At 61.2% G+C, this 112,693-nt stretch carries 110 protein-coding genes, 2 tRNA genes and 1 pseudogene (1 of these 113 cut by a window edge); 49 read left to right on the top strand and 64 right to left on the bottom strand.

The window, feature by feature from the left end; translation table 11 throughout:
• Positions 1-348 carry the 5' portion of a 50S ribosomal protein L21 gene (rplU, locus tag LQ220_RS12000; RefSeq protein WP_230188526.1) on the bottom strand. The gene continues 18 nt to the left of window position 1, outside the view, so only the first 348 of its 366 coding nucleotides appear in the window; it begins with the start codon at positions 346-348; the stop codon falls past the left edge of the window.
• Between the two features lie 162 nt (positions 349-510).
• Positions 511-1,449, bottom strand: coding sequence for an AEC family transporter (locus LQ220_RS11995; RefSeq protein WP_230188525.1), 939 nt, complete (start codon positions 1,447-1,449; stop codon positions 511-513).
• Positions 1,450-1,590: 141 nt separating this feature from the next.
• On the opposite strand from LQ220_RS11995, the gene LQ220_RS11990 reads away from it, so the two are divergent.
• On the top strand, positions 1,591-2,118 hold the full coding sequence (locus LQ220_RS11990) for a hypothetical protein (protein WP_230188524.1): 528 nt from the start codon (positions 1,591-1,593) through the stop codon (positions 2,116-2,118).
• A 7-nt stretch (positions 2,119-2,125) separates the two neighbouring features.
• On the opposite strand, the gene LQ220_RS11985 is transcribed toward LQ220_RS11990, so the two are convergent.
• From LQ220_RS11985 to LQ220_RS11965, 5 genes are all read right to left on the bottom strand, one after another.
• On the bottom strand, positions 2,126-2,698 hold the full coding sequence (locus LQ220_RS11985; protein WP_230188523.1) for a gamma carbonic anhydrase family protein: 573 nt from the start codon (positions 2,696-2,698) through the stop codon (positions 2,126-2,128).
• On the bottom strand, positions 2,695-3,690 hold the full coding sequence (gene hemB / locus LQ220_RS11980) for a porphobilinogen synthase (RefSeq protein WP_230188522.1): 996 nt from the start codon (positions 3,688-3,690) through the stop codon (positions 2,695-2,697). The genes LQ220_RS11985 and hemB overlap by 4 nt, the downstream gene beginning before the upstream one ends.
• A gap of 31 nt (positions 3,691-3,721) precedes the next feature.
• Positions 3,722-3,964: a hypothetical protein gene (locus LQ220_RS11975; RefSeq protein ID WP_230188521.1), complete on the bottom strand. Its 243-nt coding sequence runs from the start codon at positions 3,962-3,964 to the stop codon at positions 3,722-3,724.
• 114 nt (positions 3,965-4,078) lie between these two features.
• Positions 4,079-7,129 (bottom strand): bifunctional proline dehydrogenase/L-glutamate gamma-semialdehyde dehydrogenase PutA, encoded by a 3,051-nt coding sequence (gene putA / locus LQ220_RS11970; RefSeq protein WP_230188520.1) that lies wholly within the window; start codon positions 7,127-7,129, stop codon positions 4,079-4,081.
• Positions 7,130-7,269: 140 nt separating this feature from the next.
• Positions 7,270-7,692 carry a glycine zipper 2TM domain-containing protein gene (locus LQ220_RS11965; RefSeq protein ID WP_230188519.1) on the bottom strand — a complete coding sequence of 141 codons (423 nt, stop codon included), beginning with the start codon at positions 7,690-7,692 and terminating at the stop codon, positions 7,270-7,272.
• 197 nt (positions 7,693-7,889) lie between these two features.
• Here LQ220_RS11965 and LQ220_RS11960 point away from each other — a divergent pair, with 197 nt between their 5' ends.
• Positions 7,890-8,879, top strand: coding sequence for an esterase-like activity of phytase family protein (locus LQ220_RS11960; protein ID WP_230188518.1), 990 nt, complete (start codon positions 7,890-7,892; stop codon positions 8,877-8,879).
• Between the two features lie 55 nt (positions 8,880-8,934).
• Here LQ220_RS11960 and rpmB read toward each other — a convergent pair whose 3' ends face one another.
• On the bottom strand, positions 8,935-9,225 hold the full coding sequence (gene rpmB / locus LQ220_RS11955) for a 50S ribosomal protein L28 (RefSeq protein WP_230188517.1): 291 nt from the start codon (positions 9,223-9,225) through the stop codon (positions 8,935-8,937).
• Between the two features lie 161 nt (positions 9,226-9,386).
• Between rpmB and LQ220_RS11950 the strand changes: the two genes are divergently transcribed.
• Both LQ220_RS11950 and tadA read left to right on the top strand, forming a co-directional pair.
• Positions 9,387-9,614: a hypothetical protein gene (locus LQ220_RS11950; protein WP_309298533.1), complete on the top strand. Its 228-nt coding sequence runs from the start codon at positions 9,387-9,389 to the stop codon at positions 9,612-9,614.
• Between the two features lie 43 nt (positions 9,615-9,657).
• Positions 9,658-10,116: a tRNA adenosine(34) deaminase TadA gene (tadA, locus tag LQ220_RS11945; RefSeq protein ID WP_230188516.1), complete on the top strand. Its 459-nt coding sequence runs from the start codon at positions 9,658-9,660 to the stop codon at positions 10,114-10,116.
• On the opposite strand, the gene LQ220_RS11940 is transcribed toward tadA, so the two are convergent.
• Positions 10,084-11,991 carry a hypothetical protein gene (locus LQ220_RS11940; protein WP_230188515.1) on the bottom strand — a complete coding sequence of 636 codons (1,908 nt, stop codon included), beginning with the start codon at positions 11,989-11,991 and terminating at the stop codon, positions 10,084-10,086. The two genes, tadA and LQ220_RS11940, sit on opposite strands and share 33 nt — an antisense overlap.
• 74 nt (positions 11,992-12,065) lie before the next feature.
• Here LQ220_RS11940 and LQ220_RS11935 point away from each other — a divergent pair, with 74 nt between their 5' ends.
• Positions 12,066-12,482 (top strand): GtrA family protein, encoded by a 417-nt coding sequence (locus LQ220_RS11935; protein ID WP_230188620.1) that lies wholly within the window; start codon positions 12,066-12,068, stop codon positions 12,480-12,482.
• A gap of 5 nt (positions 12,483-12,487) precedes the next feature.
• On the opposite strand, the gene LQ220_RS11930 is transcribed toward LQ220_RS11935, so the two are convergent.
• From LQ220_RS11930 to LQ220_RS11910, 5 genes are read right to left on the bottom strand one after another with little or no spacing between them, the layout of a single operon-like run.
• Positions 12,488-12,781, bottom strand: a complete 294-nt coding sequence (locus LQ220_RS11930; RefSeq protein WP_230188514.1) for a CcdB family protein — start codon at positions 12,779-12,781, stop codon at positions 12,488-12,490.
• Positions 12,781-13,029: a type II toxin-antitoxin system CcdA family antitoxin gene (locus LQ220_RS11925; protein ID WP_230188513.1), complete on the bottom strand. Its 249-nt coding sequence runs from the start codon at positions 13,027-13,029 to the stop codon at positions 12,781-12,783. The genes LQ220_RS11930 and LQ220_RS11925 overlap by 1 nt, the downstream gene beginning before the upstream one ends.
• Positions 13,030-13,072: 43 nt before the next feature.
• Complete coding sequence (locus LQ220_RS11920; protein WP_230188512.1) at positions 13,073-13,873, bottom strand: LytTR family DNA-binding domain-containing protein; 801 nt, start codon at positions 13,871-13,873, stop codon at positions 13,073-13,075.
• On the bottom strand, positions 13,870-14,967 hold the full coding sequence (locus tag LQ220_RS11915) for a sensor histidine kinase (RefSeq protein ID WP_230188511.1): 1,098 nt from the start codon (positions 14,965-14,967) through the stop codon (positions 13,870-13,872). The genes LQ220_RS11920 and LQ220_RS11915 overlap by 4 nt, the downstream gene beginning before the upstream one ends.
• Positions 14,968-15,011: 44 nt before the next feature.
• Positions 15,012-15,503 carry a helix-turn-helix domain-containing protein gene (locus LQ220_RS11910; protein WP_230188619.1) on the bottom strand — a complete coding sequence of 164 codons (492 nt, stop codon included), beginning with the start codon at positions 15,501-15,503 and terminating at the stop codon, positions 15,012-15,014.
• A 152-nt stretch (positions 15,504-15,655) separates the two neighbouring features.
• Between LQ220_RS11910 and LQ220_RS11905 the strand changes: the two genes are divergently transcribed.
• Both LQ220_RS11905 and LQ220_RS11900 read left to right on the top strand, forming a co-directional pair.
• The gene (locus LQ220_RS11905) at positions 15,656-15,988 is read left to right on the top strand and encodes a hypothetical protein (protein ID WP_230188510.1); all 333 of its coding nucleotides are present in this window, start codon (positions 15,656-15,658) and stop codon (positions 15,986-15,988) included.
• 103 nt (positions 15,989-16,091) lie between these two features.
• Entirely contained in the window at positions 16,092-18,197 is a 2,106-nt protein-coding gene (locus tag LQ220_RS11900) for a bifunctional (p)ppGpp synthetase/guanosine-3',5'-bis(diphosphate) 3'-pyrophosphohydrolase (RefSeq protein WP_230188509.1), read from the top strand.
• A 183-nt stretch (positions 18,198-18,380) separates the two neighbouring features.
• On the opposite strand, the gene LQ220_RS11895 is transcribed toward LQ220_RS11900, so the two are convergent.
• Complete coding sequence (locus LQ220_RS11895; protein WP_230188508.1) at positions 18,381-19,559, bottom strand: SRPBCC family protein; 1,179 nt, start codon at positions 19,557-19,559, stop codon at positions 18,381-18,383.
• An 11-nt stretch (positions 19,560-19,570) separates the two neighbouring features.
• Positions 19,571-20,596, bottom strand: a complete 1,026-nt coding sequence (locus LQ220_RS11890) for an NADP-dependent oxidoreductase (protein ID WP_230188507.1) — start codon at positions 20,594-20,596, stop codon at positions 19,571-19,573.
• Between the two features lie 150 nt (positions 20,597-20,746).
• On the opposite strand from LQ220_RS11890, the gene LQ220_RS11885 reads away from it, so the two are divergent.
• The 3 genes from LQ220_RS11885 to LQ220_RS11875 all read left to right on the top strand — a co-directional run bounded on the left by LQ220_RS11885 (position 20,747) and on the right by LQ220_RS11875 (position 24,204).
• Positions 20,747-21,514 (top strand): SDR family oxidoreductase, encoded by a 768-nt coding sequence (locus LQ220_RS11885; protein WP_230188506.1) that lies wholly within the window; start codon positions 20,747-20,749, stop codon positions 21,512-21,514.
• The gene (locus LQ220_RS11880; protein WP_230188505.1) at positions 21,511-22,719 is read left to right on the top strand and encodes a cytochrome P450; all 1,209 of its coding nucleotides are present in this window, start codon (positions 21,511-21,513) and stop codon (positions 22,717-22,719) included. The genes LQ220_RS11885 and LQ220_RS11880 overlap by 4 nt, the downstream gene beginning before the upstream one ends.
• 69 nt (positions 22,720-22,788) lie before the next feature.
• Complete coding sequence (locus tag LQ220_RS11875; RefSeq protein ID WP_230188504.1) at positions 22,789-24,204, top strand: aromatic ring-hydroxylating dioxygenase subunit alpha; 1,416 nt, start codon at positions 22,789-22,791, stop codon at positions 24,202-24,204.
• A 159-nt stretch (positions 24,205-24,363) separates the two neighbouring features.
• Here the strand turns inward: LQ220_RS11875 and LQ220_RS11870 are convergent, their stop codons facing one another.
• Both LQ220_RS11870 and LQ220_RS11865 read right to left on the bottom strand, forming a co-directional pair.
• A complete protein-coding gene (locus tag LQ220_RS11870; RefSeq protein WP_230188503.1) occupies positions 24,364-26,643 on the bottom strand; it encodes a TonB-dependent receptor in 2,280 nt (759 codons plus the stop codon).
• 131 nt (positions 26,644-26,774) lie between these two features.
• Positions 26,775-28,175: a protein adenylyltransferase SelO family protein gene (locus tag LQ220_RS11865; RefSeq protein ID WP_230188502.1), complete on the bottom strand. Its 1,401-nt coding sequence runs from the start codon at positions 28,173-28,175 to the stop codon at positions 26,775-26,777.
• Positions 28,176-28,212: 37 nt separating this feature from the next.
• On the opposite strand from LQ220_RS11865, the gene LQ220_RS11860 reads away from it, so the two are divergent.
• The 4 genes from LQ220_RS11860 to LQ220_RS11845 all read left to right on the top strand — a co-directional run bounded on the left by LQ220_RS11860 (position 28,213) and on the right by LQ220_RS11845 (position 31,922).
• Complete coding sequence (locus LQ220_RS11860; RefSeq protein ID WP_230188501.1) at positions 28,213-29,085, top strand: alpha/beta hydrolase; 873 nt, start codon at positions 28,213-28,215, stop codon at positions 29,083-29,085.
• On the top strand, positions 29,078-30,208 hold the full coding sequence (locus LQ220_RS11855; protein ID WP_230188500.1) for a glycosyltransferase: 1,131 nt from the start codon (positions 29,078-29,080) through the stop codon (positions 30,206-30,208). The genes LQ220_RS11860 and LQ220_RS11855 overlap by 8 nt, the downstream gene beginning before the upstream one ends.
• A 110-nt stretch (positions 30,209-30,318) precedes the next feature.
• Positions 30,319-31,722 (top strand): nitronate monooxygenase, encoded by a 1,404-nt coding sequence (locus LQ220_RS11850; RefSeq protein ID WP_230188499.1) that lies wholly within the window; start codon positions 30,319-30,321, stop codon positions 31,720-31,722.
• Positions 31,722-31,922, top strand: a complete 201-nt coding sequence (locus LQ220_RS11845) for a DUF2093 domain-containing protein (protein WP_230188498.1) — start codon at positions 31,722-31,724, stop codon at positions 31,920-31,922. Before LQ220_RS11850 ends, LQ220_RS11845 begins: the two co-directional genes overlap by 1 nt.
• Positions 31,923-31,935: 13 nt before the next feature.
• On the opposite strand, the gene LQ220_RS11840 is transcribed toward LQ220_RS11845, so the two are convergent.
• Positions 31,936-32,934, bottom strand: a complete 999-nt coding sequence (locus LQ220_RS11840; protein WP_230188497.1) for a D-glycerate dehydrogenase — start codon at positions 32,932-32,934, stop codon at positions 31,936-31,938.
• 217 nt (positions 32,935-33,151) lie between these two features.
• Here LQ220_RS11840 and LQ220_RS11835 point away from each other — a divergent pair.
• Together LQ220_RS11835 and LQ220_RS11830 are read left to right on the top strand one after the other, a co-directional pair.
• A pseudogene (locus LQ220_RS11835) lies at positions 33,152-33,544 on the top strand (SH3 domain-containing protein); the annotation flags it as partial.
• A gap of 28 nt (positions 33,545-33,572) precedes the next feature.
• Positions 33,573-34,238, top strand: a complete 666-nt coding sequence (locus LQ220_RS11830) for a peptidylprolyl isomerase (protein ID WP_230188496.1) — start codon at positions 33,573-33,575, stop codon at positions 34,236-34,238.
• Positions 34,239-34,417: 179 nt separating this feature from the next.
• Here the strand turns inward: LQ220_RS11830 and LQ220_RS11825 are convergent, their stop codons facing one another.
• Positions 34,418-36,037 carry an NAD(P)/FAD-dependent oxidoreductase gene (locus tag LQ220_RS11825; protein ID WP_230188495.1) on the bottom strand — a complete coding sequence of 540 codons (1,620 nt, stop codon included), beginning with the start codon at positions 36,035-36,037 and terminating at the stop codon, positions 34,418-34,420.
• Between the two features lie 142 nt (positions 36,038-36,179).
• Between LQ220_RS11825 and LQ220_RS11820 the strand changes: the two genes are divergently transcribed.
• The gene (locus tag LQ220_RS11820) at positions 36,180-37,673 is read left to right on the top strand and encodes a diguanylate cyclase (protein ID WP_230188494.1); all 1,494 of its coding nucleotides are present in this window, start codon (positions 36,180-36,182) and stop codon (positions 37,671-37,673) included.
• Positions 37,674-37,750: 77 nt separating this feature from the next.
• On the opposite strand, the gene rplL is transcribed toward LQ220_RS11820, so the two are convergent.
• The 7 genes from rplL to LQ220_RS11785 form a co-directional block, all read right to left on the bottom strand.
• Entirely contained in the window at positions 37,751-38,122 is a 372-nt protein-coding gene (gene rplL / locus LQ220_RS11815; protein ID WP_230188493.1) for a 50S ribosomal protein L7/L12, read from the bottom strand.
• A 104-nt stretch (positions 38,123-38,226) separates the two neighbouring features.
• Entirely contained in the window at positions 38,227-38,742 is a 516-nt protein-coding gene (rplJ, locus tag LQ220_RS11810; protein ID WP_230188492.1) for a 50S ribosomal protein L10, read from the bottom strand.
• Between the two features lie 405 nt (positions 38,743-39,147).
• Positions 39,148-40,020 carry a hypothetical protein gene (locus tag LQ220_RS11805; protein ID WP_230188491.1) on the bottom strand — a complete coding sequence of 291 codons (873 nt, stop codon included), beginning with the start codon at positions 40,018-40,020 and terminating at the stop codon, positions 39,148-39,150.
• 139 nt (positions 40,021-40,159) lie between these two features.
• A complete protein-coding gene (locus LQ220_RS11800; protein ID WP_230188490.1) occupies positions 40,160-40,567 on the bottom strand; it encodes a hypothetical protein in 408 nt (135 codons plus the stop codon).
• Positions 40,568-40,902: 335 nt separating this feature from the next.
• Positions 40,903-41,208: a type II toxin-antitoxin system RelE/ParE family toxin gene (locus LQ220_RS11795; RefSeq protein ID WP_230188489.1), complete on the bottom strand. Its 306-nt coding sequence runs from the start codon at positions 41,206-41,208 to the stop codon at positions 40,903-40,905.
• Positions 41,201-41,446, bottom strand: a complete 246-nt coding sequence (locus tag LQ220_RS11790) for a type II toxin-antitoxin system ParD family antitoxin (protein WP_230188488.1) — start codon at positions 41,444-41,446, stop codon at positions 41,201-41,203. The genes LQ220_RS11795 and LQ220_RS11790 overlap by 8 nt, the downstream gene beginning before the upstream one ends.
• 473 nt (positions 41,447-41,919) lie before the next feature.
• On the bottom strand, positions 41,920-42,753 hold the full coding sequence (locus LQ220_RS11785) for an aspartyl/asparaginyl beta-hydroxylase domain-containing protein (RefSeq protein ID WP_230188487.1): 834 nt from the start codon (positions 42,751-42,753) through the stop codon (positions 41,920-41,922).
• Positions 42,754-42,948: 195 nt separating this feature from the next.
• On the opposite strand from LQ220_RS11785, the gene LQ220_RS11780 reads away from it, so the two are divergent.
• From LQ220_RS11780 to LQ220_RS11770, 3 genes are read left to right on the top strand one after another with little or no spacing between them, the layout of a single operon-like run.
• Positions 42,949-44,178, top strand: a complete 1,230-nt coding sequence (locus LQ220_RS11780; protein WP_230188486.1) for an efflux RND transporter periplasmic adaptor subunit — start codon at positions 42,949-42,951, stop codon at positions 44,176-44,178.
• Positions 44,179-44,184: 6 nt separating this feature from the next.
• Complete coding sequence (locus LQ220_RS11775; protein WP_230188485.1) at positions 44,185-47,379, top strand: efflux RND transporter permease subunit; 3,195 nt, start codon at positions 44,185-44,187, stop codon at positions 47,377-47,379.
• Complete coding sequence (locus LQ220_RS11770; RefSeq protein ID WP_230188484.1) at positions 47,376-48,794, top strand: efflux transporter outer membrane subunit; 1,419 nt, start codon at positions 47,376-47,378, stop codon at positions 48,792-48,794. The genes LQ220_RS11775 and LQ220_RS11770 overlap by 4 nt, the downstream gene beginning before the upstream one ends.
• A 4-nt stretch (positions 48,795-48,798) precedes the next feature.
• Here LQ220_RS11770 and eda read toward each other — a convergent pair whose 3' ends face one another.
• Genes eda through zwf form a run of 4 tightly spaced genes read right to left on the bottom strand, consistent with a single transcriptional unit; the run spans position 48,799 to position 53,685 of the window.
• Positions 48,799-49,416, bottom strand: a complete 618-nt coding sequence (gene eda, locus LQ220_RS11765) for a bifunctional 4-hydroxy-2-oxoglutarate aldolase/2-dehydro-3-deoxy-phosphogluconate aldolase (protein ID WP_230188483.1) — start codon at positions 49,414-49,416, stop codon at positions 48,799-48,801.
• A 2-nt stretch (positions 49,417-49,418) separates the two neighbouring features.
• Complete coding sequence (glk, locus tag LQ220_RS11760; protein ID WP_230188482.1) at positions 49,419-50,393, bottom strand: glucokinase; 975 nt, start codon at positions 50,391-50,393, stop codon at positions 49,419-49,421.
• 3 nt (positions 50,394-50,396) lie between these two features.
• Positions 50,397-52,226: a phosphogluconate dehydratase gene (gene edd, locus LQ220_RS11755; protein ID WP_230188481.1), complete on the bottom strand. Its 1,830-nt coding sequence runs from the start codon at positions 52,224-52,226 to the stop codon at positions 50,397-50,399.
• A complete protein-coding gene (gene zwf, locus LQ220_RS11750) occupies positions 52,219-53,685 on the bottom strand; it encodes a glucose-6-phosphate dehydrogenase (RefSeq protein WP_230188480.1) in 1,467 nt (488 codons plus the stop codon). Before zwf ends, edd begins: the two co-directional genes overlap by 8 nt.
• Positions 53,686-53,866: 181 nt before the next feature.
• Between zwf and LQ220_RS11745 the strand changes: the two genes are divergently transcribed.
• Positions 53,867-53,951: transfer RNA gene (locus tag LQ220_RS11745), tRNA-Leu, on the top strand.
• 429 nt (positions 53,952-54,380) lie between these two features.
• Here the strand turns inward: LQ220_RS11745 and LQ220_RS11740 are convergent.
• A complete protein-coding gene (locus tag LQ220_RS11740) occupies positions 54,381-56,759 on the bottom strand; it encodes a TonB-dependent receptor (protein ID WP_230188479.1) in 2,379 nt (792 codons plus the stop codon).
• Positions 56,760-57,278: 519 nt separating this feature from the next.
• Here LQ220_RS11740 and LQ220_RS11735 point away from each other — a divergent pair.
• Positions 57,279-59,333 (top strand): TonB-dependent receptor, encoded by a 2,055-nt coding sequence (locus LQ220_RS11735; RefSeq protein WP_230188478.1) that lies wholly within the window; start codon positions 57,279-57,281, stop codon positions 59,331-59,333.
• Positions 59,334-59,477: 144 nt separating this feature from the next.
• Here the strand turns inward: LQ220_RS11735 and LQ220_RS11730 are convergent, their stop codons facing one another.
• Positions 59,478-61,007, bottom strand: coding sequence for a CpaF family protein (locus LQ220_RS11730; protein ID WP_230188477.1), 1,530 nt, complete (start codon positions 61,005-61,007; stop codon positions 59,478-59,480).
• Positions 61,008-61,222: 215 nt separating this feature from the next.
• Between LQ220_RS11730 and LQ220_RS11725 the strand changes: the two genes are divergently transcribed.
• Together LQ220_RS11725 and LQ220_RS11720 are read left to right on the top strand one after the other, a co-directional pair.
• The gene (locus LQ220_RS11725) at positions 61,223-62,251 is read left to right on the top strand and encodes a glycosyltransferase family 2 protein (RefSeq protein ID WP_230188476.1); all 1,029 of its coding nucleotides are present in this window, start codon (positions 61,223-61,225) and stop codon (positions 62,249-62,251) included.
• Positions 62,224-62,949 carry a class I SAM-dependent methyltransferase gene (locus LQ220_RS11720; protein ID WP_230188475.1) on the top strand — a complete coding sequence of 242 codons (726 nt, stop codon included), beginning with the start codon at positions 62,224-62,226 and terminating at the stop codon, positions 62,947-62,949. The genes LQ220_RS11725 and LQ220_RS11720 overlap by 28 nt, the downstream gene beginning before the upstream one ends.
• 1 nt (position 62,950) lies before the next feature.
• On the opposite strand, the gene LQ220_RS11715 is transcribed toward LQ220_RS11720, so the two are convergent.
• The 6 genes from LQ220_RS11715 to LQ220_RS11690 all read right to left on the bottom strand — a co-directional run bounded on the left by LQ220_RS11715 (position 62,951) and on the right by LQ220_RS11690 (position 69,581).
• Entirely contained in the window at positions 62,951-64,489 is a 1,539-nt protein-coding gene (locus LQ220_RS11715) for a hypothetical protein (RefSeq protein ID WP_230188474.1), read from the bottom strand.
• A 230-nt stretch (positions 64,490-64,719) separates the two neighbouring features.
• Positions 64,720-64,974: an ATP synthase F1 subunit epsilon gene (locus LQ220_RS11710; protein WP_230188473.1), complete on the bottom strand. Its 255-nt coding sequence runs from the start codon at positions 64,972-64,974 to the stop codon at positions 64,720-64,722.
• Between the two features lie 90 nt (positions 64,975-65,064).
• A complete protein-coding gene (gene atpD / locus LQ220_RS11705) occupies positions 65,065-66,510 on the bottom strand; it encodes a F0F1 ATP synthase subunit beta (RefSeq protein ID WP_230188472.1) in 1,446 nt (481 codons plus the stop codon).
• A gap of 26 nt (positions 66,511-66,536) precedes the next feature.
• The gene (locus tag LQ220_RS11700; RefSeq protein ID WP_230188471.1) at positions 66,537-67,412 is read right to left on the bottom strand and encodes a F0F1 ATP synthase subunit gamma; all 876 of its coding nucleotides are present in this window, start codon (positions 67,410-67,412) and stop codon (positions 66,537-66,539) included.
• Between the two features lie 52 nt (positions 67,413-67,464).
• Positions 67,465-68,994, bottom strand: coding sequence for a F0F1 ATP synthase subunit alpha (gene atpA / locus LQ220_RS11695; protein WP_230188470.1), 1,530 nt, complete (start codon positions 68,992-68,994; stop codon positions 67,465-67,467).
• 32 nt (positions 68,995-69,026) lie between these two features.
• Positions 69,027-69,581, bottom strand: a complete 555-nt coding sequence (locus LQ220_RS11690) for a F0F1 ATP synthase subunit delta (protein ID WP_230188469.1) — start codon at positions 69,579-69,581, stop codon at positions 69,027-69,029.
• 377 nt (positions 69,582-69,958) lie between these two features.
• Here LQ220_RS11690 and LQ220_RS11685 point away from each other — a divergent pair, with 377 nt between their 5' ends.
• The gene (locus LQ220_RS11685; RefSeq protein ID WP_230188468.1) at positions 69,959-71,704 is read left to right on the top strand and encodes a methyl-accepting chemotaxis protein; all 1,746 of its coding nucleotides are present in this window, start codon (positions 69,959-69,961) and stop codon (positions 71,702-71,704) included.
• 3 nt (positions 71,705-71,707) lie between these two features.
• Here the strand turns inward: LQ220_RS11685 and LQ220_RS11680 are convergent, their stop codons facing one another.
• Positions 71,708-73,258: a serine protease gene (locus LQ220_RS11680; protein ID WP_230188467.1), complete on the bottom strand. Its 1,551-nt coding sequence runs from the start codon at positions 73,256-73,258 to the stop codon at positions 71,708-71,710.
• 112 nt (positions 73,259-73,370) lie between these two features.
• Between LQ220_RS11680 and ada the strand changes: the two genes are divergently transcribed.
• Entirely contained in the window at positions 73,371-74,420 is a 1,050-nt protein-coding gene (gene ada, locus LQ220_RS11675; RefSeq protein WP_230188466.1) for a bifunctional DNA-binding transcriptional regulator/O6-methylguanine-DNA methyltransferase Ada, read from the top strand.
• Here ada and LQ220_RS11670 read toward each other — a convergent pair.
• Together LQ220_RS11670 and LQ220_RS11665 are read right to left on the bottom strand one after the other, a co-directional pair.
• On the bottom strand, positions 74,417-74,578 hold the full coding sequence (locus tag LQ220_RS11670; protein WP_230188465.1) for a DUF1289 domain-containing protein: 162 nt from the start codon (positions 74,576-74,578) through the stop codon (positions 74,417-74,419). The genes ada and LQ220_RS11670 overlap by 4 nt on opposite strands.
• 5 nt (positions 74,579-74,583) lie before the next feature.
• Positions 74,584-76,752: a primosomal protein N' gene (locus LQ220_RS11665; RefSeq protein ID WP_230188464.1), complete on the bottom strand. Its 2,169-nt coding sequence runs from the start codon at positions 76,750-76,752 to the stop codon at positions 74,584-74,586.
• Between the two features lie 77 nt (positions 76,753-76,829).
• On the opposite strand from LQ220_RS11665, the gene fsa reads away from it, so the two are divergent.
• Positions 76,830-77,483, top strand: a complete 654-nt coding sequence (gene fsa, locus LQ220_RS11660; RefSeq protein ID WP_230188463.1) for a fructose-6-phosphate aldolase — start codon at positions 76,830-76,832, stop codon at positions 77,481-77,483.
• A gap of 42 nt (positions 77,484-77,525) precedes the next feature.
• Here fsa and LQ220_RS11655 read toward each other — a convergent pair whose 3' ends face one another.
• Positions 77,526-78,689: a penicillin-binding protein activator gene (locus LQ220_RS11655; RefSeq protein WP_230188618.1), complete on the bottom strand. Its 1,164-nt coding sequence runs from the start codon at positions 78,687-78,689 to the stop codon at positions 77,526-77,528.
• 56 nt (positions 78,690-78,745) lie between these two features.
• Between LQ220_RS11655 and rsmI the strand changes: the two genes are divergently transcribed.
• From rsmI to LQ220_RS11635, 4 genes are read left to right on the top strand one after another with little or no spacing between them, the layout of a single operon-like run.
• The gene (gene rsmI, locus LQ220_RS11650; protein WP_230188462.1) at positions 78,746-79,609 is read left to right on the top strand and encodes a 16S rRNA (cytidine(1402)-2'-O)-methyltransferase; all 864 of its coding nucleotides are present in this window, start codon (positions 78,746-78,748) and stop codon (positions 79,607-79,609) included.
• Positions 79,606-79,959 (top strand): YraN family protein, encoded by a 354-nt coding sequence (locus LQ220_RS11645; protein ID WP_230188461.1) that lies wholly within the window; start codon positions 79,606-79,608, stop codon positions 79,957-79,959. Before rsmI ends, LQ220_RS11645 begins: the two co-directional genes overlap by 4 nt.
• Positions 79,960-79,992: 33 nt before the next feature.
• The gene (gene gshB / locus LQ220_RS11640; protein WP_230188460.1) at positions 79,993-80,952 is read left to right on the top strand and encodes a glutathione synthase; all 960 of its coding nucleotides are present in this window, start codon (positions 79,993-79,995) and stop codon (positions 80,950-80,952) included.
• 27 nt (positions 80,953-80,979) lie between these two features.
• Positions 80,980-81,591 (top strand): DedA family protein, encoded by a 612-nt coding sequence (locus LQ220_RS11635; protein WP_230188459.1) that lies wholly within the window; start codon positions 80,980-80,982, stop codon positions 81,589-81,591.
• A gap of 3 nt (positions 81,592-81,594) precedes the next feature.
• Here LQ220_RS11635 and LQ220_RS11630 read toward each other — a convergent pair whose 3' ends face one another.
• Together LQ220_RS11630 and hemW are read right to left on the bottom strand one after the other, a co-directional pair.
• Positions 81,595-82,494 (bottom strand): tyrosine recombinase XerC, encoded by a 900-nt coding sequence (locus LQ220_RS11630; protein WP_230188458.1) that lies wholly within the window; start codon positions 82,492-82,494, stop codon positions 81,595-81,597.
• 10 nt (positions 82,495-82,504) lie between these two features.
• A complete protein-coding gene (gene hemW / locus LQ220_RS11625; RefSeq protein ID WP_230188457.1) occupies positions 82,505-83,674 on the bottom strand; it encodes a radical SAM family heme chaperone HemW in 1,170 nt (389 codons plus the stop codon).
• Positions 83,675-83,754: 80 nt separating this feature from the next.
• On the opposite strand from hemW, the gene LQ220_RS11620 reads away from it, so the two are divergent.
• Positions 83,755-84,297: a CAP domain-containing protein gene (locus LQ220_RS11620; RefSeq protein WP_230188456.1), complete on the top strand. Its 543-nt coding sequence runs from the start codon at positions 83,755-83,757 to the stop codon at positions 84,295-84,297.
• 12 nt (positions 84,298-84,309) lie between these two features.
• On the opposite strand, the gene LQ220_RS11615 is transcribed toward LQ220_RS11620, so the two are convergent.
• The 6 genes from LQ220_RS11615 to LQ220_RS11590 all read right to left on the bottom strand — a co-directional run bounded on the left by LQ220_RS11615 (position 84,310) and on the right by LQ220_RS11590 (position 87,818).
• Complete coding sequence (locus LQ220_RS11615) at positions 84,310-84,591, bottom strand: DUF2218 domain-containing protein (RefSeq protein WP_230188455.1); 282 nt, start codon at positions 84,589-84,591, stop codon at positions 84,310-84,312.
• Positions 84,591-85,196, bottom strand: a complete 606-nt coding sequence (locus LQ220_RS11610; protein WP_230188454.1) for a PadR family transcriptional regulator — start codon at positions 85,194-85,196, stop codon at positions 84,591-84,593. Before LQ220_RS11610 ends, LQ220_RS11615 begins: the two co-directional genes overlap by 1 nt.
• Before the next feature lie 258 nt (positions 85,197-85,454).
• A complete protein-coding gene (grpE, locus tag LQ220_RS11605) occupies positions 85,455-86,006 on the bottom strand; it encodes a nucleotide exchange factor GrpE (protein WP_230188453.1) in 552 nt (183 codons plus the stop codon).
• Positions 86,003-87,046: a heat-inducible transcriptional repressor HrcA gene (hrcA, locus tag LQ220_RS11600; RefSeq protein ID WP_230188452.1), complete on the bottom strand. Its 1,044-nt coding sequence runs from the start codon at positions 87,044-87,046 to the stop codon at positions 86,003-86,005. Before hrcA ends, grpE begins: the two co-directional genes overlap by 4 nt.
• A gap of 31 nt (positions 87,047-87,077) precedes the next feature.
• Complete coding sequence (locus LQ220_RS11595; protein ID WP_230188451.1) at positions 87,078-87,293, bottom strand: hypothetical protein; 216 nt, start codon at positions 87,291-87,293, stop codon at positions 87,078-87,080.
• Positions 87,294-87,818 (bottom strand): DUF6438 domain-containing protein, encoded by a 525-nt coding sequence (locus LQ220_RS11590; protein WP_230188450.1) that lies wholly within the window; start codon positions 87,816-87,818, stop codon positions 87,294-87,296.
• Between the two features lie 139 nt (positions 87,819-87,957).
• On the opposite strand from LQ220_RS11590, the gene rph reads away from it, so the two are divergent.
• Positions 87,958-88,674: a ribonuclease PH gene (gene rph / locus LQ220_RS11585; protein WP_230188449.1), complete on the top strand. Its 717-nt coding sequence runs from the start codon at positions 87,958-87,960 to the stop codon at positions 88,672-88,674.
• Between the two features lie 8 nt (positions 88,675-88,682).
• Complete coding sequence (gene rdgB / locus LQ220_RS11580) at positions 88,683-89,312, top strand: RdgB/HAM1 family non-canonical purine NTP pyrophosphatase (protein WP_230188617.1); 630 nt, start codon at positions 88,683-88,685, stop codon at positions 89,310-89,312.
• A 39-nt stretch (positions 89,313-89,351) separates the two neighbouring features.
• Here rdgB and LQ220_RS11575 read toward each other — a convergent pair whose 3' ends face one another.
• Genes LQ220_RS11575 through LQ220_RS11560 form a run of 4 tightly spaced genes read right to left on the bottom strand, consistent with a single transcriptional unit; the run spans position 89,352 to position 91,679 of the window.
• Positions 89,352-89,840: a DUF3617 domain-containing protein gene (locus LQ220_RS11575; protein WP_230188448.1), complete on the bottom strand. Its 489-nt coding sequence runs from the start codon at positions 89,838-89,840 to the stop codon at positions 89,352-89,354.
• Positions 89,841-89,852: 12 nt separating this feature from the next.
• On the bottom strand, positions 89,853-90,644 hold the full coding sequence (locus LQ220_RS11570; RefSeq protein WP_230188447.1) for an arylamine N-acetyltransferase: 792 nt from the start codon (positions 90,642-90,644) through the stop codon (positions 89,853-89,855).
• Positions 90,645-90,685: 41 nt separating this feature from the next.
• Positions 90,686-91,087: a VOC family protein gene (locus tag LQ220_RS11565; RefSeq protein WP_230188446.1), complete on the bottom strand. Its 402-nt coding sequence runs from the start codon at positions 91,085-91,087 to the stop codon at positions 90,686-90,688.
• Between the two features lie 31 nt (positions 91,088-91,118).
• Positions 91,119-91,679, bottom strand: a complete 561-nt coding sequence (locus LQ220_RS11560) for a DUF3617 domain-containing protein (RefSeq protein WP_230188445.1) — start codon at positions 91,677-91,679, stop codon at positions 91,119-91,121.
• 68 nt (positions 91,680-91,747) lie between these two features.
• On the opposite strand from LQ220_RS11560, the gene uvrB reads away from it, so the two are divergent.
• The 4 genes from uvrB to LQ220_RS11540 all read left to right on the top strand — a co-directional run bounded on the left by uvrB (position 91,748) and on the right by LQ220_RS11540 (position 95,251).
• Entirely contained in the window at positions 91,748-93,931 is a 2,184-nt protein-coding gene (gene uvrB, locus LQ220_RS11555; RefSeq protein ID WP_230188444.1) for an excinuclease ABC subunit UvrB, read from the top strand.
• A 103-nt stretch (positions 93,932-94,034) separates the two neighbouring features.
• Complete coding sequence (locus LQ220_RS11550; protein WP_230188443.1) at positions 94,035-94,400, top strand: type II toxin-antitoxin system RelE/ParE family toxin; 366 nt, start codon at positions 94,035-94,037, stop codon at positions 94,398-94,400.
• On the top strand, positions 94,375-94,662 hold the full coding sequence (locus LQ220_RS11545; RefSeq protein WP_230188442.1) for an addiction module antidote protein: 288 nt from the start codon (positions 94,375-94,377) through the stop codon (positions 94,660-94,662). The genes LQ220_RS11550 and LQ220_RS11545 overlap by 26 nt, the downstream gene beginning before the upstream one ends.
• 142 nt (positions 94,663-94,804) lie before the next feature.
• Positions 94,805-95,251: a hypothetical protein gene (locus LQ220_RS11540; protein ID WP_230188441.1), complete on the top strand. Its 447-nt coding sequence runs from the start codon at positions 94,805-94,807 to the stop codon at positions 95,249-95,251.
• A gap of 484 nt (positions 95,252-95,735) precedes the next feature.
• On the opposite strand, the gene LQ220_RS11535 is transcribed toward LQ220_RS11540, so the two are convergent.
• From LQ220_RS11535 to LQ220_RS11520, 4 genes are all read right to left on the bottom strand, one after another.
• Complete coding sequence (locus LQ220_RS11535; protein ID WP_230188440.1) at positions 95,736-96,140, bottom strand: DUF4345 domain-containing protein; 405 nt, start codon at positions 96,138-96,140, stop codon at positions 95,736-95,738.
• Positions 96,137-96,616, bottom strand: coding sequence for a DUF2721 domain-containing protein (locus LQ220_RS11530; protein ID WP_230188439.1), 480 nt, complete (start codon positions 96,614-96,616; stop codon positions 96,137-96,139). Before LQ220_RS11530 ends, LQ220_RS11535 begins: the two co-directional genes overlap by 4 nt.
• Complete coding sequence (locus tag LQ220_RS11525; RefSeq protein ID WP_230188438.1) at positions 96,613-96,873, bottom strand: DUF2061 domain-containing protein; 261 nt, start codon at positions 96,871-96,873, stop codon at positions 96,613-96,615. The genes LQ220_RS11530 and LQ220_RS11525 overlap by 4 nt, the downstream gene beginning before the upstream one ends.
• 63 nt (positions 96,874-96,936) lie before the next feature.
• Positions 96,937-98,148 carry an LL-diaminopimelate aminotransferase gene (locus LQ220_RS11520; protein WP_230188437.1) on the bottom strand — a complete coding sequence of 404 codons (1,212 nt, stop codon included), beginning with the start codon at positions 98,146-98,148 and terminating at the stop codon, positions 96,937-96,939.
• Between the two features lie 258 nt (positions 98,149-98,406).
• Between LQ220_RS11520 and phaC the strand changes: the two genes are divergently transcribed.
• The 3 genes from phaC (at position 98,407) to clpS (ending at position 101,688) form a co-directional block, all read left to right on the top strand.
• Positions 98,407-100,134 carry a class I poly(R)-hydroxyalkanoic acid synthase gene (gene phaC, locus LQ220_RS11515; RefSeq protein ID WP_230188616.1) on the top strand — a complete coding sequence of 576 codons (1,728 nt, stop codon included), beginning with the start codon at positions 98,407-98,409 and terminating at the stop codon, positions 100,132-100,134.
• Positions 100,135-100,257: 123 nt separating this feature from the next.
• The gene (gene phaP, locus LQ220_RS11510) at positions 100,258-101,157 is read left to right on the top strand and encodes a TIGR01841 family phasin (RefSeq protein WP_354957610.1); all 900 of its coding nucleotides are present in this window, start codon (positions 100,258-100,260) and stop codon (positions 101,155-101,157) included.
• A 189-nt stretch (positions 101,158-101,346) separates the two neighbouring features.
• Positions 101,347-101,688: an ATP-dependent Clp protease adapter ClpS gene (clpS, locus tag LQ220_RS11505; RefSeq protein ID WP_230188614.1), complete on the top strand. Its 342-nt coding sequence runs from the start codon at positions 101,347-101,349 to the stop codon at positions 101,686-101,688.
• Positions 101,689-101,712: 24 nt separating this feature from the next.
• Here the strand turns inward: clpS and LQ220_RS11500 are convergent, their stop codons facing one another.
• From LQ220_RS11500 to rlmB, 4 genes are all read right to left on the bottom strand, one after another.
• On the bottom strand, positions 101,713-102,645 hold the full coding sequence (locus LQ220_RS11500; protein WP_230188436.1) for a heparin lyase I family protein: 933 nt from the start codon (positions 102,643-102,645) through the stop codon (positions 101,713-101,715).
• Between the two features lie 122 nt (positions 102,646-102,767).
• A complete protein-coding gene (locus tag LQ220_RS11495; RefSeq protein ID WP_230188613.1) occupies positions 102,768-103,073 on the bottom strand; it encodes a zf-TFIIB domain-containing protein in 306 nt (101 codons plus the stop codon).
• 288 nt (positions 103,074-103,361) lie between these two features.
• Positions 103,362-104,141, bottom strand: coding sequence for a hypothetical protein (locus LQ220_RS11490; protein ID WP_230188435.1), 780 nt, complete (start codon positions 104,139-104,141; stop codon positions 103,362-103,364).
• A gap of 34 nt (positions 104,142-104,175) precedes the next feature.
• Entirely contained in the window at positions 104,176-104,916 is a 741-nt protein-coding gene (gene rlmB, locus LQ220_RS11485) for a 23S rRNA (guanosine(2251)-2'-O)-methyltransferase RlmB (protein ID WP_230188434.1), read from the bottom strand.
• A gap of 104 nt (positions 104,917-105,020) precedes the next feature.
• On the opposite strand from rlmB, the gene LQ220_RS11480 reads away from it, so the two are divergent.
• From LQ220_RS11480 to LQ220_RS11460, 5 genes are all read left to right on the top strand, one after another.
• Positions 105,021-105,107 (top strand) — tRNA-Tyr (locus LQ220_RS11480).
• A 197-nt stretch (positions 105,108-105,304) separates the two neighbouring features.
• Positions 105,305-106,486, top strand: a complete 1,182-nt coding sequence (locus tag LQ220_RS11475) for a site-specific integrase (RefSeq protein WP_230188433.1) — start codon at positions 105,305-105,307, stop codon at positions 106,484-106,486.
• A 570-nt stretch (positions 106,487-107,056) separates the two neighbouring features.
• On the top strand, positions 107,057-107,683 hold the full coding sequence (locus LQ220_RS11470; protein ID WP_230188432.1) for an SOS response-associated peptidase family protein: 627 nt from the start codon (positions 107,057-107,059) through the stop codon (positions 107,681-107,683).
• A gap of 97 nt (positions 107,684-107,780) precedes the next feature.
• The gene (gene umuD / locus LQ220_RS11465; RefSeq protein ID WP_230188431.1) at positions 107,781-108,194 is read left to right on the top strand and encodes a translesion error-prone DNA polymerase V autoproteolytic subunit; all 414 of its coding nucleotides are present in this window, start codon (positions 107,781-107,783) and stop codon (positions 108,192-108,194) included.
• Positions 108,191-109,459 (top strand): Y-family DNA polymerase, encoded by a 1,269-nt coding sequence (locus tag LQ220_RS11460; protein WP_230188430.1) that lies wholly within the window; start codon positions 108,191-108,193, stop codon positions 109,457-109,459. The genes umuD and LQ220_RS11460 overlap by 4 nt, the downstream gene beginning before the upstream one ends.
• A gap of 2 nt (positions 109,460-109,461) precedes the next feature.
• Here LQ220_RS11460 and LQ220_RS11455 read toward each other — a convergent pair whose 3' ends face one another.
• Positions 109,462-109,704, bottom strand: coding sequence for a hypothetical protein (locus LQ220_RS11455; protein ID WP_230188429.1), 243 nt, complete (start codon positions 109,702-109,704; stop codon positions 109,462-109,464).
• Positions 109,705-110,065: 361 nt separating this feature from the next.
• Here LQ220_RS11455 and LQ220_RS11450 point away from each other — a divergent pair, with 361 nt between their 5' ends.
• Genes LQ220_RS11450 through LQ220_RS11440 form a run of 3 tightly spaced genes read left to right on the top strand, consistent with a single transcriptional unit; the run spans position 110,066 to position 112,396 of the window.
• Positions 110,066-110,971: a site-specific integrase gene (locus LQ220_RS11450; RefSeq protein ID WP_230188428.1), complete on the top strand. Its 906-nt coding sequence runs from the start codon at positions 110,066-110,068 to the stop codon at positions 110,969-110,971.
• Between the two features lie 4 nt (positions 110,972-110,975).
• On the top strand, positions 110,976-112,169 hold the full coding sequence (locus LQ220_RS11445) for an IS91 family transposase (RefSeq protein ID WP_230188427.1): 1,194 nt from the start codon (positions 110,976-110,978) through the stop codon (positions 112,167-112,169).
• 20 nt (positions 112,170-112,189) lie between these two features.
• Positions 112,190-112,396, top strand: coding sequence for a hypothetical protein (locus LQ220_RS11440; RefSeq protein WP_230188426.1), 207 nt, complete (start codon positions 112,190-112,192; stop codon positions 112,394-112,396).
• Positions 112,397-112,693: the final 297 nt, after the last annotated feature.

The following is a 112,693-nucleotide window of genomic DNA, read 5'->3' as shown; positions in this document are numbered from 1 at the left end:
TGCGTCTTCGGTCTTGGCTGCGGCCTTCTTGGGCGCTGCCTTCTTCTCTTCGCCGCCGATTGCGACGATGCGCAGGATCGTGTGACGCTGACGATGGCCGTTCTTACGGCGATAGTTGTGGCGACGGCGCTTCTTGAAGACGATAACCTTCTCGCCCTTCGCCTGCGCGATGATTTCTGCCGACACCGTCAGACCGTTCGTGTCCTTCAGGTCCGAGCCTTCGCCAGCCAGCAGGACGTCGTCCAGCGTAATCTGGTCGCCAGCTTCACCGGCGATCTTTTCGATGACGATCTTGTCTCCTGCGGCAACGCGATACTGCTTGCCGCCCGTGCGCACGACTGCGAACATGGCTTTTCTCTTCTAATCCAAACTGCGTGACGCGGAAACACTGGGACATCAGCCCCGGAAGACCCCGCGCGGGAAAGCGGCCCATTATGGGATTGAGTCCCCCCTGTCAACCGGATTGCCGTCCCGGCCACGCCTTTTTACGTTGCGAACGGCGTTGTTCGCCTAGCCGCGCAGCAGGAGAAGCACGCCTGCAATCGTTGCGACCGATGCTATTGTGCTGACCATGATCGTGCCGGACGTGACCTTTCCATCACGGGCGTAGAATTCGGCGATCATGAACGGCCCGGTGCCAGTGGGCAGGGCCGCCACGGCAATGGCGGTGGCGGCGATGTCGGCGGGCAACATGAAGACTTTCCACGCCAGCCACGCGGTGATCGCCGGGTGCACCACCAGCTTGACGAGCGAGAGGGCGAGCACATGGGGATTGCCGATCGCATGGACGATGGGCCGCTGCGCCAGGAACAACCCCACGGCCACCAACGCGGCGGGACTGGCCGCCGTGCCGAGCATGGTGAGGAAGCCGTGGATCGGTGCGGGCAGGGCCAGTCCGCTCCACCACCAGATCAGCCCGGCCAGCGGCGACACGATCACCGGATTGCGCGCCATGCCTGTGACTATGTGTAACGCTGCGCCCGCCATGCCGTGACCGTGGCTGCGGCCCGCTTCGATCAGGATAACACCTGCAACGAACAAGGCTGTCAGCGTAAAACCTGCAGCAACGATGATGTGAGGCCGTACCGTCGGGCCCAAAGTCAGCGTGAGCAAAGGGAGGCCGATATAGACGGCATTGCAATAGCTGGCATTGAGGCCGTCAACGCCCATGTCGGCAATCGACAATCCCCGCATCCGTCCGATGACCAGACCGATGGCGAACACCGCGAAACTGCCGATCAGCGAAACGGCGGCGAAGCCGGGGTTCCAATAGGTGTGCCAGTCGGTCGTCGCCACCACATCGAACAGCAGGCAAGGCAAGGCGATCCACACCACGAAGCGGTTCAGGATCGTTGCGCCGTCCGGCCCCAGCACGCCGGCGCGCCCTGCGCCGAACCCAGACAGGACGATCAGGAACACCGGCAGGATGGTGACAATATTGGTCAGCATGATCGATGCCGGTAGGGGTTTTTGGCGGCTGTGCCAATCTGAGCTCTAAACATTGTCATTCCCGCCTGCGCGGGGATGACGAAGTGAGGGCCAGGACTTGAGCCATTGCAACGAACCCATACGCTGCTTAGATGCAGCGTCATGATGTTCCGCCCGCTCCTTTCCTCGCTTGCGCTGTTGCTGACCGGTTGTGCCGCAGGCGTTGCCGATACGAGCGCCTATCCTTCGCTGGCGCGCCGTCCGGTGGAATCGGCGGACTACGACACGCCTGCCGCCACCCCGGCGCCGACAGCACCCGCAGCCAGCCCCTCCGACGATGCCGAACTGGCGCGCTATGTCGGACAGGCAGCGGCGGGCGCAACGGCGTTCGACAAGGCCTATGCCGAGGCGCAACGATTGACGCGCGCAGCCTCAGGGGCGGCCGTGTCGAGCGATCCGTGGGTCGCTGCGCAAGCGGCGATCAGCGCGCTGGAATCCGCGCGCAACGATAGCGTATCTGCGCTGGCGGCGCTCGATACGCTGTATACCGCGCGGGTCAGCGCCATTGCGGATGGCAAGATGTCAGGGTCCGTGGATGCAATCGACGCCGCGCGGGCATCGGCCCTCGCCATGGTCGATTCGCAGAACGACCGTCTCGACGCGCTGAGGGCGATGCTCGCGCCGGCCTGAGCCCAGGCTAATCGTCCAGGGCAGCGCGCACGGCACCTTTGTGGGCGTGGGCATTGTGGACATAATGCTCCACCCCCGTTCGCATCCCGATAACCGCTTCATCGGTCAGGTCGCGCATATATTTGGCGGGGCGTCCGCTCCAGAGCTGACGGTGGGGGACACGCTTGCCCGGGGTCAGCATCGCACCTGCGGCAAGCATCGCGTCGCCTTCTACCACGCAACCGTCCATGACGATGGAACCCAGCCCTACGAACGCCCGATCCAGCAAGGTGCAGCCATGCAGCATCACCATGTGGCCGATCAGCACGTCTTCGCCGATGGTCGTCGGAAAGCCGCCCGCGCCATCCTTGTCTGAATCGCAATGAATGACGGTGCCGTCCTGCACATTGGTCCGCGCGCCGATGGTCACGCGATTGACGTCGCCGCGAATGACGCAATTGTACCAGATGCTGGCTTCCGGCCCGATCTCTACGTCGCCGATGATCCGGCAACCGGGCGCGACGAAGGCACTTTCATGGATGCGCGGCGCAATGCCGTTGATTACGATGATGCTCGCGCCGGGATGCCGTTCGTGTTTCATGCCGTCATCAACTTTGCCGCTAGCGGAGCATGGTAGGTCAGCACGCCGGTGCAGCCTGCGCGCTTGAAGCTCATCAACGTTTCGAGGACCAGCGCGTTGCGGTCGCCTGCGCCCGCTGCGGCGGCAGCTTCGATCATCGCATATTCGCCGGACACCTGATAGGCGAACACGGGTACGCCGAACGCATCCTTCACGCGCGCGACGATGTCGAGATAGGGGAGGCCCGGCTTCACCATCACGCTGTCGGCGCCTTCGGCCAGATCCATACCGACTTCGCGCAACGCTTCCTCGCCATTGGCGGGGTCCATCTGATAGCTTTTTTTGTTGCCTTTCAGCAGCCCACTGGAGCCCACGGCATCGCGGAAGGGGCCGTAAAAGGCGCTCGCATATTTGGCGGCATAGGCCATGATCTGGACATTTGCATGGCCCGCACTTTCCAGCGCATCGCGGATCGCGCCGACGCGGCCGTCCATCATGTCGCTGGGCGCGATGATGTCCGCGCCTGCCGCTGCCTGATTGAGCGACTGGCCGATCAGCACGTCTACGGTCGCATCGTTCAGGACATAGCCTGAATCGTCCAGCAGTCCGTCCTGTCCGTGCGCGGTATAGGGGTCGAGCGCCACGTCGGTCAGCACGCCGACTTCCGGCACCGCATCCTTGATCGCCCGGATCGCGCGGCACATCAGATTGTCGGGATTGAGCGCTTCGGTCCCATCGTCGCTGCGGCGGTCCGGCTGCGTATTGGGGAAGAGCGCGAGGCAGGGGATACCCAGATCGCGTGCCAGCTTCGCCTGTGTGACGATACCATCGACCGACCAGCGCGAAACGCCGGGCAGGCTGCCGATGGGTTCCTCTACGGCGCTGCCTTCGGTCACGAACAAGGGCCAGATCAGGTCGGCGGGGCTAAGGCGATGCTCTGCATGCATGGCGCGAGACCATGCAGCGGCACGGGTGCGACGCATGCGAAGTGCGGGGTAGGGGGCATAGGACATGCAGCCGGTCTAGGCTGCAGTCCAGGCCGGATCAACAAATATGCTTAGGGTTTCTCAGCAGGGCTGCGGCTGTTTCCAGTTCCGTCGCGCCCAATTCGATGGCCGTACGGTTGCCGCCGACCGTCACCGGACCTTCAAATTCGGCGAAGGCGGTAAAGCGGTCGTCGGGCGCTATGCCCTCGAACACAGCCAAGCAACCGCGGAAGGTCGTGCGAAAACCCTGATCGCCGTTACCGACGAAAAATCGTACCGGAGTATCCCATGAAAGTTCCATGACGCGCCCCTATGGTTCTAAAGCGCATCGTGTCACAAAATCGGCAGGAATCAAGCGTTACTGAAAGCGTCAGGCTGATAATCGGAAATTTCGTAACACGGGACGCCCGCGCCCCTAGGCTTCGTCTTCCAGACTGAGCAGGCTGGCATTGCCGCCGGCCGATGTCGTGTCGGTCGATGTCACGCGCTCGACGCAGAAGCGGTGCAGGTAATGCGGTCCGCCTGCTTTCGGTCCCGTGCCGGAAAGTCCTTCGCCGCCAAAGGGTTGCGATCCGACCACGGCACCGATCATCGATCGGTTGACGTAGAGGTTGCCGACCGCCGCAAGCGCTTCCACGGTGCCCGCGGTCCGCGCGATGCGGCTGTGCAAGCCCATGGTCAGGCCAAAGCCCTTGGCATTGATCTGTGCGACCACCTGTTCCAGCTCGCCTGCGCGCCATGTAGCGACATGCACGATAGGGCCGAAGACTTCCCGGTCGAGCTGATCGATGTCATCGAGCCGGATGACGGTGGGCGGCACGAACAGCTTCTGTATCGGCACGGAGACCGAATGGGCGATTCGGGCCCTGTGCGTTTCGCGGTGCGCCATGAGGCGATCATATGCGGCCTTGTCGATCACCGGGCCGACATCGGTGCGACTGTCGGTGGGATCGCCGATCACCAACGCATCCATCGCGCCCTTCAGCATGTGGAGCGTGCGGTCGAGCACTTCCTCCTGCACCAGCAGCAGGCGGAGCGCCGAGCAGCGCTGACCCGCAGACTGGAACCCGGAAATCACGATATCGCGCACCACCTGTTCGGGCAGCGCCGTCGAATCGACGATCATCGCGTTGATGCCGCCGGTTTCGGCGATCAGCGGTACGATGGGGCGATCCTCCGGCCCGTCGAGCAAGGCGCGTGCGATGGCCTTGGCTGCGGCGACGGAGCCCGTGAACGCCACGCCCGCGATGCGCGGATCGGCAGTCAGTGCCTTGCCCATTTCCGCGCCGCCGGGGGCCAGGATCAGGGCATCGACCGGCACACCTGCCTCATGTGCCAGTGCGACGGCGGCAGCAGCGATCTGCGGCGTCTGGGGCGCAGGCTTGGCGACCACGCTATTGCCTGCGACGAGTGCGGCAGCGACTTGCCCGATGAAGATCGCCAGCGGGAAATTCCACGGCGCGATGCACAGCCAGACGCCGCGCCCCTCCATGCGAAGCATATTGCGCTCGCCGGTCGGTCCGGGCAGCGTAATCGGCGCGAGGCCGGTGCGTGCTTGCGCTGCGTAATAGCGGCAGAAATCAATCGCCTCGCGCACTTCGCCCAGTGCATCGGGAATCGTCTTGAACGCTTCCTGTGCGGCGATGGCCATCAATTGCGGGCGGCGTTCTTCCATCAGATCGGCGAGGCGGTCGAGGCAATCGGCGCGAGCGTCGAGGGGCGTTGCAGCCCATGTCGGGAAGGCGGTGTGGGCGCGGTCGACGGCGGTCCGGGCGAAGGACGCCAGGCTGCTCTCTCCGTTCGACCCGCTCGACACGAACGGAATATTATGTTCGTCCCAAGGCTGCCGGACCTCGGCCATCACCTCCGCCAATATGTCCCGGTCATCCAGGTCCACGCCGGCACTGTTCGCGCGTTGCGGGCGGAACAGGTCGCGGGGCAGGGGGATGGCCGGATGCGGCGCACCGCCAGAGCGCGCGACCTTCTCGACCGGATCGGCCAGCAACTCGTCCTCGGACGTCGCGGCATCGGCGAGTTGATGCACGAAGCTGGAATTCGCGCCATTTTCCAGCAAGCGCCGCACCAGATAGGCGAGCAGGTCCTGATGGCCGCCCACGGGCGCGTATATGCGGCAATGATGGCCGTCCTCGCGCACCAGTCGCTCGTACAGGCCTTCGCCCATGCCGTGCAGCCGCTGAAATTCGAAATCGCGCCGCTTGCCTGCCCATTGCAATATGGTGGCGACGGTCAGCGCATTATGGCTGGCGAAGGCCGGATAGAGGTGGCTGGCGTCGAGCATGTCGCACGCGCAGGCAAGGTAGGACACATCGGTCGCTGCCTTCCGCGTGAACAAAGGATAGCCCGACAGGCCGCGTTCCTGCGTATATTTGATCTCGCTGTCCCAATAGGCGCCCTTGACCAGTCGCACGGCCATGCGCGTGCCGCGATCCCGCGCGGTGGCGTTCGCCCAGCCGACGACGGCCCGCGCGCGTTTGCTATATGCCTGAATCGCCATGCCCAGCCCGTCCCAACCGCGCAGATCGGGATGCCGCGCCACCGCTTCGATGATGTCGAGCGACATGACCAGCCGTTGCGATTCCTCCGCATCCACCGTCAGCGCAACATTGCTCGCCGCCGCCTGTTTCGACAGCGCGAGGAGCATTTCGGTGAGGTCCGATACGCAGCGATAGGATTGGCTGGCTTCGTAGCGGGGGTGGAGCGCCGACAGTTTGATCGAAACGCTGTGGCCCTTCTCCCCCTGCGCCGCGACTTCGCGAATGGCGTTGCCATAGCTTTCGAAATAGCGCGCCGCGTCTTCATAGGTCCGCGCGCCTTCGCCCAGCATGTCGAAGCTGGCGGTGAAGCCCCGGTTCTGCTTCTTGTCCATCCGCTTGATGGCTTCCTCGATGGTGCGGCCCATGACGAAGACTTCCCCCATCAGGCGCATCGCCGCGCCAACGGCTGTGCGGACGAACGGCTCGCCCGCGCGCCCGATCAGCTTGCGCAGCACGCCTGCGGTGCCATCGTCGCGCACCATCGCGCGGCCCAGAACCAGACCCCAGGTCGCGCTGTTCACCAGATTGCTGTGCGATTTGCCGCTGTGCGCCCGCCAGTCGCTTTCGCCGATCTTGTCAGCGATCAACTGATCCGCTGTGTCGGGATCGGGCACGCGGAGGAAGGCTTCGGCCAGCGAGAGCAGGGCCACGCCTTCCGCCGTGTTCATGCGATATTCCTGCAGGAACTGATTGACCCAGCCGTCGCTCTGCGCGGCGCGCAAGTCGGTCAGCAGCCCCTTGGCGCGTGTCACCGATGCCGCGCGATCCGCTGCGCTTTGTCGCGCCCGTTCGATCAGCGGTCGAAGCACGTCCGGCTCGGTCCGGCGATGATCGTGCGGCAGGCGCTGGCGAAAGGTCGCCGGGTCCGAATCATGCGCGGGAAAGGGCAGGGGGAGACGGTCGGCAGGCATGGCGGGAAGCTCCAGAACGCGGCTGCTAACGCTGACTGATTGTTACCGCGTTCCGAAACATTATTACAAGTCATGCGAAAAGGCCAGCCCCTCGCGGGACTGGCCTCCTCCGTTGGCTCTAACGGTGCTTCGCTGTCAGATCAGCAGCGGCGACCGCCATTCTTGTCGATGGCACGTCCGGCCAGAGCGCCTACGCCTGCACCCAGGATCGCACCGGTGGTGCGGTCACCGCGACCGGCGACTTCGTTACCGAGCAAGCCACCGGCAATCGCGCCGATGATGGTGCCGCCGGTGCCATTGTCGCGGCAGCGGTAGTTGTTGCGGTAGTTGTTCCGGTCGTTGCCACGGTAATAGTCGTTACCGCCGCGATAGCCGTTGTTCCGGTAATAGCGCTCGTTATTGTAATAACGACGGTCGCCACCGCGGTAATAATCGTCCCGATCATAGCCGCGTTCGTAACCGCGATAATGGTCTCGGGCCATTGCCGGAGCCGAGGTGGCAGCGAAAGATGCAACGCCCATTGCAAGCGCAGCACCCATGTTGATGAAAGCAGACTTCTTCATGGCGTTACTCCTTATCAAAACTTCTTCGGGAGGGTGACTGTTTCGAATCACTGTCCCTCTCGATGACACCCTTATGGGCGATTCGCTTTGAGGCTTGGCTGAACATGGGTGACAGCCGTCGTTCAGTTATTTGCCGTTCATAAATCGCGACAAATCAAGTGTGTTCCGCCGCCAAATCGCCTATCGGCTGGACCCCGATGTCGCGCGTTCTCCTTATCCTTCTGCTGGCGGTAGCGTTGCTGTCGCCGCCCGCACCGAACAAGGGCGCGCCGCGCGTGGCAGGGTCGCTGCTGGTAACGGCGCATCCGCTCGCGCTCGACAGCGACGATCCCCGGCGCGACCGGATCGGACCGTTCCGTTTTCTGGGCGGCTGGCAACTGACCAGCACCCATCCCGATTTCGGCGGCATATCGTCGTTGCTGGTGCAGCCCGACGGGCAATTTCTTGCGCTGAGCGATTCGGGGACGCTGTTCGGCTTTTCGCTGAACGGTCGCGGCGGGCGACAGTTCGTCGCGCCTTTGCCGACGACCGCAGCGGAAAAGGATCTGCCAAGCTGGACGTGGGATTCCGAAGCGCATGTGGTCGATCCCGCAACGGGCCAGCATTGGGTGTCGTTCGAATTGATCCAGCGCATCTGCCGCTATGCGCCGGGATTTGCGCGGATCGAATCGTGCATGTCATGGCCTGCGGTAAAACGCTGGCCCGATACCGGGGCGGGTGAAGCGATGGTCCGTCTGAACGATGGGCGCTTCCTGCTGTTTTCCGAATATGGCTATGGCAAGGATGGCGGCAACGATGTGCTGCTGTTTCAGCAAGATCCCGCTGAACCCAAAAGCGTGCCCCCGTTGCGGCTAAGCTATCGCCCGCCGGTGGGGTATCGTCCCACCGACGCGGTCGTGCTGGACGATACGCATCTGCTGGTGCTCAATCGCCGGGTCACGCTGCATGAGGGGTTCACGGCGGTCATCGCGCTCGTGACGCTGCCGCCGTTGCGCGCCGGTGCGGAGCTTGTGGCGCAAGACCTCGCCCGCTTCGCGCCGCCGGTGCTGTCCGATAATTTCGAGGCGCTGGCGCTATCCACCGAGAACGGTCGGCGCATCCTGTGGATGGCGTCGGACGACAATCACGAATTTTTCCAGCGTAGCCTGTTGCTGAAATTGGAAATTCCCAAAAGTCTCACGCAATAAAAAAGGCGACCCGCAGGCCGTCTCTCTTATTCGTTCAGAAACCGAGTCGTGCGGCTTACGCGGCGACCTTCTGCTTCTTCACGATTTCACGCTTTACGCGCTGTGCCTTGAGCGAGAGCTTCTCGTCATTGGTCTTGAGCAACCAGTTGTCGAGACCGCCGACATGCTCGACCGAACGCAGGCCGTTGGTCGAAACGCGCAGCTTAACGCCCTTTTCGAGCGCTTCGGACAGCAGCGTGACGTTCTGCAGGTTCGGCAGAAACACCCGCTTGGTCTTGTTGTTCGCGTGGGACACGTTGTGGCCCACTTGGCGGGTCTTGCCGGTCAGCTCGCAGATGCGCGACATATCAATCAGCCCTGTATACAGAAGGTTTCGGTGGCCCGGGGTTTGCCCGGAAAGCGGCGCGGATAGCCCGATCGCCCTGATCCGTCAACCCTTGGCATAGAGTATATAGCAACCTTCGCCGCTGATCTGCGTTAAGCGCCCTATAGTTCACGGAGGGTAAAATGATAAAATTCATATTGGGACTGCTGGTCGTAGGGCTGATCGTCGTCGGCGGCGCCATGGCACTGGGCTTGCTGAAAGTCGAACAGACTCGCGATGCGACGCTCCCGGCGGTTGCCGTCAAGCAGGGCACATTGCCCGCCTATAAGGCCGATGTCGTGAAGGTCGAAGTCGGCACGCGCAACGAAACCGTCGAAGTGCCGACGGTCAACGTGCAGAAGCCGCAATAAGCGACACACTGGCGCGGCGCATCGTGGGGCGTTAAACGCCCTCATGCCCGCGCCATTTCCCACCCCCGCACCGATGCTACGCGCGCTCGATCTGGCGCGTGCAGCCGGGGCGGCGGGGGAAGTCCCTATCGGCGCAGTCGTCGTACGGGACGGGGCAGTCATCGGCGAAGGCGAAAATCGCAACCGCCGCGACAACGATCCCACTGCACATGCAGAAATCGTGGCCATCCGCGCGGCGGCACAGGCCATTGGCGACTTTCGCCTCACCGATTGCGAACTATGGGTGACGCTGGAACCCTGCGCGATGTGCGCGGGTGCCATCTCTCACGCCCGAATCGCGCGGCTTTATTATGGCGCGTCCGATCCCAAGGGCGGAGCGGTCGATCATGGCGCGCATGTCTTCGCGCATCCTCAATGCCTGCACCGGCCCGATGTCTATGGCGGGATCGCCGAAGCGCCCGCTGCAACCTTACTGCGCGACTTCTTTGCCGTTCGGCGCTGAATAGTCGATGCGGTAGAGTTTGTAGGGCAGGGGCGCAGGCGAGGTCAGCGTCACAGGCTGCAGCCAACCCGGCACCGTCCCGCGCATCAGTTGCGCGTAGAAGCCCTTGGGGCTGCGCGACTGATACACGGTGCCTTCTGGGAAGTTCGGGCAGATCAGCAGATAGGTCGCGAAATGCCGCGCCGCGATGGCGCGGAAGCCATCGGGCGGACCGTCCAGCGCATGATGAATGTCCAGAATGGCCGCCCCGTTGCGATGATAGGGACCGGCAATCGCGCTATGATGCGTCGTGGCGATGAGGCGCGGCCCCAGATCGACCATCGTGAAGATTGTGGCGGGCGGAAGCTGATTCAGCACCTGAAGCTGCGGCAGCGAACGGCAGCGGCCATTGGCCTTGCGGATCAGTTCGCCCCGGCTATTCGGGTTCGGCTTTGCTTTGGGCTTCGCTGGTGCGGCATCGGTCATGTCCGCGATCAGGCGATTGGCCTCCGGGTATATCTGGTACACAAACAGCACTGCGCCAACGACCAGCACGGCCAAAGCGCCAACGACGCGCCAGAGTGGTTTGCCGAACAGCATTGTGCGCGCTGCCATCCATGCCGTCCACGCCGCCGCCGGTATCGCGAGGAACTGCGCCGCAGGACCGGCCCGCAATTGCCAGAACAACAAGCCGACAGCAAAGATCGTCATCAGCGTGACGGTCGCCCATGCCCACAAGGCTTCGGTATCGCGCCGCACCGTCCAGCACGCGAACAGCGCGCCGATGATCGCCACCACGGGCAGGGACAGCAGCGGCACCACCACATTGCGCGCCTGCACCGTGATCGGCTTGGCCTCGCGGATATTGGCAAGCCACAGCTTTTGCAGTTCAGGCGAGAGTTGATAGGCGCTCGTCACGCATTGCGGCCAGTTCAGCAGCGCGAAGGCGGCGACCAATGCGCCGATAACCGCACCAGCGATCAATCGCTGCTGCCAGTTGCGCAGGGGCAGATAGGTCAGCAACAGCATCCCGCCCGCCGCCGCGCCCAATATGCCGACCCATACGGGCGACAAAGCGTCGCATACCGGCGCACGATTGGCGTAGCTGGCCGTCAGCACGAACAATAAGCCGACACCTCCGCCCAGGCTGATGGCATAGGGTCGCATCCGCCGCGCCGCGCCATCCTTGAACACCCAGCGCAGCGCCACGATGGCCCCGGCAGCGGCGAGATAGACGATCATCTCCATCCCGATGGCGATGGAGAAGGCACTGCTCAGCCCCGCGACGATCCCGCCGCGCAGCCAGTTGCGGTCAACCATCCCGGCCAGCATCGCGACAGTCAGCGCCAGTTGCCAGCCATGATGGTCGATCCGCATCGGCATATACATGCTCAGACCCATCTGCGCCGCCAGCGGGGCCAGCACAGCCACGATCCACGCATTGCCGCCCGCCAGCCGCCGCACGATGAACGCAAGGCTGAGCATCATCGGCAGCAGGGGCAGGAGTGGAGCTATGGCGCAGGCGAGCCGGTCCGCCGTCGGAATGTCCGTGAACAGCCGGAAGAACAGCATCAGCCCGGCAATCGGCAAGTCCACCAGCCGCGACCAGTGAATGTTCGCGCCGCCGGGCGGATCGAGCCGATACTGGCGCAGATCGTACCAACCCTGACCCGCCAGCCAGTCCTTCACCTGCAGATAGCGGATATTGTCGTCCGTATCGGTCAGCACCAGCCAGTGCACCTGCTGCCAGCGTGACACGATGTAGAACGCGGCGATGCCCACCCAGATCAGGAAGGTCAGCCATTTCCATTCCGCATCGGCATAAGCCGACCAGCGATCGACCAGCGGCGTGATGCGCGCGCGCCAACGGGGGGTGTTCTGTGTCGCGCTGCTCATCTTGCCGCTTTCCATGTCATGAGCGCCGGATTAGACCGCCGCACGCAAAGCGCAAAGGGGTGTCGATGAAAATGATGGCGGCGATCAGGGCATGGCCCCCCGAACGGCGCGCGCTGTTATGGCAAGTTGTGCGATATGGCCTGACCGGCGTAACGGTGACGGCCATTCAGGCTGCGATTTACTGGACGCTGGCGGCGTTGGTGGGCCTGCATCCGCAAGTGTCACTGGTGGCGGGGTTCTGCGTCGCGGTGGTGGCAGGCTATGTGCTGCACGGCGCCTTCACCTTCCGCAACGCCGAACGCGAAGACCGCAGCGCGGGCCGAGCGGTAAAGTTCGTCGCGGTGTCTATGGTGAGCTTGGGCATAAATGCGGTGTGGGTATGGCTGTGCGTCACGACGATGGGCTGGCCCGAATGGGCGCCGATCCCGGCATTCATCTTCGTAACGCCTGCCATAGTGTTCGTGTTGAACCGGCAATGGGTGTTTCGGTAGGCGTCCTAAACCCCGGTGAGGAGCACATCCATCGCCCCGATTATATTGATGTGGTGGTCTGCCAGCGACGTTACCGGCTCACTCAAATTCGACGCGCTGACCGTCGCCACAAACTGCGTGGCCATGATGTAAGATCTGCCTTGTATTTCAAACGCCGGGTTAAGCCGCGCCGCGGGATTTAGTTCTGTGCTGTGTTCAAGCAACGGGACCACGACACGCGTATTGAGGTAAGCGAGCAAATCTGACTGGCAGTCGAGGACAAGCGTTCCTTCAAACCGATAGACATCAAACTGCGCCATTAAAATTGGCGGTGATGTGCCAATGGTATCCCACGCTCTTCCACGTACAGGTTGGAAGACGCCAATGCCTCTGCATTGTCGGCTTGCCACTTTTCAGCGCGTGTCGCCGCTATGGCCTGCGCTAGACCCACTTCACATGCGCGAGATATGTTGATCCCCAGCGCACGCGCTTCGGAAACAAGGCGGACGTCCAACGACAGATTTGCCGCCTTTCGTGGGCCAATGGGGAGAGAGTCTATAGCGTTCATGCGCATAATTTATGCGCATGAACGCCAAGGTCAATCCCCATTATCAGTGCACGAACCGCGCCACTACGTCGCGATAGCTGCGGCTGACCTTCACTTGCGCGCCGCTTTCCAGCACCAGGAAGCATTCGCCGTTGGTGTGGGGTTTTACCTGACGGACTTGCGACAGATTGACGATGGTGGAGCGATGGACGCGCTGAAAATTGCGGGGGTCTAGGCGCTTTTCCAGATCCTTCATCGTCTCGCGCAGGATCAGCGAATTGTCGGCAGTGTAGATGCACATGTAATCGCCCGCGGCGTCGATGCGTTCTATGCTGTCGACATCGACGCGGAAAATCTGCCCGCGATCCTTGATGTTGATGAGCTTTTCATAGCGGTTCGAGGCATGGCCGTCTTCTTCCGGGGCAAAGTCGCTCATTGCCTGCGGCGCGACTTCGGCCAGCACTTCGCGCAAACGCTCAACTTCCTGCACCTGCCGCTTTTCACTGAGGCGCAGGCGCACGCGCTCCAGAGCATCGGCCAGACGGTCCGGCTCGACCGGCTTCATCAGATAGTCGACGGCCTGCGCCTCGAACGCGCGGATCGCGTGATCGGAATAAGCAGTGACAAAGATGAACAGCGGCGGTTCGATCTCCATCATGCCCTGCACGACGGAAAAGCCGTCAAATCCGGGCATCTGAATGTCGAGGAAAACGAGGTCGGGCTTGTGCGTCTTGATGGCCCGGATGGCTTCACGCCCGTTTTGGCATGTCTCGATGATCTCGACATCCTCATGGGCTTCGAGGCGGAGCTGCATGCCCTGAATGGCAAGGCTCTCATCATCGACGAGGATCGTTCTAATTGTCATGCAGCCACTTTCGTTGATTCTTCCGTTATCAGCGGCATTTCGATGGTCACCGAAAATCCGCCTCCGGGTGTGGAACGTGCGTCGAAGCTATGGCGTTCCCCATAGGCTTGAAACAGCCTGTCGCGGATGTTGGCCAATCCCACTCCCGTCGAGAGACTTGGACGAGCTGCGATCTCGTTCAATCCCGGACCCGTATCGGACACGACGATCCGGACGTTTTCACCGGCAGGCTGCGCCATAACGGATATTTCGGCGCCTTCTTCCTTTGGCGTGACGGCATATTTGATGGCGTTTTCGACCAGCGGCTGCAGCAGCAGCGACGGCAACCGGGCATGCGCGACAGCGGGATCGATGTGGAAGGCAGGCCGCAAGCGGTCCTCGAAACGCATCTTCTCGATCTCCAGATAGAGTTTGAGCGTTTCCACTTCCTGTTCCAGCGTTACTTGCGCCGTCGGTTCGTTGATGAGCGTGTAGCGCAGGAACGAGGAAAGGCGGGAGAGCATCGCATTGGCCCGGTCCGTCTGCTTGAGCAGGACAAGCGTCGAAATGCTGTTGAGCGTATTGAACAGGAAATGCGGATTGAGCTGATAGCGCAGCATTGCAAGCTGCGCGTTGCTCGCCTGCAGCTCCAGCCGCTGAAGCTGATCCGCTTGCTCCTCGACCGTCAGGAAGAAGTTGATGGCGTAATACAGCGCCGACCATGCGCCCAGCAGCGTGACGGTCAGATAGAAGGCGCCAAGGAAAAGCTGCAACCCCGCTGTATCGCTGGATTGGTTCTGCGTTGCAAAGACCCATGCATCGATGAAGGCGCAGAGCGCCGCCGAGGCCACGACCGCCACGATCGAAGCGCCCCAGGTGATGATCGGTCGCTGCTTGAGCAACGCGCGGAAGATCACGGCCATCAGCAGGGTCACGGAGTAGCCGGTAACCGTCGATATGAGCACCGGAACGAGAAACGAAAGGTCTTGCCCGTTCGCAACGCCCGACGCGCCGCGCAGCACGAACGTGCCCAGCCAGCCGAGCGATTGAAGCTGCCAGAATGCCCGGTTCTTATCCGCGAAAAACGGTTGTGGTTGCAGGGGATTGACCGACATGACGCAGGCTTAGCCGGTTTTGAAGCCACCGAGAAGGGGGTGCGTCAGGCCGTGGCGTGCGTGCGTTCTTCGCAGACGGGGGTTTGTTCGTCGTCGAACACCCACATCAGATCATCGACTTCCAGCATCCGGCCATCGTGGGACTGGATGCCGATCTGCTGGATCGGTTTGCCGTCGCGGCGGTCGCACAGGACGGGGACGGAAGGCACGCCGCATTCCCACTTTTCGCCCCATTGCCGCAGGGCAATCATCACCGGCGCCAAAGCGCGGCCTTTCTGCGTCAGGCTATATTCCACCTTGCGCCGGTCGCAGCTCATGGGTTCCCGCGCCATGATCCCTTTTTCCACCAGCCGCGCGAGGCGATTGGCAAGGATGTTGCGCGCGATGCCGAGTGTAGACTGAAAATCCTCAAAATGACGGATGCCCGTAAGCGCACCGCGCAGGATCATGAACGACCAGCGTTCCCCCATCGCTTCGAGAGCGTTGGGAAGCCCGCATTGCTGCAACGCTTCTATCTCACGTTTCTCATGATCCATCATAGCCGCACACCTTAGCGCAATCCTTCCAACGTTGCAAAATGCAATCCATGACGCCCACCTGGTGAATATCGCGTGAATATACAGTTGCGATCTGAAACGAATCTATATAGGTAGCCATTCGCAACTTACATCGTTGTCGGGAGGCCAATATGCATATCAAGACTGTATCGTTCATACGTGCGCTATTGCTGGGCGCTGCAGTGGCGGGCGCCGGTTTCGGGGCGCTGCCGGCACAGGCGCAGCCATCGGCGCGCTTTTACAAGGTCACGCTCGCCACCCCGGCCAAGCATGCGCAGTTCGTGGCGCGGGAGTTGCTTTGGACATGTGCGGGCGACCAGTGTGCCGCATCGAAAGGGGCAAGCCGTCCCGCGATCGTTTGTGCCGCCGTTGCAAAGGCAGTCGGGCCGCTTCTGGCCTTCACCGCCGATGCGCAGGCATTTGACGCGGCCCAGCTTGCGGCGTGCAACGAACGGGCGTCCTGAGGCGCGGCAAATCCACTTTATTGACGGATTGTGGCGCGCACGCATCGGTGCGTGACATATTTTTGTTGCGGTTGCGGGCCTATAGCCCCCATCTCTGCTTTCTATGTTGCGTCAGTATGAACTTGTCGAACGGGTAAAAAGCTACGATCCGGATGCGGACGAAGCGATGATCAACCGCGCCTATGTGTTTTCGGTCCAGAAACATGGCAGCCAGAAACGGGCGAGCGGAGACCCCTATTTCAGTCACCCGATCGAAGTCGCGGGCATCCTGACGGACCTTTATCTCGACGATCAGACGATCGTGACTGCGCTGCTGCACGACACGATCGAGGACACGCTGGTCACCTATGAGGAGATCGAGAAAGCGTTCGGCAAGGATGTCGCGCGGCTGGTCGATGGCGTGACGAAGCTCTCCAAGATCGAAGCGCAGTCGGAAAACGAACGCGCGGCGGAGAATTTGCGCAAATTCCTGCTGGCGATGTCGGACGATATTCGCGTGCTGCTGGTGAAGCTGGCCGACCGTCTGCACAATATGCGGACGCTGCATTTCATCGCCAAGCCCGAAAAGCGGCGGCGCATCGCCAAGGAGACGATGGATATCTACGCGCCGCTCGCCGAGCGGATCGGCATGTATGATTTCATGCGTGAGATGCAGTTGCTCGCTTTCCGCGAACTCGAACCCGAAGCCTATGACAGCATCACCAAGCGGCTGGAGCATCTGAAGGAAGGCGGCGAGGACAAGGTCGAGCGGATCGCATCCAGCCTGCAACTGCTGTTGGGCAGCAACGATGTGCGGGTGACCGTGTCAGGCCGGGAAAAGCATCCTTATTCCATCTGGCGGAAGATGCAGGAACGGCACATCAGTTTCGAGCAGCTAACCGATGTCATGGCCTTTCGCGTCATCACCGAAAAGACCGAGGATTGCTATCGGGCGCTGGGCATCATTCACCAGCATTTTAAAATGGTGCCCGGCAAGTTCAAGGATTACATCTCCACGCCCAAGCGCAATGGATACCGGTCGATCCACACCACCGTCATCCACAGCGAGAATGCGCGCATAGAGGTGCAGATCCGCAGTCAGGACATGCACCGCGACAGCGAATTCGGGCTGGCGGCGCACTGGGCATACAAGCAATCGAGCGGCGGTCAGACCACCCGGCCGGACGGGCAGGCAGGGTGGCTGCGCGATCTGGTCGAAATTCTCGAACAGAGCCAGGATGCGGACGAGCTTCTCGAACATACCCGCATGGCGATGTATCAGGATCGCATCTTCGCGTTCTCGCCCAAGGGTGAACTGCACCAGTTGCCCAAGGGATCGACGCCGGTCGATTTTGCTTATGCCGTCCACACGCGACTGGGCAACCAGACCGTGGGTGCGAAGATCAATGGCCGCGTCATGCCGCTGCGCACGTCCCTCGAAAATGGCGATCAGGTCGAAATCCTGAAATCGGACGGGCAGGAGCCGCAGCCCGGCTGGCTGACCTTCGTCGTCACCGGCAAGGCGCGCGCCGCCATCCGCCGCTATATCCGCAACAAGCAGCGCGGCGAGCAGATCGCGCTGGGTGAAAAGCTGTACGAGGAAATCGCCAGCCGCTTGCCGGTCGAGATCGGCGACAAGGGCTTCAACGCGGGCTTGAAGCGCCTGAAGCTGGAGGATCGCGCGGCCCTGATGATCGCCATCGCAACCCACCGCGTGACCGACGCCGAAGTGCTCGAAGCGCTGATCCCCGGATCGACTACGGCGGAAGGATCGGATGATGCGCATCCGCGCCAGCATGAGCCGGTGTCGATCCGTGGGCTGACGCCGGGAATCGCCTATGTGCTCAGCGATTGCTGCCACCCCGTACCGGGCGACCGCATCGTCGGGCTGCGCCGTGTGGGCGTGCCGATCGAAGTGCACACCATCGATTGCAAGGTGCTGGAATGCGGGCTGGACGCCGAATGGGTCGATCTGGCGTGGGATACCAAGTCGAAGGGCGGCACTGCGCGCCTTGCGATCATCGTCAAGAATCAACCGGGTGCGCTGGCGTCGGTCGCCAACATCTTCGGCGCGAACAAGGCGAACATCCTCAACCTGCAACTGGTGAACCGCGAAGGCCCGTTCCACACCGACGTCATCGACCTGGAGGTCAGTGACGCCCAGCACCTCAACCGCATTCTGTCTGCGCTAAGGGCGCTGGATATCGTGGTTCAGGCAGACCGGGTTTAGAGCTGCCTCATCCCAACATGCGTTGATAGGAACCTAAACTCTGTTGTTCCCCGGCGAAGGCCGGGGCCCAGTTCTGAGCGTGGGACGGGACCCCGGCCTTCGCCGGGGAACGGCAAGACCGTTGCCATGTGTTGCAACTATCGTAATTTGGTATCGCAATGACGAAGGGTCAGCGCCGGCGCCTTACAAATCGGGCATCGTCTTTGCCGGATCGTCGCTGAGCATATAGTCGATGGTCCGATGGAAATACTGGTTGCCGCGCTCGTTCTGCCCGAACAGCACGGTCTTGATCGCGCCCGATTCCATGCCGCGCTGCACCTGCAGGCCGACGCCATAATCCTCCCGGTCCACGACTTCGCTCAGCCAGTCCATCATGCCTTCGATGCCCGCTGCATCCTCTGCATCCTTGGGCGGTGCGCGGCGGATGAAGAGCAGGTTGGTGGTGTTTTTGTCCGGCGTCGGGCCGGGGATCAGTTGCGCGACCTGCGTGATTTCCGGCGCGAAGAAGATGCTGACATTGGGGAAGATGGTCCGCACGAAGTCGAACCCTTCATTCTCATGGCTGCCCCAGCTTTCGCGCGGCAGTGCGCCCAGCGCTTCCTTGATCCGCACCTGCGGATAGCCCACGCGCATATGCGGGCCGAGCGCGGTGAAGTGCATGATGTTGCTGAAGGTGCGCGGGTGGATGGTTTCGGGATGCGCCGCGGCGAAGTGATAGCCTTCCAGATAGCCGTCATAGGCGATCTTCCAGTTCGCGCCGTGGATACGCCGCGATCCGCAATAATGCCACTCGTCCAGCTTGTAGGAATTGAGATCGTCCAGCATCCCGCCCAGATGCGCTTCGATGTCGATCTCCATACCCGGCGTCAGGCAAACCCAGATAACACCGCCAGCCTCGACTACGGGCAGGGTGGTGAGGTTGCGTTCTTCCTTGCACACCGGCCCGAATTTCTGCGGATCGGCCACGCCCAGCAGCTTCCCGTCGTTCAGGAACGTCCAGCCATGATAGGGGCAGGATAACCGCTTGGCATTGCCGTGGCCTTCAGGCTTCAGGATCATGCCGCGATGGGTGCAGACGTTTAGCATCGCCGCAACGCTGCCGTCGGTCTTGCGCGTGATGAGGATGGGTTTGCCCATCAGGTCCATCGCCTTGTAGTCGCCCGGATTGGGCATTTCGGCGGTCAGCGCCGCCAGCAGCGGCAGCTTCATGAAGATTTCCGACATCTCCCGCGCGAAATAGGCGGGGTCGGTATAGGCGCTCGCCGGGATTTCCATCGTGCCGTCGGCGCAATCGGTGGTGCCGGTCTCCACATATTCCAGCATCTTTTCGGCTTCTTTGCCGATGGTCTCGTTATAGCCCATATGTCCTGCTCCTAAGCGTCCGCCGGGTCGAGGCAGACGACGGTTTTACCCGTCGTTCGGCCCTGCATCAGGCGGATGAAAGCGTCCGGCGTGGCCGAAAGCCCGTGGCTGATATTTTCCAGCGGCCGCAATGCGCCCGTCCGTACCCACTCACCGATACGCGATTGCGCCTCGCCCAGATACTCTGGATGGTCATAGGTCAGGAAGCCGCGCATCGTCGCGCGCTTCACCAGCAACTGCCACAGATTGCGGATTGGATACTGGTCGTCGGCATTATTGTAATTGGCGATCATCCCGCACACCACGATACGCCCGAAATCGCGCATCTGCGGCAGCATCGTGTCGAGTATCTCGCCGCCGACATTGTCGAAATAGACGTCGACGCCCTCTGGTGCCGCCTGCGCGATCTTGTCGGACAGCGCACCCGGCGCGCGATAGTCGATCACCGCGTCGAAACCCAGATCGCGGCACAGCGCGCCCTTGTCTGCGCCGCCCGCAATGGCAATCGTCCGGCATCCGGTGAGGCGTGCGATCTGCCCCGCGACATTGCCCACCGCACCTGCCGCCGCGCTGATCGCGACGACATCGCCCGCCTTGATCTGACCGATAGCGAACAGCCCGACATAGGCGGTCAGTCCAGACGGTCCCAAAGTCCCCATCTGCAGAGACATCTGGTCCCGGTCGGCGATATCCAGCTTTTCCATGCCCAGCGCATCGGCGGTGAGGATGCTATAGTCTTCCCAGCCCGCCAGTGCCCGCACGATATCGCCGGGGGCAAAGCCCGCCGCGCGACTCTCCACGACTTCGCCCAGCATCATGCCGCGCACGACTTCGCCGATGGCGACGGGCGGCAGATAGCTCGGTCGGTCGTCCAGAAAGCCCCGGATCGCCGCGTCCATAGCCAGCACGCGATTGCGCACCAGCATTTCGCCCTCCGCCAGCGGCGCGACGGGCGTTTCTACGAAAGCGAAGTCCTCACGATCGGGCAGACCGGTCGGTCGCCGCGCCAGGGTTATCCGGTGGTTGATGCGCGTCATTCTGTGTTCTGTGTCCCCGGAGCTGTCCTCTGCCTCGATCATATGTCGCGCCTGTGTCAGTCTGCCCTCTGACTAGCGCTAGTTGCCTCACCACCCGTTTGCGCGGTTCTCTCTCACGATACCACAAATGACGGATGAGGGCTTGAGACCATGATGATCGACCTGCGCAGCAAAACGGCGCTGATTACCGGTGCGGCGTCGGCCAAGGGGCTTGGCTTCTCCGCTGCGCGCAAGATGGCGGAGCAGGGGGCAAAGCTGTTCCTGACCGATATCGACGGCGCGCGCGTGGCGGAGCGCGCAGCGGAACTGACTGCGCAGGGACATGAAGCCTATGCGATGGCGCATGACGTGACCGACGAAGCAGCGTGGGACGCCGTCATGGCAGCGGTCGTGGAAAAGCTTGGCGGGCTGGACATCCTCGTCAACAATGCGGGGATCGCCGTGCTCAAGATGATGAGCGTGATGACCAAAGGCGCCTGGGACCATCAGCTCAACGTCAATCTGAACAGCGTCTATCTGGGTTGCAAGGCGGGGCTGGATCAGATGCGCGCACAGGGGCGGGGGGGCTCCATTATCAATCTGTCGTCCATTGCTGGCGTCATCGGCGTACCGGGTTGCGCGGCTTATGCGGCCAGCAAGGGCGGCGTGCGCCTGATGACCAAGGCGATAGCGATGGAAGCAGCGCGGGAACAGATTCGCGTCAACTCCGTCCACCCCGGCTCGATTTGGACCGAGATGCAGGACGTGGCACTCGCGGATAACAAGGAGCAGTTCGACATCATCGAAGCCGCCATTCCGATGGGCCGTCTGGGCGATCCCGACGACATCGGCGCAATGATCGCTTTCCTGGCGTCCGACGATGCGAAATATATCACCGGCGCGGAGTTCATCGTCGATGGCGGCATGACCGCGCAATGAGCGTGGCGGTCGCGGCATCTCGTCCGGCGCATGTGCCGGACGACCGGGTCATCGATTTTGACGTAAACGCGCCGCTTGGCCCGGGGGGCGACTTTCATCAGGCATGGCACAAACTGGTTGCCGATACCCCGCACAAGCTGATGTGGACGGATCGCAATGGCGGCCACTGGATCGTCACCGATGGCCCGTTGCTGCACCAGTTGTTCGACAGGCCGGAGGTTTTGTCGAACCGCATCCTCTTCATCCCGCGCGACGTGTCGCAGCATCACAAGCTGGTGCCCACGACATTGGACCCGCCGGAACACACGCCCTATCGCACCTTGCTGAACCGGGCGCTGTCGCCCCGCACCGTCCGTATGATCCATGACAATATCGCGGCAGTCTCGGCGGAGTTGATCGACGGTTTCGTCGCACGCGGGACATGCGATTTCATTGCGGACTATAGCAGCCAGTTTCCCATCCGCATTTTCATGGCGCTGGTCGGTCTGCCGCAGACAGACGCGGCAATGCTCAAATATTGTTGCGATGCGATGGTCCGGGCAAATCCGGATCTTCCGTTCACCCACGCTTCGGATATGCTTGCCGCCTATCTTGCCCCCGTAGTGCGGCAGCGGCGGCAATCGCCCGGTGACGATCTGCTCTCGGTATTGCTGGTGGGGGAGATCGACGGTGCGACCATGACCGATACGCGCGCATTGCAACTGGCGATGCAGGTGTTGATTGCGGGACTCGATACCGTCGTCAACATGCTGGGCTTCGTCTGGTATTATCTCGCCACCCATCCCGAGGCGCAGGCGGCGCTGGCCGACGTGTCGAAACGCGCCGATATGGTGGAGGAAATCATCCGCCGCTTTCCCGGCGTCACCATTGCCCGGCTGGCCCTGTCGGATATCGAAGTGGACGATGTCGTCATCCGTGCGGACGATGTCGTCGCAATGCCCACCATGGTCCATGGCCTCGATCCCTCGGTGCATAGCTGCCCGATGGAGCTGGACTTCACGCGCCGCGCGCCTGCCCATTCCACCTTCGGCAACGGCCCGCATCGCTGCCCCGGCGCGCATCTGGCGCGGACGGAAATTCTGATTTCGCTGGACCAGTGGTTCGCCCGCATCCCGCGCTTCGCTTATGACGGCGATGCCCCGCCGGTCGTGCATGGCGGCATTGTCGGCACGCTGGAATCATTACCGCTGCGATGGGATGCCTGACGCAATCCATAGGTCGCGCTGGCGTCAGGACAGGCTAAGATAGCGCCAAATATTCAGGAGACAGGATTCATGGCTGAACGCGATTCCAAGATCAAAGGCACGCCATTACCGCGATGCCCCGGTCCGTCGGTGCGCGATCTGGCGCTGGCCGATACGAACCCGGTGCCCGAGTTTCTATACGAAGACGAATATGAAAATCTGGGGTCCGATCCGATCCCGACGTCGCGCTACACCGATCCGGCTTTCTTCGCGCTGGAGAACCAGCGTCTCTGGCCGCGCATCTGGCAGATGGCTGCCCGCGAGGAAGAACTGCCGGAAGCGGGCGATTATGTCGTGTATGAAAATGCCGGCAAGTCCTTCATCATCATGCGGCAGGAGGATGGATCGATCCGGTCCTTCGCCAATGTCTGCCTGCATCGCGGGCGCAAGCTGAAGACGGAAGATGGCTGGACGGCGGAGCTGCAATGTCCGTTCCACGGTTTCACCTGGAACAATGACGGATCGTTGAAGCAAATTCCCTGCCGCTGGGATTTCTCCCATCTCTCCGATGAGGAGATGCAGCTTCCCGAAATCTCGGTGGGGCGCTGGGGCGGCTATATCTTCCTGCGTGAAGCTGCCGAAGGGCCCACGCTCGAAGAGTTTCTCGCACCTATCCCCGAGCATTTCAAACGCTGGAAGCATGAGGAATGCGCGACGGCCATCTGGGTCGGTAAGGTCGTTCCCGCCAACTGGAAAGTGGTGATGGAGGCCTTCATGGAAAGCTGGCACACCGTCGTCACCCATCCGCAATTGCTGCCGTTCACCGGCGACGCCAATTCGATGTACAACACCTATGGCGACTATGTGAACCTGACGGTCACGCCCTTTGGCACCATGTCCCCGCATATCGACCCGGAAGGCAAGGAGCAGCAGTGGATCGTCGACGAGTTCGTCAAATATAACGGTCGCTCGTCGGATAACTATGACGAGAACATCGCGCAGGAAGAAGGCGGCTACAACGTCAAGGTGCCGGAAGGCAAAACCGCGCGCGAAGCACTGGGCGCAAGCCTGCGCGAGACGACGACCAAGATGTTCGGGCACGATGTCAGCTTCGCGTCGGACGCGGAGATGATGGACGCGCTCCTCTACAACGTGTTCCCCAATTTCAGCCCCTGGGCCGGTTTTCAGCCGAACATCGTCTATCGCTGGCGTCCGTGGAAGGATGTCGATCACTGCCTGATGGAAGTGCGCGTGCTGACGCGCGTTCCCCCGGGCCAGCCGCATCCCAAGGCACCGCCCATGAAGTTCCTGACCGACACGCAGAAATGGACCGAAGCGCCCGAGCTGGGCATCTTGGGCGACGTGTTCGAACAGGACATGGATAATTTGCCCTATGTGCAGCAGGGGCTCAAAGCCTCGATGAACGGCGAAGTGCAACTGGCCAATTATCAGGAAATCCAGATCCGCCAGTTCCAGAATACGCTGATGAAATATGTCGAAAGCTGATCGATCGTTTCGATCTGAACGACACTGAAAAAGGCCCGGTCGGCATAGTCGACCGGGCCTTTTCTTATGGGCGCTCGCTGCTGCACAGGAAACACCCCGGCACAAAAAAGCGGCCGGGGTTTCCCCCGACCGCCTTGTCGAAACGCTTGCGACTTGGGCTTAGAACTTCACGCCCAGGGTCGCGCCATAGGTGCGCGGCTCGCGTGCCGTACCGAAGGACCACAGGCCGCCAACGGTGAAGCCGTGCGTCGGTCCACGGTCGTCGGCTAGGTTGCGACCGAACAGCGTCAGCCGTGCTTCCGTCCCGGCCAGGTCGAACTTGGTCGACAGGCTGGCATCCACCAGACCCTGCCGGTCGGTCCGCACCCGCGGGTCGTTGCCCGTCACGGTGATCGGCCCGGTCGTCAGGTTGCCGCTCAGCCCGCCGATGGAAATCTGCTGATCGTAGCGACCGATATAGCGATAGCTGACGTTCGCGGTGACTTCGCCGAAGCTGGTCGGAACGGTGTAGTCAGCCGTCAGCGATGCGTTGGCCTTGGGATTGTAGATCAGGTCGTTGTCCGAATAATCATAAGGTACGACCAGCCCGGAGACCGGCGAGACGCCGCCGACGATGAAGCCCTTGAACTTGGAGTCGAGCAGGCCGAGCGAACCGGTGATGGTAACGCCGGTGGCCGGACGCGCCGTAAAGTCGAACTCGATACCCTTGATCGTCGCAGAGCCGACATTCGACGTGACCGTTTCATTGCCGGTCGCACAGCTTGGGCAACCCAGTGTGTTGTTCTGCTGCAGGCCGTCATATTTGGAATAGAAGGCCGCGACGTTGAACTGCAGCTTGCGGTCGAACAGGTCGAGCTTCGTGCCGACTTCGTAGGAATCCACGACTTCGGGCTGATACGCAATGCTGGCGCTGGCGGCGGTGCCTGCACGCGGCGAGAACCCGCCGGAGCGGTAACCGCGCGACCAGGACGCATAGAGCATCGTTTCTTCGTTCGGCCGGAAATCGACGCCGATCTTGGGCGTGAATTTCTTGAACGTGTCCGATCCGCGCCCGATTTCTACGCCGCCAAAGGCATTGCTGAGCGACTTTTTATCTTTCGTGTAGCGACCACCGAAGGACAAGCGCCACTGATCCGCAAACGCCCAGTTGAAATCGCCGAACAAGGCGACCGAGCGGGTTTTACCTTCGACTGTCTGCGGGTTGGTGTCGAAGATCAGCGGATCGACAGTTGGCGAGAAGCCGAACACGCGCGAATATTGCCCGAGGTCGTAGCTGGAGCGGAAATAATAGACGCCAGCGACATAATCGAACGTGTCGGTGAACTTGCCCGCTGCGCGCACTTCCTGGCTGAACTGCTTGTAGTCCTGCAGGCGGCGCACATAGTAGAGATCGACCGACGATCCGTCGAAATCCTGCGTCTGGTTTTCCTTGGACTCGCGATAGCCCGTGATCGAGGTCAGCGTAACGCCGCCCAGATCGTAATTCATTTCGAACGTCGCGGCGGGCGCTGAATAGCGGGTCAGGTTCGCCTGACCGAACACGGTGTACAGATCGTTGGTGCTGTTGCGATTGCACTCGTTAGCGGGGATGAAGCCGCAGAATACTTCGGATGAGTTGGTGAGGTTCGATACGACCGGGTCCGACCGCTGAATCTGCTTTTCAAGCGTCAGCAACGCATCGAAGTCGCCGCCAACGGGCTTGTACTGGAACGAAGCGCCGAAGTTCTCATTGTTGGAAAAGCCGCGACGGTCGCCATTTTGCGACTGCTTGTACCAGCCATCCGATTCATTGTGGAAATAGAATGCCTTGGCCGCGAACGATCCGTCGCTGCTGAGCGGCACGTTGACCACTGCGCGCGTCGCCAGCGTGTTGAAGCGACCGTAGGACACTTCCAGCTTCCCGCCGAACTCACCCGTGGGGCGCGTGCGGCGAATATTGATGACGCCACCGATGGTGTTGCGGCCGAACAGCGTTCCCTGCGGACCGCGCAGCACTTCGATCTGCTCGATATCGAAGAAGTCGAAAAACTGGCCCGTGCTGGTGCCGATGAACACGCCATCGACAACGACGCCCACGGTCGGCTCCTGCGACTTTTCGACGTCGGCATAGGTCAGCCCACGGATCGAAAGGTTCGCGGCGGCAGCGCCAGAACTCTGGTTGGTAATGAGCAGGTTCGGCGCAGCACCGGTCAAATCGCCGATGGTCATTGCCGCCTTGTTTTCCAGCATCGACGCATTGATGGCCGTGATCGCAACCGGCGTATCCTGCAGCGTTTCGTTACGACGACGCGCAGTCACTACGATCTCGCCGGGCATGGTCGCTTCGGCGGCTTGCGGTGCAGCGGTGTTTTCCTGCGCCATGGCAGGGTGCATCCACAGGGCTGTGCTTCCCAGCGCCAGTGCCACGGAACGGTGCAGATAGGATTTGGCCACGAACATTCTCCCCATTTGACAAGGGGCGGGCAATGTTTCGCTCTTATGCAAGTGCCCCCTGATGAGGTTCTAAATGGCGTAATCGGTCGCGATCCGACACTAAGACTTCCTACAGGTTTTGCGTATGATGTTGGGCATCACGCAATAGCGGGCGGCTCCCCATGCGCGTGGCCCATTGCGCGAATGGCGGCAATTTTTGCGTGCAGCGGTTCCCAATCGTCGCGTTCGGCAATCGCAGACCAGATCGCCTCGACTTCCTCGATATGCATGGAGCAAGGCGCATCGACATCCCAGTAAGGATGATCGCGCGACGCGGACGGCGCAAAGTCGCTAATTGCAGCGCGCAGGGCGTCCCATGTGTCGCCCGCATAGCGATCCGCATGGCGCAGGTCGCCCGCGCGCCAGTCATGGAAGAACATGTCGATGCCCGTCTGCGTCTCGATCATTGCCTTCACCGCCAGTTCGACGAAAGCCGCCGATGCTTCTTGCGTCGTGGGCGTAAGGCCCAGCCGCCACAGGAACCGCCGCACCAACGCTTGCGGGTATAGCTCCGCAAACCGCTCCAGCGCCTCGATCAGCGGCGGTGCTTCGGATATCAGCTGCAATGATATGGCCAGTTGCGCAACATCCCAATGGATCGCCTCGGCCTGCCGCGCAAAGGCATATAGCCCCTGATGGTCGAAATAGGCAGCGGTGAAACCCGGCGTCCAGTTCGGCGTAAAGCGCCATGGGCCGTAATCGAAACTCTCACCCGTCACGTTGATATTGTCGCTGTTCAGCACGCCGTGCACGAACCCCGCGACCATATAACTTGCGGCGAGATCGGCGATCCGCTCCACTGCGCGGCCCAGCAACTGGCTTGCCGGATGATCGCCCGGTTCCTCGCCATACAGATTGCGCAGGGCATAATCGACGAGCCGATGCATCAGCGGCTCGTTCCGCTCGAACGCGGCGCGCTGGAACGTGCCGATGCGCATGTGCGAATGACTCAGCCGCACCATCACGGCGGAGCGGGTAGGGGACGGCTCATCGCCGCGCTGCAGGCGCTCGCCGGTTTCGATCAGCGAAAAGGTTTTCGACGTGTTGACGCCCAGCGCCTCCAGCATCTCGGTCGCCAGTATCTCGCGCACCCCGCCTTTCAGCGTCAGCCGCCCGTCGCCTGCGCGGCTCCACGGCGTCGTCCCCGATCCCTTGGTGCCCAGATCGAGCAAGCGACCCTTCGCATCGTATATCTGCGCGAACAGGAAACCGCGCCCATCGCCCAGATCGGGATTGTAATGCTGAAACTGATGCCCGTGATAACGCATCGCCAAAGGCTGCGGCAAATTGTCCGGCAACGGCTGGAAACGCCCGAAATGGGCAATCCACTGCTCATCGGTGAGCGTTTCCAGCCCCACGCTGGCGGCCCAGCGGTCATTGCGGAACCGTAATATCGTTTCGGGGAAATCTGCCGCTTCGACGGGATCGGCAATGCCGTCCCCCAAAGTCAGGATTTGGCGAGTGGGCGAATATTTCGCGGGTTGCGGGAGGGAGCGCATCCGGCAATATGGGGTGCGCAGCGCGGAAGGATCAAGCTTGTCAGAATATCGCGACGCTTTTTGGTGGTCGAATGACGGCCTGCGGTTGCATTATCGGGACTATGCGGGCGGCGGGGACGACCGGCCGGTGCTCCTGTGCCTGCCCGGCCTGACACGCAACGCACGCGATTTCGAGCCGTTGGCGGACCGGCTTGGCGGTCAATGGCGGCTGATCTGTCCGGACCTGCGGGGCAGGGCGGAAAGCGCTTATGCCAAAGACCCCATGACTTATGTGCCGCTCACCTATCTGCAGGATCTGGAGCGATTGCTGGCCGATCTGGCCCTGACGCGCTTCGTCGTGGTCGGCACGTCGCTGGGCGGGATCATCGCGATGCTGATGGCGGCGACTCGGCCCGACCGGCTGGCGGGGGCAATACTGAACGATGTCGGCCCGTTGATCGAGGAAGCGGGGCTGGCGCGTATCCGTGGCTATGTCGGCAGCGGTAGCACGCATGCGACCTGGGTCCATGCCGCGCGTGCGCTTTCGGAGAACAATGCGGATGTCTATCCCGACTATACGCTGGAGGATTGGCTGGGCATGGCCAAGCGGCTGTATCGCCTGAACAGCAGCGGTCGTGTGGTGCTGGATTACGACATGCGGATCGCCGAGCCGCTGCGTGTGCCGGGCGGCGAGGCGGGTGTCGATCTGTGGCCGTCGATGGCGGGGTTCCGCAATGTCCCGACCCTCATTCTGCGCGGCGAGCGATCCGATCTGCTCAGTGCCGCCACAGCCGACCGCATGGTGCGCGAAATCGGCGCGACCGCTACGCTGACGACCGTTCCGCGCGTCGGTCACGCCCCGACACTGGCCGAGCCGCAGGCCGTCTCCGCCGTCGACGCCTTGCTGGAGCGCGTCCGCGCCAATGGCTGACCCGCCCCGCCTGCTGCATCTTCACAGCAGTTTCGATCTGGGGGGCAAGGAAGCACGGGCGGTCCAGTTGATGAACCACTGGGGACCGCGCGCAACGCATAGCGTGGTCAGCGGTGTGGCGGGGGCGATGGGCGCTGCGTCGGCAATTAACAAAGACATATCGGTTTCTTATCCTGACCCTCCGCCCTTGCAGGGACGGCCCGGCCTGTCCCGCTTCCGCGCTATCGCCCGGTCCATGCAGGGCCACGATCTGATCCTGACCTATAATTGGGGGGCCATGGATGCGGTTTTCGCGCATCGGCTTTTCGCGCGATCCATGCGCTTGCCGCCGCTCATCCACCATGAAGACGGCTTCAACGCCGACGAAGCCAATGGCCTCAAACCCGCGCGCAATCTGTATCGCCGCTTCGGCCTGTCGCGCGCATCGGCTTTGGTGGTCCCTTCGACCGTGCTGGAACGGATCGCGCTCGGCCCGTGGCATCAGCCGCGCGATAGGGTGCACCTGATCCCCAATGGCATCGACCTTGCCCGCTATGGCGCACCGCCACTTCCGGACGCACTCCCCGGTTTCGTGCGGACACCCGGCAAGCTGGTGGTCGGCACGCTGGCGGGCCTGCGCACCGTCAAGAATATCCCCCGCCTCGTCCGCGCCATCGCCCCGCACCGCGACCGCCTGCAACTGCTGATCGTGGGGGAGGGGCCGGAGCGCGACACCATCGCCCGCGAAGCTGCCGCGCACGGTCTCGACGATATCCACCTTGCGGGGTTTCAGGCGCAGCCATGGCGGTTCATGGGGCATTTCGATATCTTCGCCCTGTCATCGGACAGCGAACAATTCCCCATCTCGCTGGTCGAGGCGATGGCAGCGGGGCTACCAGTGGCCTCCACCGCTGTCGGCGATGTCGCCGCGATGCTATCGCCAGAAAACCTTCCATTCGTCGCATCCGATGAGGCGGGGTTATCAACTGCCCTTGATCGCCTCGCCAGCGATGCCGATCTACGGCAAAGCCTGGGTAACGCGAACCAGAGACGGGCGCGCACACGATATGGACAGGACGCCATGTTCGACGCTTATGCGCGTCTCTATGGTATGGCTCTGGCAAGGCCGGACGTTTTGCGCTAGGGCGCGCCAGATTTTCTGCCCCATGATGCCGAAATATTGGTACAGCATCCAATCTTTCCGGCTAGGGCATCCGTAGCGGTTATTCACTCGATGCTTTTTGGGAGCGTGAATTGTTCAAGGGATTAAAGCCCATCGTTTATGGCGGTCGCGAAGTGTGGCCGCTGGTCGAGGGCGGCAAGGGCGTCGCCGTTTCGAACCACAACAGCTCCGGCGCATGGGCCGCTGCGGGCGGGATCGGCACGGTTTCCGCCGTCAACGCCGACAGCTATGACGCCACCGGCAAGATCATTCCGCAAATCTATCACGCCAAGACACGCCGCGACCGCCACGAAGAACTGATCGCCTACGCCATCGACGGCGCTGTCGAACAGGTGAAGCGCGCGTATGAGATCGCGGGCGGCAAGGGTGCGATCAACATCAACGTCCTGTGGGAAATGGGCGGCGCGCAGCGTATCCTGCATGGCGTGCTGGAAAAGACGCGCGGCATGGTCGCGGGCGTCACCTGCGGCGCAGGGATGCCTTATAAGCTGAGCGAAATTGCGGCGTCCTATAATGTCAGCTATCTGCCGATCGTTTCCTCGGGCCGCGCTTTCCGCGCGCTGTGGAAGCGCGCCTACAGCAAGGCAGCGGATTTCCTCTCTGCCGTCGTCTATGAAGATCCCTGGCTCGCGGGCGGCCACAACGGCCTCTCCAATGCGGAAGACCCCCGCAAGCCTGAAGATCCCTATCCCCGCGTGAAGGCCTTGCGCGACACCATGCGCGAAGGCGGCATTTCGGACGATGTGCCCATCGTGATGGCTGGCGGCGTCTGGCATCTGCGCGACTGGAACGACTGGATCGAAAATCCGGAGCTGGGGACGATAGCGTTCCAGTTCGGCACGCGCCCGCTGCTGACGCAGGAAAGCCCGATCCCGCAGGATTGGAAAGACCAGCTTACGCAGTTGCAGGAGGGCGATATCCTGCTGCATCGCTTCTCGCCGACCGGCTTTTATTCCTCCGCCGTCCGCAACCCGTTCCTCCGCCATCTGGAAAACCGTTCCGAACGGCAGATCGCGTTCAGCATGGAGCAGGCAGGCGATCACACGCATCAGCTCGATGTGGGCGTGAAGGGCAAGAATTTCTGGGTTACCCGCAACGACCTGATGCGCGCGCGCGAATGGTTCGGCGCAGGCTTCACCAGTGCGCTCAAGACGCCCGACAACACACTTGTGTTCGTGACCGACGAAGACAAGGGCGTCATCCGCAAGGATCAGGCCGATTGCATGGGTTGCCTCTCGCAATGCGCTTTCTCAAGCTGGATGGACAGCGACACCAACTCCACCGGTCGCCTTGCCGATCCGCGCAGCTTCTGCATCCAGAAGACGTTGCAGGATATCGCCCATGGCGGTCCGGTCGATCAGAACCTGATGTTCGCAGGCCACGGTGCCTATCGCTTCGGCAAAGACCCGTTCTATTCCAACGGGTTCGTGCCGACCGTTAAGCAACTCGTCGACCGCATCCTGACGGGCGATTGATGGCGGATATTCCCGGTCTTGCGGTGATAGAATACGGAACGCCGCATTTCGACGTCGTCCGTCCCGGCCAGTTCGTGCTCTGCGCAATCAGCGGCGAGCGCATCCCGCTCGACCATCTGATGTACTGGAGCGCGGAGTTTCAGGAAGCCTATCGCGGCGCGCCCGAAGCAACGCAGGGGTTCCTGCGCAAGCGGGGCTGACAGAAGGGGGTGGTTAAACCCACCCCTCCAGCACCTGATCCGGGGGCCGATGCCCATCCACCCAGGTACGGATATTGGCAATCACCTTCGCACCCGTGGCATCGCGGCCTTCGATGGTGGCCGATCCCACATGCGGCAACAGCACGACATTCGATAGCGAAAGCAAGCGCTGATCCACCGCAGGCTCATGCGCATACACGTCCAGCCCCGCGCCCGCGATCTTGCCCGCCGCCAGTGCATCGACAAGCGCGCTTTCGTCGGTGATTTCCGCGCGTGAGGTGTTGATGAAATAGGCGGACGGTTCGATCAACCCGATCCGCCGCGCGTCGATCATCCCCCGGCTGTCGTCATTGAGCGGGCAGTTGACCGAAATAATGTCGCTGGTTTCCAGCAGCACGTCCAGATCGGGATGCCACAACGCGCCTGTCTCGCGCTCCACCGCTTCGGGCAGGCGATGGCGATTGTGATAGGAAATCGAAAGCCCGAAGGCAGCGGCACGGCGCGCCACGGCCTGACCGATCCGGCCCATGCCGATGATGCCCAGCCGCTTGCCGCCGATCCGGTGGCCCAGCATCCCCGATGGGCTCCATCCCGCCCAAGTGCCGGACCGCACCAGCTTTTCGCCTTCGGCGAGGCGGCGCGGCACGGACAGGATCAGCGCCATCGTCATGTCGGCGGTATCTTCGGTCAGCACGCCGGGCGTGTTGGTGACGATCACCCCCTTGGCCCGCGCAGCGCGCAAGTCGATATGATCGACCCCGCTGCCGAAACTGGCAATCAGTTGCAGCCTGTCCGATGCCCCGGCGAACAGTTCCGCGTCGATGTGATCGGTCACCGTCGGTACCAGCACGTCGCAAGCGTCGATGGCCTGCGCCAATTCGGCGCGCGTCATCGGCGTGTCGTCGGTGCGGAAGCGGGTGTCGAACAACTCGCCCATCCGGCTTTCGACAGACGCAGGCAAGCGCCGGGTTACGATGACGGTGGGTTTTGCCGGGCGAGGTCGTTTGGCCATGTCCTGCCGCTATGCCGGGGTGGTGTGGAGGTCAAGGGCTTATGGCGTTACAGGATGGTTGAACCGGATCGCCGCTGATGGCAAGCAGGCCATAAGACTAGAGAATGAGGCAGGGACACCGCATATGGTGCAATCGAAAATCATGCGGATATCCGCGATGTTGGCCGCTATCCCGGCGGCGCTGCTGCTGGCGACGCCAGCACAGGCCAATTCGGTCAAGCCCGTTCCCTATTGGGCCTCGATTTCGGAGCCGGAGGCACGGATGCGTGTCGGCCCGAACCTCGATTATCCCAGCAACTGGATCTATCGACGTCGCGACTTGCCTGTGAAGGTCGTGAAGGTGCTCGGCAACTGGCGCAAGATCGAGGACAGCAGCGGCGTACAAGGCTGGATGCACGTCCGCCTGCTCAGCGACACCGCCACCGCCATCGTGACCGGCAGCATCACCGAAATGCGGGAAAGGGCGGGGGATGACGGCAAGCTGCTGTACCGGGTCCAGCCGGGCGTGGTCGGCCGCGTGAAGGATTGCGGCTCCGGCTGGTGCGCGCTCGACGTGGGCGGCCGCAAGGGTTTCGTGCGCACGGCCAGCCTGTGGGGCGCTGTCGAATGATGCTGCGCTGATCCGGAACTTGCCCTCAATGCTCCTTATGGTGCGCGCCTTGTTGGCTTGTTTGGCTTTGTTCTGCGTTGGTGTGGCGGAGGCAAAGCCGGCAGGGGCGACACCCGGCATCATCCGCGTGCGGCTGGTCACCTCCAGTGGTGCCTTCGTCGTCGCGCTGGACGCACGGAAAGCGCCGCTCACCACGCGCAACTTCATGGCCTATGTCGACGATGGCCGCTTCGACGGCACCACCTTCTATCGGGCGGCACGACGGAAAAGCGCCCCGAAAATGGGGCTCATTCAGGGCGGCATAGATACCAACACCCGCCGCAGCCTGCCGCCCGTCAAGCATGAGCCAACGACGCAGACGGGCATCAAGCATACCGATGCCACCATCTCCATGGCGCGCGGCGGCAAGCCGGGATCGGCAATGGGCAATTTCTTCATCACCATAGGCCCGATCGTCAGCATGGACGCCAGCGGCGCGTATCCCGGCTATGCGGCTTTTGGGCATGTGGTGTCGGGCATGGACGTGGTGCGCAAAATCCTCGCGCTCCCCACCGGCGGCGGCACCGGCCCGATGCGCGGACAGATGATCCTCCGCCCGGTCCAGATCATCAAGGCGGAGCGGCTGGATGGCGTCGCCAAACCCACCGGCCAGCCCAAACCTTGGCTGCTCGGCGTGCCGAAGCGAAAGCCGTAGAGTCTTTTAGCGAAGTCGAGCTGTTCTACGAAGCGTGCAGCATAAAGAGCCGTCACCCTGAACTTGTTTCAGGGTCCATTTCTCCCCACGCACATCCGCCTGAAATGGCGGAATGGATGCTGAAACGAGTTCAGCATGACGTTAATTAAACGGCGGACGTCCGTTCCTAATGACTACCCCTAAGCCATCATACTCAACGCCAAGGCCTCGGCGACCTTGATCCCATCCACCGCCGCCGACAATATCCCGCCAGCATAGCCTGCACCTTCCCCCGCCGGATACAGACGCGCAGTGTTGAGGCTCTGAAAATCCTTGCCGCGCGTAATCCGGATCGGTGACGACGTGCGCGTTTCCACGCCGGTCATCATCGCGTCGGGATGCGCGTAATTGGGTATCTGCCGCCCGAACACCGGCAACGCTTCGCGCATCGCCTCCACCGCGAAATCGGGCAGACATTGCGCCAGATCGGTCAGGTGCACACCGGGCTTATAGGACGGAATGACGTCGCCCAATTCCGTCGATGGACGCCCCGCGAGGAAATCCCCCAGCTTCTGCCCCGGCGCCGCATAGGTCGATCCCCCCGCGACATAGGCCAGCGATTCAAAATGCCGCTGCAACGCGATTCCCGCCAGCGGTCCATCGGGATAATCGCGTGCCGGGTCGATCCCCACGACGATGCCGGAATTCGCATTGAACTCCTGCCGCGAATATTGGCTCATGCCATTGGTCGCGACGCGGCCTTCTTCCGAAGTCGCGGCGACCACGCGCCCGCCCGGACACATGCAAAAGCTGTAGACCGTTCGCCCGTTCGCGCAGTGATGCGACAGGCTGTACGCCGCCGCACCAAGATCGGGATGCCCCGCGCATGACCCGAACCGCGCCTTGTCGATCCACGATTGCGGATGCTCGATCCGCACACCGATCGAAAAGGGCTTCGGTTCGATGAACACGCCGCGCTCATGCAGCATCTCGAACGTGTCACGTGCGCTGTGCCCGATGGCCAGCACGACATGGTCCGCCTCCAGATAGTCGCCGGTGTGAAGGTGCACCCCACGGATCGCCCGCGTCCCATCGGCGCGCGTCTCGACGTCGATGTCGTCCACCCGCTGCCCGAACCGATATTCGCCGCCCAGTCCCTCGATGGTCTCGCGGATGCTCTCCACCATCGTCACCAGCCGGAACGTGCCGATATGCGGATGCGCTTCGGTCAGGATCTCCGGCGGCGCGCCTGCCTTCACGAACTCGGTCAGCACCTTGCGGCCCAGAAAGCGCGGGTCTTTTATCTGGCTGTAGAGCTTGCCGTCCGAAAACGTGCCAGCCCCGCCTTCGCCGAACTGCACATTGGATTCGGGGTTCAGCACGCTGCGCCGCCACAGCCCCCAGGTATCCTTGGTCCGCTCCCGCACCACCTTGCCGCGATCCAGAATGATCGGGCGGAAACCCATCTGCGCCAGAATTAGCCCCGCGAACAGGCCGCATGGCCCGGTGCCGATCACCACGGGGCGCAGGCGACCCGCCATCGCCGGTGCCGTCGCCACAAAGCGATACGCCGTATCGGGCGTCGGCCGCACATGCACGTCGCCGGCAAAGCGCGCCTGCACCTCGGCTTCGTCGGCCAGCGTCACGTCCACCGAATAGACCATCAGAATCGCCGACTTGCGCCGCGCATCATTGGCCCGCCGCGCAATGTGAAAGTCGATCAGCGCGTCGGACGGAATCGCCAGCCGCGCCAGCACAGCCTCGCGCAAAGCCTCGACAGGGTGATCCAGCGGCAGTTTTATTTCGGAAATACGCAACATGCGCCTGCCTTTAGCGGGGAAGCCCCTGACGCGCCAGCGGCGGCACGGGCGCAGGCTATACACGTCCGGTCCGGCGCTCGCTTCGTCGTATTTGCGAACAGTAATAGCAGCTTTCTTAACCTTGAATCGCTAACCCCTCTTCATGAGCAGTCGGCATATTACTTCCCACGATAGTCACGAACTTTATCGCCTTCAGGTGCTGGCCGATGCGCAGCTTCTGGATACCCCGGCCGAACCGGCCTTCGACGCGATTGCATCGCTGGCGCGGCGGGTTGCACATGCCCCGATTGCGCTGATCGCTCTGGTCGATGCGGAACGGCAATGGTTCAAGGCGCGGTGCGGACTCGATGCGGAGCAGACCTCGCGCGACATCGCTTTTTGCGACCACACTATCGGGCAATCCGAGATTTTCATGGTGGAGGATGCGCGAGACGATTCGCGCTTTGCGTCCAATCCGCTGGTCACCGGCGATCCCGGCATAGTTTTCTACGCCGGCATTCCCCTGATGGTCCATGGCAAGGATGGCGGCACTGCCGCGGCAATCGGAACGCTGTGCGTCATCGATTACGCCCCCCGCATCCTGTCGCCCGACGAAATTCAGGGGCTGCGCGAACTCGCCGATGTCGCCGTAACCTTGATCGAGAGTCGACGGCTGGCTCTGCGCGCGGTCGATCATGCGCAGGAACAGCATCACGCGGCGCATGAGCTGGCGTATGAACGCCGCAAATTCCAGCAAGCGGAACGGATGGCGACGCTCGGCTATTTTCGTCTCGATATGCTGGACCAGCATTTATTCTGGTCGGATCAGGTTTTCGCCATTCACGGCCTTCCGGTCAGCGATGCGCCGCCGCTGAACACGGCAATGGAATTTTACCCGCCCCGTGCCCGCGCCGAAATTGCAGCCGCGATTGCCAATACGATTGAAACGGGCGCGCCATATGACATCGAAACCGATTTCCTGACCGCGCAGGGCGATTTGCGTCGCGTGCGCAGTCTTGGCGAGCTGGAAATGCTGGACGGCGTTCCCGTGGCGCTGTTCGGCGTGTTTCAGGACGTGACGCAGCGTTACCGCATAGAGCAGATGCTGCGCGCGTCGGCCCATAGCGATACGTTGACCGGTCTGGCCAATCGCGCCGCGTTCGAGGCGGAGATGGAAAACCGCATGACGCAGGCCAATGACACGGGCGAGACTCTCGCCATCCTGCTGATCGACCTCGACGGGTTCAAGGCCGTCAACGATGCGCAGGGGCATGTCGCGGGCGACGAACTGCTGCAGACCGTGGGGATGCGGCTGCGCGGGGAGGCGTATGCCGATTGCTTCGTGGCGCGGCTGGGGGGCGACGAATTCGTCCTCATTCCCAGGGGCATGCTCGATCGCGCGGCCATAGAAGCGCTGGCCCGCAACATTCTGGACGATCTGCGCCGCCCGGTCATCACCGCCGATTGCAACGCGACGATTTCCGGCACCATCGGCATTGCCCGGATGCAGCCGGGGGATATCCGCCGCGATCTGATGCGTCGCGCCGATCAGGCGCTGTACGCCGCCAAGCATAGCGAGCGGGGGACCGGGCGCTTCTACGAAAACGACCGCGTGATCCGCGCCATCGGGCCGCTCGACATCCGCAAGGCAGGCTGACAGCAAAAAGGGCGGCCCCCATGGGACCGCCCTTTCTATGTGCGAGCGTCTGTAGAAAGACGCGCGACGAAACTGAATTACTTCAGTTCTACGGTCGCACCGGCTTCTTCGAGCTGCTTCTTGACCTTCTCGGCCTCGTCCTTGCTCACGCCTTCCTTGATCGCCTTGGGAGCGGATTCGACCAGCGTCTTGGCTTCGGTCAGACCCAGGCCGGTGATGGCGCGGACTTCCTTGATGACGTTGATCTTCTTGCCGCCGTCGCCGGTCAGGATGACGTCGAATTCGGTCTGCTCTTCAGCAGCAGGCGCAGCAGCAGCGGCAGGGCCGGCAACAGCGACAGCAGCGGCAGCCGAAACGCCCCACTTTTCTTCCAGAGCCTTCGACAGGTCGGCGGCTTCGAGGACGGTCAGGGCCGAGAGCTGCTCGACGAGTGCATTGATGTCTGCCATGTTATTCACATTACCTTTCTGGGCGGAGGCTTGAGGCCCCCTTAACTTAGAGTTTTACAAACGATGTAACGGGCCCGAACGAACGGGCGAAAGCGGCGTAAAAGTTACGCGGCTTCCTTTTCCGCATAGGCGTTGAAGACGCGCGCCAGCTGCGAAGCCGGTGTCTGGATGACGGTAGCGAGCTTGGTTGCCGGAGCTTGAACAAGTCCGATAATCTTCGCGCGCAGTTCGTCCAGAGACGGCATCGATGCGAGGGCTTTGACCCCGTTCGCATCGAGCAGCATGCTGCCCATCGCACCGCCAACGATTTCAAGTTTATCGTTGGTCTTGGCGAATTCGATTGCCACCTTGGCGGCGGCAACCGGATCATGGCTCGTGGCCAGCGCAATCGGACCGGTCAGCAGGTCGCTGAGCTGTTCATATTGCGTGTCCTTGAGCGCGATCTTGGCGAGGCGGTTCTTCGTAACCTTGAAGGAGCCACCGGCATCGCGCATTTTCTGCCGCAGATCCGTCGACTGAGCGACGGTCATACCGAGGTTGCGTGTAACCACGACAACGCCGATTTCGGCAAAAGTAGCGTTCAGCGTGGTGACGACTTCGGATTTTTGATTACGATCCATGCCATTCTCCACTTCTTATCTTTCGGACAATCCGAAAGACGGCAAAACCCGCATGTCAGCGCAAGCGCCGACGCACGGGGCATTTAGTCCGAAGGGGAGAGGTCGCCGGCCCGTATCGTTCGTAAAAGGAACAGGGCAGACCCGGCACGCGCAAAACGCATCCGGCAAAGAACTTTTCCCCGTCTAGGCTGGACATTAAGAGAGGCATATTCCCCTCACCAACTGTCTCGGACGGACGCATCCCGAAGGACGCGGTAGCGGGCCGTTAGCGGATTAGGGGGGAGATGTCACGGGGTTTTTCTGGGTGGGGGTGGTAGTGCGTCGCTGTGCCAAATATATTTTTGGTTGGCACCGAGTAGTTCATCGCCGAGAGAAGAGTGAATAGTTCTCCTAACGGTGGCAATATCAAGTTGTCGTGTATATCGCAATAGGATCGATGACGAGTTCAGTGGATAACGGCCCAAGGAAAACCTGCTCTACTGTTCTCATATGTAGGGACAATGTGCGCATCGCCATCTTCACGCCTTCCGCGTCTTTCACGTCGGGAAGTTGATCGTCGGACTCCGTGACGCCGCCCCGTTGCGTCACTGTGCCCAGCATCGAAAATTTCTGCTGAGTAACGCGTGAGAACTTGTACAGGATCATCTCAGCGGTCTCTCGAAGGAACTCGCGCTTTAACGGGGCGGTGAAAAGATGGTCGTGAGTGACGAGGCTCGCCTCCAGAACGTCGCTCAGTCCGAAGGAGATGAGCGAACGCATCGACTTCACGAATTTTGCGTCCAGTTGTAGTCCCTTACTGGTCGCAATTTTCTTAATTTCGTTGTCGTTGATCTGCTTACCGCCGCCAGTTAGTCCTTCCCCGGACATCAGGCTTGTGCGTGCAAGAGCCTCTCCAATCTCGTTGAACTTTTCCAAGAGATTGTTGGTAGCACGAACGTCGTTGATGCGCAGGTTGTTGGTTATCTTAAAGAACGCCTTTTGCGAATCGGTCGAGAAGTCGGCTGCCAAGGAATCCTCAATTAAGTCTAATTCCCCCAATCTCCCTTCAAAAATAGAATAGGCATGATCCTCGAGGAACCGCATTTCAGAGGAAGACTTCTCCTTCGCAAAGATGTCTCCGAGCAGGCGGCCGCTGGCGACCGGCCCCTTCTGTTGTTCGGTTTCTTCCGTGCGCTCCTTCTCGCTATGCACCACGTAATTGGCCACGCCCTCGAATAACTGAGAGGAGGCGGACCGTAGCTTTTGCGAATCGAGGTAAAGAAAACTGCGGATTATCAACGCTTACGCCTCCTATATTCGCTATAATACCGGCTGCGCGTGGCTACGGAAATCCATGTGCCAGCGAGTGCGCCTAAAATCGATACAGCGGTCACGATGGAAGGCAGCCAGTCAGCTAGAAAGGTGACCGCCGAGTTCGTCATGCCGCCGACTCCGTCAGCTTCTTCGGAACCGAGAAGGCGACGACCGATAGCCCCAGAATGAACGATCCCACGCTCAACCAGATCGTGGCGCGTAGCAGAGCCTCATGATTCATGTCGCCGTCCGACGCTATCGTTGTGAACAGCAGTAGCGCGTACAAAACTATGAACACAACTGCCAGTCCGATCAGTACCGTTTTCCAAGTGTCCGAAATACTCGAACGGCTGATCTCGCCAATGTTCGCACTGTGAATCACGAGCCCAAAAGCAACCAAATCGGAGATAGCAATCGGTTCGACACCAGAATTAAAGAGCGTCCATACGAATGCGCGGGCGATAACGGGCAGTAACCCAAAAAGGCAGGTGGTGATGATCCAGCCAGCTAAGCGCTCCGTCATTTCATTCATCAATTTTTCTGTACGCCGTTTCTCACAGTGGTTGTGTCACTTGCCGGTCGGAAAGACAATGGCGACATTAGAACCGAATTCACCGCCGCGCGGTGATCATCTTCCTAACGACATGAATCGTTGATTATCACACACAAGCCATAGGGGCATGCTTAAGCGTCTTTGGTAACCCCTAAGTTGGCCACGCGCATGTCCGACGACAGTGTCTGGCGTACACTGTTCGCCGCCGTTCCCCCACGAAACCCCTGTCCTACGCCCCCCCCCAATCCGCTACCACTCCGCCATAAACCCCGGACCGGCGCACTGCACGACTGCCATGCCGCATATCCCCGTCTCTACATCCGCCGACCGGCATCCATGCGCTGATGCAAAATACGCACGACTGCGATACCATAGTCCGTCATTTGATAATAAATGACATGATGCTCGGTGCCACGCCGCCGATATCCGGGCCGGATATGCGCGCAACTCTGTCCTTGCTGCGGTGCCTCCGCCAGCTTGGCGCACATCGCTTGCAATGCCAGTGTGTAGCGGTTGGCCTGTTCCTTGCCCCACTCTTTGCTGGTGTAGCGCCAGATTTCGGTCAGATCACGCTCAGCGGCGGGACTGAAGCGATATTCAGGCACGCTATCCTCAGGCACTGGCTGCGTTCATCCGCTGTAGGAAGGCATCGAAATCGAACGGCTGCGGCGCACCGCTTTGTTCGCCTTCGATCAACGCCTGTCGGATCGTGTCGATCTCGAAGCTGCGTTCCTGTTCGCGCCGGATAAGGTCGCGGATCGCTTCGCTGTCATTGGTATATTGCCCCGCGTCGATCTGCGCCGCGATCCACGCATCCTGCTGCTCGGTAAGGGTAATCGTCTTACGCACCGTTCCCATGAGCCAACGCCTCCATAATCATACTATTGGTGCGATTTAGCTGTTTTCTGTGTTCGCAGCAAGATTTAAGCGAGGAACAGACCTAAATCCCCTGTCCTACACACCCCGCAATCCGCTACCACCCCGCCATAAACCCCGGACCGGCGCATTGCACGCACGTCCATGCCGCATATCCCTTCGTCCCCATGTCCGGGGCGAGCAGTCAGGCGGCATCTGACGGCATTACTGCACAGGCGACATGTAGGCCGCGGGCATAGACTGGGGTTGCGGCACCTCTTCCAAACGCCGCACGCGCCTTTCGGGTGGGAGCATTGGCTGGCCCGAACCTTTGTTTGTCTACACCCGCGCGCCAATCCACACTGCCTGTCGTCCGCTTCCAACAGGGTCAGGGAGGGCGAGTGGGTGGTGACGTAGTGAGGCTTTTGAGGCTTTCCGCGATATTCCGGCGACAAAACAGCCTGCGGCGATGGCCTCTAGCCGATCTTCTCCGCCGACCATTGGGCGATCCCCTTGCGGGCATCCTGCACGAAGCGGGAGCGGCGGACGCCTTCGAGGAACAGCCCGCCGACGATCTTGCCGACGATGCCCACCGGGCGCTTGAACTGGATCAGCAGGACGATGCGCGTCTCGTCGGTCTCGTTCAGCACTTCATGGTCATAACAATCGTCGAAGATCAACGCCTTGCCTTCGGTCCACTGCAGCCAGTCGTCGACCACGCGCATCCGGCACTGCGCGCTCTCACGCGGCACCTGTATGCCCAGATGGCAGGTCAGGAACGCCTTGGTCACGCCGGTATGCGGGGGGATGTGCGTGCCGGGGACGAGCACGGAGAAGAAGGCGGAGTTGAGGCCGGGCACGATCTTCTCGATCAGCGCAATGGTCTTGGGGCACTTGGCGCAATTGGCGTCGTCGCGATAGCGATAGCCGATGAGGAAGAACGACCGCCACCGCCCCGCCGGCGCAATCCGGCGATGGTCAGGGGAGATGGTCGCAAGCGGCGGCACTTTCTCCAGGTCCTGCAACGCCGCAGCGGCCTCCGCCCGGATCGTCTCCCAGTGCGATTCCAGTTCCTTGACCCACGGGAATGCCGCGGTGTCATAGACCGGCGGATCGCCCAGCGTCGCGGAATTGGCGATCCAGCGGTTGGTCTTGGGCTGCATCCACTTGCCGAACCGCATGATCAGCGGCTTCTTGGGCACCAGCTTGGAACTGGGCTTCAGCGTCGCGTCCATCGCATCGGGGATGACCAGCACGTCGGCGGCGGTATCGGCAGGGGCAGAGCTGTTCGGGTCGGTCATAGGGTCCATCGGTTAATCCGCAGGTTGCCCCCGATAGGGCCTGTGCGGCAATATCGCCAGATCAATAACGACCAAAATGCAGGCACTTGTCGCGAACCCAGCGAAACGGGGCAGGGCGTCTTTCCGGCCCCGCGCCCGAGCTGTAATAAAGTGTAACCATGCTACCGAAGGGCGATTAATGCGCTATAGCCGATGCTCCCGATCATGACGATCGCACTAACCAAGCAGATAACATCCTTGCGCTTTACATTTGCTCGGCCCCGCGCCGTCCATTTCGCCCTCGCGGCATGTCTCGCTCTGCCGCTCGCGGCCTGTGGCGGCGGGAACGATAAAGACAAGAAGCCCCCGCCTGTGCCGCAGGTGGGGTTTGTCGTCATGGAGCAGAAAAGCGTGCCCCTGACCGTGGAGCTGACGGGGCGTGTCGCTGCGTACCAGATGTCCGAAGTCCGCCCGCAGGTCAGCGGCATCATCCGCCGCCGCTTTTTCACCGAAGGCGCGCTGGTCCGCAAAGGCCAGACATTGTACGAAATCGACCCGCGCCTCTATCGCGCCGCCGCCAACGAAGCGCGCGCCAACCTCGCCAGTGCCCAGGCGAATGCCGAAGCGACCCGCGTAAGAGCCGAACGTTTCCGTCCCCTCGCCGAAGCCGAAGCGGTGAGTAAGCAGGACTATACCGATGCCGCTGCGCAGGCGCGTCAGGCCGCTGCCGCCGTCGCGCAAGGCCGCGCCCAACTCGACACCGCGCAGGTCAACCTGCAGTTCACCAGCGTCCCCGCGCCGATCACCGGACGCATCGGCCGGTCCTTCTTCACCGAAGGCGCGCTCGTCACCAGCAATCAGGCCGATCCGCTGTCGGTCATCCAGCGGCTCGATCCGATCTTCGTCGATATCCAGCAATCGAGCGCCGATCTCCTCGCGCTGCGCCGCTCGCTCTCGCAACAGGGCGCCGCGGCCCCCAGCGCTGCAGTGAAACTGATCCTGGAAGACGGCAGCGAATATGGGCAGACCGGCACCGTCCAGTTTTCCGAAGTGATGGTGAACGCCAGCACCGGCACCGTTACCCTGCGCGCCAGCTTCGGCAATCCGGACGGGCTGCTGCTCCCCGGCATGTTCGTCCGCGCCCGCTTCGCGCAGTTGGTCGACACCAATGCCATCCTCGTGCCGCAGGCCGCGCTCAGCCGCTCGGCAAGAGGCGCGGCGACCGTCTTCATCGTCGGCCCGAACAACAAAGCCGTTCAGCGGACGGTGACGGCGGACCGGACGCAAGGTGCCTATTGGGTGGTCACCAAGGGACTGAAACCGGGCGACAAGGTCATCGTGCAGGGTCTGACCAACGTAAAGCCGGACGCGCCGATACGCCCCGTCTCCGCCGATACGCCACAGAATATTGTCGCGCCTCAGGGTGCCGCCGCCAACAAGAACAAGGGCGGCTGACGCACAGTGTCGAGGATATTCATCGAGCGACCCATCTTCGCGTGGGTCATCGCGATCATCGTCATGCTGCTGGGCATCGGCGCAATCTACGCGCTGCCCATCGCGCAATATCCAGACGTCGCCCCGCCGCAGGTGAACGTCCGCGCGACCTATCCCGGTGCGTCGGCCGAAACGATCCAGAACAGCGTTACGCAGGTCATCGAGCAGCAACTGACGGGCATCGACGGCCTGCTCTATTTCAGTTCGTCGTCCAGCTCGCGCGGATCGGTCACCATCAGCGCGACATTCAATAAAGGCACCGACCCTGACATCGCGCAGGTGCAGGTGCAAAATCAGGTCCAGCAAGCGCTCTCGCGTCTCCCCCAACAAGTGCAGCAGCAGGGCCTGCGCGTCACCAAGTCCAATCCTGACTTCCTGATGATCGTCGCTGTCTATGATGAGACGGACCGCAGCACCAATCAGGACGTGTCCGATTACCTTGTCTCGAACCTGCAGGATACTCTCGCCCGCACGGCGGGCGTGGGCGACATCAACGTATTCGGTGCCCAATATGCCATGCGCATCTGGCTCGATCCGGACAAGCTGGCGAGCTTTTCGCTGATCCCCGCCGATGTGGTTACGGCCATCACCAACCAGAATACCGAAGTCGCCGCAGGCGAAATCGGCGGACAGCCGCAGCCTGCCACGCAGATGCTCAACGCCACCGTCACCGCTCAGTCGCGTTTACAGACGCCCGATCAGTTCAAGGCGATCATCCTCAAAACCGATCCCAGCGGCGCGACCGTCCGCCTTTCCGACGTGGCCCGTGTCGAACTGGGGGCGGAAAGCTATGCGGCAATCAGTCGGGTGAATGCCCACCCCGGTGCTGGCATGGCCATTTCCGTAGCGCCCGGTGCTGACGCGCTCGCGACCGCCGAATTGGTCAAAGCGCAGGTCGAAAAGGCCGCCAAGGGCTTCCCGCAAGGCTTCAAATTCAGTTACGCAAACGACACTACGGCATTCATCAAGCTATCTATCGAGGAAGTCGTCAAAACGCTGATCGAAGCGATCGTGCTGGTCGTCATCGTGATGTTCATTTTCCTGCAAAGCTGGCGCGCGACCCTGATCCCCACCATTGCGGTGCCGGTAGTCCTGCTCGGCACTTTCGCTATCTTCTACGCTGCGGGCTTCTCTATCAATACGATGACGCTGTTCGGGCTCGTCCTGGCCATCGGCCTCCTGGTGGATGACGCCATTGTGGTGGTCGAGAATGTCGAGCGTCTGATGGATGAAAATCCGGACATGACGCCCAAGGAAGCGACTATACAGTCGATGGGGGAAATTCAGGTTGCGCTGGTCGCAATCGCAGTCGTTCTGTCCGCTGTGTTCCTTCCCATGGCATTTTTCGGTGGATCGACCGGCGTCATCTATCGGCAGTTCTCCCTCACCATTGTGTCGGCGATGGTTCTTTCTGCCCTGGTTGCGCTGATCCTCAGCCCCGCATTGACCGCAACGCTGCTTAAACAAAAGTCGAAGGAAGAACGGGAAGACGACGGCTGGTTTGCGCGCCGCTTTCCTAAGGGCGCCGCGCTCGTCACGCGCGCGCAGGACAAGTTCAATCGCGGGTTCGCAAAGGGCACCGACAAATATGTCCATGCCGTGACCCGCGTGGTCGATCGCAAATGGCTGTTCCTCGGCATCTACGCGATAGTTTTGGCGCTGCTGGTCCTGCTGTTCATACGGCTACCTACCAGCTTTCTTCCGACAGAAGATCAGGGGGCCGCAATCGTGCAGTTTCAACTGCCCGCAGGCGCGACACAAGGACGGACAGTCCAAGTTCAGCGTCAGGTCGAGCGCTACCTGCTGGAAAACGAAAAGAAGAACGTCCGCACCCTGTTTACCGTGGCTGGCGGCGGCGGTGGCGGCGCGAGCGGACAGAATACCGGTCAGGGCTTCATGAACTTAACCGACTGGGCGGATCGTCCTGGGCGCGAAAATTCAGCCGATGCGATTGTCGGGCGTGCATCCGCTGCATTCTCCAATGTCCGTGATGCGCGCATTTTCGCACTCGTGCCGCCAGCCATCCGCGGTTTGGGGCAATCCAATGGGTTCACGATGCAATTTCAGAATGCCAGCGGTATGTCGCGGGAAGAGTTTCTTGCCGCTCGCGATAAGCTCTTGGCGGAAGCGAACAATGATCCGCGATTGCGTGCCGTCCGCCTTACCGAACTCCCCGATGTCGCAACGCTGAAGGTCGATATAGATCAGCAGAAGCTTGCTGTGCTGGGGTTAAGTCAGTCAGACGTCAACAGCACCCTTTCCACGGCTTTGGGCGGCCGGTACGTCAATGATTTCGTCGATCGGGGCCGCGTGAAGCGTGTTTATGTGCAGGGGGATGCACCCTTCCGCGCATCTCCGTCCGACATCGATCGCTGGTTTGTGCGCACATCGAACGGGCAGATGGCGCCGTTTTCGTCTTTTGCGCAAACGTCCTGGTCGACGGCACCGACGACACTCTCGCGCTTTCAGGGCGTGTCGTCCTTCGAATTTCAGGGGCAGGCCGCACCCGGCACCAGTTCTGGCGATGCGATGGACCGGATTGCCGAGCTTGCAGGACAAATTCCGGGCACCACGATTGCGTGGTCGGGGCTATCGTTTCAGGAGCGGCTCTCGTCCGGGCAAGCGCCGCTGCTCTATGGGCTTTCGCTGCTCGTCGTCTTTCTCTGCCTTGCTGCTCTGTACGAAAGCTGGACCATTCCGGTGGCCGTTATGCTCGTCATTCCGTTGGGACTGGTGGGGGCCGTTTTCGCGGTCACGCTGCGCGGTCTTGAAAACGACGTGTATCTGCAGATCGGTTTGCTGACGACCATGGGCCTGGCTGCCAAGAACGCTATCCTCGTAATCGAATTTGCCGAGCGTGCCGAGAAGGAGGGCAAGCGCGTCATCGATGCCGCGCTCGAAGCGGCGCGCCTGCGCCTGCGCCCGATCCTGATGACCAGCCTTGCGTTCATCTTCGGCGTGCTGCCGCTCGCGATCTCGACGGGTGCCGGGGCGAACAGCCGTATTGCCATCGGTACGGCGGTGATTGGCGGGATGCTGACGGCGACGATCCTGGCGATCTTCTATATCCCGCTGTTCTTCGTGCTGGTGCGCCGCACCACCCGCGACAGCTTCAAGAAATGGCGTCACAAGCCCGACGCTTCGCCGGAACATGCCGCATGAACCGCTTTGCTCTCATCCTGATCAGCCTGACTGCCGGGTGCAGCATGGCACCGAAATATGTGCAGCCCGAACCGCCCGTGCCGCCAGCATGGCCCGTGGGCGACGCTTATCTGAAGCAATCGGGAGAGATGCCGCCTGTGGTGTCGTATCGCGATCTCTTCACCGATAGCCGGCTTCAGCAGATCATCGAACAAGCTTTGCTCAACAATCGCGACCTGCGGATTGCGGCTGCGAACATCGCTTCGGCCCGTGCGCAATACCGGGTCAATCGGGCCAATATCCTTCCGCAGATCAATACAAGCGCGGGATATACCTATTCCGACAACGCGACCAATCGCAACACGGGCGGGAATACCGGCTTTTCTAACTCGGGCAGCCGGTACACAGCCGATGTCGGTACGACGGCGTTTGAACTGGATCTGTTCGGTCGCCTGCGTTCGCTTTCGGACGCAGCGCTCCAGCGCTACTTCGGGACGGAGGCAGCGGCGCGGAGTACAAGGCTGACATTGGTGGGTGATATCGCCGATGCGTGGCTAACCTATGCCGCAGACCAAAGCCTGCTGAAAATCGCGCAAGACACCGCCACGAGCGCAGAGCGCAGCGTCAAATTGACGCGCTTGCGGCTGGAAGGCGGCATCGCACCGCGCACCGATGTACGCCAAGCCGAACAGGTGTTGGCGACGGCGCAGGCCGATCTGGCCGAACAGCGCACAGCCATCGCGCAGGATATCAACGCGCTGCAACTTCTTGTCGGCGCGCCTGTCGACCCTGCATTGCTGCCGCCCTCAATCGAAGAGGTTACCGGCGCCGTTCTGGAGTTACCTGCCGGTCTGGACTCGTCCATTCTGCTCCGCCGTCCTGACGTCATGCAGGCTGAATATGAACTACGCGCGGCCAATGCTGAAATCGGCGCAGCGCGTGCGGCGATGTTCCCGCGCATATCGCTAACAGGCTTGGCGAGCCTTGCCAGCACAGCGTTATCGTCGCTGTTTACCGGCGGTGCGTTCAGCTATTCTGCGGGCGCGGATGTCAGCTATTCGATCTTCAGCGGGGGGGGTGCACGCGCTGGCGTCGCACAAAGCAAGGCGCAACGCGACGCCGCTCTGGCGACCTACGAAAAGGCGATACAGTCGGCCTTTCGGGAAGTCGCCGACGCTCTGGCGCGCCGCGGGACGATCAACGATCAGTTTCGGGCAAATCGCAATCGGGTCGAGGCGGCCGCCGATACCTACAGGCTGACCGATGCGCGCTATCGCGGTGGGATAGATACGTTCCTGTCGAGCCTCGACGCACAACGGTCGCTATACTCTGCAAGGCGCAGCGACATCGCCACCCAACTTGTCAGGGCCAGCAATCTGGTGTCGCTCTATCGCGCGTTGGGCGGCGATGCACTTATCGAGGAACAGCGCCAATAGGCGTTCAGCCGTGCAGCGATGCCGCCGCGCGCGCCAGTTCCTCTATCCGGTGCGTATCGACCGGTCCCTTCGGCACCAGCCAGCTTCCGCCCACGCACTTTACAGCGCTTTCGGCCAGCCAATTGCCCGCCGTTTCGAACTTGATCCCGCCAGTCGGACAGAATCGTGCCGTATGGAACGGCGCTGCCAGTGCCTTAAGTGCGGGCAGACCGCCGGACGTTTCGGCAGGGAAGAATTTGAACCGCGACAGGCCCAAGTCCATCCCACGCATGATGTCTGCTGCCGTCGCGATGCCGGGCAGGAACGCCACGCCGCTTGCGATCGCAGCCTTCCCCAAGGTCTCGGTAAGGCCGGGGCTGACAATGAACTGCGCGCCTGCCTCTAGCGCCTGATCGAGCTGCGCGGGATTGAGCACCGTACCGGCACCGACGACAGCACCGGGCACCTTGCTCATCTCCCGCATCACGTCGAGCGCGATAGGCGTCCGCATCGTAACTTCCAGCGTAGGCAGGCCACCTTTGACCAGAGCCTCGGCGATGGGCGCAGCGTCCTCGATCCGCTCGATCACCAACACCGGGATCACGGGGGCCAGTTCCATTACCTGATCGACTGTCAGCGTCATTGTCATTCTCCCCGAAAGGCGGCAGCCGCCCCGAACAAACCAATTTCTTCATGCACTGCAAGGCGCACGGGTATCCGCTCCATCAACCCCTGAAAGCGACCCTTCGCGGTGAAGCGGCTGTGGAACCCGCTTAGTGGCAGCATGGCCTTCATTCGCTGGGTCAGGCCACCTGCAAGAACGACGGTGTCTGCCCCATGCGCCAGCGCCAGATCGCCCGCCACTGATCCATAGCAAAGACAAAAGCGCTCCAGCGTGGCGCGGGCAAATGGGTCCGTATTTTCCAGAGCGGCGTGCCAAAGGTCGGCGTCGTTCATCAATTCGACGCGATCATGGCCGATGGTGGCCATGGCTTTATACAGATTATTGAGGCCCGGACCGGACACGATCCGCTCAGTGGATACCCGCAGAAACTTGTCCCGCAGATAGTCGACGATGCGGCCTTCCAGGACATCAAGAGGCGCAAAGTCGACATGCCCCCCTTCAGTAGCAACGACATGCGGCGTGCCATCGACAAAGGCGATCATGGCAACGCCCAGCCCCGTGCCGGGACCAAGGATCGTCACCGAACCATTGTGGGGCAGGGGCACATCGGGACCAAACAGCCGTTCGAGATGCTCGGTCGGAAGTTTGGAGATGGCATGGGCCACGGCCTCAAAATCGTTGACGAGGCGCAGCTCGTCGAGATCGAGATCGGCCTTCAAACCATCGGGCCGGATCACCCAGTTGCTGTTCGTCAACTTGATGACGTCGCCACCAATGGCTGTGGCAAAGGCTATGGCAGCGGCGCGGGGCAGGGGGGCGTCGCTCGCCGCCGCTTCGTCCTGCACGAACGCCGCCCAGCAGGCTTGCAGGCTCGGATAATCCGCAACCTTATACTTGCGCACGGTGCCCAGGCTGGGAACGCCGTCGTGACCGATTGTCGCGATGGCGAAACGCGCGTTCGTTCCACCGACATCCACACTGATAATGGATTTCATGGCTCAGACTTCCGCTTCCATCGCTGCCAATATGGGCGATGCGCCTTCTTCCGCCAGATCGCTATGGTTGCGGAACAGCGCAAAGAGTTCGCGCCCCGTATCATAGGGCGGCGGGGGCGGAACGGGATCGGAGCGCGATGCCCATTCAGCAGCGTCGACCAAGGCCTCGACTACGCCGTCCTGTGCACAGACGCGCACGATGTCGCCATCGCGCAGCTTGCCGATGGGGCCACCGCCCAGTGCCTCGGGCGACAAGTGAATTGCCGCCGGCACCTTGCCCGAAGCGCCCGACATGCGCCCATCGGTCAGCAAAGCCACCTTGAACCCGCGATCCTGCAAAACACCTAGCGAAGGCGTCAGCTTATGCAGTTCCGGCATGCCGTTGGCGCGCGGCCCTTGGAAACGGACGACAACGATGACATCGCGCTCCAGTTCGCCTGCCTTGAATGCCTGCAGCACATCGTCCTGATCGTGAAAGATGCGGGCAGGGGCTTCGATGGTCCAGCGGGCCGGCTCGACAGCGCTCACCTTCATGATGCAACGTCCCAGATTGCCGGAAAGCAGACGCATGCCGCCGTCGGCGCTGAACGGATCGGACGCGGGGCGCAGCATGTCGAGGTCGCGCGATTGGCTCGGTGCGTCCTTCCACACCAGCGCATCGTTTTCCAGCGTCGGTTCCTTACCGTAATCGGTCAGATCCTGACGCGCGACGGTCTTGATATCGCGATGGAGCAGGCCGTTATCCAGCAACTGCGTAATGATCCATGCCATGCCGCCCGCCGCCTGGAAATTGTTCACGTCGCCCGATCCGTTCGGATAGACGCGCGCGAGCAGGGGAATAACGTCCGACAGTTCGGCAAAATCTGTCCAGTCGATGCTGATCCCTGCGGCCCGCGCTATGGCAGGCAGATGGATGGCATGATTGGTCGACCCGCCTGTCGCCAATAAGCCGATGATTGCATTGACGATGGCCTTTTCATCGACGCACTCGCCCAGCGGTCGATAATCGTCACCGTCCCAGCCGATCGAGGCGACCCGATGCGTGGCGGCGCGGGTCAACTCGCCGCGCAGCTTCGTGCCGGGATTGACGAAGGCGGCATTGGGCATGTGGAGACCCATGATCTCCATCATCATCTGATTGCTGTTGGCGGTGCCATAGAACGTACAAGTGCCAGCGCCGTGATAACTAGCCGCTTCCGCTTCCAGCAGTTCGGCCTTGCCCACTTTCCCCTCCGCATAAAGCTGACGGATGCGGACCTTTTCCTTGTTCGCGAGGCCCGATGGCATGGGACCGCCGGGAACGAGGATGGTCGGCAGATGCCCGAAACGGAGCGCCCCGATCAGCAAGCCGGGTACGATCTTGTCGCATATGCCAAGCAGCAACACGCCTTCGAACATGGCATGGCTGAGCGATACCGCAGTCGCCAGCGCGATGGTGTCGCGGCTGAACAGCGACAGGTCCATGCCAGCCTGACCTTGTGTCACGCCGTCGCACATTGCGGGCACGCCGCCCGCGACCTGCGCCGTTGCGCCGACTTCGCGTGCCGCGATCTTGATCGCTTCGGGATAGCGGCCATAGGGCTGATGCGCTGACAGCATGTCGTTATAAGATGTGACGATGCCAATGTTCATCGCGCGACCCGAGCGGATGACAGGCTTGTCCTCTTCGGCAGCTGCAAAGCCGTGCGCCAGATTGCCGCAGGAAAGCTGATCGCGATTGGTCCCCGCGTCCCGCCCGCGCTTTATCAGGTCCAGATACTTCTGGCGGCGCGGCGCGCTGCGTTTGACGATCCGTTCGGTGACGGCGACGATTACCGGGTGCAGATCATTCATGCCAGCTTGCTCCATCACGTTCGATAAGAGCAATGGCCGAGGATGGTCCCCAGTTCCCCGACGCATAAGGCGACGCCTTCATGCCGGCATCCTTCCAGCCACCGATGATCGAATCGATCCAGGTCCACTGGGCTTCCACTTCGTCGCGGCGGACGAACAACGTCGGATCGCCTTCCAGCAGGTCGAGCAGCAAGCGTTCATACGCAATCCGTCGTCTCTCGCCCGCGAAGGCATTGGCAAGCGATACGTCCAGACCGACTTCCTGCAGCTTCACGCCGCCACGGTCCAGTCCGGGTTCCTTGGCCATAATGAGCAACCGTATATTTTCCTGCGGTTGCAACCGAATGATGAGCGTGTTCGGTTCCAACCCCGATCCATGACCCCGCGATCCGAAAATGCTGTGCGCGACAGGCTTGAACTGTATCATGATTTCCGAGTGCCGCGCAGGCATTCGCTTGCCGGTGCGCAGATAGAATGGCACGCCGGTCCAGCGCCAATTGTCGATGTGCGCCTTCAGCGCAACAAAGGTCTCGGTGTCCGACGGCTTGCCAAGCTCATCGGCATAGCCTGTAACGATCTCTCCCGCGACCGCTCCGGGCGTATACTGGCCGCGCACGCTGCACGCCTTTACGGTTTCGGCATCCATGGGACGCAAAGACCGTAGCACCTTCACCTTCTCGTCGCGCACCGCAGTCGAATCCAGACGGGCAGGCGGCTCCATCGCGATGATGGACAGAATTTGCAGCACGTGGTTCTGCACCATGTCGCGCAACGCGCCGACACCGTCATAATAGGATACCCGGCCTTCCAGGCCCACAGTCTCCCCTACGGTAATCTGCACATGGTCTATCGCAGCGGCATTCCACAACGGCTCGAACAGCATATTGCCGAAGCGCAAGGCCATCAGATTCTGAACGGTTTCCTTGCCAAGATAATGGTCGACGCGAAAAATCGACTGCTCGTCGAACAGCGCGCCAATGGCATCGTTGACGTCGCGGGACGATTCCAGATCCTTGCCGATGGGCTTTTCCATCGCAATGCGCGTCTTGGGTCCGACGAGACCGGCGTCGGCCAGTCCCTGCGCCGTGGGCGCAAATAACGAAGGCGGTGTCGAGAGATATACCGATATCCCGCGGTCCAGTCGATCGCGAACTCGATCGGCAAGCGCGGCAAACTGATCGGCATTGCCCGCTTCGACCGGGCAATAGATGATCATGTCGCACAGCCGCTGGGCGAGCGCGGTGTCATACCGCTCCGGCTGAAGGAATTTGCGGAGAGCGGCATCCACATCTTTGTGGAAGGCAGCATCGTCCAGCACCGTGCGGCCCGATGCAACGATCAGAAAATCGGCTGGCAGCAGGTTGTCGCTCAACAGATTGTAGAGCGAGGGAAACAGCATCCGGTGTGCCAGATCGCCGGTGGCGCCGAACAAGATGAGTGTGGCAGATGGCTCGGTCAAAAGGCTTTCCCCTTACCGTTACTAATGATGGTTGATCTGCACGAGGGTCCCGGTATAGCGCCGGAAACCACGCTCGCAAGTGCGAGAAGCAGGCTTTCCTGTGGTGCCGGAAATTTTACGCCTAATCCCGCGCGTCACTGTTGCGCGGTCGCGATTGGTCCGCTAAGCGATGCCGCTCACTGCCCCTGTGGTGAAATTGGTAGACGCGTCCGACTCAAAATCGGATTCCGAAAGGAGTGCTGGTTCGATTCCGGCCAGGGGCACCATTTCGCGGTCTTTTCAGTGCCTATCGCGTCCAGGAACATCCTGTGACGCCCACTTCCGCCGACGGAGTGGCCATTCAATCTCCCATACAGAATAATTCAGCGCCGAGCGATTGAGCGAGCTAGCGGCGGTTGAAATTGCGAACGCTGCGCAGAGTGGTCGGAAGATACGTCCGAATGGGCTCGCCGCGCCCGATCTTGTCTTCCTCGACCAGCAGCATCGCCACTACGGTGGCGACCTTCGTTCCGAGGCCCCCTTGTCTTGCACCGGGTGTCGGGGTGAACCGGCGCGCGATGCTTCAGATTGGCAAATCTGCAGCTCTTCGCGCTACCCGCGCCGCAATGACACGCAATGGTCCATGCGACGCCGGATGCTTGCGGACAATAAGCATAGGAGAACCGCGTTTCAGAGCGGCTTTCCCTTCATGCTATTTATCTTCGGAAGGTTACGCTGAGGCCGATTGTGCGCGGACGAAAGGCTGTCGCACGGAAATTGAGGTTGCCGGGCGTTTCATGCCCCAGACCCAGAACCGGATTATCGTTCGTCACATTGTTTGCGAACAGGCTGACATCGAGGCCGCTGAAGCGCACACCTGCGCGCAGGGCGAGGGCCGCTGTTGCGGGTGCGCGCGGTATCATCGGATCGACCAGAGGCGAGGTCAGATCCAGCGGTGTATCGTCATGGCTGGACCCGGTAAAATCGGCACGCAGGTAGAAATCGCGGTCCCTTAGAGCAAACTGATATTCACCGCTCAGGTGATAGGTCCAGGGAGCGATATCCAATGGCTCGCCCTTACGACGCACGGTCGTTCCGTTTGGCCCTGGAAGATTCGATGAATAGCGCGCGTTGATATAAGAGAGCGACGCGCCGAGCGTCAGTCCGTCCAACGGCTGCGCCGAAAGTGCAAGGTCGATACCGTCGATCTTGGCATCCCCGAGGCTGTAGATCGTGTGATTCTGACATATGGGCAGCGCAATTACCGTTTGCGTATTTTTCCAGTCGACATGATAGGCTGAAGCATCGATGGCCAAGCGTCCGCCGAAAATTCGGTTTTTGCTGCCTACTTCATAGCTCCAGACTGAATCATTCTTGATGTAGCGCGGTACCATGGGGTCGAACCCCAGGATCTCACCATCCGGCGTGCAGCGGAACCCCACCGCGTCGGCAATGTTGCTGCCGCGCGCTCCCTTGGCCGCACTGGCGTAGAACAGGTTGTTCCTATCCGCCTGGAACGACACACCGAATTTCGGGGTAATGGGATTGTGCTTCGACAGTTTGGTCTCGCTCATGCCGTTGCTGGTATATAGAGGGCCAGCGAGGAAATTGTCGTACACGAACGACGTAGCCGTATAGCGCAAACCGGCGGTGAGCTTGACGCGCGGCACGATTTCATAATCGATCTGCGCGAACAGAGACTTCTGCTTGTCGGTGTATTTTGAATGCTGGCTGATGACGTAACGGCCCTGATAGAGTTCAACGCCGAAAATGTCGCTGATGGACGACACAGGCTGCCCGCCTTCATTCTGGATACCGTAATTGATTTGGTCCAGCAGCCCCAGATTCTCGGCATCGAATGAGTCGCGCGTTACAAATCGCGAGTAAAATGCGCCGATAACCCAGTTGAATCCCGTGTTGGAATCCGCGCTTTGGAGACGGATTTCCTGCGTTACGCCTTTCTGCGAGGTGGCATTGTGCGTCCCGGACTGAACAAGCGGCAGATCAGGCGGCGGGAACGGCCCATTATAGCCCGACCAGATCGCGATATTTAGCGCGACGTCATCGCTTTTGGTTACGGTCTTGCGCGTAAAATAGGACGTGTTGGAAATGAGAGTGGCGCCGCCCAGATCAATCTCCGCCTTGAGCGCGGGGAGGATGAAGCGATCGGTATGATATTGCGGCTTGACATAGTAGCTGGTGCGATAGTCGACGTTCGCCAGATCCGTTGTTGCCGGTTCGAAAATGGCGCCATCGTCCAACTTGGCCCGCTGGAAAAACAACGACGGTGTGACCGTAACGTTTTCGACAGGTTTCCAACCCAGCGCGATACGACCCACGTAGCTGTCGCCACTGTTGATGTCCCGCTCTACCACCTGTTTGGTGTATCGATCGAGCCGATCGACGAAACCCCCGTCATGTCGGTGCGAAAAACTCGCCCTGAACCCCAGTTTGCCCTCTATGAGCGCAGTCCCTCCGGCGATTCCGGCCTCGTAGCTGGTTCCGCCCTTTTCAGTAGTGCTCAGTTCGGAACGCCCATAGACCTTTGCGCCGCTCATCACGGGCTCGGGTGTGATGAACCGGATAGCGCCCCCCATTGATCCCGTGCCGAACAGTGTGCCCTGCGGACCGCGCAGCACTTCCACACGGTCGAGATCGAAGATTTGCGGATAGGCATTGGTAAGGCTCGGGCTGATCCCGGTGCGGGTCTGGATCGGCGTATCGTCGATGTAAATGCCGGTCGTCGGGATGCCTGAAGTCGAAAGAATGCCGCGGATGGCGATATTGCTTTGGCCGGTTCCGTAGAACAGCGCGCTCGACCCAAAGGTTATACTGGGCGTCAGGCGCATGATATCGTCAGCCGAGCGGACCCCCTGCATATCCAATGATTTCTGGTCGGTCGCGACGATGCTCAGAGGGACCTTGCTCAACGACTCCGCCCGGCGCGTTGCCGTGACGACGATTTCGCCGAGGTCCGCTCGCGAGTCCGTGTCGCTCTGGGGCTTCTGCTCTGCAGCGTAAGCCCGCACGTTCAGCGCGCCGACGGAGACGCAGCCAAGCATCAACAGCTTAAATAGGTGCTTATTCGAAATCATTCCCGGCCCCCCAAGATTTGAAGTGAACGAAGGCGGCGGCTTTCCATCCGGTTGTCCTGCCCACATGAGTATGATGCGCATAATTTTTAAAAAAACAAGCAAAAGTAATAATAATTTCTCATAATACGATTATTCGCTATATTATGTGCGCGATGAGGGGTTTGGCATTGTGCAAAGAGCAGGAGGGGCGATGGGCAAATCCGCCTATTTCATATCCACAAGACGGGGTGAGCACCGGATGCTCAGCTGAAGACGAGCAACCCTATCCGGGCATGGCTGTTAGAAGGTTCCATCCGACAGCGGTCATTCCCGCTCGGCGTGTTGGCCGAACCGACCTTGACCGATGTCGCACACCGACATCGAACCTCACGGCTGGCGGAAAAATTGTCTCTAAAATCAATCGCTACGAACGTTGGTGTAACCATTTCAGGCAGAAATCGGACCGTTCGTAACTTGTTCCAGTACCGCGAGAGCTTACCCCAAGGCTCAAAGACATAAGGTAATCAGAGGGCTCTATTCATGCAAAATCGAACTGTGCGTCGTACCGTCCGTTGGTCGGTATATATTGCTCTTGCCTGCAGTGTCTCCTCTCAAGCAACCGCACAGCCAGCCAATCAGCCCATCCCCGCCGAAGCAACGCCGGCCGAAGCCGAAGCCAGCGCAAATGACATAGTGGTATTCGGACGAGGAGAGGATAAGATTGGCGTCGCCAGCGCAGCGAGCGAAGGCAGCTTCAGCGGACATGATCTGCTCGTGCGCCCATTACTCAAGGTTGCAGAACTGCTCGAGGCCGTGCCGGGGCTCATCGCCGCCCAGCACTCCGGAAGCGGCAAGGCCAATCAATATTTCCTGCGCGGCTTTAACCTCGATCATGGCTCTGATTTCACCACCTATATCGATGGTGTGCAGATGAACATGCGCACACATGGGCATGGCCAAGGCTATCTCGATCTCAATGGGCTTATCCCGGAGATTATCGATCGCGAGGATTTTCGCAAAGGCCCGTATCGCGCCGATGGCGGCGATTTCGCGCTGGCAGGCGCCGCTTATCTTTCGACCGTGAACATGTTCGACAGGCCATGGGTCTCCGCTGAGGGCGGCTCTTATGGTTGGGGGCGTCTCGCCGCCGGGGGAACGGTACCTATTGGCCAGGGTGCGCTAACCCTTGCGGGTCAGACCAAAATCTATGACGGCCCTTGGGAGCAGGCAGAAAAGCTGCGTCATTTTGCAGGCTTCGCGAAATATTCGCAGCCAGTCGGTAATCTGAACCTTGCTCTAACCCTGCATGGATATCATGCGACCTGGAAACCGACTGAGCAAATCCCCGAGCGCATCGTGGGTTCGGCCGTCTGCGCGGATGTCTATTGCGCGCCTGACCCGACCGCGAAGGGCATGACCACACGCTTCATCGGCAACGCCCAACTCTCCGGCGACAGTTTCAAGGCCAATGTCTCCGCACAATATTATAATTGGTGGATGTTCTCCAATCCCACCTACGCCAATGCGGACGGGAGCAGTGCCCAAATCCGCCAATTCGACCGGCGCTGGGTTATCCAGGCGCGGGCCGAGAAGCGCTTCGATCTTTCGGACAGCCTGAAGCTGACTTTCGGCGGCGAGGCGCATTTGGACAAGATCGGTAATGTCGGCGTCTATCACACTATCGATCGCGTTTTTGCTGAGAGCCTTGGCGCTTATCGCGTAACGCAATCCTCGCTTGGCCTTTATGGCGAAGCGGCGTGGACTGTTGTGCCCGGTGTGCGCGTTATCGGCGGATTGCGCGCCGACCGCTTCGGCTACAGCGTTCACGCGAAGGATGCGCCGGCCGTGGCACTTGGCGAAGGCACAGGGACGGACACCATCGTGTCACCCAAAATTTCCCTCGCGTGGGAAGCGATGCCCAATCTCGAATTATATGGCAACTGGGGGCGCGGCTTCCACTCCAACGATGTGCGCGGCGCTGTCACCGCAACACCGGTGCCGGTGTTGGTTCCTGGCACCGGCAAGGAGGTCGGCGCCCGCCTCAAGCTTGGCAACCTCACCCTGACCGGCACCTATTGGTGGCTCAATGTCGGCAGCGAACTTAAGTTCGTCGGAGATTCCAACGCAGTGGAGCCGACCGGAGCGAGCACACGCCACGGCTATGAGCTGGTCGCTTTCTGGCGGCCGGCGGCGTGGGTGGCCATCGACGGCACCTATACCGGCAGTCATTCGCGGTACGGTGACGGTAACTATATTCCCAACGCATTTGAAAATGCGGCGTCGTTGGGCATCTCGCTATTGCCCGGACAGTGGAAATTCTCCGCTCGCTTACGTCATCTGGGTCCTTCACCGCTCACGGAGGACAACAGCGTCCGTGACAAAGGCAGCAATATCGTCAACGTACGAGGTGCGCGCCAATTGGGTCCGGTCGAACTTTATGCCGAAGCAGTGAATATCCTGGGCAGCGGAGACAAGGACATCGCCTATTATTACGAGTCCTACATTCCGGGTTTCGATGCTGCACCTACCGCCGGCCGCCTGAGCCGAGTGGTCGAACCGTTTACCCTGCGCGTCGGCGCAACGCTGAAGTTCTAGAAAAAAGCTATCGCTCCGTTTGAGCGCAAGCATTGGGTCATAAACCGATGCCTTGCCCTACGGGGTAAGAATTATCTCGAATGGCCTGAATGGCGGCGACACACAACGTCGCCGCCATGCGCGCCTGTGATATGCGGCTCCCGATTACAGGCAGGCTTCCAGAAACGGCTGGTCGAAGCCGAAGCCGCGGGCCTTTTCCAGCGTGTAGGGGCGAAGGCCCATGCCGCGATACTCGCCGATGATCTTGCCGTTCTCGTCCTCGGAAATATATTCGAACTTGAACAGTTCCTGCGTGACGATGACGTCGCCTTCCATACCGATCACTTCGGTGACGTTGGTCACGCGGCGCGAACCGTCGCGCAGACGCTTTACCTGCACGATCAGATCGACCGAGTCGGCAATCTGCTTGGAAATGGCTTCCTTGGGGATCTTGATGTCGCCCATCAGGATCATGTTTTCCATACGGCCCAGGCATTCGCGCGGGCTGTTGCTATGGAGCGTACACATGGAGCCGTCATGGCCGGTGTTCATCGCGGCGAGCAGATCGAAACATTCCGCGCCACGAATTTCGCCCAGGATGATGCGATCCGGGCGCATACGCAGAGCGTTCTTGACGAGATCGCCGATGGTGATCGCGCCTTGCCCTTCCAGGTTGGCGGGCCGCGTTTCCAGCGGAAGCCAGTGCGGCTGCTGCAAGCGCAATTCGGCCGCGTCTTCGATCGTCAGCACGCGCTCGCCCGGATCGATCATCTTCGACAGGGCATTGAGCATCGTGGTCTTGCCCGAACCCGTACCGCCCGAAATGACGATGTTGAACCGGCACGCCCCGGCGATTTTCAGCGCGGTGCACATCTTCTGGCTCATCGCGCCCCAGTTGGCGAGATTGTCGAGCGTGATCGGCTTGGCGGAAAACTTACGAATGGAGATCGCCGTGCCTTTGAGGCTGAGCGGCGGTACGATGACGTTGACGCGCGAACCGTCGGGAAGGCGGGCGTCGGCAAGCGGCGTGGTCTGATCGACGCGACGGCCGACCTTGTTCACGATACGCTGTGCGATCTGGAACAGATGCTCTTCGTCACGGAACTGGATCGGGGCAATGGTCAGCTTGCCCTTCTTTTCGATGTAGGTCTGCAGCGGTCCGTTGACCATGATGTCGGTGATGTCAGGATCGTTCAGCAACTCTTCGAGCGGCCCCAGACCGAGCAGCTCGTCAACCAGCACCTTTTCCAGCGCGAATTGTTCGCGCCGGTTGAGCGTCAGTTTCAGCTCGGCCAGCACTTCCATGATGATCGGGCGAAACTCTTCGGCCAGTTCGTCCTTCGACAGCGTTGCCGCCGCCTCGGGATCGACGCGCTCCAACAGGCGTGGCAGCACCTGTTCCTTGATCTTGTGTACCGACGCTTCGAAACCCTGTGCCTGCTCCTGCGGGGCATGTTCCTGATTGGCCCGGTCGGAAAGGCGCGCCAGCGCTTCTGCATTGCGCATTTCCTGCGGAGATGCTGCGGAAAGCGGATCGGCGGCCGCGGCAATGGCTGCAGGATCGATGGGCGGGAACTGATCGCCGCCGCGCACGTCCGGTTCGCGGTTGGCACCGGGGGTGTGCTGCATCGGTCGCGCAACGCCAAAGCCGGGCTTTGCTCCGCTGGGTCCGTTTTTCCGTCCAAATGCGCTCATGATGTTCCCACAACGAAATTCTATCGGGTTTTGTTATGGCCACCCCAACACATGATGGCTGAGACTGGTGAATAGATTGGAAACTTTGACAAAAGGCTAATGGGAGGAGGGGGCGGTGCACAGCCGGCGCGCGCTTACCAATCGTTAACCATTTTTTATCATGGTGCAGGCTCACGTTCTCCGATCACGGCGAGCGTTCATTTTCAGGAAGCCGCATGGCCGCGCGAATAGCCTTGTCGATCGTCATCCCTGTGCTCAATGAACAGGAATCGATCTCCCTGTTCCTTGACAGGGCGCGTCCGGCTGTGCGCGATGCTCTGGCGCTCATCGGGCCGGATGCTGGCGCGGAATATCTGTTTGTCGACGATGGCAGTACGGATCGCACCCGCGATATCCTGGGGATACTGGCGCGCATGAATGCTGACGTGCGTTACGTCGCTCTGTCGCGCAATTTCGGAAAGGAAGCGGCGCTTGCGGCGGGCATCAATCGCGCGCGCGGCGATGCGGTCATCCCCATCGACGTCGATTTGCAGGATCCACCCGAAGTCATCGCCCAGATGGTGCGGCTCTGGCTGGGTGGGGCGCAGGTAGTCAACGCCCGCCGCGTCGATCGATCGAGCGACAGCCGTTTCAAACGGTGGAGTGCGCATTGCTTTTACCGCATCCTCAATCGCCTCGCGGACTATCCTATTCCAGAGAATGTCGGCGATTTCCGCCTGCTGGATCGTCAGGCCGTCGATGCCGTCAAGCAGTTGAGCGAACAGGCGCGGTTCAACAAAGGTCTTTTTTCATGGGTCGGCTTTCGCGTGGCGACGGTCGATTACGAACGCGAGGCACGCGGCGCGGGTGAAACCAAATGGCGGCTCCGCAAGCTGTGGGGGTTGGCGCTGGATGGCGTGACCTCCTCGACCACCATGCCGTTGCGTGTGTGGTCCTATCTGGGCGGCATGATTGCGCTGCTGGCCTTTGGCTATGCCATCGCGCTGGTCGTCAAGACCGTAACGACGGGCATCGACACGCCGGGCTATGCATCGATCATGGTGGCGGTATTGATGCTGGGTGGGCTCAACCTGATGAGCCTTGGCATCATCGGCGAATATTTGGGTCGAGTGGCGCAGGAAGTGCGCAACAGGCCGCTTTATGTAGTGGCGGAAGATGTGGGCAGCGATGAAAACGACGCTGTCGGCACGGCTGAAAATCACCTGGAGGACAGCGAATGGATCGCGCAGCCTATTCGAGCATGAGCGCGCAAGAGACGGACCACTGGTGGTTCGTCGCCCGCCGCGCCATCATCGCACATCTCATCGAAAAGCATGTGCCGCTCGGTGAGGGTGCAGCCATTCTGGAGGCAGGATGCGGCACCGGCGGTAATCTCGCGATGCTGGCGTCCTATGGGGCGCTGGACGCTTTCGAATATGATGCCGATGCGCGTGCACTGGCAGCGGGGCGGGGCATCGGGAGCATCGATGCAGGCGCTTTGCCGGGACAGATCGGCTTTGGCGAGAAGGCCTATGATCTGATCGCCTTGCTCGACGTTCTGGAGCATATCGACGACGATACTGCATCCCTGAAATCGCTGGGTGGACGCTTGCGTGCGGATGGGCGGATGCTGGTGACGGTGCCCGCGGTGCCATGGCTATGGTCCGACCACGATACGTTGCATCACCATAAGCGCCGCTACACGCGCGACGGTCTAGGCGAGGTCGCTGTGCAGGCAGGACTGAAGGTGCAGGCGATAGGTTATTTCAACAGCCTGCTATTCCCGCTGGCGGTCATGCAGCGCGTCGCGCATCAGCTAACCAAGAGCAAGGCTGCATTGGACGTCCGCCCCTCCGCGCCGGTCAACGCTCTGCTGCAGACGGTGTTCGCAGCAGAGCGACACATCGTCGATCATATTCGCTTTCCGATCGGCCTGTCGCTTTATGCGGTCTTGAGCCGCTAAATCACTTTCCGGCTTGCCGATACCAGTCGCCAGTCCAGCAGCGGTCCGGCTCGATGGCGCTTGCCCGCGCAGGATGGCGGGGGCTAACGGCGGCAGGCATGGCCGACAGCGGTGCCAGATAGGAGCCTTTAGGGAAATCGGCAAAGCTTTGGTCCCACGCCTTCCAAAAGGTGCAGCGCACCTCCGGGGCGGGCGGCTGGGTCAACGCGCGGCGGATTTCATGCTGGCCGGTTATGCTGCCGATGATGAGCGCGAACAGCAACCAATAGCGTATAGGCGCAGGCGCTCCGAGGTCTCCCGGCGTCACCGCATCCGCAACCATGACCATCAGAATTGTCAGCGCAGGCACGGACGCGCGCATCATAAAATCAATCGACCAGCCGATCTGTAAAAAGGGCATCAACAGAAGACATGCGGTGACAAGCGCAAACACCGGCCATCCAAACCGGGTCCCGCGCCCCAGAAAAGCCACCGGCACGAGATACGGTACTGTCTCGAACAAATGGAAGATGCCGTATCGCAGTGTCCCCGGCGCATAGATGCGGATGCCGACATCGTCACCCGCCGCGCTCAAATAAAGCAGGCCGGGAACGCAAAGAAGTAAGGCTAACGCCGGCAGGGCAATATCGCTGACTCTTAGGCGCCGCTGGATCAGCGTCTCAAAGCCCGCAAGCGCCACAAAGGGCAGGGTGCCAAGCACTCCGAAAGGCGACCAGAGCAAGGTAAGCGGCAGTATCGCCAGAAAGACTGACAGCGGTAGCCGCTCCGTTCGCCATAACAGGAACAGTATCGCGCCGATCCATGCTGTCATTGCGTGATGCGGCACCCAGAAAGCTAGCGTGATCATCGAAGAATACTGGATCTGTGCCCAGTTTTCGAGATGATCGCTCAGCGCGCCATGAACGAACAGGCTCCCCGCTGCGTCCAGCCCGCTAAAGGCGAGGAAGATCAACAGCCCCCAGACGCGTGCCCGCGTGCTGCCAAACAGCCGGGATGCGATGGCCAGTATCACGCCGAGCAACGCACTGTTTTGTATCAACAGCGCAATATCGCCAGCGCGCGGACTTAGCGCCTTGAACGCCAGCGCCGGTGCCAGAAACATTCCGATCGGCGCGCGCAAGACATCGGGAGTGGCCCGGGCGGTATAGACGAACGGCCAAGGGTTGATCGCCATATCGCGCAGGACCGCATAGCGCACCTGCCAGTCGATATTCGCGTACAGGAACCGTCCCTGTCCGCCGAGCAACATCAGCAGGAAAGCGACGAGCAGGCATATGCTGATGAGGCGAATGCCGATGCGGCTATCCGGCGTGTCAGGGACAAGGCGGATGATTGTAAAACACAGCGCGATCAGGCCGCTCAGCCCCAATGCATAGGCCCACAACGGCGCGATATCGAGAAAACGCCATAGGAGAAGCTGACTGCCGCCAAGCCACAGGGTGAGCGTGGCGAGCAGGTGGCGCAGGGATACGCATCCCGTGCCGCTGGGCTTGATGGATCGTGATAACGTAATGGCTATGGTTCCCTCTGCAGTGGCCATACTGCGTGATGGCGAAAGCGTCGAGGTTTAGAACCGCGCTCCCCGGCGAAGGCCGGGGGGCAGGGCGGCACAGGTTGGACTTCGCAACTCTGGACCCCGGCCTTCGCCGGGGAACACGGCTGAATACCGCATCAGTACCAAGTTGGTGAACATATGCCAACACAGAGCGGGCTGCCTTCCGAAATCGAAAGGCAGCCCGCTCTGTTGGTTTCCTGATGGACTGAGTCTACTTATCCGGCGCGCTCAGCCAGTACCGTCAGGCCCTGCTCGGTCACTTCGGCAAAGCCGCCTACGACCGTGATCGTCTCGGGCGCTGCATTGGCGCTGGTGAATACCTGCAGCGCACCGTCGCGGACGGTCGACATGAACGGCGCATGGCCTTCCAACACGCCGAAGTCGCCTTCGCTGCCGGGAACGACAACCATATAGACGTCTTCCGACCGAACGAGCTTTTCCGGGGTCACGAGTTCAAAGTGTAAGGGCATAATTCGGTTCCTTGCTCCCTCTCCCTTTCGGGGGAGAGGGCAGGGGAGAGGGGGATGCGAACGACGTCCCCGTAACTTCCCCTCTCGTAGTTACGCTGCTTCTGCAGCCAGCTTCTTACCCTTTTCGATGGCTTCGTCGATGCCGCCGACCATGTAGAAGGCTGCTTCGGGCAGGTGATCGTACTCACCGTCCACGACGGCCTTGAACGACTTGACCGTATCTTCGACGGCAACGAACTTGCCGGGGATGCCGGTGAAGACTTCGGCGACGTGGAAAGGCTGCGAAAGGAAGCGCTGGATCTTGCGGGCGCGGGCGACCGTGATCTTGTCCTCTTCCGAAAGCTCATCCATGCCCAGAATGGCGATGATGTCCTGCAGCGACTTGTACTTCTGCAGCGTTTCCTGAACGCGGCGGGCCACTTCGTAATGCTCCTGGCCGACGATGGCAGGGGTCAGCACGCGGCTGGTGGAGTCGAGCGGATCGACTGCCGGATAGATGCCCAGTTCCGAAATTGCGCGGTTCAGCGTGGTGGTCGCGTCCAAATGCGCGAACGACGTGGCTGGCGCAGGATCGGTAAGATCGTCTGCGGGAACGTAGATCGCCTGCACCGAGGTGATCGACCCCTTGGTGGTGGAGGTGATGCGTTCTTGCAGCGCGCCCATGTCGGTCGACAGGGTCGGCTGATAGCCCACAGCCGAAGGAATACGACCCAGCAAAGCCGACACTTCCGAACCGGCCTGCGTGAAGCGGAAGATGTTGTCGACGAAGAACAGAACGTCCTGGCCTTCGACATCGCGGAAATACTCGGCGATGGTGAGGCCCGACAGAGCCACACGAGCGCGCGCGCCCGGCGGTTCGTTCATCTGGCCGAACACCAGCGCAACCTTGGAGCCTTCGCTGGTCGGGTTGCCGTCGGCGTCCTTGGCGATAACGCCTGCGTCGAGGAATTCGTGGTAGAGATCGTTGCCTTCGCGGGTCCGCTCACCAACGCCTGCGAAAACGGAGGTGCCGCCGTGGCCCTTCGCGATGTTGTTGATCAGTTCCTGAATAAGCACCGTCTTGCCGACGCCCGCGCCGCCGAACAGGCCGATCTTGCCGCCCTTTGCGTAAGGGGCGATCAGGTCGATGACCTTGATGCCGGTGACGAGAATGGCGCTCTCGGTCGACTGGTCGATGAATTCCGGCGCCTTCGCATGGATCGGCGAGCGCAGGTCGGTGACGACCGGGCCGCGATCGTCGATCGGCTCACCCACGACGTTCAGGATGCGACCCAGCGTCTGGGGGCCGACGGGCACGGAAATCTGTGCGCCGGTGTCGGTGACTTCCTGACCGCGGGTCAGACCCTCGGTCGCGTCCATCGCGATGGTGCGGACGGTGTTCTCGCCCAGATGCTGTGCGACTTCCAGAACAAGGCGCTGGCCGTTGTTGCTGGTTTCGAGCGCGTTCAAAATCGCGGGCAGCGCATCGGGGAAGGTCACGTCGACGACGGCGCCGATGACCTGCGAAATGCGGCCTACATTATTGGTGGTTGCCATGGTTCGTTTCCTTGCCTTCGGGTCTTTTAGAGCGCTTCCGCGCCTGCGATAATTTCAATAAGCTCAGTGGTAATCGCGGCCTGACGGCTGCGGTTGTACTGAATGGTCAGGTTGTTGATCAGGTCGCCGGCATTGCGCGTGGCGTTGTCCATCGCGGTCATCGACGCGCCCTGTTCCGATGCCATGTTTTCCAGCAGCGCCTTGAACAACTGGATCGTCATGTTGCGCGGCAGCAGGTCGGCGAGGATCGTTTCCTCGTCGGGCTCATATTCCACCGCAGCATTGCTGGCTGCGGGGGCGTCTGCAGGGATCTTGACCGGGATAAGCTGCTGCTCGGTCGGGATCTGCGCCAGCGCAGACTTGAACGTCGCGTAGAACAGATGCGCCACATCGAACTTGCCAGCGAAGAACATGTCGCTGACTTCATGCGCGATGGCCTGCGCCTGATCGTAGCCCGGGGCTTTCGCGCCGGTGGTGTCGAACTGACCCACGATCATGCCGGGGAAGGTGCGGGCGATTACCGGGCGACCCTTGCGACCGATCAGGAAAAACTTCACGGTCTTGCCTTCAGCGATCAGGAAGCGCGCCTTGAGCACGGCAGCCTTCACGATGTTCGCGTTGAACGCACCGGCCAGACCACGGTCGGAGTTGGCGACGACGAGCAGGTGCACGTCTTCCTTGCCGGTCCCGGCCAGCAGCTTGGGGCTGCTTTCGCTGGCGGTCACGCGCGAAGCCAGCGTGGCGACGATGCGTTCCAGACGCTCGTTATACGGGCGCGCCGCTTCGGCAGCGGCCTGCGCCTTGCGCAGCTTTGCCGCGGCGACCATCTGCTTGGCCTTGGTGATCTTCTGGGTCGATTTGACCGAGGCGATCCGCCCTTTGAGTTCTTTCAGACTTGCCATGACGAACCTTGTGGTTCGTCATCCCGGCACGAACCGGGATGACGGATTACTCTTATGCGAACGACTTGCCGAAGCTGTCGAGAGCAGCCTTCAGCTTGCCCTTGCTGTCGTCCGACAGATCCTTGCTGTCGCGGATCGCGGTCAGCAGGTCAGCGTGATCGTGACGCAGGTAGGACAGCATCGCTTCTTCGTAACGATTGACGTCCTTCACTGCGACGCCATCGATATAGCCGCTGGTGCCGGCGAAGATCGACGCGGTCTGCTCTTCGAACGGCAGCGGCGAGAACTGTGCCTGCTTGAGCAACTCGGTCAAACGCGCACCGCGGTTCAGCAGCTTCTGCGTCGACGCGTCGAGGTCCGAACCGAACTGCGCAAACGCAGCCATTTCGCGATACTGTGCCAGCTCCAGCTTGATCGAGCCGGACACCTTCTTCATCGCCTTGGTCTGCGCGGCAGAACCGACGCGCGACACAGAGAGACCGACGTTAATCGCGGGACGGATGCCCTGATAGAAGAGGTTGGTTTCAAGGAAGATCTGGCCGTCGGTAATCGAAATCACGTTGGTCGGAATATAAGCCGACACGTCGCCAGCTTGCGTTTCGATGATCGGCAGCGCCGTCAACGAACCCGAACCATTGTCGCTGTTCATCTTTGCAGCGCGCTCAAGCAGGCGGCTGTGGAGATAGAACACGTCGCCCGGATACGCTTCACGGCCCGGAGGACGACGCAGCAGCAGCGACATCTGGCGATAAGCCACGGCCTGCTTGGACAGATCGTCATACACGATCAGGGCGTGCATGCCATTGTCGCGGAAATATTCGCCCATCGTCACGCCGGTGTACGGTGCGAGATACTGCAGCGGCGCAGGCTCCGAAGCGGTTGCGGCGATGACGATGGAATATTCCATCGCGCCGTTCTCTTCGAGCTGGCGCACGATCTGCGCAACGGTCGAACGCTTCTGGCCGACGGCAACATAGATGCAATAGAGCTTCTTGCTTTCGTCGTCGCCTGCGTTGACGCCCTTCTGGTTGATGAAGGTATCGATCGCGACGGCGGTCTTGCCGGTCTGGCGATCGCCGATGATCAGTTCGCGCTGGCCACGGCCGACGGGGACGAGGGTGTCGATGGCCTTCAGGCCGGTCTGCACAGGTTCATGGACCGACGTGCGCGGGATGATGCCCGGTGCCTTCTTTTCCACGCGCATACGCTGGTCGGAAACGATCGGACCCTTGCCGTCGATGGGGTTGCCCAGACCGTCGACAACGCGGCCCAACAGACCCTTGCCCACGGGAACGTCCACGATGGTGCCGGTGCGCTTGACGACGTCACCTTCCTTGATCTCGCTGTCCGACCCGAAGATCACGACGCCGACATTGTCGGCTTCCAGGTTGAGGGCCATGCCCTGCACACCGTTGGCAAAGGCGACCATTTCACCGGCCTGCACATTGTCCAGCCCGTGGATACGGGCGATGCCGTCACCGACGGACAGCACGGTGCCCACTTCGGAAACCTGCGCTTCGGTGCCGAAGCTGGCGATCTGGTCCTTGATGACCTTTGAAATTTCTGCGGCGTTGATATCCATGACTTAGCCTTTCATCGGACCCTTACGGGTCTTTAGCCCTTCATAGCGTGGGCGAGAGTATTCAAACGGGTGCGGATGGAACTGTCGATCATCTGGCTGCCGATCTTGACGACCAGCCCGCCGAGGATTGCGGGGTCGACCTTTGCATCGACCGCGACATCGCGACCGACACGGGCCTTCAGGCTCTTTTGCAGAGCGGTGATCTGGGTAGCAGTGAGCTTGTGCGCCGACACGACTTCCGCGCGGGCTTCGCCACGGTGATTCGATAGCAGCGTTTCATAAGCGCGGATCACGGCAGGCAATTGCGCCAGACGCCGGTTCTGCGCGAGGACGCCCAGGAAATTGCCGGTCAGCGTATCGAGACCCATGGACTGCGCAACGGCAGCGACGGTCTTCGTCGCGGCGTCACGACTGACCAGCGGGCTGACCACAAGGGCCTTGAACTCGCTGGATTCGGCCAATGCCGTCTTCAGCGCGGCCAGGCTTTCGCCCACGGCGTCGAGCGCCTTGCCGTCCCGTGCCAATTCAAACAGGGCCACGGCATAGCGTCCGCTGAGGCTGGCCTGAATACTGCCGCTCGTCTCCACGCTGTGAAAGTCCTCCGCAATGAAATGGCACACATGCCAAGAAGGGGAGGTGGTTGCCCATCCCCCTGATGTGGGGGCCGGTTAGCAGGAGGGTTGCCCCGATGCAAGACGCCACAAGAGATTACTGGACGGCATAGGCCAAAGGTAGGGGATCGTCGGAAAGAGAAGCGCATGTCAGGCTGCCCTGAGACTGATTTCACCGGGCGATGGCGCGACACGATCCAAGGCAAAGGTTAACGGCTTCATGACAGAAATATGACGGTTTTAAGTCATTTTCTCCAGCGACTTGCGCCTTCCAACCCCGATGTCGTTAACCTATTTTTATCAGCCGCCAATGCATATCGCGCCCACAAGAAAGAATTGCGGGTGGCGCGTTTATGGTTTCGTTGCATGACAGGTGGCAAGGGCTGCTCCAGAGCGAACGACGGTCCCTTGGCGACCGCGTGCGATTGCTGGTCGTCATTCTTGCATCTCTATTGCTGATCCTCACGCTTTCGGTCTTTGCGGCCTCGACGATCAACCAGATCGGCCTTGCACGGCTGGTCGACAATCGCATGGCGCCGATGAGCCGCCTGCAAAATGCCATGAGCAGCTATGAGCAGGTGCTGGTCATCGCCAACAAGGTACGCAGCGGCAATATGACACCGCAGGGCGGCGCGAGCGCCATCGGTTCGGTTCAGAAAATCATCGCCAATGACTGGCGGCAACTGGAAGGTACAGCGACGGAAACCGCGGGCGGGGTAAAGTGGCAGGAGATCATCGATGAGCGCGGCCCTGCCGATCGCGCGGTCGAGGAGCTGATCCAGCTTCTGGAAAAGCAGGACCGGGATGGGATCGATTTCTTTCTGTCCGGCACATTCTACACCCATGTCGATCCATTGCTCGTCGGTTCGGAGCGCTATGTGCAGGGTTTGCGTCAGTTGGCCGATGGAGAGCGCGATCTGTTGCGCACGATCGGTTGGGGGACGCAACTTGTCATCGGCATCGTCTTGATTGCGGGCATTGGTATCGGCTTCCTCGTACTGCGGTTCGCGCATCGCAATATCGTGGAGCCCCTTACGGAAATCGCGGCATTTACGGCAGGAAACGCCATAGACGGCGCGCGGGCGGTCCCGCATCATGATCGGGTAGACGAGATCGGCGATATTGCGCGGGCCATCGGCACCGCGGCTGCGCGAGCAGATGAAGCCCGGCGCGAGGCATTGGCACGCCATCAGGCCGAAGCCGATATGCGTGCCATGGAACAAGCCGCGTCCGAAGCGGCAACGCATCGTGCCAGGCGCCTCGACGCGCTCTTCCAGCGTTTCGAAGCAGGACTATCCGATCTTGTCAGCGGGCTTGCCGCCGCTGCGGCCTCTATGCGCACAATGGCCGAGCAGATGACGCAAACCTCGGCCTCGTCGGAACATATGGCATCGGAAGCGACGCGCGATGTCGAGAATATCGCGCATAGCATGAAGCAGATAGAGGATTCGAGCGGAGCGTTGATGGCCATCGTCAGCGATGTCGACATCAGTGTCGACTCTGCGCGGGTTCAGGCCGGCAGCGTTTATGCCCAGAGCCAGGAAAATCGCACCCATGCGCGCGCACTGCACGAACTGGTGCAGGATATCGGGGGCGCGCTCGATCAGATCACCGGGCTTGCCCAGCAAACGAACATGCTGGCGCTCAATGCCAGTATCGAAGCGAGTCGGGCAGGCGACGCGGGGCGCGGCTTCGCAGTCGTGGCACAGGAAGTGAAGGCACTCGCCAAGCAAACCCAGACTCTCGCCGGAGAGATCGATGGACGGCTGCAGCATATCGCCACCACCAGCGACGATGTGCTCGCCAGCGTCTCGCTGGTCGAAACGATGGCGGCGGGGCTGGACGACAACGCTAACAAGATCGGTCGCGCTATCGCGTCCCAGAACGCTTCAAGCCGCCAGATCGTGTCGGCCCTCGGCACCGTGCGGAACGGATCGCGCGATGCGGTGAACGGCATGACCGAGCTTCAGCATCGTTCCACAGAGGTCCGCGCAGCAGCGCAGGGGCTGCTCGCGACGGCGGATGACATTGCCCGCCAATCGGACATTTTGCGCGATGAATTTGCGCGCCTATCGGGCGAAGTCCGCAAGGCTGCTTAGGGCCTACTGTTCAGGAACCTTCCCCTTGCCGCATTGATACACCAGCCGCTCATTAGGTTGCAGCGGCAGGATGGCCCGCAGATCGTTCTGCATCCTGCCCAGTTTCGCCAGTGCAGCCGTATCGGTTGTGCAGGCGCCCGCATCGGTTGTTGCACGGATGGCGCGTGCACGTTCCAGCGTATCGGCATCGGCCAGATACCGCTCGTTCTTCAAGGCACCCGTCCCCGGATCGAAGCGTGTGACAGCAATGGCGGCATCGTCGGGCGTGCTGTTGACGCTGATCCAGCCAGTGTCGTCTTTCAGATATTGCCGACGACCATTGGCGCAGCCCGTATCGGTCCAGTTGAGCGGAACGTCGGTTGTCTCCGACACCGTGATACGACTGCGGGCCTCATCGATGCGGCATATATTGTCGCCAGCCGCAGCATAGCCGATGGTCTGTGTGGACGTCACCGCGCCGCTATCGAGCGCGGCTGCGGCCACGCGATCTTCGATGCTGGAAAAGCTGGGGCGCAGGAAAAACGCGAGGGCAGCGGAGATGAGCAACACGCCGCCGCCGATGCCGAACCACAGCGAGGGCTTCTGCTTGCCTTGCGTATAGGTCAAACCCGATGCGCCCGCCGCAAGCACTGCCAGTGCCAGCAGCACGGCAGCCAGCGCCATGATATTCTCGCGTGCCGATATCACGTCCTGTTCGGCGGCATCGCGCGCCTTGGCCATGGCGGCATCCTGCGCAGCGGCGGCGGTGCGGGCGGAGGCATCCTTGCTGGCGGCATCCTGCGCTATCCGGCGTGCTTCTGCTTCGTCGATTTCGGCAAGAGAGCGACACGGCGCGGATGTACGCGAGAAACTGACCCCGGCTTGCCGCAGGAACGAAGCAATTTCGCGGTTCGACACTGCAAAGCCGAATTCGGCATCGTTACCTTCGGATATCGATCCGAAACTGTTGAGACCCAGCACTCGCCCGCAATCGTCCACCAGCGGGCCGCCGCTGTTGCCCGATGCCAGCGGCGCGGTGTGCAGGATCGTGTCGAACGCCTTGCCAGACCGGCCCGACGACACATTGCCGCCCGTCTTCACCGGCTGCATCGGCTCGACCATGTCTTTGAGGCCCAGCCCCTGCGCCCGATCCACCGTGCCGGGATAGCCGATGGCAGTAACATGCTGCCCGTCGGCCACCGCACCGGCGTAGAAGGTGGCGGGTGGCAAGCGGCCCTGATCGAGCTGGATTAGCGCAAGGTCGTTGCCGGGGGAATAAGCGATCACTTTCCCGCCATAGCTTTTCTTGCCCTCCGATGGGACGACGCCGATGACGATGTTCTTTTCCTCGCGCGTCATTTCCACGACATGCGCGTTAGTCAGCACCTTGTCCGGCGCGACCACCAGCCCGCTGCCATGCCCCACGAAATAGGCTTCCGCGCCATCGGTCGCGACCAGAGCCACGCGCACCACGCCACGCGCAGCGGCGGTCAGGTCCATCTGATCGGCGCGGGCCGTGGCGGCAAAGCCCAGCAGGAGCAGCAAGGCGGCGAAACGGCGGAAAAGGGATGTCATATGGCGCGATACATATGGCCATTGGCCGCGAAGTAAAACGGGAAAGAGTTGTCTTCGCTTTGAACGCAAGACACGGGAAGCCTTTGCGCGGCGCGCGGGGCAAGATAAGTCGATGAGCGAAATGACCATGATCCATCCAACACTGGACCCCGATACTTGCTGGGAGGCCTTCTCCCGGCGGGACCGCGATATGGACGGGCACTTCGTCGGGGCCGTGCTGACGACAGGTATCTATTGCAAACCAAGCTGCCCGGCGAGACACCCAAGTCGTTGTAATATAATATTCTTTTCAGACGCGGAGAGCGCGCGCGTGTCGGGTTATCGTGCCTGCCTCCGCTGCCGCCCTGACGAAGTGGGCCGCGACCGGCAGGCTGTCGACAAGGCACTTTCGCTCATCGACTTATCTGAGGAGCCGCTGTCGCTCGATGCCTTGGCGCAGGCCGTTGGCTATGCCCCGCATCATTTCCACCGCCTGTTCAAACGGGCGACAGGCGTCACGCCCGCTGCCTATGCTCGCAAGCTACGCGCCGACCGGCTGGAGTCGGCTTTGGAGGAGGACAACCGCGTGACCGACGCAATCTACGATGCTGGCTACAACGCCCCCAGCCGTGCCTATGCCGATGCCGGGCAGCGGCTGGGCATGACGCCGAGTGCATGGAAGAAAGGCGGAGCGGGGGTCACGATCCGCTATGCCATCGTGCAAAGCAGCCTCGGCGCGACTCTGATCGCGGCGACCGAAAAGGGGCTGTGCCGCATCAGTTTCGACGAAGATGAAGGGGAACTGCGACGCCGCTTCCCTGCGGCGGACATCCGCCCCGCCGATGCCGATTTCGCGGCATTGGCGGCGGAAGTCGTCGCGCTGGTGGACAATCCGGCCCGAACCGCAAACCTCCCCGTAGATGTGCAGGGAACGGCGTTCCAGCAGGCCGTGTGGGATGCCCTGCGCGCCATCCCGGCAGGAGAGACACGCACCTATAGCCAGGTCGCGGCCAGCATCGGCAAACCGGGTGCCGTCCGCGCCGCTGGCTCTGCCTGCGGCGACAATGTGCTGGCGGTGTTGGTCCCCTGCCATCGGGTTCTGCGCACCGACGGATCGTTGGGCGGCTACGCCTACGGGCTGGAGCGCAAGGAAAAGCTGCTGGAAGCGGAGCGAAAGGCTTAACGCGCGTCGGCTTTTAGCCGCGCCATGATCGCCAGTCGCTCGGCATCTGCCATAGTCGACCATCGCCCAATCTCCTCAAGCGTTCGCCCGCAGCCGACGCAGCGCCGCTTCAACGCATCGAGCGCGCAGATCTTGGTGCACGGGGTTGGAATGGGCATGGTCATCACATGAAACTGTAAGGGTCGATATCGACTGCTACCCGGGTGCCGGATTTCCAGACAACATTGCCCAGCCATTCCCGAATCGCGCTCTGCACGTCCAGTTGGCGGGTGGCGTGGACGAGGAGGCGGTGGCGGTGGCGACCGCGCAGGACGGCGAGCGGGGCGGGAGCGGGTCCGTAGACGCGCATCCCCTCTATCTCCGGCGCGCTCCTGCCGATCTGGCGAGCTATGTCGGTAGCTTCGGCAGGGTCTTCGCTGGATATAATGATGGCGGCGAAGCGACCGAAAGGTGGGGCATGGGCATGGCGACGGCTGGCGGTTTCGGTGGCGTAGAAGGCTTCGGTGTCGCCGCTGATGAGCGCCTTGATGACCGGCGCGTCAGGCATCCGTGTCTGGATATAGACCCGCCCCGGCTTTGCGCCGCGTCCGGCACGGCCGGACACTTGGACGATCTGCTGAAAGGTCCGCTCCGAAGCGCGCAGATCTCCGCCTTCCAATCCCAAGTCGGCGTCGATCACGCCGACGAGCGTCAGGTTGGGAAAATGATAGCCTTTGGTGATAAGCTGCGTGCCGACGATAATATCGACGGCGCCACCCTCCACGCTCCGGACGAAATCGGCGGCGCGGGCGGGGGACCACAGTGTGTCGGACGTGGCGATAACGGTGCGTGCTTCGGGCCAGAGCGCCGCGACTTCGTCGGCAATCCGCTCGACGCCGGGACCGCATGGGACAAGCGCGTCCTCCGTCTTGCAGTCCGGGCAGGCCTTCGGCACCGGGATTACATGGCCGCAATGGTGGCAGGCGAGGCGGCGGGTCAACCGATGCTCGACCATCCACGCAGTGCAATTGGGGCACTGAAATCGGTATCCGCAATGACGGCACAAGGTCAGCGGCGCATAGCCGCGCCGGTTGAGGAACAGCAGTGCCTGCTCGCCTTTTTCCAGTGCCTCGTCGATCGCGGTGACGAGCAATGGCGCGATCCAGCGACCCCGCTCCGGCGGATGGGTGAGCAGGTTGAGGCCGATGATTTCGGGCATCACCGCCCCACCGAAGCGGGCAGGCAATTTGATCTCGGTATAGCGTCCGACCTCTACCTGATGCCGCGTCTCGATGGCCGGGGTCGCGGAGGCAAGGATGACCGGGCACTTCTCCATAAGCCCGCGCATCACGGCGACATCGCGGGCATGATAGTGAACCCCGTCCTCTTGCTTGAAGCTGGTCTCATGCGCCTCGTCGACGACGATGACGCCCAGCTTTGGATAGGGCAGAAACAGGGCAGAGCGCGCGCCGACGACAACCTTCGCCTGCCCCGTGGCAATGGCCCGCCAAGCCCGGCGGCGCTCCGACGAACGCAGGCCGCTGTGCCAAGCGACGGGTTCCACGCCGAATCGCTTGGTGAAACGGTCGAGAAAGGGTTCGGTCAGCGCGATTTCGGGAAGCAGCACGAGAACCTGCCGTCCGTTCCGCAAGGCGCGGGCAATGGCTTCGAAATAGACTTCGGTCTTGCCCGAACCTGTTACGCCGTCGAGCAGGAAAGGGTGAAAGTCCTGCGCGGCGACGGCGTCGATCAACTGTTCGGCTGCTGCGGCTTGTTCTTCGGACAGGTCTGGTGGCGCGAAGTCCGGGTCGGGATCGGGGAAGGGGGTGTCAGTGCTGACCTCGATGGGTTCGAAGGCCCCGGCCTTTATCAACCCCCGGATCACGGCATCCGATACGCCACCGATGGCAGCGAGTTCGCGCACCAGCCCCTGTCGCTCGCCGATCCGTTCCAGCGCCTTGGCGCGTTGGTCGGTTAGGCGTTCGGGCACATTGCCGGTCGCGCGATATTCGATGGTGGTGCGTGTACCTTCCAGCGCGGAGTGCGACGCCAGCGCCATCCGCAGCACAGCAGCGGGAGGCGCCATGTAGTAGTCGGCCGTCCATTCGATCAGTCGACGGAGAGGCGCAGGGATCGGCGGTGCATCCATCGTCCCCAGCAGCGGGCGGAGGCGATTGTCCCCGACCGTTTCGATGTCGGGAAAGCTGCCCTCATCCCATACCACACCGACCAGTTGGCGCGGCCCCAAAGGCGCGACGACGATGCTGCCCGGCTCGACGCTCATGCCGTGCGGTACACGATAGTCGAGCGGGCCAAGCGCGGCATTAAGGATGAGGACGCGGGCGCGAGTCATGATCTGTGCCCTACCCCAAGGGGGTTTGCGCGCCTATAGCGTCGCCATCGAATCAGCCAGCAAGAGGGGCCAGACCCATGAAATTCTTCGTCGACACCGCAGATACCGCCGAAATTCGCGATCTGGCCGCCACGGGCCTTCTGGATGGCGTTACCACTAATCCTTCACTGATCGCCAAGTCGGGCCGCAAGTTCGTCGAAGTGGTCGAGGAAATCTGCGGCATCGTCGAGGGGCCAGTGTCCGCCGAAGTCATCGCGCTTGACCATGAAACGATGATGAAGGAAGCCGCCGTCCTGCGGAAGATTGCCGACAATGTCTGCATCAAGGTGCCGTTGACGATCGATGGCCTCAAGACGTGCAAGGCGCTGTCGGACGATGGCGTGATGGTCAATGTGACGCTGTGCTTCTCCGCCAATCAGGCGCTGTTGGCGGCAAAGGCTGGCGCGGCATTCATTTCGCCGTTCGTCGGCCGTCATGACGACAACGGCTTCGACGGCATGGCGTTGATCCAGGACATTCGGTTGATCTACGACAACTATGCGTTCGATACCGAAATCCTGGTCGCCAGCGTGCGCCATCCGATCCATGTGCTGGAAAGCGCGAAGATCGGCGCCGATGTCATGACCGCCCCGCCCGCCGTCATCAAGTCGCTGTTCAACCATGTCCTGACCGATAAGGGCATTGCCGGGTTCATGGCGGATTGGGCAAAGACGGGTCAGTCGATTCTCTAAGCGACCTTTCCCCTCCCTTCGCAGGGAGGGGAGCCTAGGGCGTTACTCCCCGAAGCTCTTTGGGGCGGCATCAACCACGCCGAAGCTGCCGCTGTTGACCTGATTGACCTCCAATGCACGCTCGGCGATGCCGCCGCGTGTGAAGCGGAAGGCACCGTCGATGCCGGAGAAACCGCCAGCATCGGACAGCCGACGGGCCGGGAAGGGCGTGCCGACTTTCCAGTCCTGCGCAATCCGCACCGTCAGCAGCACCGAGTCATAGCCAAGCGAGGACAGACGGAAGGGTGTGCTGCCGAAGCGTGCGCGGTAGCGGGTGGCAAGCTGGCGATAGAGGCCGTCGGATACTGCCGCGAACCACGCGCCTTGCAGGGCGGGCGCGCCGGCGATGGCGCTTTCGGTGTTCCACAGTTCGGTGCCCAGTACCCGCGCTTTGGCACCATGCACGCTTTTGCGCAGAACAGGCGCGGCCTGCATCGCGACGCGGCCGCCATCGGCGATCAGCACGGCATCATAAGCCGAAGCTGCATCGAGTTTCTTGACCGCCGCCGTGATCGATCCGGGTGAGCGATCGAAAGGCTGCATCGATACCACCGTGCCGCCTGCGCTCTCTACCGCCCGGAGCATCGACGTTCCTGCGCGTTCGCCATAGGTGCCGCGCGGCACAAGAGCGGCGAAGCTGTTCATCCCCTTCGACTTGGCAAAGGTTACGACGCGCTCGATCGACTGGTTGGTGTTATAGCCCAGCAGGTAGACGCCGTTCCCGGCGACGCTGCTGTCGTTGGAGAAGCTGATGACCGGGACGCCAGCCTTCTGCGCGATGGGGCCGACGATGCGGGCGTCCTCTGCCATCAACGGGCCGAGGATCAGGCGGTTGCCTTCCGCCAGTGCGCGGCTTGCAGCGGCGGCGGCACCGAGGTTGGTGTCGTAAGTAGTGATTCGGACTTTTTCGGTCTTGGTATCGAGCATCGCCAGCGTGGTGGCGTTCGCGATGGACTGGCCCACGCCCGCATTCGCGCCGCTCATGGGAACGAGCAGAGCGACGCGATGCCGCTGCGTATCGGTCGGCAAGCCTTGTTGAACGGTGTCGGGTTCGGTCGATTGCGTGGGCGTGGGGCCTGTCGGCTGCTCGCCACGCGGTATGATCGTCTGGCATCCTGCCACCATCAGGGCGGCTGCAGCGAACATTATTCGCGCGCTGCGTTTCATCACCGGCAATATGCCTGCTTGCGGTCCGGCATCCGTCTCTGTCATCTGGCGTCCTTATGGAAACTGCTTCTCATGAATCCGCCTCGACGGATTCCCCTCTCGAACCGGGCCTTTATATCGTCGCGGGGCCTATCGGCAACCTTGCTGACCTTAGCCCGCGCGCAGCAGAAATATTGCGCAAGGCCGATGTTGTCGCCGTGGAAGACACACGGGTCAGCGCGAAACTGCTCCGCGCGGCGGGTTCCGACCGGCCGATGGTCCCCTATCACGACCATAGCAACGACACGCTGCGCCAACGGCTGATCGACCGGATGGCGCGTGAGGTCGTGGCGTTGCTGTCCGACGCGGGAACCCCGCTGATCTCCGATCCAGGGTATAAGCTCGTGCGCGATGCGCGAGCCGCGGGGCGGTTCGTCACCAGTCTGCCCGGGCCAAGCGCCGCCATCGTGGCACTGACGCTGAGCGGCCTTCCCACCGACCGATTTCTCTTCATGGGGTTCTTGCCGTCCAAGGCGAAGGCGCGTGGCGATACGCTGGCCGAAGTGGCGGCGTTGCGGGCGACACTGATCTTCTACGAAAGCGGCCCGCGTCTGTCGGACAGTCTAGCGGCGATGGCCGATGGGTTGGGGGATCGCGAAGCGGCGGTGGTGCGGGAAATTAGCAAGCGATTCGAGGAAACGGTAACCGGCACTCTGGCCGAGCTTTCCCAGCGCTACGCCGATTCGCCCCCCAAGGGCGAGATCGTGGTGATCGTCGGTCCGCCGGGCGAAGCGCCTCCCGCGACGCAGGACGACGCCGATGCGGCGCTGATCGAAGCGATGGCGCGGTTGCCAGTGTCGAAGGCTGCGGGCGAAGTGGCCAAGGCCTTGGGACTGGATCGTCGCGAACTCTATGCGCGGGCGATGGTGCTCAAAGGATGAGCCGGCAGGCAGCGGAGAAGCGCGGGCGGCAGGCGGAGCGCATCTGTGGCTGGTGGCTGCGGTTGAAAGGTTGGCAGATATTGGCGCGACGGGCGCGCACGCCGCTTGGGGAAGTCGATTTGGTTGTACGCAAGCCAGGAATCGTCGCATTTGTTGAGGTTAAGGCGCGTAGCAGTGTGGCTGAGCTGGACTTTGCAATAGACGAGCGACGTCTGACGCGGGTCGCTGCGGCTGCGGAAGTACTCGCTGCAACCTACTGCCAGCCGGGCGACGACATGCGAATCGACGTGATGCTCCTTGCGCCGGGGCGACCGCCGCGCCATTTGGTCAACGTCTGGCATGGAGGGTGACACCTCCTTCCCGAAACCGAACGGATTAGTTTTATGACCAGCCTTAATGTCGCCGTGCAGATGGACCCGATGGAATCGATCAAGATCGCCGGGGATTCGACTTTCCACATCATGCTGGCTGCGCAGGCGCGGGGGCATAAGCTGTTCCATTATCTCGCGCCGGACCTTTCGATGCGCGAAGGACGGGTGATCGCCCATGCCCGCCCGGTTGAAGTGCGCAAGGTACAGGGGGATCATTTCACATTTGGCGATCCGGTCCGGCTGGACCTTGGCCGCGATATTGACGTGGTGCTGATGCGGCAGGACCCGCCGTTCGACCTGTCATATATTACCGCGACGCATTTGCTCGAACGCATCCAAGGCGAGACGCTGGTGGTCAATGACCCTGCTGCTGTGCGGAACGCGCCGGAGAAGGTGTTCGTGCTGGATTACGCCCGCTTCATGCCACCCACGATGATTACCCGCAGCCTGGAGGAAACGCGCAGCTTCCTTGCCGAGCATGGCGAAATCGTCGTGAAGCCGCTTTATGGCAATGCCGGGACGGCGGTGTTTCATGTGGGCAAGAACGGCGCCAATCTTTCGGCGCTCGTGGAACTCTTTAATGCTTCGTGGGTCGAGCCTTTCATGGTTCAAGCCTTCATTCCCGGCGTCGCTAGCGGCGACAAGCGTATCGTGCTGATCGATGGCGAAGTAGCGGGCGCAGTGAACCGGATTCCCGGCAAGGGCGAAATCCGATCGAACCTTGCCGTCGGCGGATCGGCGGCGAAGACCGAATTGACCGAGCGCGAACGGGAAATCTGCGCTGCGATGGGGCCCGAGCTGAAAAAGCGCGGGCTGCTGTTCGTCGGTATCGACGTGATCGGAGGCGAGTGGCTGACTGAGATCAACGTCACCTCACCGACCGGCATCGTGTCTATCGATGCGTTTGACGGGACAGATACGGGCGGGATGATCTGGGACGCTATTGACGCCCGGCTGGCTGCGCAGGCGTAACGGCGCGCGCTGCCCGCCGATGGTTCGATGACCGACTGGATTTTCCATCTGATCGATGCAGGCGGCTATTGGGGCATTGCGTTCCTGATGGTGCTGGAAAACGTATTTCCCCCGATTCCGTCGGAAATCATCATGGGGATCGGTGGCATCCGCGTTGGGCAGGGGCAGATGGCTATGGCGCCGTTGCTGCTATTCGGGACGGCAGGCACGACTGTTGGCAATTATTTCTGGTATCTGATTGGGCGGAAACTTGGCATCCAGAGGTTAAAGCCGCTGGTAGATCGCTACGGTCGCTGGGCTACGCTGGAATGGCGCGATGTCGAGGCGATCAACGGCGTGTTCGCACGCTATGGGCAGGCCATCGTGTTCGTGTTCCGCTTCATGCCCGCGCTGCGGACAATGGTGTCCTTGCCAGCGGGATTGTTCCGTATGGGGCATGTCCGGTTCTTGCTGTGGACTGCATCTGGGTCGTTGATTTGGAATGTCATCCTTGCCTATGCGGGATACATTCTGGGCGCGAATTTCAAGGAGATCGATACCTATATCGGCCCGGCGGCGACGGTTACGGTCGTGCTGGCGGGGCTGTTCTATGTGTATCGGTTGATAACCTGGCGACCTTCGACTGTTAAGGACGAGTGACCTCTAAGCGCGGGGATGGGCGTTGCGATAGACGTCCAGCAGATGCGCGGCGTTGACTTCGGTATAGACTTGCGTCGAGGACAGGCTGGCGTGGCCAAGCAGTTCCTGAAGCGACCGTAGATCCGCTCCGCGTCCCAGCAGATGTGTGGCGAAGCTGTGGCGCAGGGCGTGGGGCGTCGTACGTTCCGAGAGGCCTAGTCGACCGCGGGCACCCTGTACCGCGCGGCGGATGAGGGCGGGGGAGAGCGGGCCGCCACGAGCGCCGCGGAACAGGGGTTCGTCCGGTATAGCGGGATAGGGGCAGACGGCGAGATAGGCATCGATAGCCTCGCGCACTTGCGGCAGTAGCGGGACTATACGGGTCTTGTTGCGCTTGCCGGTGACGCGCAGCGTGGTTTCGAGTGGGAGTATTGCGCCGGTCAGCGCCATCGCCTCCCCGATGCGCAGGCCTGCGCCATAGAGCAGGAGGAGCACGGCCCAGTCGCGAGCGCCGATCCAGCCGTCGCGGGCGGTGTCGGCAATGTCGTGCGCCAGCGCGATCACATCGTCGGGCGAGATGGGGCGGGGGACGCCGCGTTTGACGCGCGGGCCTTTGAGGGTCGGTATGCTCCCGCCTTCTCCGCCCACGAAGCGGAGGAAGCCGTGGATAGCGGACAATTCGCGCGCGGTGGAGAGGTTGCCGATGTCGTCTGTGCTGCGCCGTTCGGCTAGGAAGCTTCGGATGTCGGCGGCAGCCAAGGTGGTCAGGGCGTTGCGGGTGACGCTGGCGCCCTGATGCTCTTGCAGGAAAGCCACCAGCCGCTCCGCCGTGGCGATATAGGCCCGGACGGTATGGACCGAGCGCCGTCGGTCCTGCGCGAGATGGCGGCGCCAGTCTTCGATCAGGGATTGGGCGGCGGGCATGACGGGGATGCTATACCACGATCTGGGGCAGGATTGCATCGAGGAGGAGCATACCGGGCGGGAGTACCGTGAGGCGTTGGCCTTCCGCTTTTACGAGGCCTAAAGCCGATAGGTGGAAGACCGCATCGTCGTTCAATAACGCTTCCCGTGCAACGCCCGACATCGCCGCGATGCGCTCCAGATCGACGCCTTCGCGCAAGCGCAAACCCATCAGCAGAGCCTCGGTGCCGCGGTCCTCCGGCAAGAGGATGTCTTCGCTTTTTAGGCCGTGCGCGTTGCGATCGACCGCGGCCATCCAGTTTTCCGGCTTCTTGTGCCGCTGGGTGGCGATGCCGTTGCGGCGTCCATGCGCGCCGGGGCCGATGCCGACATAATCGCCGTAGCGCCAGTAAGTAAGGTTGTGGCGGCTTTCCTGTCCGGGGCGGGCGTGGTTGCTGATTTCGTAGGCGGGGAGCCCTGCCGCTTCGGTCATGGCCTGCGTTAGCTCGTAAAGGGTCGCGCCGTGATCCGGGTCGGGAGCAGGGAAATCGCCTTTGCGGACCATGGATTCGAAGCGGGTGCCGGGTTCTATCGTGAGTTGATAGAGCGAAAGGTGGCCGGTGCCGAACGCCAGCGCGCGGGTGAGTTCGGTCTGCCAGTCGGTTTCGCTCTGGCCGGGGCGAGCGTAGATCAGGTCGAAGGTTACGCGGTCGAAGACCTGTTGTGCGGTGTCGAGGGCAGCGAGGCTTTCGGTGACATCGTGAGCGCGACCCAGAAAGCGCAAGGCAGTGTCGTCCAGTGCCTGAAGGCCCAGCGAGACACGGTTGACGCCTGCTGCGGCGAGGTCGGCAAAGCGGGCGGCTTCGACCGAACTGGGATTGGCTTCCAGCGTGATTTCTATGTCTGGCGCGAAGGTCCAGTGGCGCTGCGCTGCGGCGATCAGGGCGGCGGCGATGGATGGTGGCATCAGCGATGGCGTGCCGCCGCCGAAGAAGATCGAGCTGAGCCTGCGCCCCGGCGTCAGTGCCGCTTCATGGGCCATGTCGGCCAGCAAGGCCGATTGCCACGCGGCATGATCGATGCTGTCGCGGACGTGGCTGTTGAAGTCGCAATAGGGGCATTTCGAAACGCAGAAGGGCCAGTGGATGTAGAGCGCCAGGTCGCCGGTCGGGCCTGCCTCGGTCGTTAGGGGCTTGTTCATCGATAGCGGGGCAAGGTGCGCGGACATGATGCGGGGTCTGTATGCGGAATTTGGGGTGGTGGCTACTTGGGCTTGCGATTATGCCGATGAGCGCAAAGGCGCAGACGGATCGCCAGAGGGATATTCAGTCGCGATGGGACGAGCCGGATCGACCGCGCCCACGCAGGGAGCGGCTGTTGCAGGCGGTAATGCTCGACCTGCATAATGACGAGCGCAAGCGGATCGGGATCGCACCGGTGGCATGGGACGCCGGGCTGGCGGCGCAGGCGACGGCCTATGCGCGCGAACTCGCGCGGCTTCGCAAGTTTGAGCACAGTACCCGCGCCAGTCGGCCGACTTCGCAGGGCGAGAACCTATGGATGGGATCGCGCGGGGGCTTTACCTATGAGGAGATGGCCGACGCCTGGATTGCCGAGAAACGGTATTACCGGCATCGCCCGGTGCCGGATTACAGCACAACGGGCGACTGGCGGGACGTGGGGCATTATACCCAGATGATCTGGCAGAGCACGACTACCATCGGTTGCGGTGTCGCATCGAACGAGACCGACGACTATCTGGTGTGCCGGTACACACCGGCGGGCAACGTGTATGGACAGACCATCCACGGCTTACCGAAGTAAATAAGTCGACACCTAAAACCAGTTAAACGGCAGCGGAGCCTCCCGGAAGGCGAAGCGGTTGAGGTGATCGGCGACCACGCCTTTCATCCGGTCGACTGTATCCGCTTCGGGCGCTTCGACTTTCACAAGTAGCGTGTCGGGGCCAGCTTCCATGGTTGCCATGGCGTTGGGGAAGGTGATGGTCCCCTTTTGCGTATCGAAGTCGACCGGGAACTTGTGGCTCCAGTGCTTGCACAGTTGCTGGAGATATTTGCTGCCGTTTTCGGTCGGGACGGTGGCTTGTGCCTGGGCCATTACTTCAGCCTTTCGATCTTGCTGGCGGCTTCGTCGATGAGGGCCGCGACGTTGAGGACGGTGTCGGCATCGGCATTGTCGCCGCTCAGCCGGTTGTGGAGCGCCATTTTGAGATTATCCATGGCGCGGCGGATGGGGGCGCCGTCGGTGCGTTCGGCGCGCTTGGCGAGGATGTCGAGCCGACCGAGCGCGTCGAGGGCGTCGTTGCGGTTCTCTTCCAAATAAGTCGATCCCTGCGAAGTGATTCCGAAGAGCTTTTTGGTGCCTTCGCCGGGCTGTTCGGCGATCAGGTCCATGTCCGCCAGCATGGTCAGCATGGGATAGACGACGCCGGGGCTGGGGGCATAGGCACCGCCTGTCAGACCCTCGATGGCGCGGATCAGATCGTAGCCGTGGCGGGGGTTTTCGGCGATCAGGTGGAGCAGGATGAGCTTAAGCTCGCTGGCATCGAACAGACGACGACGAGTGCCGCGGGGGCCGCCTCCGCCCATTGGATCGCCGCCGAAGCGACCGCCGCCGCGATGGCGGCCTTCCCCGGCGTGGCGACCGATGGCGAAGCGGCCATGGCCGTGGTGGTGGGAGTGAGGATGTTCCGAGAATCGCATTGTGGTTCCTTGATAAGCGTTCTTGATGCGATCAAGATATATCTTATAAATGAGCAGTCAAGATATATCGTAGAATAATTTTGCTATGTGTCCGTTACGTCGGCGAAGGCTGGGGTGTTGGGCTGCTGTGTTGGACGTCGTTGCCTGAGATCCCAGCTTTCGCTGGGATGACGGACAGGGTGGGGCGGAGCGCTCCGATACAAAAACGGCGGCGATCCTTTGGGACCACCGCCGTTTTTACAACCTGAAAAGCTGCGTTTATTCAGCCGCTTTGGCAACGCCTACGAAGGCAGGGCGCAAGAGGCGGTCCTTGATCATGTAGCCAGCCTGCATTTCCTGCACGACGGTGCCGGGTGTGGCATCGGGGGAGGGGATTTCCACCATCGCCTGATGCTTGTTGGGGTCGAGCGCTTGCCCCATGGCTTCGATCTTTTCGATGCCGTTCTTGCGGAACACGCTTTCGAGTTCGCGGCCGGTGGCTTCGAGGCCGACGACCAGACCCTTCATCTTTTCATCTTCGCGCATGTCCGCTGGGATGGCAGCGAGCGCACGCGACAGATTGTCGGCGATGGTCAGCATGTCGCGGGCAAAGCCGGTCGCGGCATAAGCGCGCGCGTCGATCAGTTCCTTTTCGAGCCGACGACGGACGTTCTGCGTTTCGGCATGGGCGTAAAGCACGTCCTGCTTCGCAACGGCGACTTCTTCCTCAAGCGCGGCGATTTGTGCGTCCAACGGATTGGTTTCCTCTGGTGCTGCCGCTTCTTCGACTGCGGTTTCGGCGGTGTTTTCGTTCATTGTTTCTTCAGTCATCTCATCAATCTCGACAGGGTCTGCGCAGTGAAATCCACCATGGGGATCACCCGCGCATAGTTCAAGCGTGTGGGGCCGATCACCCCGACCACGCCAACGACGCGGCCATCGCCGGCGCGGTAGGGCGCGGCTATGACCGATGAACCGGACAGGGAAAAGAGCTTGTTTTCCGATCCGATGAATATCTTGGTCGCGGTGCCCGCCAGCGCGCTTTCAAGGAGGCGGGAAATTTCCTGCTTTCCTTCCAGCTCGTCGAGCAACTGGCGCACCCGTTCCAAGTCCGCCGAGGCAGTCTCGTCGATCAGGTTCGCTTGACCGCGCACGATGAGAACGGGACGGTTTTCGCTGTCTGCCGACCAGATGGCGAGGCCGCGATCGATGAGTTCGCGCGCAGCGCCGTCCAGCATGCGGCGATCGGAGTCGAGTTCCTGTGCCATTAACGCCTGCGCCTGGCGCAGGGTCAGGCCACCCAGCCGATCCGACATATAATTGGCGGCTTCGGTAAGCATCGACGGGGTAATGCCGAGGGGCAATTGCACCACGCGATTTTCGACCGAGCCATCCTGCGCCACCAGAATGGCAAGTGCCTGACCATCGCCAAGGCCGACGAAGCTGAATTGCCGCAATATCGGTTCGCGTTTGGGCACCATGACGATGCCAGCACAGGCGGACAGGCCTGACAGCGCGAGCGTGGCGGCGGAGAGCGCATCTTCGATCGGGCCGCTTTCGCCGACGCGCGCTTCTATGGCGCGGCGTTCTTCTGCCGAGGGTTCGGCGGCCTGCATCATGCCATCGACAAAAAGGCGCAGGCCCGTTTCGGTGGGCAGACGACCGGCGGAGGTGTGGGGCGCGGCCAGCAGGCCAAGTTCTTCCAAATCCTGCATCACGTTGCGGATCGAGGCAGGGGAGAGGTTGAGCGTGGCCAGCCGCGCGATGGTGCGGGAAGCCACGGGCATGCCATTACCCAGATAATTTTCCACGACCAGACGAAAGACGTCCCGTGCGCGGTCGTTCAGTTCGCTGATGGGAGTGATCGCCATGGCGCCTATGTAGGGCGCATTGGCGAAAGGCTCAATGCCGCCGTCCCAGCCGCACCGAAAGGATCAGCATGACGACGCCGGCCAGCGCCATGCCTGCCCCGCGATAGGCCCATGGCCGCACGTCGATCATGAAGCTCTCGGCGGGCCATTTGATGTAACCCAGCCCCTGGCCGAGCCAGAGGAGGCCCATCAGCAGAAATGCCATGCCGAAGATGCGTAGCAGGCGGGGGAGAAGGGGGCGTTTCATTTATTCTTTTCCTGTCTTGCCGGGGCCAGGGGTCAGCATCTTTTGGATATCCAGCAATTTGGGGATTGCCGCAATGGCGGTGCGAAGGCGTCCGTGCTGCGGATCGTGGCAGCCGCCATAATAATCGAGATGGGTCGGTTCCTGCTTCGCACGGGTCCAGGCGATCCGATATCCGGGCATGTCGGTGGCCATGCGTTTGCAGTCCGCGCTGCCCGGTACGATCTTCCGCTCCGTCCCTGTCTTCGGACGAAAAGGAGCGAGACTGTCGCGCAGGCGGCGATATTGCTGCGGGGTCACGGCGAAGCGGGTTTCGCCGGGGACGGCAGTGTATTTCTCCGGGAGCAGGACGCCCGATCCGTCAGGTTCCACCGTCACGCTGTAAACCGGGCACGTGCCGAAGCATCGGCCAGCCGAAAAGCGGATGGTATCCGATTGAGCAACGGGGGCGTTGCTTTCCATCTTGCCCTGCACAGTGGCGCACGCGCTCAAGGTTACCAATAGGGTTGCTGCTCCGAGACGTCGCATCGTGATCTCCTGCTTCGGCGTGGGTATCGGTTCGCCGATTTGAACCGGCGCTTAACTGGTTTTTGTGACCGATGCACTGGCCAGCGCGACCGGGGGAGGCTAAGCCGCGCTCCAAAGTTCAGTCAAGGAGTCTCGTTTTATGCGCCCATCCGGCCGCACCCCCGATCAGATGCGCACCATCAGCATGGAGCCTGCGTTCACCATTCATGCCGAAGGCTGCTGCCTTGTCAGCTTTGGCGATACGCGGGTTTTGTGCACGGCGTCGGTCGAGGAAAAGGTGCCGCCGTTCCTGCGCGGCAAGGGCGAAGGCTGGGTGACGGCGGAATATGGGATGTTGCCCCGTGCCACCCATACCCGTGGATCGCGCGAAGCCGCCAAGGGCAAGCAGTCGGGGCGGACACAGGAAATTCAGCGGCTTATCGGGCGTTCTTTACGATCGATCGTCGATCTGAAGAAATTGGGTGAGCGGCAGATCACGATCGATTGCGATGTGCTTCAGGCCGATGGCGGGACGCGCACGGCGTCTATTTCTGGCGCATGGGTCGCGTTGCGGATCGCGATCGACGGGCTGATGGCCAAGGGGTTGCTCAAGGAAGACCCGATCCTGCAGAAAGTTGCGGCGATCAGCTGCGGTATCCATCAGGGGACGCCGGTTCTCGACCTTGACTATGTCGAGGATTCGAGCGCGGAAGCAGACGCCAATTTCGTGCTGACCGGCGACAGCAAGCTGGCCGAAGTGCAGGCGACGGCGGAAGGCGCGACGTTCGACGAGGAAGAATTGCTGCGTTTACTGCGGCTTGCGCGCATTGGTTGCGGTCAGATCTTCACGGCGCAAGATAAGGCCACGGGGCGGTGAGCGATTTCATCGCCGACGATCCGAATGCGCCGCAGGCGATCCGGAAGCTGAAGCCCGGCAAGCTGGTGATCGCCAGCCATAATCCGGGGAAGGTGCGCGAGATTCGCGCGCTGCTCGCGCCTTATGGGATCGAGCCGGTGTCGGCGGCGGACCTCGATCTGCCCGAACCGGAAGAGACCGGGACGACGTTTATCGCCAACGCGGAATTGAAGGCGATGCAGGCGGCGGACTTGTCGGGCCTGCCTGCACTGGCGGACGATAGCGGGCTGTGCGTCGATGCGTTGCTGGGCGAGCCGGGGATTTTCTCGGCGCGCTGGGCGGGGCCGGACAAGGATTTCGACATGGCGATGGGCGCTGTGTGGCAGCAAGTGGAAGCGAAAGGCGAAGGCGCGAGCCGATCCGCGCATTTCGTCTGCGCGCTGGCGTTGGCATGGCCCGATGGGCATGTCGAAGGGTTCGAAGGGCGCGTGGACGGCAATCTGGTGTGGCCGCCGCGCGGGCTGAACGGCTTTGGCTATGATGCGATGTTCGAGCCGCTGGGGCATGATGTGACATTCGGGGAAATGGACCCGGACGCGAAGCACGGCATGAGCCATCGGGCGGATGCGTTCGCGAAATTCGTGGCGGCGGTGTTTTAGGCTTCAACGTTACCCAGATTTCTCAACGGGGTGAGGGTGTCACCCCGCCGCGCAGTCGCCCGTGCGTTTGCCCGACAGGTCGTGCGTGGTGCGCAGGACCGCTTTGCCGCCGACCGTTTTGGTCATGCTAGAGCCTAGCGTCAGGCTTTCGGGCGTATAGTTGCCTTCCAGAACCAGCTCCGATGTGCCGCCATCCGCTTTGCAGGCCAAAGTGGCGATGAAGCGGCCTTTGCGGATGCTGGCGTCCTTGTAGGTGCAATCCTTGCCTTCCGGTCTGGCGAGCGCGTCGGCATCGGGGCGGCCATCTTTTCCGACGGCGATGCAAAGCTTCGCTTCGGTTTTTGTGCCGACCATGCGAGCGTAATCTTCCGCCGTGATGTCGGGCGTGTTGTAGCCGGTGATGGTACGGCTGAGCGTCCATTGTCCTGCCTTCAGCACGATGGGCGCGTCTTCCTGTTCCGGTGCGGGTGCCTGCTCCGCACTGCAGCCCGCCAGCGCAAGTGCTGCAAATGTCCAGTATCCGCGCATCCTCTTATCCCCTCAGCCATGTTGTCGAAACAGATGCTCTACCTCCGCATCGGTAAGCGCAAGGCCGAATTGCGCCGTCAGGACGTCGCGATAGTCGGGGAGGTCCGCAATCGTTCGGCTGCTGTTGGTGCCGCCGCGATGGACCGACAGTTGCCGGTCGAGCAGGGAGGTGAAGCCATCCTCCAGCACGCGGCTGGCGACGGTCAGTGTCGTGAAGCGGGTGTTCGGGCGGGTGGATGTCCAGTGGTTCGACAGTTCAAGGTCGATGGATTCGACCGGATCGAGCGTGAAGCTGTATTGCGATTGCCAGTCGCGGGTGTCGGCGCTGCGTCCATCGGTGGCACCCGGATCGCCTGCGCGTTCGAGCATCCAGTTGCGGGCATCCTGTTGCGTGAGGCGATGGCCGGTGCCGTCAGACGCGATGGCGTGCGCGCCATGCTCGACAGGAAGGGGCGGTGAGAAGCTGCCGCCGAAGCCGGCGTCGGCGATCCATGCGCGGCCTTCGATGGTGACGAGGTTCAGGGTGTGGGTAAGCGGTGGGGTCGCCTGTGCCATCAGCCATACGCGCGCCAGCAGCGGGCAGGCGGTGAAGCCCAGACTGTGGAGCGCGCGCAGGAACAGTGCGTTCTGTTCGAAGCAATATCCACCGCGCCGGGCCGTCACCAGCTTGGCGAAAATCGCGGGCGGATCGATGGCGATGCCCCGACCCAGCGGGATGTCGAGGTTTTCAAACGGGATCGCCAGCCGGTGCGCGCGATGGACCGCCCCCAGCCCCGTGAGATCAGCAGCAGGAGCGTGGGGCAATCCGATACGGTCGAGATAGGCGGGCAGATCGAAGGGGAGGATCAGTGGTCTGCTCCGATGCAGAACGCGGCCAGTTTATTGCCCTCGGGGTCGCGGAAATAGGCGCCATAGAATGCCTGCGGACCCTCTGGACCCCGCAGCCCGGGCGCGCCTTCGTCACTGCCCCCCAATTCCAGTGCCTTTGCGTGCAGCGCATCCACATCCGCGCGCGTGGGGCGTTCGATACCGACCATATTGCCGTTGCCGGGGGTCGCCGTTCCGCCATCGAAGGGTCGCGTAATCGCTATGCCGGGTGCTTCGTAGGAAGTCGCGTACATGGTGAGGTAATTGCCTTCCTCGCCTTGTTCGAACAGGCGCGATGCGCCGATGCTGCCCATCAGGCCGTCATAGAATGTCCGCGCTGCTTCGATGTCGTTTGTGCCGAGCGTCACGTAACCGATCATGATGCTTCTCCTCAACTCGTGTGGACTGAATTCAGCCGCCTGCCTTAGGTGCAGTCTCGCTGCCAGCGGGGCAGGCGCCGATGCGTTTGCCGCTGCTCTTCATCTGCATGTTCATCGTCATGCCTTCGCCCATGCCTTGCGATTCCATGGTCATGTCCATCGCGTAGCTGGCAGGAAGATAGGTGCCCTTGAGCGTCATTTTCATGACGGCCTTGGTGTTGTTCGGCGCGGCGCAGGTCATCTTGCCGTTGATGGTGCCGCCGGACATATCCATGTTTTCATAGGTGCAGTTGGCGTCCTTCTGCGCGGCGAGGAAATCTGCGCTGGGGTTCGCGGCCATTTCGGGCGTGACGCAGTGTTTGATCGTGTTCTTCTTACCGATCATCTGCTGCATGGCTTCGGCAGGCATCCCCTTGGGAAGGCCGGTCATCTTTACGTCCACGATTTCCTGCGTTGCTTCCCATTCGCCGGGTTCGAGCTTTACCGAATCCATCTTTTCCGCGACTTGCTCGGCGCTCATCGGGCCGGTTTCCTTCTTGTCGCATCCGGTCAGCAACAAAGCCGTTCCACATATAAAAATCGCCGCTTTCATCGGGGCATTCTCCTGAGTTGGCGCACAGTCATTGCGCGTCCATTGGGTCGGGACCATATCAGTGCGCGATGGCTATTCAAATCCGAACCTCGCTCGCCGAACCTGAAACCGGCGCAGACTTTGTCCCGCACCGTCCGGCACGCCCGGAAAAGACGGAAGGGGGGAAGCGCTTTACGCTGGTGTCGGAATATGAACCGGCAGGCGATCAGCCGACGGCGATTGCCGAATTGGTAGAGACCGCGCTGGGCGGTGAGAAGGATCAGGTGCTGCTGGGCGTCACCGGATCGGGCAAGACGTTCACGATGGCCAAGGTGATCGAGGCTTTGCAGCGGCCTGCGCTGATCCTGGCGCCGAACAAGATATTGGCGGCGCAATTATATGGGGAGTTCAAGAGCTTCTTCCCCGACAATGCCGTCGAATATTTCGTCAGCTATTATGATTATTACCAGCCCGAAGCCTATGTGCCGCGCTCCGACACGTACATCGAGAAGGAATCGAGCGTAAATGAAAGCATCGACCGGATGCGCCATTCGGCGACCCGTGCGCTGCTGGAGCGCGACGATGTGATCATCGTGGCGTCGGTATCGTGCCTGTACGGCATCGGGTCGGTCGAAACCTATTCGGCGATGACGTTCTCCATGAAGAAAGGCGAGGTCGTCGATCAGCGGGAGACGATCCGTAAGTTGGTGGCGTTGCAGTACAAGCGCAACGACATGGGCTTTTCGCGTGGCAATTTCCGTGTGAAGGGCGACAATCTGGAGATATTCCCGTCGCATTATGAGGATACCGCGTGGCGTGTGTCCTTCTTTGGCGATGAAATCGAAGAGATCGTCGAGTTCGATCCGCTGTCGGGCAAAAAGATCGCCAGCCTCGATTATGTGAAGGTCTTTCCTAATAGCCATCACGTCACGCCCGGCCCGACGTTGAAACAGGCGATGGAAGCTATTCGCTTTGAGCTGGCCGAGCGGTTGAAAGAGTTGGTGATCGAAGGCAAATTGCTGGAAGCGCAGCGGCTGGAGCAGCGGACGAATTTCGATCTGGAGATGATTGCCGCGACCGGGGCGTGCGCGGGGATCGAAAATTATTCGCGCTTCCTGAGCGGGCGTTTGCCGGGGGAACCGCCGCCGACTCTTTTCGAATATCTGCCGGAGAACGCGCTGTTGTTCGTCGATGAAAGTCACCAGACCGTGCCGCAGATCGGGGCGATGGCGAAGGGCGATCATCGGCGGAAGATCACGCTGGCGGAATATGGGTTTCGCTTGCCGAGTTGCATCGACAACCGGCCTTTGCGTTTCAACGAGTGGGACGCGATGCGGCCACAGACGGTCAGCGTGTCGGCGACGCCGGGTAACTGGGAAATGGAGCAGACGGGCGGCGTCTTTTCCGAACAGGTTATCCGTCCCACCGGGCTGATCGATCCGCCGGTGGAGATCAAGCCGGTCGAGGATCAGGTCGATGACCTTATCAACGAAGCGCGCAAGACGGCGGCTCTGGGCTATCGTACATTGGTGACGACGCTGACCAAGCGGATGGCGGAGGATCTGACCGAGTTCATGCACGAGGCGGGGATCAAGGTCCGATACATGCACAGCGACGTGGAGACGCTGGAGCGTATCGAGCTGATCCGCGATCTGCGGCTGGGCGTGTATGATGTGCTGGTGGGCATCAACTTGCTGCGCGAGGGGCTAGATATCCCGGAATGCGGGCTGGTAGGGATATTGGATGCCGACAAGGAAGGCTTTCTGAGGTCCGAAACGTCGCTGATCCAGACGATCGGGCGTGCCGCGCGTAACGTGGATGGGCGGGTGATCCTGTATGCCGATCGCGTGACGGGCAGCATGGAGCGAGCGCTGAACGAAACCGGGCGACGGCGCGAGAAGCAGGAAGCGTATAATCTGGAGCACGGCATCACGCCGACCACGATCAAGCGCAACATCGGCGACATCATCGCGCATGTATCGAACAAGGATAGCGTGCTGGTTGATACGGGCGACGCGGATCGCCCGCATATGGTTGGGCATAACCTGCGGGCGTATATCGAGGATCTGGAGAAGAAGATGCGCGCGGCGGCAGCGGATCTGGAGTTCGAGGAAGCCGGGCGGATCAGGGACGAGATTCGGAAGATGGAAGCGGAAGAGCTGGGGCTGCCGGTGGATCAGCAAGTCGCCGCGCCGCGGGGACGCGCGAACGAGGGCAAGCCGGGGACCCGGAAGATGCGCTATGGGAAGGTGCAGCGGAAGATGGGGCGGTAGGGTCCGCGACAAGACTTCAAGCGCTGGCGGTGCCTGACGGCGGTAAATGTCGATTCAAAGCGATGCCAAGGTGTGGCATCGATTGGATCGAAGGGACTGGGATATGGGCGAGCCCATTGACAATTTAAAAAATGTCCTGTTTAAAGGACAGGTATTCGAACTACAGGCAACCGCCATTTTTGAAAAATGGATGGGTGCGTTGAAAGACAGAGTGGGTCGCGCCCGTATTTCCGATCGGTTGTTGCGACTTGCGGACGGCAACTATGGTGACGCCAAAGCGGTAGGTGACGGTGTTGTTGAGCTGCGGATGCATTTTGGACCGGGTTACCGTGTCTATACGAAGCAACGCGGAGACGTTGTGATTTTGTTGCTCATTGGCGGCGATAAGGGCAGCCAGAAGAGCGACATCGAAAAGGCCAGAGCGTTAGCAAGGCAGGATAGTGATGACATTGAAGACGACGCATTTTGATCCGGCCGCATATCTGGAAAGCGAAGAGGATGTGGTGGCTTTTCTGGATGCTGCCATGGAAGATGGCGATGCTGCGCATATTGCGCGTGCGCTCGGCGTCGTTGCGCGCTCTAAGGGTATGACTGAAATTGCCCGTCGTACCGGCGTGGGTCGGCAGGCGCTGTATGGCGCGTTGTCGAACGAAGGCAATCCGACACTGGAAACCTTGACTGCAGTATTGGCGGCCTTGGGATTGCGCCTTTCGGTGCAGCGCGCCGCCTGATCGTCCCGCACCTCGCCCCACCGATTAGCGGTTGAGGCTGTTCCCACGCTGGGCCATACCCACGCCTATGCGTATTTCCCTTGTTTCACTCGCCCTGATTACTGCCCTTGCTTCGTGTGTGGCGCCGCCGCGGGAGGCGCCGGTGGTTGTGCCAGCGCCCAAGCCTGCTCCGGCACCTGTTGCGATGCCTGCGCCGACACCCTCGCAGGACTGGCGGGATTGGCCGATGACGGAGGGGGCTTGGCGCTATCAGGGAGGCGGGCAGACGAGTGTTGCGACGTTCGGGGTGGCGGGCGCGCCGCCGCTGGTGACATTTCGGTGTGAGGTAACTGCACGTAGGATCGTTGTGCAGGCGGCTACGGCGCGTGCTGCGGGGCAGATGAGCGTGCGTACGACATTTGGCGCGACGCAGTGGCCCTTGCAGGCGGACGGAACATCCTTCGTGGCGATTCGTCCGGCGAACGACCCGACGTTGGATCAGATTGCATTCAGCCGGGGGCGTTTCATGATTACCGTATCGGGCACGGCGCCGATGATCCTGCCGACATGGGCTGAAGTGACGCGGGTGATAGAGGATTGTCGCGGCTGAGTGGCGAACAGGATCGCGGCGCGAGCGAGTGATTATGATTCGAAATTAGATTATTTCAAGTCTTGATTGCACCCCTTATTTGATTCACAAATCGGGTGTCGCCGGATGAAGCATCCGCCAGTCCGGCAGACGGTGTTTCAACATAGCGAAAGGAGGTGATCCGATGTCTCATGGTTCAGTATTGGGGTCGGTCAAGTCCATTCGGGAAACGCGCCGCTGAGCGACGCCATAGCGTCGGTTTTCAAGAGGTTCACCAACGGGTCACTGCTTCAAGCGGTGCGTGATCCTCTATCGAAAATAGCGCGAATAACGTTTCCTCTGGGCGGTACTTCCGGCCGCTGACCATGCAAATGATGGGCCGTCGGGCTGGACCCGGCGGCCCCTCTCATGCGTGGGTATTTCAAGGCATTGTGTTTGAAAGGGGATGCGCAGACGGGGGCTTTTGCCCTCTTTTGTTTGCAGCTTTGTACCCCGTAATGCGCCGCTATGCGCCCTGCGAAATTCTTACGCGACGGGCGAAGGCGGCTTGCCAGAGCATCAGGCACGGTACGACGCCCAGTTCCATGCAGAGGCCCAGGACATGCCCTTGCGATGGGGCACCTACGGACAGCAGTGACCACAGGCGCGCCATGCCGCCGATCACGACGAACCCGCCCAGCATACGGAAGCGTGCGCCCTTGATCTCTATGCGCGGGATGCAGGAGCAGAAAGCCAGGCCGACGCTGAAGAAGATACCGCTCATGTAGCGGAAGTGGCTGTCCAGATCGACGGGAGCCGATCCGACGCCGCGCAGCCAGTCTGGGCCGGACAGTATGCCTGCACCGCCCGTCACCAGCGGCACGATGCAGGCCAGCGCGACGACGATCTGCAGCAGGCGCTTTTCGATCATGGGCGCAGGTCTTCCTCAGTGGCTTCGTGGAACAGCACTTCGTTGCGGATGTGGATGGTGCGCGAAGCCAGCCGAATTTCGATGATGAAGGTGACGAATGCGGCTGCCTGCAGCAACATGGCCGTGATGAAGAGAAGCGCGATGGCCGTGCCCAGATGCGCGTTCACCAGTTCGGACAGGAACAGCAGGATGACGACGAGACAGACGGCAGCGCCGCTGGCGACCGTCAGAAATATGGCGGTGTTGACGACAGTCATGCGTCTGTCGAGCTTGCGAATTTCGTCGACCAGCCGGTCATGCTCTGCGCCGCGGGTTTCGAGCACGAGCCGCTCGACATTGCGTGCACGGTCGATGACGCGCGCAAGGCGGCCTGCGCAGACGTTGAGAAACGCGCCGATCCCGGCCAGCAGAAAGACGGGCGCGAGCGCAAGCTGGATGGTCTGGGCGACCTGAGCGACTTGCGGAAGAGGAATCATGAAGGGGTGTGTTCCGCATCGAAGGCGGCTTTCTGCTGCGGCGTCAGGCCCCAGCCGGATTGCGCCCAGGCGCGCTCATGGAAATAATACAGACCGATCTTGGTGATGACTTCGGTCGAGGCAATGGCGCCAGCGGCTTTCACGTCATGGGTGAAAAGAAGGCCCAGCAGAAAGGTGTCGATGCTGCCCAGAACGCGCCAACTGACGGCCTTTGCGAGTGAGCGAGGATTGGATTCCTTACCGCGAAATAGCAGCATGTCTGCTCCTCGATATGTGTGCCACCGAACGATTTATCCGGTGGCACATAATGGGGACGACGATCAGACGACCGCCTTTGCGTTGGGCGTGTTGACGCCCATGCTCTGCAGGTAGCGTTTTACGTTGCGCGCGGCCTGGCGCAGCCGCTGTTCGTTTTCCACCATCGCGATGCGGACATAGCCTTCGCCATCCTCACCATAGCCGACGCCGGGGGCAACCGCGACCTTGGCATGGGTGAGCAATTGCTTGGAAAATTCCAGGCTGCCCATATCCTTGAGCGCGGGGGGCAGGGGTGCCCATGCGAACATCGACGCGCGGGGGGCGGGGATGTCCCATCCGGCGCGGCCGAAGCTTTCCACCAGAATATCGCGGCGCTTGTGATAGAGTTCGCGGTTCTTCTGGACGATGTCCTGCGGGCCATTGAGCGCGGCGCAGGCGGCGGCCTGAATGGGGGTGAACGCACCGTAATCGAGATAGCTCTTTACGCGCGTCATCGCGGCGATCAGCTTCTTGTTGCCGACGGCGAAGCCGATGCGCCAGCCAGCCATGGAGTAGGTCTTGCTGAGCGACGTGAACTCCACGGCCACATCCTTGGCGCCCGGCACCTGCAGGATCGAAGGCGTGGGGTTGCCGTCGAAATAGAGTTCGGAATAGGCTAGGTCGGACAGGATCCAGACGCTGTTCTCCTTGGCCCAGGCAACCAGCCGTTCGTAAAAGGCAAGATCCACGGTCTCGGCGGTCGGATTGGATGGGTAGTTCACCACAAGGATCGAGGGACGCGGCACGGTGAACGCCATGGCGCGATCCAGCGAGCGGAAATATTGCTCGTCTGGCGTGGTGGGAACAGAGCGGATCGTCGCCCCGGCGATGATGAAGCCGAAAGTGTGGATCGGATAGCTGGGGTTGGGCGCAAGCACGACGTCGCCCGGCGCGGTGATTGCGGTGGCGAGACTGGCGAGTCCCTCCTTCGATCCCATCGTCACGACGACTTCCGTTTCGGCATCAACGTCCACGCCAAAGCGACGCGCATAATAATTCGCCTGCGCCTTGCGGAGACCGGGAATGCCCTTCGATGCGGAATAGCCATGCGAATCAGGCTTTTGCGCGACTTCGACGAGCTTGGCGATGACATGGTCGGGCGGCGGCAGGTCAGGATTGCCCATGCCCAGATCGATAATATCCTCACCCGCCGCACGCGCCGCGGCCCGCATCGCGTTCACTTCGGCGATGACATAGGGGGGCAGGCGTTTCATGCGGTAGAATTCTTCGGACATTGGTCGATACTTTCCTTGTTTCTTCTCCGTAGAGGGTGGCAAAGTGCCGCAGGCTCGCTCACAAGAGCGAGTGCGGTATAGACTGGCCCGGCGCGGCTGGCCAGAAGAAGAGCGCGGGTTTCTGCGCAGGAGAGTGTGATGGCAAAAGCGGCAGCCAAGACGGGTAAGAAGCAGCCAAAAGTTGCGCGTGAAACTCAGGTGCCGCCGCAGGAAAGCGGGAAGGTAGCGCCTCCAGCGCATAGCGATCCGGCGGAGAATATGGCCGCTACAGTGATTCCCACGCTCGACCAGATGCAGCAATGGACGCACAGCATCGGTCGGATGCAGCAGATGATGCTGGAGCATAGTACCCGCCAGATCGGTCATGGCGAAGCACCGTTCGATGCCACCGCGATATCGCGCATCCATGCCGATTACATGAATGAAGGCGTGGCATTGTGGCAGCGCTTTCTGGATGGGGCAGGGTGGTTCAAGCAGACGCCCGATCCGGCCCCTGCGGAAAGTCCGGCCGCGCGCAAGGATCGCCGCTTTGCCGACCCGGCGTGGCAGAGCCATCCCTTTTACGACATCATGCGGCAGGGATATCTGCTGACCGCGGATTATCTGACGCGGCTGGCCGACAGCGTCGACGGTGTCGACCCCAAGCAAAAGGAACAGATCCGTTTCGCCACCAGCGGCATGATAGATGCTCTGTCGCCGAGCAACTTTCCGCTGACCAATCCCATCGTGATGCAGAAGACGATGGAAACCGGCGGCGAGAACCTGATCAAAGGGTTCCAGCATATGCTGGCCGACATGGACAAGGGGCAGTTGACGCACACCGACGGCAGTCAGTTCGAGGTCGGCAAGAACATCGCCGCGACGCCGGGCAAGGTGATCCACGAGACGCCGCTGTATCAGTTGATCCAGTACACGCCGACCACCGAGGCGGTGCTGGCAACGCCGCTGATCATCTTCCCGCCCTGGATCAACCGGTTCTATATTCTCGACCTCGCGCCGGAAAAAAGCTTCGTCAAATGGGCGGTGGATCAGGGGATCACGGTCTTCATGGTCTCATGGAAATCCGCCGACGAAAGCATGAAGGATGTGATCTGGGACGATTACATCCTGCGCGGGCAAGTCGATGCGATCGATACTGTGCGCGATGTGCTGGGTGTGGAGAGGGTACACACCATCGGATACTGCGTAGCAGGGACGACCCTCGCCGCGACGCTGGCGCTACTGGCGGCGCGGGGTGAAGCGGACAAGGTGGCCAGCGCGACCTTCTTTACCGCGCAGGTGGATTTCAGCGAAGCGGGCGACCTGACCCTGTTCGTTAATGACGAGCAACTGGCGATGATCGAGAAACTGACGACGTCGGGCATATTGGATGGGCGCTATATGGCGGCGACGTTCAACCTGCTGCGGGGGCGCGATCTGATCTGGAACTATGTGGTCAACAATTACCTGCTGGGGAAGGACTATGCGCCGTTCGACCTGCTGTTCTGGAACGGGGATACGACGAACCTGCCCGCGAAATGGCATCGGTCGTATCTGAAGGATCTGTATCGCGACAACAAGCTGGTGCAGGCCGGTGCCATCAGCGTCGACGGGACCGACATCGACCTGACGAAAGTTCGCACGCCAAGCTATATCCAGGCGGGCAAGGAAGACCATATCGCTCCGCCGCGCAGCGTGTGGAAACTGACGGAGCAGTTCACGGGGCCGCGCCGTTTTCTGCTCGCCGGATCGGGGCATATTGCCGGGGTCATGAATCCGCCGATTGCGAAGAAATACCAGTATTGGACGTGCGATACGCTGCCTGCGACGCTGGAGGATTTCGTCGCCCAGGCGAAGGAAACGGCAGGGAGCTGGTGGCCCGACTGGATCGATTGGCTGACGCAGCATGGCAGTGAAAAGGTGCAAGCCACGGGCGCGCGCCAACCGGGGGGCGGGCATATGCCCGTGATTGAGGACGCACCGGGGCGCTACGTAAAAAGCCGATGAGTGAAAGCTGTTTGTTGCGAGTGAGTTACCGCTTTGCTACAAATATGCTGCAGCGCAACATAATGCTTGCAAATTCGGAAAATCTTCTATATTGTGCAGTGCAGCAATAAGAGGAGGCCCGTGGTGGCTGACGCACCTAAAAGAAAAGTTGGACGACCTGCCAAACTGCCCGTGACGGGTGGTAAGGGCGTGGAGCTGACGGCACGACAGGCGTTGCAGGCTGCCGAAAAGGCAACCGGTCCTGCCGCCAAGCCCGTAGCAAAAGCGACCCCGGTTAAGGCTGCGCCCGCCAAGGCCGCTCCGGTAACACAGGCAGCGCCTAAGGCTCCGGTAGTGGCGAAGGTTGCCCCCAAGCCAATGCCGGTGACGAAAGACGCGGCACCTGCCCCCGTCGCCAAGTCGCCTGTAGAAGAAGCACCCGTTGTTAAAAAACCCGTCGCCGCAACGGTAGCATTGCCCGTTGCCGCACCGGCAGCGGTCGCCGCGCCTACTGAAGACAAAACACCCACGCCGGAATTGGAAAAGTCATTCCCAACGGCGACAGCAGAAGGAACGAATGCCATGAACGACGTCATCGAAAACACCAAGAAGTACACTGAAGAAGCCAAGACCCGTTTCCAGTCGGCTTTTTCGGAAATGAACGAAAAGGCGAAGACCAGCGTCGAAAAGTCGACCAAGGCCGTTGAAGAAATGACCGAAATCGCCAAGGGCAACGTTGAAGCGCTTGTCGAGTCCGGCAAGATCGCCGCCAAGGGCATCGAAGCCATGGGTCAGGACGCCGCTGAATACAGCCGCATGTCCTTCGAGAAGGCCAGCGCCACGATGAAGAGCCTCGCCGCCGCCAAGTCGCCGGCAGAATTCTTCCAGTTGCAGAGCGAAATGCTCTCCAGCGCGTTCGACGCCTTTGCCAAGGAAAGCGCGAAGACCAGCGAAGCAATCATCAAGCTTGCGGGTGAAGTCGCCCAGCCGCTGAGCAGCCGCGTGTCGGTCGTGACGGACAAGGTGAAGTCGCTCGCCGCTTAAGGCTTGCTGACGAAAATAGGAAAGGGGACCGCTTCGGGTGAAGCGGTCCCCTTTTTTTTGGTCGGGGCGACGAAACTCGCATCTTTTGATGGTGAATGACCATGCCAGCCTCTTGCGTCTCGCCGGGCAATTGCCATATCCTGCACACGCATGACCAGTTCCAACAGCTATGACAGGCACCCGCCGCAGATGAGCGACGAGGGCAAGGACGATGAAGGCGGCACCGGCACGACGGGCCCCGGCGTCGGCATTGCCACGCGCACACGGACGCGGACCAAGAAGCCATCGTTATACAAGGTGTTGATGCTGAACGACGATTACACGCCGATGGAGTTCGTCGTGCACGTGCTTCAGAGCTTTTTCAAGATGGACATGGAAGAAGCGACGCGCGTGATGCTGCACGTTCATCAGCGCGGCGTGGGCGTATGCGGTATCTTCAGTTACGAAGTCGCCGAGACCAAGGTCAATCAGGTGATGGACTTCGCCCGGCAGAACCAGCATCCGTTGCAGTGCACGCTGGAAAAAGCATAACGGCTCTTCATCAGGCCGTTTAGCCTAACTGGCTTCCCCCATTCGTAAATCCTTGAACTGCACCGCAATCGTCTGGGGCGTTGCGCTGCGGTATACCCCCTGTTTGAAATAGGGGCCTTTGATGTCGTTGAACCCCAGCGAGCCGGTGTAGTCGGTCAGCAGCACATCGTCGCGCCACACCTTGAGTTGGCCGTTGCCGGATGGTCCAAAGACGATCTGCACCTTGATATCATACCATTGCCCCCGCTTGAGCGGTTGGCTGTCGTCATATTGGCGGCGGTACTGGGTGTCGGCGGCAGTGGACAAGGCGGCACTGGAATCGCGGGTGACGATGCGCAGGCGGTCGCCCATCAGTTCGATTGCGAAAGGCGGGCTGTGCGCCGCTTCCCCTGGATCGAGCATCGAAGTGAATTGCGAGAGGATCAGCCAGGAAGCAGCGTTCGTTTGCCCCGGTTCGATCATCATGGAAAAAGCAACCTGATACGTCTTGCCGACGTCCAGATAATTGGAATCGTAGGATTCTGCGCGTTCCACTGATGATCCCGCTTCGCTTGCAACACGGTCGCCATCGCGCAATTCATAGCGGCGGATGTCCCCGTTCATAAGAGCGAAGCTCCACGCCGCATTGGCGTTCTGATGCCGCAGATTGAGCGCCATGTCCTTCATGGACTTCCATCCACGCGGTATGGCCGCACTATCGTTTGGGGATGCTGTCGGTGTTGGCGATGCCGCAGGTGGCGGTGCTGGAGCGGGCGTGGTGGCTGGCGGCGAAGGAGCGCCCGGCTGCGTGATGGTGACGGGCGTCGTGCCGGGTTCAGGTTGTGTAATGGTCACGGGAGAAGGGGCACCAACCGTTGTCGGCGTCACGGAAGCAGGGGCGCCCGCTTCACCCCCGCCGCAGGCCGACAGCAGCAACAGGCCGATTGGCGCTGTCGTTAATCTGAGGAAATGTTTCACTGCTGCTGTCATCCTGTTCGTGGCTTGCGAACGGAATGACAGAAGGAAGTTTAAAGACGGTAAATCATTGATTAAGCGTAATTAGATATTCGCAGAGTGCGTTTGTTGCGGCAGCCGATCCCTCAGTCGAACAGCTCTTCCAGGAAGCTCTTTTTACGCTTCGGACGATAGTCGCCTTCATAGTGGGGACGGTGATTGCCGCGATCCGGCGCCGGGGCGAGTGCGGAAGGCTGCGTGGGCCGGTCAGGGCGGAATGTGGCCTGCGATTGCGGGGGAGGTGCGGGGGCGTCCATCTGCGCACTGCGTTCGATGATCTTGTCGAGTTCGCCCCGGTCGAGCCAGACGCCGCGGCATTGTGGGCAATAATCGATCTCGACGCCTTGCCGTTCCGACATGTTCAGGTCGGTATGGCAAACGGGGCAAAGCATCGAAGACAGTTTTTCAGGGGTATTCACGGGTGCAGCGCTCCGTCCATGTGATCGCCCTTGCGGGCCAGGGAATCGGACGCGCCCGATACGGTCGCTGGGGGATAAGAGGGGGGAAATCCCCCGAACCAGCACCGGACACGCCCGATGCGGTCCGACATCACGTCCGGAGATCCAAATGGCGCATCGCTGCACCGTGGATCAAGTCCGGCCGCCAGAGGGGCCCGGCCCGCGCAGGACATATTGGCGCTGGACGTCCGCCTTTCAATATTCGCGCGCGTCAGGCGGTGCCTACTTTGCGGGGAAACGAATCACCGCCATAGGCGCTTCGGTCGTGAGCGGCGTGACCGTCCATTTGAGCGTTTGCTTGCCCGCAACAGTAATAGGGCCATCTTCCTGATTCTGGCTGATGAGCGCCGCATCGGTGGTGAGAGTGAAACGTCCGTCGAGATATTTGCTGACGTCGCCTGCGCTGCCGCCCATCCCGCTGCTCTTCTGCTTGCTGCCATTGGCATAGCCGGGCGCCTTGACGCGCACGCGGTCGTCGCCGCGCAGCTCAATGACGATGAACGGGAAGACATATTCGGCATCGACATTGAAGGGGAAAACAAAGGCGTGATCGAGTGTGCCGGTGATCGCATAGTCGATCATATATTTGTTATCGCCGACATATTCGACAGACCGAAAGCCTTTTTCCTTGCGCAACGCGGCGACGATGGCGGCGGTTTTGCGGGCCTTTTCAGCTTCATCGTCTTTCGACGTGGCGCTGAAATCGGTATCGGGGGCGGGCTCTGCTGTCTCCTGATCGTCCTGCATCCAGGCGATGTTCTGCATCACCGCGTCTTCTTCCTCAGCGGGAGCCGTTTCCTCTTCGGTGGAAGGGCTGCTGTCCTTCAGCCCTTTGCCGATGTCCGACGGGTCCGTGGCAATCACTTCGCCCTTATAGGTGAACGTGAAGCTGCGGTCGGCGCGGATGTCGAGCGTGGAATCGAATTTGCCCGGTGTGAGCAGGCAGGCGGAGAGCAGAAGCAGCGTGGCGAGAGCGCCGCCCGCGCGGAATATGGCGTTCATCGTATCTGCCCCTCCCCCCGGCCAAGTCTCTTCGTCAGCCGATGGCGGCAGCGTAGAGCGCGATTGCAGCCGCATTGGAGACGTTCAGGGACTCCATACGCGGACTGATAGGCAGTTTAGCCAATATGTCGCAATGCGCCATGCTGTTGTGGCGCAGGCCTTCGCCCTCCGCGCCGAGCACCAGTGCCACGCGCGATTCGCCGATGGCTTTGTCGAGCGTGAGCTCCGCTTCGCCATCCAGGCCGATGCGCCAGTAATTCGCCTCTGCAATTTCATCGAGCGCGCGGGCGAGATTCACGACGCGCACCCATGGCACGATTTCCAGCGCGCCCGATGCCGCGCGGGCCAGCACGCCGGTTTCGGCAGGCGAATGCCGGTCCTGCGTGACGATGGCGAGGGCATCGAACGCCGCCGCCGAGCGGAGGATCGCGCCGACATTGTGTGGATCGGTTACCTGATCGAGCACGAGTATCGGCCGCTTGTCGTCGCGTCCTTCATCCAGCACGTCGCCCAGCCAGATATCGTCGAGCATTTCGACTTCGGCGACAATGCCTTGATGCGGCGCATCGGACGGGACCATGCGGCCCAGATCGGCAACATCCGAATAGACGATGGGCAGCACCGGCGGCAATTCCAACGCGGCCAGCGCTTCGCGCGTGCCCCAGATCTTGCGCACGATGCGGTTTTCATTAGCCAACGCTGCTATGACCGCATGACGGCCATAAAAGCGGGGGAATCCCCCTTTGGGTTTTCCGGTACGATGTCCTCTTTTCATGGGCGCGTTCTTTTCACGGGAAGCATTGACAGGCAAGCCTCCATTCGTCATTGAGCGCCCTCCCGATCGCAACATAGTACGATTTTTCGGCACTATGCGGTTATGGACAGGTGGCCGAGTGGTTAAAGGCAGCAGACTGTAAATCTGCCCGGGTTTCCCGTACGCTGGTTCGAATCCAGCCCTGTCCACCACCCTCCAGTCCCAGAGGGTTCTCCAAAATCCCTAGAAATCCCTGAAAAACTGAGGTATTATTACCCATACGGTCCACCCACGTCTCCAGGCGTTTGCCTTCAGCCGGAGCGTAGTGTGGGGGTAATGTGGGGGTAAATCGCTTTACCCCCACACTCTGCTTTCCCGATTTGCGGGTAAAAAATGTGGGGGTAACGAAATGGGCAAGCTCACGGCGGTTGCAGTCAAAGCGGCGTTAGCAAATCCTGGCACCTATCAGGATGGGGAAGGACTGTTTCTAAAAGTTGACAAGCGTGGTGGGGCCTACTGGATGTTGCGAATCCAGCGCGATGGCAAACGGCAGGACATTGGGCTGGGTAGTGCTAAGCTGCTGACGTTGGCAGAGGCCCGGGTTAAGGCCATAGGATTGCGCAAAACTATCAAGGTGGATCAGCGCGACGTTCTGGTGGAGAGAAAAGACGAGGCAGCTGCGAAGGTGACGTTCCGCGTTGCTGCGCGCCAATACCACGAGGAGAATGAGAAGGGCTGGAATAGTTCCGTATATGCGCGGCAGTGGCTCGCCAGTCTCGAAAACTACGCCTTCCCGAAATTGGGCAATCTACCGACCGGCAGTATTTCGGCTGCCGACATCATCGCAGTGCTTACGCCAATTTGGCAAGAAATTCCCGAAACAGCCCGTCAAGTGCGCAACCGGATTTGTGCCGTGCTGGACTATGCCCACGCAAAGGGCTGGCGTTCGCGCGAAGCCCCCTCGGGCAATAGTAGCCTGAAAGCTGGCAGAGGTTTGCCGCGGCAAGTGAAGTCGCGAGAAAACCGTAAGTCCATGCCATATGTCGCAGTCCCCAGCTTCATCACCGCGTTGCGGCGCAAACCATCTTTTGGACGGCTGGCGTTAGAATCTCTCATACTTACGGGCGTGCGTAGCCAAGAGGTGCGGTTGGCGACATGGGCTGAATTTGATCTTGATGTGCGGCTGTGGACGATACCTGCCGACCATATGAAGAGAGGGAAGGCACATGTGGTTCCTCTCTCAAGCGCGGCCCTGGCGGTGCTTACGAAAGCGAATGCGCTTCGGCTCTCGGAAACTGATGTCGTTTTCCCCGGCGTGGCTGGCAAACCAATGTCTGACATGACTTTGTTGAAGGTTCTGCGCGACATGAGCGAGCCTTTTCACGTTCACGGTTTTCGTTCGAGTTTCACAGACTGGGCCGCAAACGAAGGCTTTGCCGATGCCGTTGTCGAGGCCGCTCTCGCTCACAAGACACCTGACGCTGTGCAAGCTGCCTATCGCCGTACAACATATCTAGGCACCGCAAATCAACCGGGCGCCCGTGTCGAACTGATGGAAGCCTGGGGGTCCTATTGTGTCAGTCATTCATAGGACCAGAAACCACACCCCATAACTTGCTCCAGCAGAACATGTACCAATGAGGAATTGGGAGGTGTGGGGATATCAATTCTGTAGCAGCGATAGTTGAGATAATAGTTATGCGGGTAGCGTCATCTCCCCCCCCTCAGACAGGGGGGGATTGGTGCCGAAGAAAGACTCCGTCTGATTTCATTCATAACGCTGTATTATAACTAGAAATGTCCAGCGCTCGCGTTCTGATAGGCGTAGACTGAGACCCCACCAACATCCCTCGTTCTGGAGCGTTTTCAGATAGTTGCCCGTCTCTAAGGCCGGGATCAGCTTCAACGCCGATTCACAGCAACGCTGTCACGGCGGCCCGATTTGCATTGGTAATGTGCTCGAAGGCCTGGGTCGGATTGGCTAGCACGTGAGCTCTCGCGCTCAGATCAGGGGCGCATTGCCATCAACCCGCCACCACTATCATCGCAGGGATCTGCCGAGGCGGTCGATAGGTCCGGACTAAGCCGTTATAGTCAGCACATTGACTCTGGTGCCGCAGAACGCCAGCTTTTCTAAATGTGTAACAGGGCAGAGCGTGGCGTGACCGACAAGGTGCTGAACCTCTTCGGCGCGCGTCTCGGATCGCGGTTCAACGAAGGACCGTTGCAAGTTCACCCAAAGGAGCCTGGCAGCGTCATTCGCCTGATTGAGGGTGAGCCTGTGCTGGAACAGATGACATGGGGTTTTCCGGTTTCGCTCAAAGGCAAATCCGGACAGATGCTTAAACCCAAGCCCGTCAATAATGCCCGCTTCGACAAGCTGAGCTCATTCTGGAAACGCTGGGCAGTGGCGCCAGATCAACGCTGTCTTATCCCGACCGCGCGCTATGCAGAGGCTGTAGGCGTGAAAGGCAAGATGACGGAGACGTGGCTTTCGGTGACGGATCAGCCGATCTTTGCTTGGGCAGGTTTGTGGAGGGACAGTCCTGAATGGGGAACATGCTACACCGGCGTCATGACTGACAACGCGCCTGAGCTGATCGACATACACGATCGTTCGCCCGTCATCATCGATCTCGAACACTGGAATACTTGGCTGACCGCGCCGTTCGATGATTTGTTTCAGTTCGATCGACCCTATCCTGCTGACAGAATGACTATCGACCACACGGAAAAGCCTTGGTTCAGGAAAGCTGGAACGATGGAATCGTCTCCTACGCTCCTCTGATCCGCCACGATATGCGGAACATATAGCGAACATTTTGAATGACGGCCACGGACTTCGAGCGTAGGTCTGAGGCAGTTCCTGATTCGAAGTGCCACTGATGCTAGAAATGATTTCCCTCGAAACGCTTACGCCCGATCTGCCGATGCTGCTCGTCAGCGCACCGGCTGGGTTTCCGTCGCCTGCGCAGGACGACATGGAAGAGCCGATCAATCTTGGCGACTGGCTGATTGAACATCCCGCCGCCAGCTACATCATGCGTGTCGATGGTCATTCGATGGCTGGAGCGGGAATAACTGATGGCGATCTGATCGTTGTAAGCCGCGCGAAGAAGCCCGTTACCGGCCACATCGTGGTTGCGCTGGTGCATGGCGATCGCACTCTCAAACGGTTGCGTCGGCGCGACGGGCGCTTCTGGCTGGTGCCGGAATCAGAAGGCTATCACGAGATTATCGTCGATGAACATGTTGAGATTTGGGGCGTGGTGGTCGGGCTCGCGCGTCGATATGTATGAGCGGACCTGTCGCGCTTATCGACTGCAACAACTATTATGTGTCCTGCGAACGGGCGTTTGACGCTAGCTTAACAGGCGTCCCTGTAATCGTCCTGTCCAACAACGACGGTTGCGCCATTGCTCGCTCTGCCGAAGCGAAGGCGCTCGGTATCACGATGGGCCAACCGGTTCATCTGATGCAGGATATGATCAAGCGTCATGGTATCCGTGTGCTGTCTTCCAACTACGCGCTCTATGGGGATATGCAACGCCGCGTCGTGGCAGCCATCGAACCTTTCGCGAGGGACTTCGAGATTTACTCAATCGATGAGACGTTTGTTGACCTTGCGGGTTTCGAGCAGCGCGATCTGGTGGCGCACGCGAGAGCGATGAGTGATCAGGTGCGCCGCTGGACCACCATCCCGACCTGTGTTGGGATTGGGCCGACCAAGACGCTGGCCAAACTTGCTAACGCCGCCGCAAAGAAGAACCCAATCTTCAACAGCATTGCCGACATGCGCGACGAAGACATCCGGCGCTGGGTGCTCGACCGGTTCGCGGTTGGCGATGTCTGGGGGGTAGGACGAGCGACAGTCCTGAAACTGGAAGCGCTGGGCATCGTATCAGCTGGCCAACTTCGCGATATGCCGCTCAAGCAAGCCAGAGGCGTGGGCAGCGTCGTTCTGGAGCGATTGGTCGCTGAGTTGCGGGGGGTGCCAGCCGGTGTGGTCGAGACGGTCGAGCCGCAGCGCAAGGGCATGGCGGTAACACGTTCATTCGGGACGCCGGTATTCGACATTGAGACGCTGATGGGCGCTGTCGCGCAATATGCGATGCGCGCTGGCGAAAAGCTGCGTCAGCATGGACTTGTGGCAGGGCGCATCACTGTGTTCTTCCACACAAACAAGCATAAGCTCGATCGGCCGCAATATTCAGCGACGCGGACGCTCAGCGCTCAGCCGATGACGAACGACGGCCTAGCCCTGTTGGCCTACGCGCGACGCGGCGTCGAAAACGCGTGGCGCGAAGGGTATGGAATCACGAAGGCAGGCATAATGCTGGAAGACCTAATGGACGCCGACTTGCGCCCGCGCACATTGTTCGAAGCAGACGATGATCGCCATGCGCGGCTGATGGCCGCTATGGATGAGGTCAATTCGCGATTCGGTAAATTCGCCGCCATTCCCGCTACGCAGGGGTTCAAGCGCCAGTGGTCGGCCCGTTCGGAGATGCGTTCACCCAATTACACGACGCGCGTCGGCGAAGTGCCCACGGTCAGGGCCTGATTCTATCGCACCAATTCCGACCGGCTACGCGACGTATCAATATCATTGAGGCCGAGGCGGCGCCGTTCAGCTTGGTCCAAACGGTCGTCAACTTCGCATCCCACTGCGTTCCAGAGCTTCGCAACGTGCATATCATGGTTGCGCACTGCATCAAGAATATGGTCAGCGACAATCTGTCGTGCCCGCCTGCCATGGATGCTGACAAGGTCGATAGCGGCGTGAATCGGGTTTTCAATATTGAACATGGGCACGGTCTATCGCGGGCAGCCTGAACACAACACATCCCGCCAGCGGCAACCAGCGGAAGTTTTGAACCGTTCATGGCAAGCGACAGATGTGTCTACACAACACACCTAGAACCAGATTTTCGATCCCTAGGTGCTGACGGCCTGCTTTTTCGGCGGCAGTCGACCCTTTGTCGCCATTCAGCCGCCAATTTTCCGTTCCTAGGTGCGGTCCGTCCGCTAACCGGCAGGTCGCGACCAGAGCACGAACCCGCTCCGCGGGAGAGTCGCTTGGGGTGACGTAGCGTAGTATTGTTCAGGCTTTGCGAGCGGCGATGTCGTCTTGCGACCGTGGAGTTCCTTCAACGGAAAGGAACTCACCATGGATGCCATCACTTCCCCGACCCCGAACAATTCTCTGCGCGAGCGTATGTTGCAGGACATGACGATGCGTGGCTTTGGGGAGCACACGCAGAAGGACTATATCCGGCACGTCCGATCATTTGCCGCGTTTCTCGGCCGGCCCCCCGATACGGCTACGATCGAAGACCTCCGGCGCTTTCAGATCGATCAGCATGAACGCGCCGTTGGTCCGGCAACCATCAATGGGGCCGTATCGGCACTGCGTTTCCTGTTCGGCATTACGCTCAAGCGGCCGGAGATGGCGCTGGGGCTTGTCGTCCTTCATTACGCGCCCAAGCTGCGGGTGGTTTTGAGCGTCGAGGAGACCGCTCGGCTGCTCGAGGCTGCGCCAGGCATCAAATACAAAGCAGCACTCAGCGTGGCCTATGGCGCGGGCTTGCGTGTCTCGGAGGTTGCCCACCTCAAGGTTGATGACATCGACAGCACCCGGATGGTGATCCGCGTCGAGCAGGGCAAGGGACGCAAGGATCGCAACGCCATGCTCTCACCGCACCTGCTGGATTTGCTTCGTCAATGGTGGCGCGAAGGCAAGCGGCGGGGAGTGATGTTGCCACATGGCTGGCTGTTCCCCGGCCGCAACGGCACGGATCCGGTCTCAGCGCGCCAGCTGCACCGCGTCGTGCAGGAAGCGGCTGAGCGCGCCGAGATCCATAAGCGAGTAAGCCCGCACACACTGCGGCATTCGTTCGCCACTCACCTACTCGAGCAGGGTGTCGATATCCGCGTCATTCAGGTCCTGCTGGGACACGTGAACATCAACACGACCGGCATCTACACTCAGGTGTCGAGCAAGACCATGCGGGCGGTGACCAGCCCACTCGACCAGATCGTTGCCGTGATGGAAGGCAGGGCACCTCCCGGTTGAACCGGTGCGCACCTCACTCGAGGTCGCCGACATCTTCCGTAGCGCAGGGCCCGCCTATCGCGCAGCCCATGCCGGGCATCTCAGCCTCGGCCAGCTCAAGGTCATGACGGCGATCGAGAACTGCCGCACCGCTGCGCTAGGCGGTCACATCGAGGCCTGCGACGACTGCGGGCACTGGCGGATCGCCTACAACTCCTGCCGCAACCGGCATTGTCCCAAATGCCAGGGTGCCGCCGCACGCACCTGGCTGGCCGCGCGCGGGGCGGATCTGCTCCCGGTGGGCTACTTCCATGTCGTGTTCACCGTACCCGCCGAGATCGCGGATATCGCCTGGCAGAACAAGGCAGTGGTCTATGATCTGTTGTTCCGCGCGGCTGCGGATACGATGCTGACCATCGCGGCCGATCCCAAGCACCTCGGCGCGCGTATCGGCATCACCGCCGTGCTGCACACATGGGGATCAGCGCTCACACACCACCCGCATGTGCACATGATCGTGCCCGGTGGTGGCATCGCGCTGGACGGGACGCGCTGGATCTCGTCTCGCGCAGCCTTCCTGCTGCCGGTGCGCGTGTTGGGCGCATTGTTCCGCCGACTGTTCCTCACTCGCCTGCTGGCATTGCTCGATGCAGGCAAGCTGACCTTCTTCAGCGCCTTGGCGGGCCTCGCGACACGCACGGCCTTCCTGCGGCATCTGTCGCCGATCCGGAAGAAGCGCTGGGTGGTCTATGCCAAGCCACCCTTTGCAGGGCCGCAGGCGGTGCTGGCCTACCTCTCGCGTTATACCCACCGCGTTGCCATCTCGAACCGGCGGCTCATCGGCTTCGACGAGAATGGCGTGACGTTCCGTTACAAGGACTATCGCCGTACCGTTCCAGAACGCCAGCAGGTCATGTCGCTGGCGACCGACGAGTTCATTCGCCGCTTCCTGATCCACGTGCTGCCGCGTGGCTTCCACCGCATTCGGCACTACGGCCTGCTCGCCAGTTCAACGCACAAGGAGGCCATGGCGCTCGCGCGCAGGCTGCTCGGCGTCGCTGCGCCAATCGTGGAACCCGCCCCCGACGAACCGCCCGACCATCGTCCGCCATGCCCGTGCTGCGGCGGGCACATGACCATCATTGAGGCCTTCGCCCGCTGGTGCCAGCCCCGCGCGCCGCCGCAATCAGCAGCATCCATCCGGGAGAGCACGCCATGATCCGGCATGGCCCACCCTGCATGACGGTCACGCTCATGGCGTCCTGGCCGACGACCGAGCGCATGCCCATCCCGGAATTAAAGCGGGCGCAGGACACGCTGATCCGCAAAACCACCGCTGCTAGCGGCCTAACGCCGCCCGAAATCACGCTGTTCCGCCCGATAGTCGCACTTCCGGCCCGGCAACGTTTACCCGCCAGAATTATCTCAAAGCCTATTTACCCATAGACCAGCGCGTGGGGCCCGCGGGTTCCTGCACTGGAGGCTTTCGTACGCAAGCGCCCGAAACCCTTCACAACATAAGTCGTCCGGCGGAACAGACGTGATTGACTGCTTCTCCCAAAACCTGCCAACCCCTCAGGCCGCCACTGAGATACTTTGGGATAGCGAGTATAAAAGTACGCATCCGTTGTGGACCGCAGGCATCAAGCATTTTTTTGAGGTAAGATCTCCCAGGAGTATCGCTACCCTTACTCCTGGGAGATTGGGTTTTCGCTGCTGGTAAATCAGGCCGCCTGAGCGGTA

The sequence above is a fragment of the Sphingobium sp. CECT 9361 genome, from assembly GCF_918741285.1.
In the GTDB taxonomy this organism is placed as follows: Bacteria; Pseudomonadota; Alphaproteobacteria; order Sphingomonadales; family Sphingomonadaceae; genus Sphingobium.
This window is presented reverse-complemented; position numbering and strand designations above follow the sequence as displayed.

Coding starts and splice junctions, on each gene's coding strand:
- LQ220_RS11995 (WP_230188525.1), bottom strand. CDS start 1,449: ATGCTGACCAATATTGTCACCATCCTGCCGGTGTTCCTGATCGTCCTG.
- LQ220_RS11990 (WP_230188524.1), top strand. CDS start 1,591: ATGATGTTCCGCCCGCTCCTTTCCTCGCTTGCGCTGTTGCTGACCGGT.
- LQ220_RS11985 (WP_230188523.1), bottom strand. CDS start 2,698: ATGAAACACGAACGGCATCCCGGCGCGAGCATCATCGTAATCAACGGC.
- hemB (WP_230188522.1), bottom strand. CDS start 3,690: ATGTCCTATGCCCCCTACCCCGCACTTCGCATGCGTCGCACCCGTGCC.
- LQ220_RS11975 (WP_230188521.1), bottom strand. CDS start 3,964: ATGGAACTTTCATGGGATACTCCGGTACGATTTTTCGTCGGTAACGGC.
- putA (WP_230188520.1), bottom strand. CDS start 7,129: ATGCCTGCCGACCGTCTCCCCCTGCCCTTTCCCGCGCATGATTCGGAC.
- LQ220_RS11965 (WP_230188519.1), bottom strand. CDS start 7,692: ATGAAGAAGTCTGCTTTCATCAACATGGGTGCTGCGCTTGCAATGGGC.
- LQ220_RS11960 (WP_230188518.1), top strand. CDS start 7,890: ATGTCGCGCGTTCTCCTTATCCTTCTGCTGGCGGTAGCGTTGCTGTCG.
- rpmB (WP_230188517.1), bottom strand. CDS start 9,225: ATGTCGCGCATCTGCGAGCTGACCGGCAAGACCCGCCAAGTGGGCCAC.
- LQ220_RS11950 (WP_309298533.1), top strand. CDS start 9,387: ATGATAAAATTCATATTGGGACTGCTGGTCGTAGGGCTGATCGTCGTC.
- tadA (WP_230188516.1), top strand. CDS start 9,658: ATGCCCGCGCCATTTCCCACCCCCGCACCGATGCTACGCGCGCTCGAT.
- LQ220_RS11940 (WP_230188515.1), bottom strand. CDS start 11,991: ATGAGCAGCGCGACACAGAACACCCCCCGTTGGCGCGCGCGCATCACG.
- LQ220_RS11935 (WP_230188620.1), top strand. CDS start 12,066: ATGGCGGCGATCAGGGCATGGCCCCCCGAACGGCGCGCGCTGTTATGG.
- LQ220_RS11930 (WP_230188514.1), bottom strand. CDS start 12,781: ATGGCGCAGTTTGATGTCTATCGGTTTGAAGGAACGCTTGTCCTCGAC.
- LQ220_RS11925 (WP_230188513.1), bottom strand. CDS start 13,029: ATGAACGCTATAGACTCTCTCCCCATTGGCCCACGAAAGGCGGCAAAT.
- LQ220_RS11920 (WP_230188512.1), bottom strand. CDS start 13,873: ATGACAATTAGAACGATCCTCGTCGATGATGAGAGCCTTGCCATTCAG.
- LQ220_RS11915 (WP_230188511.1), bottom strand. CDS start 14,967: ATGTCGGTCAATCCCCTGCAACCACAACCGTTTTTCGCGGATAAGAAC.
- LQ220_RS11910 (WP_230188619.1), bottom strand. CDS start 15,503: ATGGATCATGAGAAACGTGAGATAGAAGCGTTGCAGCAATGCGGGCTT.
- LQ220_RS11905 (WP_230188510.1), top strand. CDS start 15,656: ATGCATATCAAGACTGTATCGTTCATACGTGCGCTATTGCTGGGCGCT.
- LQ220_RS11900 (WP_230188509.1), top strand. CDS start 16,092: ATGTTGCGTCAGTATGAACTTGTCGAACGGGTAAAAAGCTACGATCCG.
- LQ220_RS11895 (WP_230188508.1), bottom strand. CDS start 19,559: ATGGGCTATAACGAGACCATCGGCAAAGAAGCCGAAAAGATGCTGGAA.
- LQ220_RS11890 (WP_230188507.1), bottom strand. CDS start 20,596: ATGACGCGCATCAACCACCGGATAACCCTGGCGCGGCGACCGACCGGT.
- LQ220_RS11885 (WP_230188506.1), top strand. CDS start 20,747: ATGATGATCGACCTGCGCAGCAAAACGGCGCTGATTACCGGTGCGGCG.
- LQ220_RS11880 (WP_230188505.1), top strand. CDS start 21,511: ATGAGCGTGGCGGTCGCGGCATCTCGTCCGGCGCATGTGCCGGACGAC.
- LQ220_RS11875 (WP_230188504.1), top strand. CDS start 22,789: ATGGCTGAACGCGATTCCAAGATCAAAGGCACGCCATTACCGCGATGC.
- LQ220_RS11870 (WP_230188503.1), bottom strand. CDS start 26,643: ATGTTCGTGGCCAAATCCTATCTGCACCGTTCCGTGGCACTGGCGCTG.
- LQ220_RS11865 (WP_230188502.1), bottom strand. CDS start 28,175: ATGCGCTCCCTCCCGCAACCCGCGAAATATTCGCCCACTCGCCAAATC.
- LQ220_RS11855 (WP_230188500.1), top strand. CDS start 29,078: ATGGCTGACCCGCCCCGCCTGCTGCATCTTCACAGCAGTTTCGATCTG.
- LQ220_RS11845 (WP_230188498.1), top strand. CDS start 31,722: ATGGCGGATATTCCCGGTCTTGCGGTGATAGAATACGGAACGCCGCAT.
- LQ220_RS11840 (WP_230188497.1), bottom strand. CDS start 32,934: ATGGCCAAACGACCTCGCCCGGCAAAACCCACCGTCATCGTAACCCGG.
- LQ220_RS11830 (WP_230188496.1), top strand. CDS start 33,573: ATGCTCCTTATGGTGCGCGCCTTGTTGGCTTGTTTGGCTTTGTTCTGC.
- LQ220_RS11825 (WP_230188495.1), bottom strand. CDS start 36,037: ATGTTGCGTATTTCCGAAATAAAACTGCCGCTGGATCACCCTGTCGAG.
- LQ220_RS11820 (WP_230188494.1), top strand. CDS start 36,180: ATGAGCAGTCGGCATATTACTTCCCACGATAGTCACGAACTTTATCGC.
- rplL (WP_230188493.1), bottom strand. CDS start 38,122: ATGGCAGACATCAATGCACTCGTCGAGCAGCTCTCGGCCCTGACCGTC.
- rplJ (WP_230188492.1), bottom strand. CDS start 38,742: ATGGATCGTAATCAAAAATCCGAAGTCGTCACCACGCTGAACGCTACT.
- LQ220_RS11800 (WP_230188490.1), bottom strand. CDS start 40,567: ATGAATGAAATGACGGAGCGCTTAGCTGGCTGGATCATCACCACCTGC.
- LQ220_RS11790 (WP_230188488.1), bottom strand. CDS start 41,446: ATGGGAACGGTGCGTAAGACGATTACCCTTACCGAGCAGCAGGATGCG.
- LQ220_RS11785 (WP_230188487.1), bottom strand. CDS start 42,753: ATGGACCCTATGACCGACCCGAACAGCTCTGCCCCTGCCGATACCGCC.
- LQ220_RS11780 (WP_230188486.1), top strand. CDS start 42,949: ATGACGATCGCACTAACCAAGCAGATAACATCCTTGCGCTTTACATTT.
- LQ220_RS11770 (WP_230188484.1), top strand. CDS start 47,376: ATGAACCGCTTTGCTCTCATCCTGATCAGCCTGACTGCCGGGTGCAGC.
- eda (WP_230188483.1), bottom strand. CDS start 49,416: ATGACGCTGACAGTCGATCAGGTAATGGAACTGGCCCCCGTGATCCCG.
- glk (WP_230188482.1), bottom strand. CDS start 50,393: ATGAAATCCATTATCAGTGTGGATGTCGGTGGAACGAACGCGCGTTTC.
- edd (WP_230188481.1), bottom strand. CDS start 52,226: ATGAATGATCTGCACCCGGTAATCGTCGCCGTCACCGAACGGATCGTC.
- LQ220_RS11740 (WP_230188479.1), bottom strand. CDS start 56,759: ATGATTTCGAATAAGCACCTATTTAAGCTGTTGATGCTTGGCTGCGTC.
- LQ220_RS11735 (WP_230188478.1), top strand. CDS start 57,279: ATGCAAAATCGAACTGTGCGTCGTACCGTCCGTTGGTCGGTATATATT.
- LQ220_RS11730 (WP_230188477.1), bottom strand. CDS start 61,007: ATGAGCGCATTTGGACGGAAAAACGGACCCAGCGGAGCAAAGCCCGGC.
- LQ220_RS11725 (WP_230188476.1), top strand. CDS start 61,223: ATGGCCGCGCGAATAGCCTTGTCGATCGTCATCCCTGTGCTCAATGAA.
- LQ220_RS11720 (WP_230188475.1), top strand. CDS start 62,224: ATGGATCGCGCAGCCTATTCGAGCATGAGCGCGCAAGAGACGGACCAC.
- LQ220_RS11715 (WP_230188474.1), bottom strand. CDS start 64,489: ATGGCCACTGCAGAGGGAACCATAGCCATTACGTTATCACGATCCATC.
- LQ220_RS11710 (WP_230188473.1), bottom strand. CDS start 64,974: ATGCCCTTACACTTTGAACTCGTGACCCCGGAAAAGCTCGTTCGGTCG.
- atpD (WP_230188472.1), bottom strand. CDS start 66,510: ATGGCAACCACCAATAATGTAGGCCGCATTTCGCAGGTCATCGGCGCC.
- LQ220_RS11700 (WP_230188471.1), bottom strand. CDS start 67,412: ATGGCAAGTCTGAAAGAACTCAAAGGGCGGATCGCCTCGGTCAAATCG.
- atpA (WP_230188470.1), bottom strand. CDS start 68,994: ATGGATATCAACGCCGCAGAAATTTCAAAGGTCATCAAGGACCAGATC.
- LQ220_RS11685 (WP_230188468.1), top strand. CDS start 69,959: ATGGTTTCGTTGCATGACAGGTGGCAAGGGCTGCTCCAGAGCGAACGA.
- LQ220_RS11680 (WP_230188467.1), bottom strand. CDS start 73,258: ATGACATCCCTTTTCCGCCGTTTCGCCGCCTTGCTGCTCCTGCTGGGC.
- ada (WP_230188466.1), top strand. CDS start 73,371: ATGAGCGAAATGACCATGATCCATCCAACACTGGACCCCGATACTTGC.
- LQ220_RS11670 (WP_230188465.1), bottom strand. CDS start 74,578: ATGCCCATTCCAACCCCGTGCACCAAGATCTGCGCGCTCGATGCGTTG.
- LQ220_RS11665 (WP_230188464.1), bottom strand. CDS start 76,752: ATGACTCGCGCCCGCGTCCTCATCCTTAATGCCGCGCTTGGCCCGCTC.
- fsa (WP_230188463.1), top strand. CDS start 76,830: ATGAAATTCTTCGTCGACACCGCAGATACCGCCGAAATTCGCGATCTG.
- LQ220_RS11655 (WP_230188618.1), bottom strand. CDS start 78,689: ATGAAACGCAGCGCGCGAATAATGTTCGCTGCAGCCGCCCTGATGGTG.
- rsmI (WP_230188462.1), top strand. CDS start 78,746: ATGGAAACTGCTTCTCATGAATCCGCCTCGACGGATTCCCCTCTCGAA.
- LQ220_RS11645 (WP_230188461.1), top strand. CDS start 79,606: ATGAGCCGGCAGGCAGCGGAGAAGCGCGGGCGGCAGGCGGAGCGCATC.
- gshB (WP_230188460.1), top strand. CDS start 79,993: ATGACCAGCCTTAATGTCGCCGTGCAGATGGACCCGATGGAATCGATC.
- LQ220_RS11635 (WP_230188459.1), top strand. CDS start 80,980: ATGACCGACTGGATTTTCCATCTGATCGATGCAGGCGGCTATTGGGGC.
- LQ220_RS11630 (WP_230188458.1), bottom strand. CDS start 82,494: ATGCCCGCCGCCCAATCCCTGATCGAAGACTGGCGCCGCCATCTCGCG.
- hemW (WP_230188457.1), bottom strand. CDS start 83,674: ATGAACAAGCCCCTAACGACCGAGGCAGGCCCGACCGGCGACCTGGCG.
- LQ220_RS11620 (WP_230188456.1), top strand. CDS start 83,755: ATGCCGATGAGCGCAAAGGCGCAGACGGATCGCCAGAGGGATATTCAG.
- LQ220_RS11615 (WP_230188455.1), bottom strand. CDS start 84,591: ATGGCCCAGGCACAAGCCACCGTCCCGACCGAAAACGGCAGCAAATAT.
- LQ220_RS11610 (WP_230188454.1), bottom strand. CDS start 85,196: ATGCGATTCTCGGAACATCCTCACTCCCACCACCACGGCCATGGCCGC.
- grpE (WP_230188453.1), bottom strand. CDS start 86,006: ATGACTGAAGAAACAATGAACGAAAACACCGCCGAAACCGCAGTCGAA.
- hrcA (WP_230188452.1), bottom strand. CDS start 87,046: ATGGCGATCACTCCCATCAGCGAACTGAACGACCGCGCACGGGACGTC.
- LQ220_RS11595 (WP_230188451.1), bottom strand. CDS start 87,293: ATGAAACGCCCCCTTCTCCCCCGCCTGCTACGCATCTTCGGCATGGCA.
- LQ220_RS11590 (WP_230188450.1), bottom strand. CDS start 87,818: ATGCGACGTCTCGGAGCAGCAACCCTATTGGTAACCTTGAGCGCGTGC.
- rph (WP_230188449.1), top strand. CDS start 87,958: ATGCGCCCATCCGGCCGCACCCCCGATCAGATGCGCACCATCAGCATG.
- LQ220_RS11575 (WP_230188448.1), bottom strand. CDS start 89,840: ATGCGCGGATACTGGACATTTGCAGCACTTGCGCTGGCGGGCTGCAGT.
- LQ220_RS11565 (WP_230188446.1), bottom strand. CDS start 91,087: ATGATCGGTTACGTGACGCTCGGCACAAACGACATCGAAGCAGCGCGG.
- LQ220_RS11560 (WP_230188445.1), bottom strand. CDS start 91,679: ATGAAAGCGGCGATTTTTATATGTGGAACGGCTTTGTTGCTGACCGGA.
- uvrB (WP_230188444.1), top strand. CDS start 91,748: ATGGCTATTCAAATCCGAACCTCGCTCGCCGAACCTGAAACCGGCGCA.
- LQ220_RS11550 (WP_230188443.1), top strand. CDS start 94,035: ATGGGCGAGCCCATTGACAATTTAAAAAATGTCCTGTTTAAAGGACAG.
- LQ220_RS11545 (WP_230188442.1), top strand. CDS start 94,375: ATGACATTGAAGACGACGCATTTTGATCCGGCCGCATATCTGGAAAGC.
- LQ220_RS11535 (WP_230188440.1), bottom strand. CDS start 96,140: ATGATCGAAAAGCGCCTGCTGCAGATCGTCGTCGCGCTGGCCTGCATC.
- LQ220_RS11530 (WP_230188439.1), bottom strand. CDS start 96,616: ATGATTCCTCTTCCGCAAGTCGCTCAGGTCGCCCAGACCATCCAGCTT.
- LQ220_RS11525 (WP_230188438.1), bottom strand. CDS start 96,873: ATGCTGCTATTTCGCGGTAAGGAATCCAATCCTCGCTCACTCGCAAAG.
- LQ220_RS11520 (WP_230188437.1), bottom strand. CDS start 98,148: ATGTCCGAAGAATTCTACCGCATGAAACGCCTGCCCCCCTATGTCATC.
- phaC (WP_230188616.1), top strand. CDS start 98,407: ATGGCCGCTACAGTGATTCCCACGCTCGACCAGATGCAGCAATGGACG.
- clpS (WP_230188614.1), top strand. CDS start 101,347: ATGAGCGACGAGGGCAAGGACGATGAAGGCGGCACCGGCACGACGGGC.
- LQ220_RS11495 (WP_230188613.1), bottom strand. CDS start 103,073: ATGCTTTGCCCCGTTTGCCATACCGACCTGAACATGTCGGAACGGCAA.
- LQ220_RS11490 (WP_230188435.1), bottom strand. CDS start 104,141: ATGAACGCCATATTCCGCGCGGGCGGCGCTCTCGCCACGCTGCTTCTG.
- rlmB (WP_230188434.1), bottom strand. CDS start 104,916: ATGAAAAGAGGACATCGTACCGGAAAACCCAAAGGGGGATTCCCCCGC.
- LQ220_RS11475 (WP_230188433.1), top strand. CDS start 105,305: ATGGGCAAGCTCACGGCGGTTGCAGTCAAAGCGGCGTTAGCAAATCCT.
- umuD (WP_230188431.1), top strand. CDS start 107,781: ATGCTAGAAATGATTTCCCTCGAAACGCTTACGCCCGATCTGCCGATG.
- LQ220_RS11460 (WP_230188430.1), top strand. CDS start 108,191: ATGAGCGGACCTGTCGCGCTTATCGACTGCAACAACTATTATGTGTCC.
- LQ220_RS11455 (WP_230188429.1), bottom strand. CDS start 109,704: ATGTTCAATATTGAAAACCCGATTCACGCCGCTATCGACCTTGTCAGC.
- LQ220_RS11450 (WP_230188428.1), top strand. CDS start 110,066: ATGGATGCCATCACTTCCCCGACCCCGAACAATTCTCTGCGCGAGCGT.
- LQ220_RS11440 (WP_230188426.1), top strand. CDS start 112,190: ATGACGGTCACGCTCATGGCGTCCTGGCCGACGACCGAGCGCATGCCC.